The 114,114-nt window shown below is 60.9% G+C and carries 103 protein-coding genes, 1 other RNA gene and 1 riboswitch (1 of these 105 running past the window's edge); of the genes, 51 read left to right on the top strand and 53 right to left on the bottom strand.

Going from position 1 to position 114,114, the window contains the following annotated elements; all coding sequences use genetic code 11:
• The 3 genes from BM403_RS06735 to BM403_RS06725 form a co-directional block, all read right to left on the bottom strand.
• Positions 1 to 388, bottom strand: the 5' portion of a protein-coding gene (locus tag BM403_RS06735) for a TMEM165/GDT1 family protein (protein WP_012722270.1). It extends 197 nt beyond the left edge of the window; the window shows 388 of its 585 coding nt (coding positions 1–388); it begins with the start codon at positions 386 to 388; the stop codon falls past the left edge of the window.
• An 89-nt stretch (positions 389 to 477) separates the two neighbouring features.
• Positions 478 to 597, bottom strand: a riboswitch (yybP-ykoY riboswitch).
• 51 nt (positions 598 to 648) lie between these two features.
• Positions 649 to 1,647, bottom strand: a complete 999-nt coding sequence (locus tag BM403_RS06730) for a class I SAM-dependent methyltransferase (protein ID WP_093542172.1) — start codon at positions 1,645 to 1,647, stop codon at positions 649 to 651.
• A gap of 30 nt (positions 1,648 to 1,677) precedes the next feature.
• Positions 1,678 to 2,643, bottom strand: coding sequence for a 2-hydroxyacid dehydrogenase (locus BM403_RS06725; protein ID WP_093542170.1), 966 nt, complete (start codon positions 2,641 to 2,643; stop codon positions 1,678 to 1,680).
• 85 nt (positions 2,644 to 2,728) lie between these two features.
• On the opposite strand from BM403_RS06725, the gene BM403_RS06720 reads away from it, so the two are divergent.
• The 5 genes from BM403_RS06720 (at position 2,729) to BM403_RS06700 (ending at position 11,651) form a co-directional block, all read left to right on the top strand.
• Positions 2,729 to 3,361, top strand: a complete 633-nt coding sequence (locus BM403_RS06720; RefSeq protein ID WP_010213066.1) for a LysE family translocator — start codon at positions 2,729 to 2,731, stop codon at positions 3,359 to 3,361.
• A 131-nt stretch (positions 3,362 to 3,492) separates the two neighbouring features.
• Complete coding sequence (locus tag BM403_RS06715; protein WP_012722274.1) at positions 3,493 to 5,175, top strand: fatty acid--CoA ligase; 1,683 nt, start codon at positions 3,493 to 3,495, stop codon at positions 5,173 to 5,175.
• A 330-nt stretch (positions 5,176 to 5,505) separates the two neighbouring features.
• The gene (locus BM403_RS06710; RefSeq protein ID WP_012722275.1) at positions 5,506 to 7,365 is read left to right on the top strand and encodes a DUF1302 domain-containing protein; all 1,860 of its coding nucleotides are present in this window, start codon (positions 5,506 to 5,508) and stop codon (positions 7,363 to 7,365) included.
• A gap of 28 nt (positions 7,366 to 7,393) precedes the next feature.
• Complete coding sequence (locus BM403_RS06705; protein ID WP_012722276.1) at positions 7,394 to 8,758, top strand: DUF1329 domain-containing protein; 1,365 nt, start codon at positions 7,394 to 7,396, stop codon at positions 8,756 to 8,758.
• Between the two features lie 163 nt (positions 8,759 to 8,921).
• Positions 8,922 to 11,651 carry a winged helix-turn-helix domain-containing protein gene (locus tag BM403_RS06700; RefSeq protein ID WP_093542168.1) on the top strand — a complete coding sequence of 910 codons (2,730 nt, stop codon included), beginning with the start codon at positions 8,922 to 8,924 and terminating at the stop codon, positions 11,649 to 11,651.
• A gap of 12 nt (positions 11,652 to 11,663) precedes the next feature.
• Here the strand turns inward: BM403_RS06700 and BM403_RS06695 are convergent, their stop codons facing one another.
• Genes BM403_RS06695 through BM403_RS06680 form a run of 4 tightly spaced genes read right to left on the bottom strand, consistent with a single transcriptional unit; the run spans position 11,664 to position 15,109 of the window.
• Positions 11,664 to 12,224, bottom strand: coding sequence for a PqiC family protein (locus BM403_RS06695; protein ID WP_093542166.1), 561 nt, complete (start codon positions 12,222 to 12,224; stop codon positions 11,664 to 11,666).
• 17 nt (positions 12,225 to 12,241) lie between these two features.
• Positions 12,242 to 13,897 carry a PqiB family protein gene (locus tag BM403_RS06690; protein WP_093542164.1) on the bottom strand — a complete coding sequence of 552 codons (1,656 nt, stop codon included), beginning with the start codon at positions 13,895 to 13,897 and terminating at the stop codon, positions 12,242 to 12,244.
• Positions 13,878 to 14,522 carry a paraquat-inducible protein A gene (locus tag BM403_RS06685; protein ID WP_046034335.1) on the bottom strand — a complete coding sequence of 215 codons (645 nt, stop codon included), beginning with the start codon at positions 14,520 to 14,522 and terminating at the stop codon, positions 13,878 to 13,880. The genes BM403_RS06690 and BM403_RS06685 overlap by 20 nt, the downstream gene beginning before the upstream one ends.
• Entirely contained in the window at positions 14,519 to 15,109 is a 591-nt protein-coding gene (locus BM403_RS06680; RefSeq protein WP_093542162.1) for a paraquat-inducible protein A, read from the bottom strand. Before BM403_RS06680 ends, BM403_RS06685 begins: the two co-directional genes overlap by 4 nt.
• Positions 15,110 to 15,271: 162 nt before the next feature.
• Here BM403_RS06680 and BM403_RS06675 point away from each other — a divergent pair, with 162 nt between their 5' ends.
• Both BM403_RS06675 and BM403_RS06670 read left to right on the top strand, forming a co-directional pair.
• Positions 15,272 to 15,916: an MBL fold metallo-hydrolase gene (locus tag BM403_RS06675; RefSeq protein WP_093542160.1), complete on the top strand. Its 645-nt coding sequence runs from the start codon at positions 15,272 to 15,274 to the stop codon at positions 15,914 to 15,916.
• 198 nt (positions 15,917 to 16,114) lie between these two features.
• Positions 16,115 to 16,888: a YiaD family glycine zipper/OmpA-like lipoprotein gene (locus BM403_RS06670; RefSeq protein ID WP_012722283.1), complete on the top strand. Its 774-nt coding sequence runs from the start codon at positions 16,115 to 16,117 to the stop codon at positions 16,886 to 16,888.
• A 61-nt stretch (positions 16,889 to 16,949) separates the two neighbouring features.
• Here BM403_RS06670 and BM403_RS06665 read toward each other — a convergent pair whose 3' ends face one another.
• The 4 genes from BM403_RS06665 to BM403_RS06650 form a co-directional block, all read right to left on the bottom strand.
• Positions 16,950 to 17,531 carry a BON domain-containing protein gene (locus BM403_RS06665; RefSeq protein ID WP_012722284.1) on the bottom strand — a complete coding sequence of 194 codons (582 nt, stop codon included), beginning with the start codon at positions 17,529 to 17,531 and terminating at the stop codon, positions 16,950 to 16,952.
• Positions 17,528 to 18,121, bottom strand: a complete 594-nt coding sequence (locus BM403_RS06660; RefSeq protein WP_007904374.1) for a phosphoheptose isomerase — start codon at positions 18,119 to 18,121, stop codon at positions 17,528 to 17,530. The genes BM403_RS06665 and BM403_RS06660 overlap by 4 nt, the downstream gene beginning before the upstream one ends.
• Positions 18,122 to 18,213: 92 nt before the next feature.
• Positions 18,214 to 18,585 (bottom strand): YraN family protein, encoded by a 372-nt coding sequence (locus BM403_RS06655; protein ID WP_093542158.1) that lies wholly within the window; start codon positions 18,583 to 18,585, stop codon positions 18,214 to 18,216.
• Complete coding sequence (locus BM403_RS06650) at positions 18,585 to 20,396, bottom strand: penicillin-binding protein activator (RefSeq protein WP_012722287.1); 1,812 nt, start codon at positions 20,394 to 20,396, stop codon at positions 18,585 to 18,587. Before BM403_RS06650 ends, BM403_RS06655 begins: the two co-directional genes overlap by 1 nt.
• A 176-nt stretch (positions 20,397 to 20,572) precedes the next feature.
• On the opposite strand from BM403_RS06650, the gene rsmI reads away from it, so the two are divergent.
• From rsmI to BM403_RS06550, 20 genes are all read left to right on the top strand, one after another.
• Positions 20,573 to 21,478 carry a 16S rRNA (cytidine(1402)-2'-O)-methyltransferase gene (gene rsmI, locus BM403_RS06645; RefSeq protein ID WP_162471070.1) on the top strand — a complete coding sequence of 302 codons (906 nt, stop codon included), beginning with the start codon at positions 20,573 to 20,575 and terminating at the stop codon, positions 21,476 to 21,478.
• Positions 21,479 to 21,574: 96 nt separating this feature from the next.
• Positions 21,575 to 21,928: RNase P RNA component class A (gene rnpB, locus BM403_RS06640), an RNA gene on the top strand.
• A 354-nt stretch (positions 21,929 to 22,282) separates the two neighbouring features.
• A complete protein-coding gene (gene mraZ / locus BM403_RS06635; RefSeq protein ID WP_003171868.1) occupies positions 22,283 to 22,738 on the top strand; it encodes a division/cell wall cluster transcriptional repressor MraZ in 456 nt (151 codons plus the stop codon).
• Entirely contained in the window at positions 22,735 to 23,682 is a 948-nt protein-coding gene (gene rsmH / locus BM403_RS06630; RefSeq protein WP_012722289.1) for a 16S rRNA (cytosine(1402)-N(4))-methyltransferase RsmH, read from the top strand. Before mraZ ends, rsmH begins: the two co-directional genes overlap by 4 nt.
• Positions 23,679 to 23,972 carry a cell division protein FtsL gene (gene ftsL / locus BM403_RS06625; RefSeq protein WP_004371991.1) on the top strand — a complete coding sequence of 98 codons (294 nt, stop codon included), beginning with the start codon at positions 23,679 to 23,681 and terminating at the stop codon, positions 23,970 to 23,972. Before rsmH ends, ftsL begins: the two co-directional genes overlap by 4 nt.
• On the top strand, positions 23,972 to 25,714 hold the full coding sequence (locus BM403_RS06620) for a peptidoglycan D,D-transpeptidase FtsI family protein (protein ID WP_175538056.1): 1,743 nt from the start codon (positions 23,972 to 23,974) through the stop codon (positions 25,712 to 25,714). The genes ftsL and BM403_RS06620 overlap by 1 nt, the downstream gene beginning before the upstream one ends.
• Positions 25,714 to 27,177, top strand: a complete 1,464-nt coding sequence (locus tag BM403_RS06615) for a UDP-N-acetylmuramoyl-L-alanyl-D-glutamate--2,6-diaminopimelate ligase (protein ID WP_093542154.1) — start codon at positions 25,714 to 25,716, stop codon at positions 27,175 to 27,177. The genes BM403_RS06620 and BM403_RS06615 overlap by 1 nt, the downstream gene beginning before the upstream one ends.
• Positions 27,170 to 28,540, top strand: coding sequence for a UDP-N-acetylmuramoyl-tripeptide--D-alanyl-D-alanine ligase (murF, locus tag BM403_RS06610; RefSeq protein WP_093542152.1), 1,371 nt, complete (start codon positions 27,170 to 27,172; stop codon positions 28,538 to 28,540). Before BM403_RS06615 ends, murF begins: the two co-directional genes overlap by 8 nt.
• Positions 28,540 to 29,622 carry a phospho-N-acetylmuramoyl-pentapeptide-transferase gene (gene mraY / locus BM403_RS06605; RefSeq protein WP_064054787.1) on the top strand — a complete coding sequence of 361 codons (1,083 nt, stop codon included), beginning with the start codon at positions 28,540 to 28,542 and terminating at the stop codon, positions 29,620 to 29,622. The genes murF and mraY overlap by 1 nt, the downstream gene beginning before the upstream one ends.
• Before the next feature lie 6 nt (positions 29,623 to 29,628).
• Complete coding sequence (gene murD / locus BM403_RS06600; protein ID WP_012722294.1) at positions 29,629 to 30,975, top strand: UDP-N-acetylmuramoyl-L-alanine--D-glutamate ligase; 1,347 nt, start codon at positions 29,629 to 29,631, stop codon at positions 30,973 to 30,975.
• The gene (gene ftsW / locus BM403_RS06595; RefSeq protein WP_012722295.1) at positions 30,972 to 32,195 is read left to right on the top strand and encodes a putative lipid II flippase FtsW; all 1,224 of its coding nucleotides are present in this window, start codon (positions 30,972 to 30,974) and stop codon (positions 32,193 to 32,195) included. Before murD ends, ftsW begins: the two co-directional genes overlap by 4 nt.
• Entirely contained in the window at positions 32,185 to 33,255 is a 1,071-nt protein-coding gene (gene murG, locus BM403_RS06590; RefSeq protein ID WP_093542150.1) for an undecaprenyldiphospho-muramoylpentapeptide beta-N-acetylglucosaminyltransferase, read from the top strand. The genes ftsW and murG overlap by 11 nt, the downstream gene beginning before the upstream one ends.
• Positions 33,248 to 34,693 carry a UDP-N-acetylmuramate--L-alanine ligase gene (gene murC / locus BM403_RS06585; RefSeq protein WP_012722297.1) on the top strand — a complete coding sequence of 482 codons (1,446 nt, stop codon included), beginning with the start codon at positions 33,248 to 33,250 and terminating at the stop codon, positions 34,691 to 34,693. Before murG ends, murC begins: the two co-directional genes overlap by 8 nt.
• On the top strand, positions 34,690 to 35,646 hold the full coding sequence (locus BM403_RS06580; RefSeq protein ID WP_012722298.1) for a D-alanine--D-alanine ligase: 957 nt from the start codon (positions 34,690 to 34,692) through the stop codon (positions 35,644 to 35,646). Before murC ends, BM403_RS06580 begins: the two co-directional genes overlap by 4 nt.
• Positions 35,647 to 35,649: 3 nt before the next feature.
• Complete coding sequence (locus BM403_RS06575; protein WP_046034338.1) at positions 35,650 to 36,519, top strand: cell division protein FtsQ/DivIB; 870 nt, start codon at positions 35,650 to 35,652, stop codon at positions 36,517 to 36,519.
• A 15-nt stretch (positions 36,520 to 36,534) separates the two neighbouring features.
• Positions 36,535 to 37,797 carry a cell division protein FtsA gene (gene ftsA / locus BM403_RS06570; RefSeq protein WP_010213031.1) on the top strand — a complete coding sequence of 421 codons (1,263 nt, stop codon included), beginning with the start codon at positions 36,535 to 36,537 and terminating at the stop codon, positions 37,795 to 37,797.
• A 66-nt stretch (positions 37,798 to 37,863) separates the two neighbouring features.
• Entirely contained in the window at positions 37,864 to 39,069 is a 1,206-nt protein-coding gene (ftsZ, locus tag BM403_RS06565; protein ID WP_012722300.1) for a cell division protein FtsZ, read from the top strand.
• Between the two features lie 112 nt (positions 39,070 to 39,181).
• The gene (gene lpxC, locus BM403_RS06560) at positions 39,182 to 40,093 is read left to right on the top strand and encodes a UDP-3-O-acyl-N-acetylglucosamine deacetylase (protein WP_003171886.1); all 912 of its coding nucleotides are present in this window, start codon (positions 39,182 to 39,184) and stop codon (positions 40,091 to 40,093) included.
• A gap of 362 nt (positions 40,094 to 40,455) precedes the next feature.
• A complete protein-coding gene (locus BM403_RS06555) occupies positions 40,456 to 40,929 on the top strand; it encodes a CesT family type III secretion system chaperone (protein WP_093542148.1) in 474 nt (157 codons plus the stop codon).
• Entirely contained in the window at positions 40,922 to 41,926 is a 1,005-nt protein-coding gene (locus BM403_RS06550; RefSeq protein WP_139237944.1) for a hypothetical protein, read from the top strand. Before BM403_RS06555 ends, BM403_RS06550 begins: the two co-directional genes overlap by 8 nt.
• Before the next feature lie 68 nt (positions 41,927 to 41,994).
• On the opposite strand, the gene BM403_RS06545 is transcribed toward BM403_RS06550, so the two are convergent.
• The 6 genes from BM403_RS06545 to BM403_RS06520 form a co-directional block, all read right to left on the bottom strand.
• Complete coding sequence (locus BM403_RS06545; protein WP_093542144.1) at positions 41,995 to 43,488, bottom strand: sensor domain-containing diguanylate cyclase; 1,494 nt, start codon at positions 43,486 to 43,488, stop codon at positions 41,995 to 41,997.
• Between the two features lie 85 nt (positions 43,489 to 43,573).
• Entirely contained in the window at positions 43,574 to 44,896 is a 1,323-nt protein-coding gene (locus BM403_RS06540; RefSeq protein ID WP_093542142.1) for an OprD family porin, read from the bottom strand.
• Between the two features lie 412 nt (positions 44,897 to 45,308).
• Positions 45,309 to 46,673 carry a heavy metal sensor histidine kinase gene (locus BM403_RS06535; RefSeq protein WP_046034341.1) on the bottom strand — a complete coding sequence of 455 codons (1,365 nt, stop codon included), beginning with the start codon at positions 46,671 to 46,673 and terminating at the stop codon, positions 45,309 to 45,311.
• The gene (locus tag BM403_RS06530; protein WP_012722306.1) at positions 46,663 to 47,355 is read right to left on the bottom strand and encodes a heavy metal response regulator transcription factor; all 693 of its coding nucleotides are present in this window, start codon (positions 47,353 to 47,355) and stop codon (positions 46,663 to 46,665) included. Before BM403_RS06530 ends, BM403_RS06535 begins: the two co-directional genes overlap by 11 nt.
• Positions 47,356 to 47,381: 26 nt before the next feature.
• Positions 47,382 to 50,477 carry a multidrug efflux RND transporter permease subunit gene (locus BM403_RS06525; protein WP_093542140.1) on the bottom strand — a complete coding sequence of 1,032 codons (3,096 nt, stop codon included), beginning with the start codon at positions 50,475 to 50,477 and terminating at the stop codon, positions 47,382 to 47,384.
• Complete coding sequence (locus BM403_RS06520) at positions 50,474 to 51,640, bottom strand: efflux RND transporter periplasmic adaptor subunit (protein WP_046034343.1); 1,167 nt, start codon at positions 51,638 to 51,640, stop codon at positions 50,474 to 50,476. The genes BM403_RS06525 and BM403_RS06520 overlap by 4 nt, the downstream gene beginning before the upstream one ends.
• Positions 51,641 to 51,854: 214 nt before the next feature.
• Here BM403_RS06520 and BM403_RS06515 point away from each other — a divergent pair, with 214 nt between their 5' ends.
• A complete protein-coding gene (locus BM403_RS06515) occupies positions 51,855 to 52,088 on the top strand; it encodes a hypothetical protein (RefSeq protein WP_012722309.1) in 234 nt (77 codons plus the stop codon).
• A 164-nt stretch (positions 52,089 to 52,252) separates the two neighbouring features.
• Positions 52,253 to 53,023, top strand: coding sequence for an ABC transporter substrate-binding protein (locus tag BM403_RS06510; protein ID WP_046034344.1), 771 nt, complete (start codon positions 52,253 to 52,255; stop codon positions 53,021 to 53,023).
• A gap of 34 nt (positions 53,024 to 53,057) precedes the next feature.
• On the opposite strand, the gene BM403_RS06505 is transcribed toward BM403_RS06510, so the two are convergent.
• The 5 genes from BM403_RS06505 to BM403_RS06485 form a co-directional block, all read right to left on the bottom strand.
• Positions 53,058 to 53,801, bottom strand: coding sequence for a YkgJ family cysteine cluster protein (locus BM403_RS06505; RefSeq protein ID WP_012722311.1), 744 nt, complete (start codon positions 53,799 to 53,801; stop codon positions 53,058 to 53,060).
• Positions 53,802 to 53,909: 108 nt separating this feature from the next.
• On the bottom strand, positions 53,910 to 54,392 hold the full coding sequence (locus BM403_RS06500; protein WP_012722312.1) for a GNAT family N-acetyltransferase: 483 nt from the start codon (positions 54,390 to 54,392) through the stop codon (positions 53,910 to 53,912).
• A 3-nt stretch (positions 54,393 to 54,395) separates the two neighbouring features.
• Positions 54,396 to 55,298 (bottom strand): chemotaxis protein CheV, encoded by a 903-nt coding sequence (locus BM403_RS06495; RefSeq protein WP_012722313.1) that lies wholly within the window; start codon positions 55,296 to 55,298, stop codon positions 54,396 to 54,398.
• 208 nt (positions 55,299 to 55,506) lie between these two features.
• Positions 55,507 to 56,481 carry a 2-hydroxyacid dehydrogenase gene (locus tag BM403_RS06490; protein ID WP_012722314.1) on the bottom strand — a complete coding sequence of 325 codons (975 nt, stop codon included), beginning with the start codon at positions 56,479 to 56,481 and terminating at the stop codon, positions 55,507 to 55,509.
• A 214-nt stretch (positions 56,482 to 56,695) separates the two neighbouring features.
• A complete protein-coding gene (locus tag BM403_RS06485) occupies positions 56,696 to 57,664 on the bottom strand; it encodes a LysR family transcriptional regulator (protein ID WP_058422937.1) in 969 nt (322 codons plus the stop codon).
• Positions 57,665 to 57,846: 182 nt separating this feature from the next.
• On the opposite strand from BM403_RS06485, the gene BM403_RS06480 reads away from it, so the two are divergent.
• From BM403_RS06480 to BM403_RS06465, 4 genes are read left to right on the top strand one after another with little or no spacing between them, the layout of a single operon-like run.
• Complete coding sequence (locus BM403_RS06480; protein WP_093542137.1) at positions 57,847 to 59,358, top strand: efflux transporter outer membrane subunit; 1,512 nt, start codon at positions 57,847 to 57,849, stop codon at positions 59,356 to 59,358.
• A gap of 10 nt (positions 59,359 to 59,368) precedes the next feature.
• Complete coding sequence (locus BM403_RS06475; RefSeq protein ID WP_093542135.1) at positions 59,369 to 61,546, top strand: FUSC family protein; 2,178 nt, start codon at positions 59,369 to 59,371, stop codon at positions 61,544 to 61,546.
• A complete protein-coding gene (locus BM403_RS06470; RefSeq protein ID WP_012722318.1) occupies positions 61,536 to 61,736 on the top strand; it encodes a DUF1656 domain-containing protein in 201 nt (66 codons plus the stop codon). The genes BM403_RS06475 and BM403_RS06470 overlap by 11 nt, the downstream gene beginning before the upstream one ends.
• Positions 61,737 to 61,746: 10 nt before the next feature.
• Positions 61,747 to 62,610 carry an efflux RND transporter periplasmic adaptor subunit gene (locus tag BM403_RS06465; RefSeq protein ID WP_012722319.1) on the top strand — a complete coding sequence of 288 codons (864 nt, stop codon included), beginning with the start codon at positions 61,747 to 61,749 and terminating at the stop codon, positions 62,608 to 62,610.
• Here the strand turns inward: BM403_RS06465 and BM403_RS06460 are convergent.
• The 4 genes from BM403_RS06460 to BM403_RS06445 form a co-directional block, all read right to left on the bottom strand.
• On the bottom strand, positions 62,582 to 62,917 hold the full coding sequence (locus BM403_RS06460) for a hypothetical protein (RefSeq protein WP_371914003.1): 336 nt from the start codon (positions 62,915 to 62,917) through the stop codon (positions 62,582 to 62,584). The genes BM403_RS06465 and BM403_RS06460 overlap by 29 nt on opposite strands.
• A 105-nt stretch (positions 62,918 to 63,022) precedes the next feature.
• Positions 63,023 to 63,424, bottom strand: a complete 402-nt coding sequence (locus tag BM403_RS06455) for a DUF4440 domain-containing protein (protein ID WP_093542133.1) — start codon at positions 63,422 to 63,424, stop codon at positions 63,023 to 63,025.
• A gap of 84 nt (positions 63,425 to 63,508) precedes the next feature.
• Positions 63,509 to 64,321, bottom strand: coding sequence for an SDR family oxidoreductase (locus BM403_RS06450; protein ID WP_012722321.1), 813 nt, complete (start codon positions 64,319 to 64,321; stop codon positions 63,509 to 63,511).
• A gap of 14 nt (positions 64,322 to 64,335) precedes the next feature.
• On the bottom strand, positions 64,336 to 64,800 hold the full coding sequence (locus BM403_RS06445) for a hypothetical protein (protein ID WP_012722322.1): 465 nt from the start codon (positions 64,798 to 64,800) through the stop codon (positions 64,336 to 64,338).
• A 177-nt stretch (positions 64,801 to 64,977) separates the two neighbouring features.
• Here BM403_RS06445 and BM403_RS31360 point away from each other — a divergent pair, with 177 nt between their 5' ends.
• Complete coding sequence (locus BM403_RS31360) at positions 64,978 to 65,391, top strand: hypothetical protein (protein WP_012722323.1); 414 nt, start codon at positions 64,978 to 64,980, stop codon at positions 65,389 to 65,391.
• 819 nt (positions 65,392 to 66,210) lie between these two features.
• Here BM403_RS31360 and BM403_RS06430 read toward each other — a convergent pair.
• The 13 genes from BM403_RS06430 to yaaA form a co-directional block, all read right to left on the bottom strand.
• The gene (locus BM403_RS06430) at positions 66,211 to 67,662 is read right to left on the bottom strand and encodes a mannose-1-phosphate guanylyltransferase/mannose-6-phosphate isomerase (RefSeq protein ID WP_012722325.1); all 1,452 of its coding nucleotides are present in this window, start codon (positions 67,660 to 67,662) and stop codon (positions 66,211 to 66,213) included.
• A gap of 171 nt (positions 67,663 to 67,833) precedes the next feature.
• Entirely contained in the window at positions 67,834 to 68,487 is a 654-nt protein-coding gene (locus BM403_RS06425; protein WP_012722326.1) for an alginate O-acetyltransferase AlgF, read from the bottom strand.
• Positions 68,488 to 68,503: 16 nt separating this feature from the next.
• A complete protein-coding gene (locus BM403_RS06420) occupies positions 68,504 to 69,688 on the bottom strand; it encodes an alginate O-acetyltransferase (RefSeq protein ID WP_012722327.1) in 1,185 nt (394 codons plus the stop codon).
• 11 nt (positions 69,689 to 69,699) lie between these two features.
• Positions 69,700 to 71,232 carry an MBOAT family O-acyltransferase gene (locus BM403_RS06415; protein WP_012722328.1) on the bottom strand — a complete coding sequence of 511 codons (1,533 nt, stop codon included), beginning with the start codon at positions 71,230 to 71,232 and terminating at the stop codon, positions 69,700 to 69,702.
• A gap of 155 nt (positions 71,233 to 71,387) precedes the next feature.
• Positions 71,388 to 72,497, bottom strand: a complete 1,110-nt coding sequence (locus BM403_RS06410; protein ID WP_085983627.1) for a mannuronate-specific alginate lyase — start codon at positions 72,495 to 72,497, stop codon at positions 71,388 to 71,390.
• A gap of 8 nt (positions 72,498 to 72,505) precedes the next feature.
• On the bottom strand, positions 72,506 to 73,954 hold the full coding sequence (locus BM403_RS06405) for an alginate O-acetyltransferase (RefSeq protein WP_093542365.1): 1,449 nt from the start codon (positions 73,952 to 73,954) through the stop codon (positions 72,506 to 72,508).
• A gap of 11 nt (positions 73,955 to 73,965) precedes the next feature.
• Complete coding sequence (gene algG, locus BM403_RS06400) at positions 73,966 to 75,555, bottom strand: mannuronan 5-epimerase AlgG (protein WP_012722331.1); 1,590 nt, start codon at positions 75,553 to 75,555, stop codon at positions 73,966 to 73,968.
• A complete protein-coding gene (locus BM403_RS06395; protein ID WP_012722332.1) occupies positions 75,555 to 77,042 on the bottom strand; it encodes an alginate export family protein in 1,488 nt (495 codons plus the stop codon). The genes algG and BM403_RS06395 overlap by 1 nt, the downstream gene beginning before the upstream one ends.
• Positions 77,039 to 78,580: an alginate biosynthesis TPR repeat lipoprotein AlgK gene (gene algK, locus BM403_RS06390; protein WP_173390378.1), complete on the bottom strand. Its 1,542-nt coding sequence runs from the start codon at positions 78,578 to 78,580 to the stop codon at positions 77,039 to 77,041. Before algK ends, BM403_RS06395 begins: the two co-directional genes overlap by 4 nt.
• Positions 78,581 to 78,588: 8 nt before the next feature.
• Positions 78,589 to 79,755 (bottom strand): alginate biosynthesis protein Alg44, encoded by a 1,167-nt coding sequence (locus tag BM403_RS06385; RefSeq protein ID WP_012722334.1) that lies wholly within the window; start codon positions 79,753 to 79,755, stop codon positions 78,589 to 78,591.
• Positions 79,756 to 79,792: 37 nt separating this feature from the next.
• Positions 79,793 to 81,274 carry a mannuronan synthase gene (gene alg8 / locus BM403_RS06375; protein WP_162471071.1) on the bottom strand — a complete coding sequence of 494 codons (1,482 nt, stop codon included), beginning with the start codon at positions 81,272 to 81,274 and terminating at the stop codon, positions 79,793 to 79,795.
• Positions 81,275 to 81,357: 83 nt separating this feature from the next.
• Complete coding sequence (locus BM403_RS06370) at positions 81,358 to 82,674, bottom strand: nucleotide sugar dehydrogenase (RefSeq protein WP_093542128.1); 1,317 nt, start codon at positions 82,672 to 82,674, stop codon at positions 81,358 to 81,360.
• Between the two features lie 836 nt (positions 82,675 to 83,510).
• A complete protein-coding gene (gene yaaA / locus BM403_RS06365; protein ID WP_012722337.1) occupies positions 83,511 to 84,290 on the bottom strand; it encodes a peroxide stress protein YaaA in 780 nt (259 codons plus the stop codon).
• Between the two features lie 119 nt (positions 84,291 to 84,409).
• Between yaaA and BM403_RS06360 the strand changes: the two genes are divergently transcribed.
• The 5 genes from BM403_RS06360 (at position 84,410) to moaE (ending at position 88,521) form a co-directional block, all read left to right on the top strand.
• On the top strand, positions 84,410 to 85,534 hold the full coding sequence (locus BM403_RS06360) for a polysaccharide deacetylase family protein (protein WP_093542126.1): 1,125 nt from the start codon (positions 84,410 to 84,412) through the stop codon (positions 85,532 to 85,534).
• Between the two features lie 339 nt (positions 85,535 to 85,873).
• The gene (locus BM403_RS06355) at positions 85,874 to 87,268 is read left to right on the top strand and encodes a PhoH family protein (protein WP_012722339.1); all 1,395 of its coding nucleotides are present in this window, start codon (positions 85,874 to 85,876) and stop codon (positions 87,266 to 87,268) included.
• Between the two features lie 88 nt (positions 87,269 to 87,356).
• A complete protein-coding gene (gene moaC / locus BM403_RS06350) occupies positions 87,357 to 87,830 on the top strand; it encodes a cyclic pyranopterin monophosphate synthase MoaC (protein ID WP_046034357.1) in 474 nt (157 codons plus the stop codon).
• Positions 87,827 to 88,069, top strand: coding sequence for a molybdopterin converting factor subunit 1 (gene moaD / locus BM403_RS06345; protein WP_012722341.1), 243 nt, complete (start codon positions 87,827 to 87,829; stop codon positions 88,067 to 88,069). The genes moaC and moaD overlap by 4 nt, the downstream gene beginning before the upstream one ends.
• Before the next feature lie 2 nt (positions 88,070 to 88,071).
• Complete coding sequence (gene moaE / locus BM403_RS06340) at positions 88,072 to 88,521, top strand: molybdopterin synthase catalytic subunit MoaE (protein WP_012722342.1); 450 nt, start codon at positions 88,072 to 88,074, stop codon at positions 88,519 to 88,521.
• 147 nt (positions 88,522 to 88,668) lie between these two features.
• Here moaE and rhlB read toward each other — a convergent pair whose 3' ends face one another.
• Together rhlB and BM403_RS06330 are read right to left on the bottom strand one after the other, a co-directional pair.
• Positions 88,669 to 90,138, bottom strand: coding sequence for an ATP-dependent RNA helicase RhlB (gene rhlB / locus BM403_RS06335; protein WP_043204814.1), 1,470 nt, complete (start codon positions 90,136 to 90,138; stop codon positions 88,669 to 88,671).
• Positions 90,139 to 90,234: 96 nt separating this feature from the next.
• Positions 90,235 to 90,891: an alpha/beta hydrolase gene (locus tag BM403_RS06330; protein ID WP_012722344.1), complete on the bottom strand. Its 657-nt coding sequence runs from the start codon at positions 90,889 to 90,891 to the stop codon at positions 90,235 to 90,237.
• Between the two features lie 344 nt (positions 90,892 to 91,235).
• Here BM403_RS06330 and BM403_RS06325 point away from each other — a divergent pair, with 344 nt between their 5' ends.
• The 4 genes from BM403_RS06325 to BM403_RS06310 all read left to right on the top strand — a co-directional run bounded on the left by BM403_RS06325 (position 91,236) and on the right by BM403_RS06310 (position 95,405).
• Positions 91,236 to 92,267 (top strand): amino acid ABC transporter substrate-binding protein, encoded by a 1,032-nt coding sequence (locus BM403_RS06325; protein WP_010212954.1) that lies wholly within the window; start codon positions 91,236 to 91,238, stop codon positions 92,265 to 92,267.
• Between the two features lie 72 nt (positions 92,268 to 92,339).
• Entirely contained in the window at positions 92,340 to 93,521 is a 1,182-nt protein-coding gene (locus BM403_RS06320; RefSeq protein WP_046034359.1) for an amino acid ABC transporter permease, read from the top strand.
• Positions 93,522 to 93,531: 10 nt separating this feature from the next.
• A complete protein-coding gene (locus BM403_RS06315; RefSeq protein ID WP_012722346.1) occupies positions 93,532 to 94,629 on the top strand; it encodes an amino acid ABC transporter permease in 1,098 nt (365 codons plus the stop codon).
• 11 nt (positions 94,630 to 94,640) lie between these two features.
• The gene (locus BM403_RS06310; RefSeq protein ID WP_003171943.1) at positions 94,641 to 95,405 is read left to right on the top strand and encodes an amino acid ABC transporter ATP-binding protein; all 765 of its coding nucleotides are present in this window, start codon (positions 94,641 to 94,643) and stop codon (positions 95,403 to 95,405) included.
• A 229-nt stretch (positions 95,406 to 95,634) separates the two neighbouring features.
• On the opposite strand, the gene BM403_RS06305 is transcribed toward BM403_RS06310, so the two are convergent.
• Both BM403_RS06305 and BM403_RS06300 read right to left on the bottom strand, forming a co-directional pair.
• On the bottom strand, positions 95,635 to 96,126 hold the full coding sequence (locus BM403_RS06305; RefSeq protein ID WP_012722347.1) for a type II toxin-antitoxin system MqsA family antitoxin: 492 nt from the start codon (positions 96,124 to 96,126) through the stop codon (positions 95,635 to 95,637).
• Complete coding sequence (locus BM403_RS06300; protein ID WP_012722348.1) at positions 96,123 to 96,434, bottom strand: type II toxin-antitoxin system MqsR family toxin; 312 nt, start codon at positions 96,432 to 96,434, stop codon at positions 96,123 to 96,125. The genes BM403_RS06305 and BM403_RS06300 overlap by 4 nt, the downstream gene beginning before the upstream one ends.
• A 158-nt stretch (positions 96,435 to 96,592) precedes the next feature.
• Between BM403_RS06300 and BM403_RS06295 the strand changes: the two genes are divergently transcribed.
• Together BM403_RS06295 and BM403_RS06290 are read left to right on the top strand one after the other, a co-directional pair.
• Entirely contained in the window at positions 96,593 to 97,252 is a 660-nt protein-coding gene (locus BM403_RS06295; protein WP_012722349.1) for a FadR/GntR family transcriptional regulator, read from the top strand.
• A complete protein-coding gene (locus BM403_RS06290) occupies positions 97,242 to 98,507 on the top strand; it encodes a CynX/NimT family MFS transporter (protein WP_093542124.1) in 1,266 nt (421 codons plus the stop codon). Before BM403_RS06295 ends, BM403_RS06290 begins: the two co-directional genes overlap by 11 nt.
• A gap of 22 nt (positions 98,508 to 98,529) precedes the next feature.
• On the opposite strand, the gene BM403_RS06285 is transcribed toward BM403_RS06290, so the two are convergent.
• Genes BM403_RS06285 through BM403_RS06240 form a run of 10 tightly spaced genes read right to left on the bottom strand, consistent with a single transcriptional unit; the run spans position 98,530 to position 107,586 of the window.
• Positions 98,530 to 99,180 (bottom strand): DUF1120 domain-containing protein, encoded by a 651-nt coding sequence (locus tag BM403_RS06285; RefSeq protein ID WP_371914002.1) that lies wholly within the window; start codon positions 99,178 to 99,180, stop codon positions 98,530 to 98,532.
• 46 nt (positions 99,181 to 99,226) lie between these two features.
• Positions 99,227 to 99,841 carry a DUF1120 domain-containing protein gene (locus BM403_RS06280; RefSeq protein WP_371914001.1) on the bottom strand — a complete coding sequence of 205 codons (615 nt, stop codon included), beginning with the start codon at positions 99,839 to 99,841 and terminating at the stop codon, positions 99,227 to 99,229.
• 22 nt (positions 99,842 to 99,863) lie between these two features.
• Positions 99,864 to 101,009 carry a DUF1120 domain-containing protein gene (locus BM403_RS06275; protein WP_093542120.1) on the bottom strand — a complete coding sequence of 382 codons (1,146 nt, stop codon included), beginning with the start codon at positions 101,007 to 101,009 and terminating at the stop codon, positions 99,864 to 99,866.
• Positions 101,010 to 101,015: 6 nt separating this feature from the next.
• A complete protein-coding gene (locus BM403_RS06270; RefSeq protein ID WP_371914000.1) occupies positions 101,016 to 103,487 on the bottom strand; it encodes a fimbria/pilus outer membrane usher protein in 2,472 nt (823 codons plus the stop codon).
• A gap of 51 nt (positions 103,488 to 103,538) precedes the next feature.
• Positions 103,539 to 104,264 (bottom strand): fimbria/pilus chaperone family protein, encoded by a 726-nt coding sequence (locus BM403_RS06265; protein ID WP_244885998.1) that lies wholly within the window; start codon positions 104,262 to 104,264, stop codon positions 103,539 to 103,541.
• Positions 104,265 to 104,296: 32 nt separating this feature from the next.
• Positions 104,297 to 104,923 carry a DUF1120 domain-containing protein gene (locus tag BM403_RS06260; RefSeq protein ID WP_093542114.1) on the bottom strand — a complete coding sequence of 209 codons (627 nt, stop codon included), beginning with the start codon at positions 104,921 to 104,923 and terminating at the stop codon, positions 104,297 to 104,299.
• Positions 104,924 to 104,967: 44 nt separating this feature from the next.
• Positions 104,968 to 105,588: a DUF1120 domain-containing protein gene (locus BM403_RS06255; protein WP_012722356.1), complete on the bottom strand. Its 621-nt coding sequence runs from the start codon at positions 105,586 to 105,588 to the stop codon at positions 104,968 to 104,970.
• A 55-nt stretch (positions 105,589 to 105,643) separates the two neighbouring features.
• Positions 105,644 to 106,264, bottom strand: a complete 621-nt coding sequence (locus BM403_RS06250; protein WP_093542112.1) for a DUF1120 domain-containing protein — start codon at positions 106,262 to 106,264, stop codon at positions 105,644 to 105,646.
• A 38-nt stretch (positions 106,265 to 106,302) separates the two neighbouring features.
• The gene (locus BM403_RS06245; RefSeq protein ID WP_012722358.1) at positions 106,303 to 106,926 is read right to left on the bottom strand and encodes a DUF1120 domain-containing protein; all 624 of its coding nucleotides are present in this window, start codon (positions 106,924 to 106,926) and stop codon (positions 106,303 to 106,305) included.
• Positions 106,927 to 106,959: 33 nt separating this feature from the next.
• Positions 106,960 to 107,586: a DUF1120 domain-containing protein gene (locus BM403_RS06240; RefSeq protein ID WP_093542110.1), complete on the bottom strand. Its 627-nt coding sequence runs from the start codon at positions 107,584 to 107,586 to the stop codon at positions 106,960 to 106,962.
• A gap of 390 nt (positions 107,587 to 107,976) precedes the next feature.
• Here BM403_RS06240 and BM403_RS06235 point away from each other — a divergent pair, with 390 nt between their 5' ends.
• From BM403_RS06235 to BM403_RS06210, 6 genes are all read left to right on the top strand, one after another.
• Positions 107,977 to 108,807: a response regulator gene (locus BM403_RS06235; RefSeq protein WP_093542108.1), complete on the top strand. Its 831-nt coding sequence runs from the start codon at positions 107,977 to 107,979 to the stop codon at positions 108,805 to 108,807.
• Positions 108,808 to 108,990: 183 nt separating this feature from the next.
• Positions 108,991 to 109,626 carry a response regulator gene (locus tag BM403_RS06230; RefSeq protein ID WP_012722361.1) on the top strand — a complete coding sequence of 212 codons (636 nt, stop codon included), beginning with the start codon at positions 108,991 to 108,993 and terminating at the stop codon, positions 109,624 to 109,626.
• A gap of 91 nt (positions 109,627 to 109,717) precedes the next feature.
• Positions 109,718 to 110,188, top strand: a complete 471-nt coding sequence (locus BM403_RS06225) for a nuclear transport factor 2 family protein (RefSeq protein WP_012722362.1) — start codon at positions 109,718 to 109,720, stop codon at positions 110,186 to 110,188.
• 37 nt (positions 110,189 to 110,225) lie between these two features.
• Complete coding sequence (locus tag BM403_RS06220) at positions 110,226 to 110,501, top strand: GIY-YIG nuclease family protein (protein ID WP_012722363.1); 276 nt, start codon at positions 110,226 to 110,228, stop codon at positions 110,499 to 110,501.
• A gap of 75 nt (positions 110,502 to 110,576) precedes the next feature.
• Positions 110,577 to 111,512, top strand: a complete 936-nt coding sequence (locus BM403_RS06215) for a glutathione S-transferase family protein (protein WP_093542106.1) — start codon at positions 110,577 to 110,579, stop codon at positions 111,510 to 111,512.
• Positions 111,513 to 111,621: 109 nt separating this feature from the next.
• On the top strand, positions 111,622 to 114,042 hold the full coding sequence (locus tag BM403_RS06210) for a TonB-dependent siderophore receptor (protein ID WP_012722365.1): 2,421 nt from the start codon (positions 111,622 to 111,624) through the stop codon (positions 114,040 to 114,042).
• Positions 114,043 to 114,114 lie beyond the last annotated feature (72 nt).

The following is a 114,114-nucleotide window of genomic DNA, read 5'->3' as shown; positions in this document are numbered from 1 at the left end:
GCGCCGCCAGCATGACCGTGGCGATCTGCGTCTTGTCACCGATTTCCGCGAGGAAGAACGCAATCAGCGTGGTCAGGAATGGCCCGAATTTGCGGCTGGTACTGGCTTCGTCATCATCGAGTTTGTCCGGCACCAGGGTCCAGAGTGCCGTGGCGCAGAAGCTCGCCGCCAGGATCCAGTGCAGCACAGCATCCGAGAAGAAACTCCCGAACCAGGCCCCCACGGCACCGGCAGCCGCATGGTTGGCCAGGGTCGCGGCGACGATGCCGGCGATGATCGGCCAGGGCTTGCGGAAGCGAGCGGCAAGGATGAGTGCGAGCAGTTGCGTCTTGTCGCCGATTTCGGCCAAGGCAACGATTGCGGTAGGAACGAGTAATGAATCCAGCATCAGGTAGGTTTCCAGGGGCGGGTCGACACGGCTATGACACGTACAGCCTTCCCGCCCCGGGTAAGGTGTGCGTGTCATAGGTCTTGTCAAACCCCGGTCCGTCTGTGCGGACTCCTGGGTCGCATACGCCATGGTCTGCTGACCAAGTATGTTGACGTATGCCGGACGAGCGTGGCGCTCGTGGGAGACTACTCCCCTAGGACGGAGCGGATTCTGCCTAGGCAAAATCCATTCGGCAAGTGTTCTTTTTCAAACGCCCGTCAGCCGCGCTTGGCACGGTAGATGCGGAAACCATTGCCTTCGGCCTTCACCGCACACACGCCCAGATGCTCTTCGATCAGCGGCTGGTACTTCAGGAAGCTATTGGCGACCAGGCGCAGTTCGCCGCCTTTTGCCAGATGTTTCGCCGCTTTTCGCAGCAGGTTCTCGGTGGCGAAATAATCGGTATGCACCCCGACATGGAACGGTGGGTTGCTCAAAATTGCGTTCAACCCCATCGGCGCCGCGTCGATGCCATCACCGGTCAGCACCTCGGCTTCCAGGCCATTGGCGGCCAAGGTCAAGCGACTGCTGGCCGCAGCAAACGCATCCACATCCAGCATCGTGACGGTGTTGTGCGGGTAGCGACGTTTTACCGCAGCCCCCAGTACGCCAGCGCCGCAACCAAAGTCGAGCAGATGACCACTCGGCAGTTTGTCCAAATGCGCCAGCAACAGCTCGGTGCCGCGATCCAGGCGACCGTGGCTGAACACGCCCGGCAAGCTCACCACCTTCAGGGGGCCTTCGGCGAGCGGCACCTCGAAGACCTGCGCCAGGCTTTCCAGCTCGACCGCCTGCGGCGCGTTGGCCACGGTGACCTGCCACAGCTGGCAATGCCGCGCGTTGTCGAGCTTGCGCGGTTTGCCGAAGGGAATCATCTGCTTGGCGGCGCTTTCGATACCGGCCTTTTTCTCGCCGACCAGGAACAACTCGGCGCCGGGCAAGCGTGCAGCCACGGCGTTGAGCAGGTAGTCGGTGAGGTCCTTGGACTTGGGCAGGAAGATCACCGCCGCGTCAAAGGCGCGCTCCGGCACGGTCACACCGAAGTGGCTACGCTCGGCGAAGCGTGCGTCGAGTGCCGCCTGGTCGCCGGCATGCCAGCTCCAACCGTGGGCGTTGGGCAGGCGACCCAGCAGGTCGTCGGCAGGCAAACCCACCAATAGCAGGTTGCCTTGAAAAAGTTCGGCCTGACGAAGCAGTACTTCACTGCGCGGATCCATGGTCTGCTCCTTGAAAAGGGGCGCAGTTTATCAACTGACGACGCGCAGCGGGGCGCCGCTGAAAAAGCTCCGGGCGTTTTCCGCCAGTTGGCCGACGATGCGCTGGCGCGCCTCGCGACTGCCCCAGGCGTTGTGCGGTGTCACGATCAGCCGAGGGATATCGCCGGCCAGCAGCGGGTTGCCGTTGATCGGCGGTTCCACGCTCAGCACATCGGTCGCCGCGCCACCCAGGTGGCCGTTGCGCAACGCATCAGCCAGGGCCTGTTCGTTGATCAAACCACCGCGTGCGGTATTGACCACAAACGCACCCGGCTTGAGCAGCGCCAGTTCGCGGGCGCCGATAAAGTCGCGGGTGTGTTCATTGAGCGGGCAGTGCAGGGTGAGGGCGTCGACCTGCGCGAGCAGTTCATCCAACGGCACGCGGTCGGCACGGGCAGGGCGTCCCGGAATCGCACCGAGCACCACGCGCATACCAAAGGCTTGCGCCAGGCGTGCTACGGCGCTGCCCAATTCACCGTGACCGAGCAGGCCGAGGGTTTTGCCTTCCAGCTCGACGATGGGGTGGTCCAGCAGGCAGAACTGCTTGGCTTGCTGCCACTTACCGGCGCTTACATCCCGTTGATAGTCCTTCAAGCGCGTCGCCAGGTTGAGCAGCAGCATGATCGTGTGCTGCGCCACCGACGGCGTGCCGTAGCCCTGGCAGTTGCTCACGGTGATGCCTTGGGCGCGGGCGGCTTCGAGGTCGACGTTATTGGTGCCGGTGGCCGACACCAGAATCAGCTTGAGTTCCGGGCAGGCCGCCAGGGTGTCGTGGTTGAGGGCGATTTTGTTGCTGATGGCTACCTGAACGCCTTGCAGGCGTTCAACCACATTCTGCGGCGTGGTGCCTGTAAACAACTGCAACTCGCTGAAGCTGTTGCGCAGCTCGCTGAGGTCAAGGTCCCCCAGGTCCAGGGACGGATGATCAAGGAAGACGGCGCGGCGATTGTTCGTCATCAACTGTACCTTTTGCGACAGGGTTCGAAGGCGTAATCTGCCGAGCCTATCAGATGAAATAATCAGTTACTTAATGGGAGTGAGCATGTACGCCGCCGAGTTCTTGACCGTAGCCCTGATTCACTTATTGGCGGTGGCCAGCCCCGGCCCGGATTTCGCGGTGGTGGTGCGTGAAAGTGTGACCCACGGCCGCCGCGCCGGCACCTGGACCGCACTGGGCGTGGGCTCGGCGATATTCCTGCACGTGGGGTACTCGCTGCTCGGTATCGGCTTGATCGTGTCCCAGTCCATCGTGCTGTTCAACGCGCTCAAGTGGGCGGCGGCGGCCTACCTGCTGTACATCGGTTTCAAGGCCCTGCGCGCACAGCCGGCCAAGCCGGCCGCCGAGGGCGAGTTGCACCGCGAGGCGGGCGAGCGCACCCCGCGTGGGGCGTTCACTGCCGGCTTCGTGACCAACGGCTTGAACCCCAAAGCCACGCTGTTCTTCCTGTCGTTGTTTACCGTGGTGATCAACCCGCACACACCGCTGGCGATCCAGGCCGGTTACGGCGTGTACCTGGCGGTAGCGACGGCGCTGTGGTTCTGCCTGGTGGCGATGCTGTTCAGCCAGCAGCGCGTACGCGCCGGGTTTGCGCGGATGGGGCATTGGTTTGATCGGACCATGGGCGCGGTGTTGATCGCCATCGGGGTAAAGCTGGCCTTCACCAGCATGAAATAGGCTGGATGCTGGCGCAAAGCTAGCATTCATTGGGGTCTGCAAATCATTCCTTTGGGTGATTTGGTTGAAACATAAGGTCTCTAAAGTGCAGGTCTTCAAGCCAAGACCGTGCAGTCATAAAAGGGATTCGTATGTTGCAGACCCGTGTTATCCCGCCCGCCGAAGGTGCGTACCAATACCCGCTGTTGATCAAACGCCTGTTGATGTCCGGCACCCGTTACGAGAAGACCCGGGAAATCGTCTACCGCGACAAGCTGCGCTACACCTACCCGACGTTGATCGAGCGGGTCGCGCGCCTGGCGAATGTGTTGACCGACGCCGGCGTCAAGGCCGGTGACACCGTGGCGGTGATGGATTGGGACAGCCATCGCTACCTGGAATGCATGTTCGCCATCCCGATGATCGGCGCGGTGATCCACACCATCAACGTGCGCCTGTCGCCGGAACAGATCCTGTACACCATGAACCACGCCGAGGACCGCTTCGTGCTGGTCAACAGCGAGTTCGTGGGCCTCTACCAGGCCATCGCCGGTCAGCTCACCACCGTCGACAAGACCCTGCTGCTCACCGACGGCGAGACCAAGACCGCCGAGTTGCCCAACTTGGTGGGCGAGTACGAAACCCTGCTGGCCGCCGCGAGCCCGACATACGACTTCCAGGACTTCGACGAGCATTCCGTCGCCACCACTTTCTACACCACCGGCACCACCGGTAACCCCAAGGGTGTGTATTTCACCCATCGCCAACTGGTGCTGCACACCATCGGCGTGGCGACCATCATGGGCAGCGTCGACAGTGTGCGCCTGCTCGGCACCAACGACGTGTACATGCCCATTACACCGATGTTCCACGTGCACGCCTGGGGCCTGCCTTACGTGGCGACCATGCTTGGCCTGAAACAGGTCTATCCCGGCCGCTACGATCCGGAATACCTGGTGGAGCTGTGGCGCAAGGAAAAGGTCACCTTCTCCCATTGCGTGCCGACCATCCTGCAAATGGTGCTCAATGCCAAGGCCGCCCAGGGCGTGGATTTTGGCGGCTGGAAAATCGTCATCGGCGGCAGCGCGCTCAACCGTTCGCTGTATGAAGCGTCCAAGGCGCGTGGCATCCAATTGACCGCTGCGTACGGCATGTCCGAGACCGGGCCGCTGGTGTCCTGCGCCCACCTCAACGACGAGTTGATGGCCGGCAGCGAAGATGAACGCATTACCTACCGCATCAAGGCCGGCGTGCCGGGGCCGTTGGTGGAGGCGGCGATCATCGACGGCGACGGCAATTTCCTGCCTGCCGACGGTGAGTCCCAGGGTGAATTGGTGTTGCGTGCGCCGTGGCTCAGCGAAGGTTATTTCAACGAGCCGCAAAAGGGCGCCGAGCTGTGGGCCGGCGGCTGGATGCACACCGGCGATGTGGCCACGCTGGATGCCTTTGGCGTAATCGACATCCGCGACCGCATTAAAGACGTGATCAAGACTGGCGGCGAGTGGATCTCGTCCCTGGCCCTCGAAGACCTGGTCAGCCGCCACCCGGCGGTACGCGAAGTAGCGGTGGTGGGCATCGCCGACCCGCAGTGGGGCGAGCGCCCGTTTGCCCTGCTGGTGGTGCGTGATGGCCATGTGATAGGGGCCCGCGAGCTCAAGGAACACCTCAAGCCGTTCGTCGAACTGGGCCACTTGAGCAAGTGGGCAATTCCGAGCCAGATCGCCGTTGTTACGGAAATTCCCAAGACCAGCGTCGGCAAGCTCGACAAAAAACGTATCCGAGTTGACATCATTGAGTGGCAGGCCAACAACAGCACGTTCCTGTCGACGCTCTAATGCCCGCGCCGTGCCCATTCGGGCACGGCACTGCTCTATCTCGCGCCTTCACTTGTGATTTGCCAATTTTCAGCCATCCTTGCCGCGTCGGCCTTCGCCGACATGGCGAAAGGGTCGTGGCAGACGGGTTGGTGATGCAAATCACACTTTAGAGGGATCAAGCACTACCCCCTGCTGGCTATAGTCCCTTCCAGAGTTTTTCACGGATGTTCCGCTTCGGGCCATGGGGGCTCGGCTGCCGAGCGGCATTGGAATCGTTGTATTCCGGCCGTTACAAGCATCACAGAACGAACTCACTGCCATAACAATAATGCACATGGAGTAGCGTCGATGACCTCAGTAAACCAGTTCTGGCGCCGGGCAAAACTGCCCCTGGCCGTCAGTCTCGCCTCTACGCTCGCCGGGCCCGCATTCGGCGTCAGTTTCAATATCGGTGAAATCGAAGGGAGTTTTGACTCGTCTCTTTCCGTGGGGGCGAGCTGGTCGACGGCCAAAGCCAACCGCGACCTGATAGGCGTCAACAACGGGGGCAGGGGCTTGTCCCAGACCTCCGATGACGGCCATTTGAACTTCAAGCGGGGTGAGACCTTCTCGAAGATCTTCAAAGGCATTCATGACCTGGAGCTGAAGTACGGCGACACCGGCGTGTTTGTGCGTGGCAAGTACTGGTATGACTTTGAGTTGAAAGACGAAAGCCGTCTGTTCAAGGACATCAGCGACAACAACCGTAAAGAGGGGGCAAAGTCCTCGGGCGGGCAAATTCTCGATGCGTTCGTCTACCACAACTATGCGATCGCCGATCAGCCGGGTTCGGTGCGGTTGGGCAAGCAGGTTGTAAGTTGGGGGGAGAGTACTTTCATCGGCGGCGGCATCAACTCCATCAACCCGATCGATGTGTCCGCGTTCCGTCGTCCGGGGGCTGAGGTCAAGGAAGGCTTGATTCCGGTCAACATGTTCTATGTGTCGCAGACACTGACCGATAACCTGTCGGCGGAAGCGTTCTATCAGTTGGAATGGGACCAGACGGTTACGGACAACTGCGGGACATTCTTCTCTCAGCCGGACGTCATCTCTGATGGTTGCGACAACAACCTACGGGTCTTGAACAAGCGCTCTCGCATCTCGCCTCTTGCGTATCCCACGCTCAATGCTTTGGGTGTTGATGTGAACGAAGAGGGTGTGCTCGTGCGCCGTGGCCCCGACCGTGATGCCCGGGACAGCGGCCAGTTTGGCGTAGCCATGCACTACAACTTCGAGCCGTTGGACACCGAGTTCGGCGCTTACTTCATGAACTATCACAGCCGTGCGCCGATTTTCAGTGCCCAGGGTGCGCCAGCATCAGCTTACAACCGTCCACTGGGTGGGCTGGCGGCGTTACGCCCGGTGATTGTGGCGGGTAGCTCCAACTACTTCGTCGAATACCCGGAAGACATTCGTCTTTACGGCTTGAGCTTTTCCACCACGCTGCCTACCGGTACTGCATGGAGCGGGGAGTTGAGCTACCGGCCGAATGCACCGGTGCAACTGAGCACCACCGACATACTCTATGCGGGCGTCACGCCTATTATCGGCTTTGGCAACGCTTCGGTGCTCAAAGGCTCGCCTGGTCAAGACCTGCATGGTTACAACCGCAAGGAAATCACGCAGTTCCAGACCACATTCACGCACTTCTTTGATCAAGTGATGGGCGCCAGCCGCTTGACCACGGTGGGTGAGATTGGGGTGACTCATGTGGGCGGCCTGGAGAGCAAATCAGAGGCCCGTTATGGCCGCGACCCGGTATTTGGTCCAGGTACTTTGCCCGGTGGTTTCTGCAATACGCTTAATAATTCCACCGCCGTGGGTGCTGGCCTGGCTAATGCCAATGGGCTGAATACCAACTGCAATAACGATGGCTTTACTACGGCCACTTCTTGGGGCTACCGCGCTCGTGCGATATGGGAGTATCCGGACGTCTTCGCTGGCGTAAACCTTAAGCCAAACGTGGCGTGGTCCCATGACGTCAAGGGTTACTCCCCAGGTCCTGGCGCTAACTTCGAAGAAGGTCGCAAGGCGGTCAGCCTGGGCCTGGATGCCGAGTATCAGAACACCTATACCGCCAGCCTGGCCTACACCAACTTCTTTGGTGGCAAGTTCAGTACGGTGGATGACCGCGACTTCGTCGCTTTGAGCTTCGGCGCCAACTTCTAAGCACACTGCATTTCAGGAAGACCAGAACATGAAAATAACCAAAAGTCTGTTGCACGTGGGTGTGCTTGGGCTGTCGATCCTGGCGAGCAACGTCATGGCCGCAGTCTCGGCGGATGAAGCGGCCAAGTTGGGCACGAGCCTGACGCCGATGGGCGCCGAGATGGCCGGTAACGCTGCAGGCACCATTCCTAAATGGTCGCCGCTGCCTACCAACGCCGGCGCCGTCGACGCCCGTGGGTTCCTGGCCAACCCCTACGCCAGTGAGCAACCGCAATTCACCATCACTGCGGCGAACGTCGAGCAATACAAAGACAAGCTGGCACCGGGGCAGTACGCGATGTTCAAGCGTTACCCGGAAACCTTCAAGATGCCGGTCTACCCGACCCATCGCGGCGCCACCGTGCCGGCTGATGTGTTCGCCGCGATCAAGAAGAACGCCACCACCACCAACCTGGTGTCCGGCGGCAACGGCCTGGAAAACTTCGAAACCGCCGTGCCGTTTCCGATTCCCAAAAGCGGCGTTGAAGTCATCTGGAACCACATCACCCGTTATCGCGGCGGCAGCGTGACCCGTCTGGTAACCCAGGCTACGCCACAAACCAACGGTTCCTACAGCCTGGTGTACTTCCGCGACCAGTTTGTGTTCCGCGACAAGATGAAAGACTTCGACCCGAAAAACCCGGGTAACGTGCTGTTCTACTTCAAGCAGCAAGTGACCGCGCCGGCCCGTCTGGCCGGTGGTGTGCTGCTGGTGCACGAAACCCTGGACCAGGTGAAGGAGCCGCGTTCGGCCTGGGTCTACAACGCCGGCCAGCGCCGTGTTCGCCGGGCGCCGCAAGTGTCCTATGACGGCCCAGGTACCGCCGCCGATGGTCTGCGCACGTCCGACAACCTCGACATGTACAACGGTGCACCGGATCGCTACGACTGGAAGCTCGAAGGCAAGAAAGAAATCTACATCGCCTCCAACAGCTACAAGATCGATGATCCGAAGCTCAAGTACGCCGACATCATCAAGGCCGGCCACATCAACCAGGACCTGGCTCGCTACGAGCTGCGCCGCGTCTGGCACGTGGTCGCGACCTTGAAGGAAGGCCAGCGCCATATCTATGCCAAACGTGATTTCTTCATCGACGAAGACACCTGGCAAGCGGCGGTCATCGACCACTACGACGGCCGTGGCCAGCTGTGGCGCGTCGCCGAAGCCCACGCCGAGAACTACTACGACAAGCAAGTGCCGTGGTACGCCCTGGAAACCCTCTACGACCTGCAGTCCGGCCGCTACCTTGCACTGGGCATGAAGAACGAAGAGAAACAGGCGTATGACTTCGGCTTCACCGCCACCACCAGCGACTTCACGCCAGCGGCCTTGCGCCAGGATGGTGTTCGCTAAGCTGAGTTAGCTCGCAAATGTGGGAGGGGGCTTGCCCCCTCCCACATTTTTTGTCGCAGTTCTTTTTCAGGCAAATGTTGCAAAGATCTACAAACCTGCCGCTTTTACCGCTAGTCTGCGGACATCTGCAATGCCGACAACAGCCTTCTACAAGAGCCCGGCGATGACTGATCTGTCCCGAATCCAAGGGCCTGCCAGCGCGGTAATTCCCACCCTGGAAGGTCGTTTCTACAGGCCACCCCTGCCTGACGGCTACGTGCTGCGACCGCGCCTGTGCGAGCGCCTGAGTGCCGGGCTGGAAGGGCGGCTGTTGCTGGTCAGCGCGCCGGCGGGGTTCGGCAAGAGTTCGTTGGCGGTGGAGTTCTGCCAGAGTCTGCCGCCCCATTGGCAGAGTTTGTGGCTGGGCCTGAGCCCGCGTGACAACGACCCCGGCCGTTTCCTCGAACGCCTGCTCGACGGTTTGCAGCAATTCTTCCCGCAACTCGGCGCCCAATCCCTGGGCCTGCTGAAAATGCGCCAGCGTCACCAACCCTTTGCTTTCGAAGAATGGCTGGATGGCCTGCTCGATGAGCTGACGGTGCACCTGTCTACCCGCGCGCCGCTGTTGCTGGTGCTGGATGACTATCACCTGGCCCAAGGGCCGGTGCTCGATCGCTGCCTGCAATTTTTCCTCAACCATTTGCCCGATGGCCTGGTGGTGCTGGTCACCAGCCGCCAGCGCCCGGACTGGCATCTGGCGCGGCTGCGGTTGTCGCGCCACCTGCTCGAGCTGCACGAACAAGACCTGCGCCTGACGCACGGCGAATCCCTGGCCGTGCTGGATCGCCACAGTAGTTCCTTGCGCGGCGAAGCCCTCGACAACCTGATCCGCCGCAGTGAAGGCTGGGTCGCCGGTTTGCGCTTCTGGTTGCTGGCCGCCTCTGAAGCCGGCAGTGATGGTGCCCTGCCCCAGAGCCTGCACGGGGGGGAAGGGCTGATCCGCGATTACCTGCTGGAAGAAGTGATCGACTGCCTGCCGGCCGACGTGCAGGCGTTTTTGTACGACACTGCCCCTCAGGATCGTTTTTGCAGCGCGCTCTGCGACGCCGTGCGCGAAGCTCATGACAGCGCCGAAATCCTGCGTTACCTGCAAGCCCACCAAGTGTTCCTGGTACCGCTCGACGAGCAGGGCCATTGGTACCGTTACCACCATTTGTTTTCCGACCTGCTGCGCACCCGACGCGCCAGCAGCAACGTGCTGCCAGCGGCCAGCCTGCACCTGCGTGCGTGCCGATGGTTCAATGCCCAGGGCTTGATCGATGAAGCGGTGGAGCAGGCGTTGCGCGCCGGTCACCTGGATGTGGCCGCCAACCTGGTGCAGAACCTGTCCGAAGAGCAACTGTTAGCCGAGCAGAATGTGGGCATGCTGCTGCGCTGGAAAATGGACTTGCCCGACAGCCTGCTGATCAGCACGCCGCGCTTGATCGTGCTCTACAGCTGGGCTTTGGGCCTGGCCTGTCAGTTGGATGCGGCGGAGGAGCTGTCCAGCTACCTCAGCCGCTTCCTGCCGGCACCGTCGGCCACCGCGCAGAAATCGATGCTGGCTCAATGGCTGGCGCTGAGCGGGATCATCGCGCGGGGCCGGGGCGATCGCGAGCTGACCCAGCGCTATTGCAGCGAAGCGTTGGAAAGCCTGCCGCAACGGCGTTACGGCCAGCGGCTGATGTGCCTGTCGACCCTCTCCAACCTGGCCATTGTCGATGCCGACCTGTGGCGTGCCCGTGGCTTGAATCGCGAATCCCTGGAGCTGGCGCAGCGCGTCGGCAACCCGTTGTTCGAGGCCCTGGCCCATTACGACCGTGCGCGCGTGTTGCAGGCGCGCGGCGAAATCCTGCGCTCCCTGGATGAAGTGCGCCAGGGCCTGCAACGCCTGCAGGGCCTGGCGCCTCAACGGTTGTACGCGGTGCGCGCGCGTCTATCGCTCTATGAAGGTTTTTTGCTGCTGGTGCGGCTCCAGCCCGAAGCCGGGCTCGCCCGCTTGCGCGCCGGCCTCGCCGAAGCCCGCGCTTGTCGCGACATCAGCGTGTTGATCGGCCATTGTGTGATCGCCAGTTTCGAAGGCCGCCGTGGCGACTTCGCCCGTGCCTTTGCCGAGCTCGCCGAGGCGGAGCGGCTGATGCATATCTGGGACGTGCCACCGATCTACTACCTGGCGATGATCACCCTGATCAAATGCGAGCTCTGGCTGGCCCAGGGCCGCACCGACCTGGCCGACGCCTGGCTGACCCGCCTGGGGCAAACCTACAACGGTGAGCAGGCTGCCGCCGCGCCAGAGTTTCATCCACACCTGCCGCAACATATCGGGTTGCAGCAGGCGGCCCTGGATGCCATTCGCCATCAACCCGTGGCGGCGCTGCTCCGGCTTGAAGAGTTGGCACAACAGGCCCACAACAGCGGGCGCCAGATGATCGCCCTGATGGCGCTGACGCAGCAGGCCCAGTTGCTCTTGGAAAGTGGCCAGGAAGCCAAGGCGCGCTCGGTTCTGGTCCAGGCCCTTGAGGCCGGCGCCGGGGGCGCGCTGCAACCTTTCCAGCGCTTGTTGGAAGGGCACCCTGGCTGGATGCGCGAGCAATTGGGCAAGGATGCGCAGGGTCTGCTGAACCAGAGTTTGCTGGTGCTTCTGCCGACGGTGGTGACACCCGAGGTAGCGCCGGCTCACGAAACCTTGAGCGCGCGTGAGTTGGCAGTGCTGAAACTGATTGCCCAAGGCTGCTCGAACCAGGAAATCAGTAACCAGCTGTTCATCTCACTGCACACCGTTAAGACCCACGCCAGCCACATCAACAGCAAGTTGGGGGTGGAGCGGCGGACCCAGGCGGTGGCCCGTGCCAAGGCAATGGGCCTGCTGGCGTAGACCCTCCGAAGTCTATGGCGCGCTTGGGCACTGGTTGGACGACCTGTCGACTGCCTGGCGAATCTGCGCCGCGAAGCGTTTGAGATTGTTCTGGTGGGCGAGCACCAAGTCGTCAATGCTCGCGCCGGCCGGCGACTGCAAGGTGGTGCGGCAGGTCAGCGGCGCGCGATCACTGTCGCTGGCCGGCCGCAGACGCCATTTGACGTCGAGCAGTGCGTACTGGCCGGGCACGGAGTCAAAGCGCTGCACCTCAAGGCGTAGCAACATCGATTGCCGAGGATTGCTGTTGGCCAATTGATCCACCAGCGCGCTCCTCAACTCATCCACCAGGCTGGCAGCCCACCACTGTGTATCCAGGATCGCGACGCCGCTGTTGCCTTGGCGAACCACAATCTGGGGGCGGTCGACTTGTGGCGGCACACTGATACTTTCGATTTTTATCCCCCCCGCGTCGGTCCCGGTGCTGTTGCTCCACTGCGCCGGGGTCAGGGTATGAAAAGTAATCGGTGTACTGCTGCATGCCCCCAGCGCGAGCAATGCGCTGAGCAGGGTGACTTTCAACGTTAACGTCATGGCGCTTGCTCCACGGTTCATTTGCGCGGCGGTCCTTGCAGGTCCAACGGGGCGGCGTTATCGGGGCGGCCGCGAATCAGTGATTCCGGGTGTCGGCCCAGGTAGTCCGACAGCTCGCGCAAGGAACGCGACATGCGACCCAGCTCATCCAGGGTCTGGGTCAGTTGCTCGCGTTGCGGTGAGTCTTCGGCCAGGGTCGAGCTGGCCGATTGCAACGTCTTGCTCACGTCAGCCAGGGTGTTCTGGACGCTTGGCAAGGTCTTGGCGTTGAACTGGGTCAGTCCTTTGCGCAGTTCCACGAGGTTGCTGTCGAGGTTGCCGGCGATACGTTCGATCGGCAGCTGGTTGATCTTGTTGACGATGTTTTCGAGTTTTTCCTGCAACTGTTCCAGGTTGCCAGGAATCGTGGGAATGCTGACCGGACGCGCCTTGGGATCAAACGCCACCTTCTCGGCTTTCGGGTAGAAGTCCAGAGCGATGTACAACTGGCCGGTCAGCAAATTGCCGCTGCGCGCCTGGGCCCTCAGGCCGTTTTCGATAAACGAGCCGATCAGGCGTACACCGGCGGCTTCATCATTGGGGTCATGGTTCATCGTCTTGAGCAACTTGGTATGGGCCTGACCGAGCAATTGCGGGTAGATCACGATGCCGACGTTGAGCGGAAAGCTGCGCTTCTTCGCGTCGAAATCCAGGTTGATTGACACCACCTTGCCAAACTCGACGCCGAGGAATTCCACCGGTGCGCCGACCTTGAGCCCGCGCAGCGCCTGGTCGAAGCGCAGGCTCATGTATTGCCCCTGGCCATTGGGCGGGGCGAGGGCGGCGAGCTGATCGTCGAACAGTTCAAACGTGCGCTCTTCACTGGCCGGCTTGTCGTTGGGGCTGTAAGGCGGTGCCAGGAAAGCGATACCGCCGACCAGCATGGACGACAGCGATTCGGTTTTCAGCGCGAAGCCATTGGCGCCCACACTCAGGTCGATGCCGCTGGCGTTCCAGAACCGCGTGTTTTCGGTGACGTAGACATCGTTGGGCGCGTGCACGAATACCTCGATATCGACGCCCTTGCCTTCGGCATCCAGCTTGTACGCCACGACCTGGCCGACCTCGATTTTGCGGTAATACACCGGCGAGCCGATATCCAGCGAACCCAGGTTCTGCGTGTGCAGGGTGAAGCGCTTGCCCGGTTCGCCGTAAGTGATGGGCGGCGGGTTTTCCAGGCCGGTAAACTGTTTGGCGCGGGTCTCGGACTGACCAATGTCGGCGCCGATGTAGTCGCCAGAGAGCAGGGTGTCGATGCCGGACACGCCGCCGGCGCCGATGCGCGGGCGTACCACCCAGAACTGCGAGTCGGCGCGGGTAAAGCTGTCGGCCTGCTTGGCCAGCTTCACGGTGGCGTTGACGCTTTTCTGGTCGTCACTCAAGGCCACTTCGGTCACTTGGCCGATCACCACGTTGCGGTATTTGACTTCGGTTTTATTCGCGGTCAGGCCACTGCCGGTCTTGAAGTTAAGGATGATGGTCGGGCCTTGCTGGAGCACTCTGTGAACCACCAGCGAAATCCCCACCAACACCGCAACGATCGGTACGATCCAAACCAGCGAAACGCTGAAACGCCGAGTCTTGACGGCCGGCGAGCCTGGGGATTGCGGGGTGTCAGGGGTGGGTGACGTCATCCGAGGTATCCTTGGTGTGTGGGGTTTCCCAGATCAGCCTCGGGTCGAAGCTCATGGCGGCCAGCATGGTAAACACCACCACCAGGCCGAAAAACAGAATGCCCAGGCGTGGCTCGATAGTGCCCAGGGCCTGGAACTTGACCAACGCGGCCACCAGCGCAACCACGATCACGTCGAGCATGGACCAGTAGCCGATCAGTTCGACAAACCGAAACAGCTTCGAGCGCTCTTTGCGCGCCCAGCGGCTGTTGCGCTGCACGGTGACCAGCAGCAGCGTCAACGACACAAACTTGATGCCCGGCACCGCGATGCTGGCGATGAAAATAATCAGTGCAATGTCCCACGCACCATGCTGCCAGAACTCCAGCACGCCGCTCATGATGGTGCTATCTGCGCCTGAACCGAGCATGGTGGTGTTCATCACCGGCAGCAGGTTGGCCGGCACATAAAACGCCAGCGCCGTCAGCATATAGGCCCAGGTACGGGTCAGCGAGTTGACTTTGCGCCGGTGCAGGGGGGCGTCACAGCGCTGGCATTCCGGCGCGCCGGTGCTGATGTCGGCAGACAGGCCACAACTGTGGCACAGGCACAGGTTAAGCTCGCTGGCAGTCGGTGGCGGGTTCATACGGCGTCCCACAGGTCGCGCACGTCACGACCGGCAATACGGATCAGCAACAGGCTGAGCGCCGCCAGGGCAAATAGCCCGGTGCCGGGGATCACATCCAGCATACCGGCCAGCTTGAACACGGCCACCATCGCACCGAGCAGGCACACTTCCAGCATGCTCCAAGGTCTGAGCGCTTCCAGCCAGCGCATGCATAGCTTGAAGGCGGGCGAACGTCTGCCCGAGAGGGCAAAACTCAGCACCCAGGTCAGCAGCAATAGCTGAAACACCGGTGCGATGATGATGGAAATAGCGGCCACCAAGGCGATAAAGGTAATCGGCCCCAGACTCAGCGCAACCACTGAATCCCATAGGGTGGCGCTGTTTTTCAGGCCTTGCAGGCTGATGCTCATCACCGGATAGAAATTGGCGAAAGTCCATAACACGGCGGCGGTCAGGGTCAGGGCGAGACGCTGCTGTACTGACAGGCCGTTGTAACGCTGGAGTACGCCCGCGCAGCGCACGCAATGGGCTTTTTGATGTTTGGCGAGCGTGACTTTTTTGTACACACAGTCGCAGTGTTCGCAGATGATCAGCTGATTCGCCATGGGGCTCGCTCCAGCGCGGCGCGGTTGCGGTCTTGGATTGTTCTTCAATGGCGCTTGGAAAGCTTAGCCTTTGGTACTCGGGACGCCATGCTCCCTTTCGGGTCAGGGGTATCGTCAACCATACTCTGTGCCGAATATGCCATAGAGCCTGCTGGAGCACCGATGAATATTGAACACGCCGCACTCATCCGCGAGACCTTTCCCGTCGGCCCGCTGCAGTGCAATTGCACCATCATCGGCGACCCGATCAGCAAAAAAGCCATCGTGGTCGACCCGGGTGGCAACCATGAGCTGATCCTGGCGCGCCTTGATGCATTGGGCCTCAAGGTCGTGAGCATTATCCACACCCATGCCCATCTCGATCACTTCCTGGCGTCCGGACAGTTGAAAGAGAAGACCGGCGCCACATTGCACTTGCACAAGGAAGATCAATTCCTCTGGGACAATCTGGAAATGCAATGCCAGATGTTTCGCGTTCCCTACACCCCGGTGCCTTCGCCTGATCGCTGGCTGGAAGATGATGAGGAATTGGCCTGCGGCTGCGGTGTGGCGTTGCACACACCGGGGCATACGCCGGGGTCGATGAGTTTCTGGTTTGCCGATGCCAAGCTGCTGATTGCGGGTGACACGCTGTTTCGGCGCGGTATCGGGCGTACAGATTTGTGGGGCGGGGACCAGGCGACCATTTTGCGTTCGATCAAACAACGGTTGTACACGCTGGATGAAGGCGCGACGGTGGTGACCGGCCATGGGCCGGATACCCGCTTGGGTGATGAAATGCGTGAGAACCCTTTTGTGCGGGCGTGAAGGAATAATTGCGGGGGCGGCGCTGTTCTCTGGCCAGGATTGGCAAGCGTTGTAGCAAAAACTCAGGTCGTGTTCAGCGTGGGTCTGCTACGGTTTCTGTAGGCACGGAATTTTTACCGTTTGTCGCGTTCAAAACTCGGCACAGGTCCATTGCCAATGTCCTCTGCACCTCAGAATGCAAAAGTAGGAGCTCCCTTCATGTTCACTTCGCGTCGTCTGCTTGTTGTTGCTACGGTCGTAGCCCTGTTGTCTGGCTGCGCATCACCTAACCCTTATGACGGCAGCAGCCAGGGACAGGCGAGTAATGAATCCGGCGGTATGAGCAAGACTGCCAAGTACGGTGGCCTGGGTGCCCTGGCCGGTGCATTGGCCGGTGCCGCCATCGACCATAACAACCGTGGCAAAGGCGCGCTGATCGGCGCGGTCGTTGCAGGTGCCGGTGCCGCAGGCTATGGCTACTATGCCGACCAGCAAGAAAAGAAACTGCGTGAAAGCATGGCCAACACCGGTGTTGAAGTTCAGCGCCAGGGCGACCAAATCAAGCTGATCATGCCCGGCAACATCACCTTCGCCACCAACTCCGACGCGATCTCCAGCAGCTTCTACCAGCCGCTGAATAACTTGGCCAACTCCCTCAAGCAGTTCAACCAGAACACCATCCAGATCGTGGGCTACACCGACAGCACCGGTAGCCGCCAACTGAACATGGACCTGTCCCAGCGCCGTGCGCAGAGCGTGGCTAACTACCTGACCTCCCAAGGCGTCAACGGTGCGAACTTGAGCGCTCGCGGTGCTGGCCCGGATAACCCGATTGCCAGCAACGCTGACGTCAACGGCCGTGCCCAGAACCGTCGCGTGGAAGTGAACCTCGGCCCGATCCCAGGCCAGCAGTACGGCCAGCCAGGTGCCCAGCAACAGGCGCCACAGCAGAACAACCAGTTCCAGGGCAACCCGTACTCGCAGTACCAGTAAACATTCGTTAATAAAAAAGGGCGCCTGTGTAAGGCGCCCTTTTTTGTGGCTGTCGGTTACATCAATCGATGTACTCGAAGACCTTGACGATTTTCTGTACGCCCGACACGCCCTGCACCAGGTTGGCGGCGCGAGTGGCTTCAGCCTGGGTCAGCAGGCCCATCAGGTAAACGATACCGTTGTCGGTCACGACCTTGATGCGCGAACCGGGAATCGCGTTATCGGTGAGCATCTGCGCCTTGATCTTGGTAGTCAGCAGGGCATCGTTGCTGATGGCCAGCAGGGTGATCGGGTCCATCACCTGCAGTTCGTTATGAACCTTCTTGACCCGCTGCACGGCCGCGGCGGCTTGTTCGGCCTGGGCCTTGAGGTCGGCACGCGGTGTCTGGCCGGCCAGCAGTACCACGCCGTTGAAGCTGGTGACGACGATGCGTGAAGCACCGTTGCCCAGGTCTGGAGCGGCTTTGGCGACGTTGACTTCGACCTTGGTTTCGATCAGCGAGTCATCGATCTTGCTGCCGAAGGTACGGGTGCCCTTGTCATCCTGAATAGGGGTGTCACGTGTTGCAGTGATGGCCGTGCTGCAGCCGCTGATAGCGAGGCACAGGGTGATGGCCAAAAGGCTGAGGCGGTTAACGGTCATTCTTCACTCCCAAACAGTTGGCTGTCGATCAGATCGCACAGGCAATGGATCGCCAGCAGGTGGACTTCCTGGATACGTGCGGTGACATTGGCCGGAACGCGAATCTCCACGTCTTCGGGCAACAGCAGCGAGGCCATGCCTCCACCATCGCGTCCGGTCAATGCTACGACAATCATTTCGCGATCATGTGCGGCCTGGATCGCTTGAATAATATTCGCCGAGTTGCCGCTGGTGGAAATCGCCAGCAGCACGTCACCTGGTTGGCCCAGGGCGCGGATCTGCTTGGAGAAGATTTCGTTGTAGCTGTAATCGTTGGCGATCGATGTGATCGTCGACGAGTCGGTGGTCAAGGCGATGGCCGGCAGGCTCGGACGCTCACGCTCGAAGCGGTTGAGCAGCTCGGACGAGAAATGCTGGGCATCGCCGGCCGAACCGCCGTTGCCGCACGAAAGCATTTTGCCCTCGTTGAGCAGCGCGTTGACCATGACCTGACTGGCTTGCTCGATGTGCGGTGCAAGTACGTCCATCGCCTGTTGCTTGGTGTCGATGCTGGCCTGGAAAAGCTGGCGAATTCGGGATTGCATGTCCATCTGTGTGACCTTAAGTAGCGCGGCTGTTTGGCACAGGAATGTGCAGCCCGCAAAGCAAAGAGCAAAAGTGTTGGGTGAAGATGTCCGGTGAATCAGCTGTCGAAGGCATCTTTGAGCCAGTTCAGATCAGCCTGACCAGACGGTGTGCTTTCTAGGGCAACCACATCGAAACGGCAGGGGGCGTCGGCCCAGCGATGCTCTTTTTGCAGGAAGAACTGCGCGGCGAGTATCAGCTTCTGACGCTTGCGCCCGTCAATACTGGCGAGCGCGCCACCCCATTGTGCGTGTTTTCTGTAGCGGACTTCGACGAATACTACTGTATCGCCGTCAAGCATGACCAGATCAAGCTCGCCACGTTTACATAACCAGTTCTGCGCCAGTAGGCGCAGACCCTTGTGTTGCAGGTATTTCAGCGCTTGAAGTTCGGCATCCTTGCCGCTTTGTGCGCTGGACCTCTCAGGCATCAGCGAGGGGTGTCCGGCAGGCGCTGGATCTCGCCGCCGACGAATTTCGCCCAAGGCATCTGGCGATCAACGCGTTGGTTGGCGCTGATGCCCAGGTTGCCCGACAGGCCGTCAACGCGGGTATCCGGCAACGCTTTGAGTTGCCCCAGGCGTGGCGCCAGGCGGTAGGCATCGACGCCCATCGCGTACAGACGGCCAAGGCTGCCGTTGGCCTGCGGCCATTGTGCGGCAACCTGGTTGCGCAGCGGGTCGGTAGTGTTGAGCAGCCAAGGGGTTTCGCAGAACATCACGTTGGTCATGTCCAGGTACTGGTTCTTGTCGCCGCTGGCACTGAATACGTGGGACGTGGCGTACACCGGCACATCGCCGGCGTATTGGAAGTTCAGGGTCGGCTTGATCTGCTGGGCCAATTGCGGGGTCACGGCCAGGAAGATGAACTCGATGTCCTGGCGACGCGACGGCTGCGCGGCTACGTCGGTGCCGACGGTGCTTTGCAGGCTCTTGGCACGGCCTTCGCTTTTGCGCAGTTGGAACAGGTCGGCGATCTGCTGGGCCAGTGCCACTGGCTGATCAACGTACTCAACCCCCATGACCGTGCCACCGTTGGCTTCCCAATCCTGACGGAAGGCCTTGTAGACACGCTCACCCCATTCGCCACGCGGCACCATGGCCGCAGCACGATGCAGGCCGTCGGCCCGGGCACGGCGCGAGACTTCGCGGGCTTCGTCTTCCGCGGCCAGGCCGAACTGGAACAACTGCGCAGGGCTGCGATCCGTCTCGCTGTAGTTCAGTGCCAAGGTGGTGATTGGCAATTGCGGGCGTGCGCTGAGTTGTTTGACCAGCGGCTTCTCCAGCGGGCCGACCACCAACTGTACGCCGGCGGCCTGGGCCTTGGCGTAGAACTCATCGATGGAGGTCAGGCGTGAGCTGTCATAGAACTCGATCACCGGCGGCTTCTGCCCGGCCTGTTCGGCCTGGTAGTGCGCAGCCATGAAACCTTCACGCAGCGCCTTGCCGACGGAGGCCAGCGGGCCATCCTGCGGCAGCAGCAGGGCGATCTTGTTCAGGGGCTGGCTGGCCAGTTCCTTGAGCTTGGTGAGCGGCGTCGGCAGTTGCACGGCAGCCGGGTGGCCCGGGTTCTGCGCGCGCCAGGTGTCGATGGCGGCTTGTTGTTGCTCCAGCGTACCGGCGCCCTTGACCGCCTGGGCCAGGGTGATCCAGCCGTCCAGCACCGGGTTGCCGCTGGCTTGCAGCTGTTCGGCCGGCAGGGCGGCGATCAATGCCCAGATGGCTTCGTGGTTGCTGTTGGCGGCATCGCCTGTGAGCAGCGGGGCCATGGCAACACGCTCGCGGGCTGCGGCCAGGGTCTGGCCATCGGCTTCATAAGCGCGGGCATGCACAGTACCGGTGCGGATCTGCTGTTCAGGCGGCAGGTCCTTCAGGTTTTGCAGGCTCGGGTGGTTCAAGGCGGTCAGCGCGGCCTTGGGCTGGTTGCGCGTCATGGCCAGTTCGGCGGCCAGGGTGCTGGCAAATACTTGCGCGGCTGGCTTGAGGACATCCAGGGGCACCTGCGCAAGTATCTGCGACGAGCGGCCAGGATTGTTCTGTTTGTAGGCCAGGTCGGCTGCGCTCAGGCGCAGCATAGCCGCCTGTTCTGGCGTCTTGGCGGTAGTGGCCTGTTCGAGCAGTTGCTCGATACTGGCGTCCGGGGTCCGTGGAAGGTCGCCAAGGCTGGACGAGGGCGAGCTGGCACACGCGGCCAATAAGGCAGCGAGGCAGAGGGCGGAGAGCAGCCGCAGGCAAGCGATCATGTAAGTGTTCCTGATACCGATCAAATTAGCGTGGAATTGTACCCAAGCACTGGCCCAGGCGCGATGTTACTGGCGTGAAACCGTCGATTTAGGTCGTGCAAATGTTGATATTGGTTACGGAAGGCTGAAAAGGCATCGGCCGTGATGGCATATTTTCAAGGCGCCTACGCGCTACAATGTGGCTTTTGCCAACCATCGAGGTGTGCGTTTTGACTGCTCCAGGTCCTTTGAATTCCACTGCAGGCTCGCTTTTTGTCGTGGCGACGCCCATTGGCAACCTGGACGACATCAGTGCCCGGGCGCTTAAAGTGTTGCGCGAGGTTAAATTGATCGCGGCCGAAGACACACGGCACTCCCAGCGGTTGATGCAGCATTTTGGTATCAGCACGCCCTTGGCAGCCTGCCATGAACACAATGAGCGCGAAGAAGGCAGCCGTTTTATCGTGCGCCTGCTGGCGGGCGACGACGTGGCGCTGATCTCCGACGCGGGTACCCCGCTGATCTCCGACCCTGGCTACCATCTGGTGCGCCAGGCGCGGGCCGCTGGTATCAATGTAGTGCCTGTTCCGGGAGCCTGCGCGCTGATCGCTGCATTGTCGGCGGCCGGCCTGCCTTCCGACCGCTTTATCTTCGAAGGTTTCTTGCCGGCCAAGGCGGTAGGGCGGCGTGCGCGTCTTCAAGCGCTAAAGGAAGAGCCGCGCACCTTGATTTTCTACGAAGCACCTCATCGCATCCTTGAATGCTTGCAGGACATGGAGCTGGTGTTTGGCGGCGAGCGCCTGGCGCTGCTGGCCCGTGAGCTGACCAAAACGTTCGAAACCCTCAAGGGGCTGCCCTTGGAGGCGCTGCGCGGGTTTGTCGAAGGCGACAGCAATCAGCAGCGCGGCGAGTGTGTGGTGCTGGTGGCGGGCTGGACGGCACCGGAAAGCGAGGACGCCGTCAGTAGCGAGGCGATGCGTGTGCTGGACTTGCTGCTTAAGGAAATGCCCCTCAAGCGTGCTGCGGCGTTGGCCGCTGAAATTACCGGTGCACGCAAGAATGTGCTGTATCAAGTTGCGCTGGATAAACAGAAAGCCGAATAGTTCCGGGGTTAAACCGGTATTTCGTCCGAAGGTGATGGCATTGCTGTACTTTTAATACTTGTCCTAACTCCGCCGTGCCGTTAACCTGCGCGGCGGAGAGTCGATTGGACAGTCGCTGCCTTCTATGAAAATTAGGGGGGGGAGGAAAGTCCGGGCTCCATAGGGCGAAGTGCCAGGTAATGCCTGGGAGGCGTGAGCCTACGGAAAGTGCCACAGAAAATAACCGCCTAAGCACTTCGGTGCCGGTAAGGGTGAAAAGGTGCGGTAAGAGCGCACCGCGCGACTGGCAACAGTTCGTGGCTAGGTAAACCCCACTTGGAGCAAGACCAAATAGGGTCCCAAGGCGTGGCCCGCGCTGGGACCGGGTAGGTTGCTAAAGATGTCCAGTGATGGCCATCGTAGACGAATGACTGTTCAAGACAGAACCCGGCTTATAGATCGACTCTCCACCTTTTTCCTTCTGTCCGAATCTCGGGCAGAAACCCGGTAGTAACGCAAGAATCCCTCCCTGCCAAATCATTGGCAGATGCATCTTCGTAATACCAAAAAAATCTTACTCTTAATAAATTACTTTAACTTTAGCCTATAGCGCTTTGAGCTATCTGCGCTTGTTGGGCCAAAAATACCGTCGAACTCTGGTTTCTCCTCCGTTTGCGCTCCTAAATCTCCGTTCTGTAAGGCTTTTCCTTGAATCCGCGCCTTGACGGTGTGGTGGGCGCATTCCTATAGTGTGCGCAAGTGGCGGAAAGTGGCACAAAGTGGGTTTTTTGAACGTAAAACGCTAAAATTTGGAGAAACGCATCTGTGTTTCGCGGAGCTAACGCTATCAGTCTCGATGCAAAAGGCCGTCTCGCCATGCCGAGCCGGTATCGTGACGAGCTCATTTCGCGAAGTTCCGGACAGTTGATCATCACCATTGATGCCGTTGACCCTTGTTTATGTGTTTACCCGCTCGATGAGTGGGAGTTGATTGAAACCAAGTTGCGCGCCCTGCCTTCATTGCGTGAAGAAAACCGCCGCCTGCAGCGTTTGCTGATCGGTAATGCCGTCGACCTCGAGCTCGATGGCAGCGGTCGTTTCCTGGTGCCCCCGCGTTTGCGCGAGTACGCCAAGCTCGACAAGCGCGCAATGCTGGTCGGCCAACTGAACAAGTTCCAATTGTGGGACGAAGATGCCTGGGATGCTGTTTCTGCAGCAGACCTGGCTGCTATTCAACAACCGGGCGCCATGCCTGATGAACTGCGTGATTTGATCCTGTGACTATTGATAGCGGCTTTAACCACATCACCGTACTGCTTGACGAAGCCGTTGAGGCTCTCGCCGTACGCGCGGATGGCTGCTATTTGGATGGCACGTTCGGCAGGGGCGGGCATAGCCGGTTGATACTCAGCCAGCTCGGGTCCGACGGTAAGCTCCTCGGGTTCGACAAAGACCCCCAAGCGATTGCCACCGGGCAAGCGCTAGCGGCCGAAGACGGCCGCTTTGTCGTTGTGCAGCGCAGCTTTGCCGAGCTGGGTGCCGAAGTCGCCGAGCGCGGCATGGCAGGCAAGGTGGCCGGGGTTTTGCTCGATCTGGGCGTGTCTTCGCCACAGCTCGATGACCCTGAGCGCGGCTTCAGTTTCATGAACGATGGTCCGCTCGACATGCGCATGGACCCGACCCGTGGCGTGAGTGCTGCGCAGTTCATCGCCACCGCGCCAGTGGAAGAAATCGCCCGTGTGTTCAAGGAATACGGTGAAGAGCGCTTCGCCGGTCGCATGGCTCGCGCCGTGGTCGAGCGTCGCGAAATCCAGCCGTTTGAACGCACCGCTGACCTGGCCGAAGTGCTGAAGGTCGCCAACCCAGCGTGGGAAAAGGGCAAGAACCCGGCCACCCGTGCGTTCCAGGGCCTGCGCATTCACGTCAACAACGAATTGGGCGACCTGGAGGCCGGCCTCGAGGCTGCCCTCGAGGCCCTGGAGGTGGGGGGGCGCCTGGTGGTGATCAGCTTCCACTCCCTGGAAGACCGTATCGTCAAATTGTTCATGCGCCGCCTGGTCAAGGGCGAGTCCGACAACCTGCCGCGCAACCTGCCGGTGCGTTTCGAAGCTTTTGTGCCGAAAATCAAAATCCATGGCAAAGCGCAGTTCGCTTCCGAAGCCGAACTCAAGGCCAACCCACGTTCCCGTAGCGCTGTCATGCGTGTTGCGGAGAAGTTGCGGTGAGCAAGCTTTTCGCCAAGCCCCTCCCGGGCGGCAGCTTCTTTATGTTGCTGTTGTTTGTCGGCGTGCTGGTTTCCGCGATTGCGGTGTCCTACAGCGCCCACTACAACCGTCAACTGCTCAACACCCTGTACGGGGAATTGAGCGTGCGTGACAAGGCGCAAGCGGAATGGGGTCGTTTGATCCTGGAGCAAAGCACCTGGACGGCCCATAGCCGCATCGAAGTGCTGGCCACCGAACAGCTGAAAATGCACATTCCGGGCGCGGCTGACGTTCGCATGGTGGCGCCATGATGAAACTCGAGGGCGCACTCTACCCATGGCGTTTCCGCCTGATGCTCGGCTTGCTGGCATTGATGGTGGGTGCGATCGCCTGGCGGATCATCGACCTGCAAGTGGTCGACCGCGACTTCCTGATCGGCCAGGGCGACGCCCGCAGCCTGCGGCATATTCCGATTCCTGCGCACCGCGGCCTGATCACCGACCGTAATGGCGAGCCCCTGGCCGTCAGTACACCGGTGACTACCCTGTGGGCCAACGCCAAAGAATTGCAGGTCGCCAAAGACCGCTGGCCGCAACTCGCTGCCGCCCTGGGCCAGGACCCGAAAGCCTTGGCTGAACGCCTTGAGGCCCAGGCCAACAAAGAATTCATCTACCTGGTGCGCGGCTTGACCCCCGAGCAAGGCCAGCAAGTGCTCGACCTTAAAGTCCCTGGTGTCTACGGCATCGAGGAATTCCGTCGTTTCTACCCAGCCGGTGAAACCACCGCGCATATGGTTGGCTTTACCGACATCGATGACCACGGCCGCGAAGGTGTGGAACTGGCCTACGATGAATGGCTGGCCGGGGTTCCCGGCAAACGACAAGTCATCAAGGATCGGCGCGGTAGGCTGATCAAGGATGTCCAAGTCACCAAAAACGCCAAGGCCGGTAAGCCCTTGGCGTTGTCGATTGACCTGCGCCTGCAATACCTGGCCAACCGCGAGCTGCGTAACGCGATCATCGAGAACGGCGCGAAGGCCGGCAGCCTGGTGATCATGGACGTCAAGACCGGCGAGATCCTCGCCATGGTCAACCAGCCGACCTACAACCCGAATAACCGTCGCAACCTGCAACCGGCGATGATGCGCAACCGCGCCATGATCGACGTGTTCGAGCCGGGTTCGACCATGAAAGCCATCTCCATGAGTGCCGCCCTCGAAACCGGGCGCTGGAAACCCAGTGACAAGGTCGAGGTGTATCCGGGCACGTTGCAGTTAGGCAAATACACCATTCGTGACGTATCGCGCACCGAAGGTCCGGTGCTGGATTTGACAGGTATCCTGATCAACTCCAGTAACGTGGGCATGAGTAAGGTCGCCTTCGATATTGGCGGCGAAACCATCTACCACCTCGCACAGAAGATCGGTTTGGGCCAACCCACCGGCCTGGATTTCCCCGGCGAGCGCGTGGGTAACCTGCCGAACTACCGCGACTGGAAAAAGGCCGAGACCGCCACGCTTTCCTATGGTTACGGCCTGTCGGTGACGGCGATCCAATTGGCTCATGCTTTCTCTGTATTGGCGAATAATGGCCGAATGGTTCCACTGAGCCTGATCCACGTCGACGAGGCACCGAAAGCCACCCAGGTGATCCCTGAAAACGTCGCCAAGACCATGCAAGGCATGCTGCAACAAGTGATCGAAGCACCTCGTGGCGTGTTCCGTGCCCAGGTGCCGGCGTACCACGTGGCCGGCAAGTCGGGTACGGCGCGTAAGACATCGGTTGGCACCAAGGGCTACGCCGAAAACTCCTACCGCTCGCTGTTCGCCGGTTTCGGCCCGATGAGCGACCCACGCTACGCCATCGTCGTGGTGATCGATGAACCGAGCAAAGCCGGTTACTTCGGTGGCCTGGTCTCGGCGCCGGTGTTCAGCAAAGTGATGTCCGGCACCCTGCGCCTGATGAACATCACGCCGGACAACCTGCCGCCGACCCAACAAGCGAGCGCCGGACCACCGGCCGCTGCTGTAAAAGCCAATGGAGGGCGCGGCTGATGTCTCTTAGCCTGAACAAGATTTTTGCCCACGCCGGTCGTGATCTGTTGATTCGCGAGTTGACGCTGGACAGCCGTAACGTACGCGCCGGTGACCTGTTCCTGGCGGTGCCGGGCGGTAAGTACGATGGCCGTGCGCATATCGCCGATGCGTTGCAGCGCGGTGCAGCGGCAGTGGCTTATGAAGTGGAAGGCGCCACCGTGCTGCCGATCACCGATGTGCCGTTGATTCCGGTTAAAGGGTTGGCAAAACAGTTGTCGGATATTGCCGGTCGCTTCTATGGCGACCCGAGCCGTCACCTCAACCTGGTGGGCGTCACCGGTACCAACGGCAAGACCAGCGTGACCCAGCTGGTCGCGCAAGCGCTTGACCTGTTGGGGCAGCACTGCGGCATCGTCGGCACCTTGGGCACCGGCTTTTATGGCGCGCTGCAAAGCGGCCTGCACACCACGCCGAACCCCATCGCCGTGCAAGCGACCCTGGCCGACCTGAAAAAGGCCGGTGCCAAGGCGGTCGCCATGGAAGTTTCGTCCCACGGCCTGGATCAGGGCCGCGTTACCGCCCTGGCTTTTGACGTGGCGGTGATGACCAACTTGTCCCGCGATCACCTGGACTACCACGGCACCATGGAGGCGTACGCCGCCGCCAAGGCCAAGCTGTTTGCCTGGAATGACCTGAAGTGCCGGGTGGTCAACCTGGATGACGCATTTGGCCGCCAACTGGCCGCCGAAGACAGCGAAGCGCGCCTGATCAGCTACAGCCTGGAAGATTCCAGCGCGTACCTGTTCTGCCGTGAAGCCCAATTTAATGACGAAGGCGTGCGCGCCACGTTGGTCACGCCTCAGGGCGAACACCATTTGCGCAGCACGTTGCTCGGGCGCTTCAACCTGAGCAACGTCCTCGCCGCCATCGGTGCGCTGCTCGGCCTGGATTACGCCCTGGATGAAATCCTGCGCGTGCTGCCCAAGCTTGAGGGCCCGGCCGGTCGCATGCAGCGCCTCGGTGGCGGCAAGCAGCCGCTGGTGGTGGTCGATTACGCCCACACCCCCGACGCCCTGGAAAAAGTCCTGGAAGCCCTGCGCCCACACGCCAAGGGCAAATTGCTGTGCCTGTTCGGTTGTGGCGGTGATCGCGATCGCGGCAAGCGTCCGTTGATGGCCGAGATCGTCGAGCGCTTGGCCGATGGCGTGCTCGTCACCGACGACAACCCGCGCAGCGAAGACCCGAGCCAGATTTTCGACGACATCCGCGCGGGCTTCAACGACGTGTCCAAGGCCGCTTTCGTCGCCGGTCGCGGTGCGGCCATTGCCCAATTGATCGCCAGCGCCAGCGCTGACGACGTGGTGGTACTGGCCGGTAAAGGTCACGAGGACTATCAGGAAATCAACGGCGAACGCCATGCCTTCTCCGATCTGGTCGAGGCCGATCACGCCTTGACGGCCTGGGAGGTCGCCCATGCTTAAAGCGATGACATTCAACGAGCTGGCCCAGGCCCTGTCGGCCCGAGTGCTGTCGAGCGATTGCAGCTTCGACGGCGTCAGTATCGACAGTCGCAACATCAAGCCGGGGCAACTGTTTGTCGCGCTCGCCGGCCCGCGCTTCGATGGTCACGACTACCTGAATGACGTCGCCGCCAAAGGGGCTGTAGGTGCCTTGGTGCAGCGTGAAGTGGCGGACGCTGCATTGCCGCAACTGCTGGTCGCCGACACGCGCCTGGCGCTCGGCCAGCTGGGGGCGTTGAACCGTGCCGCATTCACTAATCCCGTTGCGGCCATCACCGGCTCCAGCGGCAAGACCACGGTCAAGGAACTGCTCGCCGGTGTGCTGCGCACGCGCGGCCCGGTGCTCGCTACCCGTGGCAACCTCAACAATGATTTCGGCGCACCCCTGACCCTGCTCGAACTGGCCCCGGAACACACGGCGGCGGTGATCGAACTGGGGGCTTCGCGCATCGGCGAAATCGCCTACACCGTGGCGCTGACCAAGCCCCACGTCGCGATCATCAACAACGCCGGTACCGCCCATGTCGGTGAGTTCGGTGGCCCGGAAAAAATCGTCGAAGCCAAGGGTGAAATCCTCGAAGGCCTCGACGCTTCGGGCACAGCGGTATTGAATCTGGACGATAAGGCCTTCGAAACCTGGCGTGTACGCGCCGCCGGTCGCAAGGTCCTGACGTTTGCAGTGCTCAACGCTGCGGCCGATTTCCACGCCTCGAACATCACTGTCGATGCCCGTGGTTGCCCGTCCTTTACCTTGCACTCCCCGCAAGGCAGCGAACAGGTGCAGTTGAACCTGCTGGGTAACCATAACGTCGCCAACGCCTTGGCCGCTGCCGCTGCGGCCTATGCCTTGGGCGTGTCGTTGTTTGGTATCGCCACTGGCCTGGGCGCAGTGCAGCCGGTCAAGGGCCGCACCGTCGCGCAACTGGCAACTAACGGCATGCGCGTGATCGACGACACCTACAACGCGAACCAGTCCTCGGTCTGCGCCGCTATCGACCTGCTCAAAGGCTTCGACACTCGCAAGGTGCTGGTACTGGGCGATATCGCCGAACTGGGCGACTGGGCCGAGCAGTCCCACCGCGAAGTCGGCGCTTACGCCAGCGGCAAAGTCGATGCGCTCTACGCCGTCGGCCCGAACATGGCGCATGCCGTCAACGCGTTCGGGCCCGGTGCGCGGCATTTCGCGACCCAGGCCGAGCTGATCCAGGCGCTGACGGCGGCTGAACACGACACGCACACAACCATTTTGATCAAGGGATCGCGCAGCGCGGTGATGGAAAACGTCGTCGCGGCCTTGTGTGGCTCAAGTACGGAGAAACATTAATGCTGCTGCTGCTGGCTGAGTATCTGCAACAGTTCCACAAAGGCTTCGCGGTCTTTCAGTACCTGACCCTGCGCGGGATTCTGGGTGTGCTGACTGCGCTGTGTTTGTCGCTGTTCCTGGGGCCGTGGATGATCCGCACCCTGCAGAACCTGCAAATTGGTCAATCGGTCCGTAATGACGGCCCGCAGTCGCACCTGTCCAAATCCGGCACCCCGACCATGGGCGGCGCGCTGATCCTGTCGTCCATCGGCATCAGCACCCTGCTGTGGGCCGACCTGCACAACCGCTACGTATGGGTGGTGCTGTTGGTGACCTTGCTGTTCGGTGCCATCGGTTGGGTGGATGACTACCGCAAAGTGATCGAGAAAAACTCCAAGGGGCTGCCTAGCCGCTGGAAGTATTTCTGGCAGTCGGTGTTTGGCCTCGGCGCCGCGATTTTCCTCTACACGACAGCGCCAAGCGCGGTCGAAACCACCTTGATCATCCCGATGCTCAAGGACGCCAGCATTCCACTGGGCATCGGCTTCGTGGTGCTGACCTACTTCGTGATCGTCGGCTCCAGCAACGCGGTCAACCTGACCGACGGCCTCGACGGCCTGGCGATCATGCCGACGGTGATGGTGGGCGGCGCGCTCGGCATCTTCTGCTACCTGTCGGGTAACGTGAAATTCGCTGAATACCTGCTGATCCCTTATGTACCGGGCGCAGGTGAATTGATCGTGTTCTGCGGCGCGCTGATCGGTGCCGGCCTGGGGTTCCTGTGGTTCAACACCTACCCCGCACAAGTCTTCATGGGCGACGTCGGCGCACTGGCGCTGGGCGCAGCCCTCGGCACCATTGCAGTGATCGTGCGCCAGGAAATCGTGCTGTTCATCATGGGCGGTGTGTTCGTGATGGAAACCCTGTCGGTGGTCATCCAGGTGGCGTCCTTCAAGTTGACCGGGCGCCGCGTGTTCCGCATGGCGCCGATTCACCACCACTTTGAACTCAAGGGCTGGCCTGAGCCACGCGTGATTGTCCGTTTCTGGATCATCACAGTGATTCTGGTACTGGTCGGCCTTGCCACCCTGAAACTGAGGTAGAAACGAGTGTCCCTGATCGCTTCAGACCACTTCCGCATCGTTGTCGGCCTCGGCAAGAGCGGCATGTCCCTGGTTCGCTTCCTGGCGAACCGGGGCAAGCCGTTTGCTGTGGCCGATACGCGGGAAAATCCACCGGAGCTGGTCACGCTGCGCCGTGACTACCCGCACGTGGAAGTGCGTTGTGGCGAGCTGGATGTCGAGTTTCTGTGCCGCGCCGATGAGCTCTACGTGAGCCCCGGCCTGGCGTTGGCGACACCGGCCCTGCAAGCCGCAGCGGCGCGTGGCGTGAAACTGTCCGGCGATATCGACCTGTTCGCGCGTCACGCGAAGGCGCCGATCGTTGCGATCAGCGGTTCCAACGCAAAAAGCACCGTCACCACCTTGGTCGGCGAGATGGCTGTGGCGGCCGGTAAGCGTGTCGCCGTGGGCGGCAACCTCGGTACGCCGGCGCTGGACCTGCTCAGCGACGACATCGAGTTGTACGTGATGGAGCTGTCGAGCTTCCAGCTGGAAACGACTCACGACCTTGGCGCCGAAGTCGCCACCGTCTTGAACGTCAGCGAAGATCACATGGACCGCTACAGCGGCCTGCCGGCCTATCACCTGGCCAAGCACCGAATCTTCCGCGGCGCCAAGCAAGTGGTGGTCAACCGCCAGGATGCGCTGAGCCGTCCGCTGATGGGCGAGGGCCTGCCGTGCTGGACCTTCGGCCTGAGCAAACCCGATTTCAAAGCCTTCGGCATCCGCGAAGAGCACGGCGAGAAGTACCTGGCCTTCGAATTCCAGAACCTGATGCCGGTGCGCGAGCTGAAAATTCGTGGCGCGCATAACCAGTCCAACGCCCTTGCGGCCTTGGCGCTCGGGCATGCCGTGGGCTTGCCGTTCGACGCCATGCTCTCGAGCCTGCGCACCTTCGGCGGCCTCGAGCATCGCTGCCAGTGGGTGCGTGACCTCGACGGCGTCAGCTATTACAACGATTCCAAGGCCACCAACGTCGGTGCGGCCCTGGCTGCCATCGAAGGCCTTGGCGCCGATATTGAAGGCAAGCTGGTGCTGATCGCCGGTGGCGACGGCAAGGGCGCCGACTTCAAGGACCTTAAAGGCCCGGTGGCCACGCATTGCCGTGCCGTGGTGCTGATCGGGCGCGATTCTGACTTGATCGCCGCCGCCCTGGGCGATGCCGTGCCGCAAGTCCGCGCCACGTCGCTGGACGACGCCATCGCCCACTGCAAAGCCCTGGCCCAGCCGGGCGATGCGGTGCTGCTGTCGCCGGCGTGCGCCAGCTTCGACATGTTCAAGAACTACGAAGAGCGCGGCCAGCTGTTCGCCCGCGCCGTGGAGGCCTTGGCATGAGTATCGACTTCAGAAACATCATCAAGCCGTACCCGTCGCCGATCATTACCGGGCGCGGTATCGACCTGGATTTCCCGATGCTCGCCGGTTGCCTGGCGTTGCTGGGCCTGGGGTTGGTGATGATCACTTCGGCGTCCTCTGAAGTGGCTGCCGTACAGTCGGGCAACACGCTCTACATGATGATCCGGCACTTGGTTTACCTGGTGATCGGCCTCGGTGCCTGCATCGTTACCATGATGATTCCCATCGCTACCTGGCAACGCCTGGGCTGGCTGATGCTGATCGGGGCGTTCGGCTTGCTGATCATGGTGATCCTGCCCGGCATCGGCCGGGAGGTGAACGGTTCGATGCGTTGGATCGGCTTCGGCGCGTTCAACGTGCAGCCGTCGGAAATCGCCAAAGTATTCGTGGTGATTTACCTCGCCGGCTACCTGGTACGTCGCCAGAAAGAAGTGCGCGAGAGTTGGATGGGCTTTTTCAAGCCGTTCATCGTGCTGTTGCCCATGGCTGGCCTGCTGCTGATGGAGCCCGACTTCGGGGCCACCGTCGTGATGATGGGGGCGGCGGCGGCGATGTTGTTCCTCGGCGGCGTGGGCCTGTTCCGCTTCACCTTGATGGTGGTGCTGGCGGTGGCGGCGGTGACGGTGCTCGTGCAAGCGCAACCCTATCGGATGGCGCGTCTGATCACCTTTACCGACCCCTGGTCCGATCAGTTCGGCTCCGGTTACCAATTGACCCAGGCGTTGATCGCCTTCGGTCGTGGCGAGTGGCTGGGCGTCGGCCTGGGCAACAGCGTGCAAAAACAGTTCTACCTGCCGGAAGCGCACACCGACTTCGTGTTCTCGGTGTTGGCCGAAGAATTGGGCGTGGTGGGTTCGCTGTGCACCGTCGCGTTGTTCGTGTTCGTGTGTGTGCGCGGCATGTACATCGGCATGTGGGCCGAGAAGGCCAAACAGTATTTCGCTGCTTACGTGGCGTACGGCTTGTCGTTCCTGTGGATCGGCCAGTTCCTGATCAATATCGGCGTGAACGTCGGCCTGCTGCCGACCAAGGGCCTGACGTTGCCGTTCCTCAGCTACGGCGGCAGTTCGTTGGTGATCTGCTGCGCCTGTCTTGGCTTGTTGCTGCGCATTGAGTGGGAGAGTCGTACCCACCTGGGCAGCGAAGAGATGGAGTTCAGCGAAAGCGACTTCGCCGAGGAGCCGACCCATGGGCGCTAACGTGCTGATCATGGCTGGCGGCACCGGGGGCCATGTGTTCCCGGCACTGGCCTGCGCACGGGAATTCCAGAACCGTGGCTACACCGTGCACTGGTTGGGTACACCGCGTGGCATCGAAAATGAACTGGTGCCCAATGCTGGCTTGCCGCTGCACCTGATCAACGTCACCGGCCTGCGCGGCAAGGGCAAACTGTCCCTGCTCAAGGCGCCGTTCGTGTTGCTCAAGGCAGTGTGGCAGGCGCGCAAAGTAATTCGCGCAGTGCAGCCGGTGTGTGTGCTCGGGTTTGGCGGTTATGTGACCGGTCCTGGTGGTGTGGCGGCGAAGCTCGCCGGCGTGCCGGTGATCGTGCACGAACAGAACGCCGTCGCCGGCACCGCCAACCGTTTGCTGGTGCCCTTGGCCGCACGTGTGTGTGAAGCGTTCCCGAATACGTTCAGTGCGTCGGACAAGCGCCGCACCACCGGCAACCCGGTGCGCATCGAACTGTTCATGGACATCGCCCGCCAGGCGTTGGCCGGGCGCAAGGCGCACCTGCTGATCCTGGGCGGAAGCCTGGGCGCCGAGCCGCTGAACAAATTGCTGCCGGAAGCGGTGGCGCAACTCCCTGTGGAATTGCGCCCGGAGATCTTCCACCAGGCCGGCAAGAACCACGATGAAGTCACCGCCGCGCGTTACCGCGAAGCCGGTGTGGAGGCGAACGTACAGCCTTTCATCAAAGACATGGCCCATGCCTATGGCTGGGCCGACCTGGTGGTCTGTCGCGCTGGTGCGCTGACCGTCAGTGAACTGGCCGCCGCCGGTCTGCCGTCCTTGCTGGTGCCTTTGCCCCATGCGATTGACGATCATCAGACCCGCAACGCCGAATATTTGGCCGGGGAGGGCGCTGCCTTCCTGCTGCCGCAAAGAACGACTGGCGCCGCCGATTTGGCCGCACGCCTGACCGAGGTTTTGATGCAACCGGAACGACTCAACAGCATGGCGAGCACCGCAAGCCGCCTGGCCAAACCTGACGCAACCCGCACCGTGGTCGATATCTGCCTGGAGGTGGCCCATGGTTGAGAATCAGAAAGCCATGCCACAACCTGAGATGCGCCGCATCCGTCGCATCCATTTCGTTGGTATCGGCGGCGTGGGCATGTGCGGCATTGCCGAAGTGCTGCTGAACCTGGGTTATCAGGTATCCGGCTCCGACTTGAAAGAGTCGCCGGTCACCGATCGCCTGAAATCCTTTGGCGCACAGATCTTTATCGGCCACCGTGCCGAGAACGCCGCTGAGGCTGACGTGCTGGTGGTTTCCAGCGCCGTGAACACCTCCAACCCGGAAGTGGCGACGGCCCTTGAACGCCGCATTCCCGTGGTGCCACGCGCCGAGATGCTGGCCGAGCTGATGCGCTACCGCCACGGCATTGCCGTCGCCGGTACCCATGGCAAGACCACCACCACCAGCCTGATCGCCTCGGTGTTCGCCGCCGGTGGCCTGGACCCGACGTTTGTCATCGGTGGCCGCCTGAATGCAGCCGGTACCAATGCCCAGCTCGGCACCAGCCGTTACCTGATCGCCGAAGCCGACGAAAGTGATGCCAGCTTCCTGCACCTGCAACCGCTGGTGGCCGTGGTCACCAACATCGACGCCGACCACATGGCGACCTACGACGGTGACTTCAACAAGTTGAAGAAAACCTTCGTCGAGTTCCTGCACAACCTGCCGTTCTACGGTCTGGCCGTGGTGTGCCTGGATGATCCGGTGGTGCGTGAAATCCTGCCGCAGGTCAAGCGCCCGACCGTGACCTACGGCTTCAGCGAAGACGCCGACGTGCGCGCGATCAATGTGCGCCAGGAAGGCATGCAAACCTACTTCACCGTGCTGCGTCCCGACCGTGAGCCGCTGGACGTCTCGGTGAACATGCCGGGCAACCACAACGTGTTGAATTCCCTGGCGACCATTTGCATCGCCACCGATGAAGGCGTCAGCGATGAAGCCATCGTCGAAGGCCTGTCGCGCTTTGCCGGTGTTGGCCGTCGCTTCCAGGTCTACGGCCAACTGCCGGTAGAAGGCGGCGATGTGATGCTGGTGGACGATTACGGTCACCACCCGACCGAAGTCGCCGCCGTGATCAAGGCTGTGCGGGGTGGCTGGCCGGAGCGCCGCCTGGTGATGGTGTACCAGCCGCACCGCTACAGCCGTACCCGCGACCTGTATGACGACTTCGTCAATGTACTGGCCGATGCCAACGTGCTGCTGCTGATGGAAGTCTACCCGGCCGGTGAAGAGCCGATCCCGGGCGCCGACAGCCGCAAGCTGTGCAACAGCATCCGCCAGCGTGGCCAGTTGGACCCGATCTACATCGAGCGCGGTGTGGACCTGGCGCCGATCGTCAAGCCGCTACTGCGTGCCGGCGATATCCTGCTGTGCCAGGGCGCTGGTGATATCGGTGGTCTAGCACCTAAGTTGCTCGCCAGTCCGCTGTTTGCAGCCGCCCAGGGGAAGTCGAAATGACCACTGACTACGGCTCCCTGTTCTCGACCATCACGCCTGCCGACTTCGGCCGCGTGGCGGTGCTGTTCGGCGGCAAGAGCGCCGAGCGCGAAGTGTCGCTAAAGTCCGGCAACGCCGTGCTCGAAGCCCTGCAAAGCGCCGGTGTGAACGCGTTCGGCATCGATGTGGGCGATGATTTCCTCGCTCGCCTGCAGGCCGAGAAGATCGACCGTGCCTTCATCATCCTGCACGGCCGTGGCGGTGAAGACGGCAGCATGCAAGGCCTGCTGGAGTGCGCCGGCATTCCTTATACCGGCAGCGGCATCCTCGCCTCGGCGCTGGCCATGGACAAGCTGCGCACCAAGCAGGTGTGGCACAGCCTGGGTATTCCAACACCGCGTCACAGTGTGCTGTGCAGCGAAGACGATTGTATTTCTGCAGCCAAGGAACTGGGCCTGCCTTTGATCGTCAAACCAGCCCATGAAGGCTCCAGTATCGGCATGGCTAAAGTGAACTCGGCCGCCGAATTGATCGACGCATGGAAAGCGGCAAGTACCTACGATTCGCAAGTGTTGGTGGAACAGTGGATCCAAGGTCCCGAGTACACCATCGCCACCCTGCGTGGCCAGGTATTGCCGCCTATCGCATTGGGCACGCCCCACACCTTTTACGACTACGACGCCAAGTACGTGGCTTCCGATACCCAGTACCGGATCCCGTGCGGCCTCGACGCAACCAAGGAACAGGAATTGATGGACCTCACGGCGAAAGCCTGTGAGGCGCTGGGTATCGCCGGTTGGGCGCGGGCAGACGTGATGCAGGATGACCAAGGGAATTTCTGGTTCCTGGAAGTCAACACTGCACCGGGCATGACCGATCACAGCCTGGTACCTATGGCCGCCCGTGCCGCCGGTCTGGACTTCCAGCAGTTGGTGCTGGCGATCCTGGCCGCAAGCATTGAGCCCAGAGGCTAAGACATGAAAGGCGCATCGCTTCGTCATCAGCCCCCACAAGCACCGAGCCGCAAGCCGGTGCCACGGGGTGCCAGCCGAATGGTGGCTAAAGAGCCGATGTCGGCGCGCCTGCCGAAAGCCAATTTTGGTTTCCTCAAGGCGCTGTTCTGGCCGGTGCTGCTGGTGGTGTTGGGCTTCGGCACTTACGAGGGCGCACAGCGTCTATTGCCGTACGCCGACCGGCCGATCACCAAGATCAGCGTACAGGGCGACCTGAGTTACATCAGTCAGCAAGCGGTACAGCAGCGCATCGGCCCGTACCTGGCGGCGAGCTTCTTTACCATCGACCTGGCGGGTATGCGCGCCGAGTTGGAACAGATGCCGTGGATCGCCCACGCCGAAGTCCGCCGCGTGTGGCCGGACCAGGTGACGATCCGCCTGGAAGAACAACTGCCCGTGGCCCGTTGGGGTGACGAGGCGCTGTTGAACAACCAGGGCCAGGCATTCACCCCGCGTGAGCTGGCCAATTACGAGCACCTGCCGCAGCTGTTCGGGCCGCAGCGGGCGCAGCAGCAAGTGATGCAGCAGTACCAGGCCTTGAGCCAGATGCTGCGGCCACTGGGCTTCTCCATTGCACGCCTGGAACTGCGTGAACGGGGCAGCTGGTTTTTGACGACCGGGGCAGGCAGTTCCGGCCCGGGCATCCAGTTGTTGCTGGGACGCGACCGCTTGGTGGAAAAGATGCGCCGCTTCATTGCCATCTATGACAAGACCTTGAAAGAACAGATTACGAACATTGCGAGCGTCGACCTGCGTTACGCCAACGGCCTTGCCGTCGGCTGGCGTGAACCGGCTGCGCCCACGGCAGCGCAACCCGCTGTCGCGAAGAATTAAGAAGAGGCAGGACCCATGGCAAACGTGCAAAGCGGCAAAATGATCGTCGGTCTCGATATCGGCACCTCCAAGGTGGTGGCGCTGGTGGGCGAGGTCGGGGAAGACGGCGTCATCGAAATCGTCGGTATTGGCACGCATCCGTCCCGGGGCCTGAAGAAGGGCGTGGTGGTGAACATCGAGTCCACCGTGCAATCGATCCAGCGCGCCATCGAAGAAGCGCAGCTGATGGCGGGTTGCCGGATTCACTCGGCGTTCGTCGGCGTGGCCGGCAATCATATCCGTAGCCTGAACTCCCACGGCATCGTGGCGATCCGCGACCGCGAAGTCAGCTCGGCCGACCTTGAGCGCGTCCTCGACGCTGCCCAGGCCGTGGCGATCCCGGCTGACCAGCGCGTGCTGCACACCCTGCCGCAGGACTACGTGATCGATAACCAGGAAGGCGTTCGCGAGCCCCTGGGCATGTCGGGCGTACGTCTGGAAGCCAAGGTTCACGTGGTGACCTGCGCCGTCAATGCTGCACAGAACATTGAAAAATGCGTGCGCCGCTGCGGCCTGGAAATCGACGACATCATTCTTGAGCAGTTGGCCTCGGCTTACTCGGTACTGACCGACGACGAAAAAGAGCTGGGCGTCTGCCTGGTCGACATCGGCGGCGGCACCACCGACATCGCGATCTTCACCGAGGGTGCGATCCGTCACACCGCCGTGATCCCGATTGCCGGCGACCAGGTCACCAACGACATCGCCATGGCGCTGCGTACGCCGACCCAGTACGCCGAAGAAATCAAGATCCGCTACGCCTGCGCCCTGGCCAAGCTGGCCGGTGCCGGCGAGACCATCAAGGTCCCAAGCGTGGGCGACCGTCCACCGCGCGAATTGTCGCGCCAGGCCCTGGCCGAAGTGGTCGAGCCGCGTTACGACGAGCTGTTCACCCTGATCCAGGCTGAACTGCGCCGCAGCGGCTACGAAGATTTGATCCCGGCCGGCATCGTGCTGACCGGTGGCACCTCGAAGATGGAAGGCGCGGTCGAACTGGCCGAGGAAATCTTCCACATGCCGGTTCGCCTGGGCGTACCCCATGGCGTCAAAGGCCTGGGCGACGTGGTGCGCAACCCGATTTATTCCACCGGTGTGGGCTTGCTGTTGTACGGGCTGCAAAAGCAGACCGACGGCATTTCCCTGTCGGGCCCCAGCAACCGTGACAGCTACCGCAGCGACGACGAGGCGAAAGCGCCGTTGTTCGAGCGGCTGCAGGCTTGGGTCAAGGGCAATTTCTAACGATTTACCGCAACACCGCAGTAAGCAGTAGGCGAAAAAACTAGAGAAAACGAAAGGAGAGGGAACATGTTCGAACTCGTAGACAACATCCCCGCCAGCCCGGTCATCAAAGTGATTGGTGTTGGTGGTGGCGGCGGCAACGCTGTCAACCATATGGTCAAGAGCAACATTGAAGGCGTTGAATTCATCTGCGCCAACACTGATGCCCAGGCGCTGAAAAGCATCGGCGCGCGGACCATCCTGCAATTGGGCACAGCCGTGACCAAGGGCCTCGGCGCTGGCGCCAATCCGGAAGTCGGCCGTCAAGCCGCCCTGGAAGACCGTGAGCGTATTGCCGAAGTGCTGCAAGGCACCAACATGGTGTTCATCACCACGGGCATGGGCGGCGGTACCGGTACCGGTGCGGCGCCGATCATTGCTGAAGTGGCCAAGGAAATGGGCATCCTGACGGTCGCTGTGGTGACTCGTCCGTTCCCGTTCGAAGGTCGCAAGCGCATGCAGATCGCCGACGAAGGCATCCGTCTGCTGTCTGAAAGCGTCGACTCGTTGATCACCATTCCTAACGAGAAGCTGCTGACTATCCTGGGCAAGGACGCAAGCCTGCTGTCCGCGTTCGCCAAGGCTGACGATGTACTGGCCGGTGCCGTTCGCGGTATCTCCGACATCATCAAGCGCCCAGGCATGATCAACGTCGACTTTGCCGACGTACGTACCGTGATGAGCGAAATGGGCATGGCGATGATGGGCACTGGCTGCGCCAGCGGTCCGAACCGTGCACGTGAAGCCACTGAAGCGGCTATCCGCAACCCGTTGCTGGAAGACGTGAACCTGCAAGGTGCACGCGGCATCCTGGTGAATATCACCGCCGGTCCTGACCTGTCCCTGGGTGAGTACTCCGACGTGGGTAGCATCATCGAAGCCTTCGCTTCCGAGCACGCGATGGTCAAAGTCGGTACCGTGATCGATCCGGACATGCGCGATGAGCTGCACGTGACTGTGGTTGCGACCGGCCTGGGTGCCAAAATCGAGAAGCCTGTGAAGGTTATCGACAACACCCTGCATAACAGCCAAGCCAGCCACGCCAGCCAATCGGCTGCCGCTCCAGCGCCTTCGCGCCAGGAACTGCCGTCGGTGAACTACCGTGACCTGGACCGTCCGACCGTGATGCGCAACCAGGCTCAGGCCGGTGCTGCGGCGTCCCGTAGCCCGAATCCGCAAGATGATCTGGACTACCTGGACATCCCGGCATTCCTGCGTCGTCAGGCCGATTAATGGAATGTATCAGGGCTATGAAGGTGATTGGTGTTCAGCAAAGGTCTGGTCTGCTATTATCGCCAGCCTTTGTTGATACCAGTTCGCAATTTGCGCTGAAGCGGTCCAAGCCATGATTAAACAACGCACTCTGAAGAATATTATTCGTGCCACAGGTGTAGGTCTGCACTCCGGGGAGAAGGTATACCTGACCCTCAAGCCTGCACCTGTCGACACCGGCATCGTGTTTGTGCGTGCCGACCTGGACCCTGTGGTGCAGATACCTGCTCGCGCGGAAAACGTTGGCGAAACCACGATGTCGACCACATTGGTCAACGGTGACGTCAAGGTGGACACGGTGGAGCACTTGCTCTCGGCCATGGCCGGTTTGGGCATCGATAACGCCTACGTCGAGCTCTCCGCGTCCGAAGTCCCGATCATGGATGGCAGCGCTGGACCCTTCGTATTCTTGATTCAATCTGCCGGCCTGGAAGAACAGGACGCAGCCAAGAAGTTCATTCGCATTCTGCGGGAAGTGACAGTAGAGGACGGCGACAAGCGCGCCACCTTCGTCCCGTTCGAAGGCTTTAAAGTGAGCTTTGAGATCGATTTCGATCACCCGGTATTCCGTGACCGCACCCAAAGTGCAAGCGTGGATTTTTCCAGCACTTCGTTCGTAAAAGAAGTCAGCCGCGCCCGTACCTTTGGTTTCATGAGTGACATCGAGTACCTGCGCAAGCACAACCTCGCACTCGGCGGCAGCGTTGAAAACGCCATTGTGGTCGACGCGGATGGTGTACTGAACGAAGACGGCCTTCGCTACGAAGACGAGTTCGTGAAGCACAAGATCCTCGATGCAATCGGTGACCTCTACCTGCTGGGCAATAGCCTGATAGGCGAGTTCAAAGGCTTCAAGTCGGGCCACGCCCTTAACAACCAGCTGCTGCGCAAGTTGATTGAGCAGACAGACGCTTGGGAAGTCGTGACCTTCGAAGATGCCAGCACCGCACCGATCTCTTACATGCGTCCCGTTGCGGCGGTGTAAGTAACAACTCTCTTTCTTTAGTTTTGAAAGGCCACCTTCGGGTGGCCTTTTTTTTTGCTTGAATTTCAGTGCCTTGTATTTATCCGGGCGGCGATGGAGCGTCGAGGTGGAAATGTATTTGTGGTCGGGTAGGGGTTTATGTTCCGGTCGCCAGGTGTTGAATTTTTTTGCAATAGTTAGCTGGTTTTCTTTATTCAAGCTGTCTGAGTAATGTAGTGCTGTCGTACTGTTTTTCGATGTGAAGCATGGATGCTCTGAATTGTGGTTTCCACGAATTTCGGAGTGATTTTTATGTTTATGATTTTAGAGCTTGGCAGATTGTTCGATATGAACTTCGTCGGTTATGCCGGGAGTGTTCGAACATGAGTAAAGAAGACGCTATCTTGCACTCGTTCGGTCTGAAGCTCGGTCTACCCGGGCTGAAGTTTGATGCTTCTCGCGCGTGCCAGTTGAGAGTTGAGGGGCTCAAGCTGGCAATTTATGATAATCGAGCCAGAAAGAGTATGACAATTCTTTGTGAACTCTCGGATCACTCGATGAGTGACACAGAGGTCCTCGATTGGCATAAGTTTCTGTTTGAATCTCAATTTGAGTACTTGAATAAGGATACGGCTGTCGTCGGGCTAAATTATCTGTCAGGTGCAATGGTCGCGATGAGTCATATCGCTGATCACGATCTGTCTCTCTCACAGCTCATTGCGAAACTAAATGAGCTGATTGAATGGGTGTTGGAGTGTTCCCACCGGTTTGCCACCCGATCACGTCAGGTGCTTATCGGCCTGTCGCCTCCCACTTATCAGTGTGCGAAGAGCCTGAGCAGAGGTCATTATGCCTAGTATCAGCCCGACCAATTCCCATGACACCCTTCCCACCTTCCCTGATGCATCGGCAGTCGGTGTTTTGGAAAGTAATGGTGTAAAGCGCCGAGTAACTATTGATGATGCCACTGGCCGATTGGGTGGTTCACTACCTGATTCATCAGGTAGCGGTTCCACGGTAGACAAGGATGTTGCTGCTCGACAGATTGTGAAGGCGATTCGGGGATTCATCAGTGGAAAGTCTCATGAGCGGATGATTCACAACGGTTCGCTATGGAGGGGCGCGCCGGCCAGTGCTGAGAAAGACCACATTGATAAACTTTCAAGAAATAACCTCAAAACACTTTATAACGAACTGGGGGTGCTGTCCGCACAGGAAAGTAAATTTCTCACCGAGTTTTTTAATGTGCCTCTGTATGCGACCCATAGTACGGCCGCTCCGGTAAAACGTGAGGATGGCAACATTGCATTGTTTTCGCGTCAAAAGCTGATTGATCGAAGTATTATTTTTAATACTGATAATTCACCTCAGGAAGATATAAAGCTATTGGGTAATGATGACTTTGTATTTTTTGCCTTGGAGGCAGGCGTCGAACCCAAGAAGCCAAGTAGCCGTTTTGGTGGTACCACGTTTCGTTTCGGATTTGACGCGCCTGCGTTCAAGGATTCAGCGTGGTTAAGTTTGGTTGAAATGCGTTTTGCACAGACGCCAAATTTGGATCGACATATAGACGGCTTGAGCGGTGACGAATACGCCCGGATCTCAAAGCGAAAAATTAATCCATTTGAGACTGTTTTTTCAAGGGGGGACATGAGCGCGGGTATTGGCTTATCGCTTGTTCAGGATTTTCGGAAGCTTTCACCGGCATCAAACCATCGTATGCTTGAATGTACGGGAGAAGTGGAAATGAATAAGCTTGTTAATGGCTTCTATCGTCCAGAGATAAAAGTCGCCAGGCATTTTTTCTCGGACAACTATATGGAAGCGGCCGTCAGAAAGGATGATAAGACATAGGCCAACAGTTGACGGCGTGCGGGGCGCGGCGTTCGTGATGCGATGCACTTACCTGGCAGGCGCAGGTGTTACAGGGTGCTCGCATCCACAATCCGATTACGCCCTGTGTGCTTGGCCTCGTACAACGCCTGGTCCGCACTCAACAGTAACGCCTCCAGCGATAGGCGACTGCGTTTATCCCAGGTGCTCATGCCGATGCTCACCGTAATCGGCCGCTCGCTCCCCGTTACCCGCGGCAAGTGTTCGACAGCGCTGCGGATATGTTCGGCAATCACCCATGCGCCCCGGGTATCGGTCAAGGGAAGCACCACCGCAAACTCCTCACCGCCATAGCGTGCCGCCAGGTCGGCAGGGCGGCGGATGTTGGCGCCGATGACCTGCGCCACCGTACGCAGCGCCTCATCACCGCCCTGATGGCCATGGCGGTCGTTGAAGGCCTTGAAGTGGTCCACGTCGATCATCAACACCGTCAGGGGGTCAGTTGAGCGCTGAGCGCGGTCCCACTCCAGGCGTAGGCGTTCATCCAGCACGCGCCGGTTGGCCAGGCCGGTCAGCGCGTCGGTGGCTGCCAGTTCTGACAGGACGCGTTCAGCGCGAAAACGACGCCGCAGTTCCCGGCGCAGCATCCAGGTCAACCACAACAAACCCATACACAGAAAGCCGGTGGCGCCACTGGTCAGCAGTGCGGCGCGTTTCCAGGGAGCGAACACGTCCTCGCTGGACAGTGCCACTACCACGATCAGCGGCAGTTCTCCGACAGTGGTGAAGGTGTACAAGCGCTCCTTGCCGCTGATGGCTGAGATGGCCTGGAAGCTGCCGATGCCCTCATGCAGCATTCTCTTGAAATTGGGCCGCGTGCTCAGGTCCTTGTCGATCATGTCGCGTTCAAGCAGTGGCTGCTGCGCCAGCAGAATGCCTTTTTTGTTCAGCAGGTTAACGCTGCTGCCGTTGCCGATCGTGAGGGTGTTGAAGAGCTGGTCGAAATACGCCAGGCGCATCGTCGCGACCGCGACCCCGGCGAATTCGCCATTGGGTCCCGACACCCGGCGACTGAATGCCATGCGCCAGACCTGGTCGCAGTCGCAATGGATCTTGAACGGGCGGCTGATAAACAGGCCGACGTTCGCGTCCTGGGTATGCGCCTGGAAATAATCGCGATTGGAAAAATTACGGGCTGAAGGCCGCAGCGTGGAGGAGTCCGCGATCACATTGCCATTGGCGTCCAGCAACAGGACTTCGCCCTTGAAGGGCGCCGCTGTGGATAAGTCAAACTGGACCAAGTGCTGGATATTGGCGGCGACTTGCGATAAGTCCTCGCGCTGGGTGGCTGCAATCAATCCATTGAGCGCCAAGTCGTACAGCTCGACGTTACGCAGCACATCGGCATTGATCAGTTGGGCAATGTTGGTGGTTGAACGGGTAGCGGCCTGCAGGGTGCTGGCGTGTTCGCGGATCAGTAACGCCGCGACAATGATCACAATCAGAACAACAGTGAGGCCACTGCCCAGAATCAACAGGAGCTCGGGGTGTGCAGGTGCGGTACGAACACGGCGTTGACTCATCGGGCAGACTTCAGCGGTGTGGATGCTGGCAGTTTAGTTCTACCCGATGAAAATTAAATGGGTGGTTAAAAAGAAAGATTGCGCCTTAAAACACGTTGATCGGATAGTCGACGATCACCCGGTACTCATCCACGTCCCGATCCACCGCCGAGTAGCCGTTGCTGCCGCGGTTGACCGCCCATTGCAGGCGCACCGCCAGGTCTTTGGCCTTGCCCCCCTGTACCACGTATTTCAGGTCGATATCCCGCTCCCAATGCTTGGCGTCCTTGCCGTCGGCGCTGTACCAGGCGCTGTAGCCACGGCTTTGCGGGTCGACCTTGGTCAGGTCGGTCTTGCCGCTGATATAGGACACCGCCGAGGTCAGGCCGGGCAGGCCTAAACCGCCGAAGTTATAGGCGTACTTGAGTTTCCACGAACGCTCATTGGGGCCGTTGAAGTCCGAATATTGCTGGGAGTTGTCCAGGTACACGCTGTCACCTTGCGCGATGTAGTCGAACGGCGTGTTGCCGTTGACCCGTTGGTACGCGGCGGTGACGCTGTGGTGGCCGACGTCCACGGTGAAGTGCAGGCTGTAGGTGTTGTTGTCGATATCACCCAGCAGCGACTGCCCGGTGTCCTGGGTGTGGTAGTAGTGCAGACCGGGGTTGAGACTGATCATCTCGTTGACCACATAGGTGTAGTCCAAGTCGTAGTAGTACTGGTTCCACACGTCCTTGAGCTCGGAGGCATAGAGGTTGCTGGTCAACCCGTCGATACCGCTGAACGACACACCGGCCCAGTTCATATGCTGGCTGTCAGCCGTGTTGGGCAGCGCGCCGTAGCTGGTGCCGATACGACGGTGGCCGCTCTGGTTGTAGAGCTTGGTGAAGCTGGCTTGGCCGCCTTCGAACATCCAGCCGTCGAGGCTGTGGTTGGTCAGGCTCACGCCACGGAAGGTCTGCGGCAACATGCGGGTCGCGCCGCCGGCGATCACCGGGTTATTGAGGAACAGGTCGCCGGCCCTCAACTCGGTATCGAACGCGCGCATTTTCAAGGTGCCGCCCGCCGTCGAGAACGAGCCGGGCGCCTTACCGTTGCCGCTGCCGTACGGAAGGATGCTGGAGCCGTCCGTGCCGCCACCGCCATCGAGCTTGAGGCCGAGCATGGCATGGGCGTCCAGGCCGAAACCGACGGTGCCCTGGGTGTAGCCGGATTCGAAGAGGCCGATGAAACCCTGGCCCCATTCCTTGCTGTCATCGGTGTGGATGTCGCGACGGTCGCGGTTCATGTAGTAGTTACGGGTGTTGATGTTGAGGTGGGCGCCTTCGACGAAACCGTCGGCGGGGGTGGTGTCTGCCGCGTGGGCAAGAGGGACGATCGTTGCTGCAATCGCGAGGAATAACGGGGTGAACGTCAGCGAGTTCTTCACCGGTGTAGCTCCTTTGGTCAAACGGAAACGGCCAATGTCGTGGGGGGATGCCTGGCCTTTTTTACGGCAAAAAAAAGCCGCTGAAGTCAGCGGCTTTAAGACAGATTCCCAGTGTAGAGCCCTGGAAATAAGTCGAGGGAAATTCGGGTAAGCGGGAGGCTGCCTTTGCCGTCGCGCTCATCGATGCGTCAACTTAACGCAGGCGAGCGGTACGGTACAGAGTGTAACAAGATAATGACTGTTGCCCAAACCGCAACAGTTGGGACGGCGGCCTCGATGACGGGTGCACTGCGATCCCAGTGTGGGCGGGGGCTTGCTCCCGATGACGGTGTGTCAGTCACCGATGTTCTGGCTGATCTATCGCTATCGGGAGCAAGCCACCTCCCACAGTGGGTCGTGGTGGTTTCAGGAATTAGGTTGGCAGGGTGATGCCAAAGGTATTGCCACGACTGTCGCTGCGCACGAACACATCACCGCCGTGCATCAAGGCAATTGCCTTGACGATGGCCAGCCCCAGGCCATGGTTGGCGCCGCTGTTGCTGCGTGACGCGTCCACCCGATAAAAGCGCTCGAACAGGCGCGGCAGGTGTTCGCTGGCAATCACATCGCCGGGGTTGGTCACACCGATTGCCACCTGATGTTCCTGCACTTCGATATTCACCACGATGACTTGCCCCGGCTCGGTGTGCTGCACCGCGTTGCTCAGCAGGTTGATCAGCGCACGGCGCAGGTGGGCCTTTTCGATCTGCACCTGGGCATCGCCATGCACCTGTACCTGCACCTGGGCGTCTTCGAGGATGAAGTCCAGGTAGTCGAGGGTGGTCGCCACTTCGTCGGCCAGGGAGCTTTCGATCAGTTTGGTGGCCTTGCTGCCCTGGTCGGCGCTGGCGAGGAACAGCATATCGTTGATGATCGAACGCAGGCGCTCCAGCTCTTCGAGGTTCGATTGCAGCACCTCGAAGTAATGCTCGGCCGAGCGCCCGCGGGTCAGCGCGACCTGGGTCTGGCCGATGAGATTGGTCAGCGGCGAACGCAGTTCGTGGGCCACGTCGGCGTTGAAGGATTCCAGGCGCGAATAGGCCTGCTCCACGCGGTCGAGGGTGGCGTTGAACGAGTTGACGAACTGGTTCAACTCCGGTGGCAGCGGCGACAGCTGCAGGCGCCCGGAGAGTTTCGGCGGGGCGAGTTTGCGGGCTTCCTCCGACAGCTTGATCAGCGGCTTGAGACCGATGCGCGCCACCCAGAACCCCAGCAGCGAGGCCAGCACCACGCCCACCAGTGCCAGGCTGATCAACGCCACCAGCAGATGGTGCTGGGTGGCGCGGAAGTTCTCGGTGTCGATGGCGATCATAAAGCGCAGCGGCGGGCGTTGATCCTTGGCCGGGAACTGGCTCACCAGTGCCTTGAAGGGATGTTTGTAGCCCGGCAGATGCAAGTCGCGCTTGCCGGTTTGTCCTTCGGCGAAGGCGCGGATCTGCGCATCGGGCTCTCCGTATTCGTAGGTCGGATCGCTGCTCACCACCCAGAAACGAATGCGCTTGTCTTCCTCACCCAACAGCTTGAGCTTGGCCTTGATCTTCTGCCAATGGTCCGGTGTGCCGAAGCGATTCACCGAGGATTCGAGCACGCTGTAACGGGCATCCAACTCGGCCCCCGGCAACAAGCCCAGGCCCCGGTCCACCTGCTGATACAACACGCCGCCGATCAATAGGAAGATCAGCAGCGCCACCAGGGTGAACATGCCGCTCAGGCGCAGCGCAATTGAGTTAGCCACCACTTGGGGTCTCCACCAGGCGACTCTCCAGCACATACCCCATGCCACGGATGGTGTGCAGCAGTTTCTGTTCGAATGGCCCGTCGAGCTTGGCGCGCAGGCGCTTGATCGCGACTTCCACCACGTTGGCGTCGCTGTCGAAATTGATGTCCCAGACCATTTCCGCAATCGCGGTCTTGGACAGGATCTCGCCCTGGCGCCGCGCCAACACGCTGAGCAGCGAGAACTCCTTGGCGGTGAGGTCCAGGCGCACGCCGTTACGGCTGGCCTTGCGGCTGATCAGGTCGATCCACAAATCGGCGACCGTCACCTGCACCGGCTCATGACCGCCGCTGCGGCGGGTCAGGGCCTGCAGGCGTGCCACCAGTTCCAGGAAGGAAAACGGCTTGCCCAGGTAATCGTCGGCGCCTTCGCGCAAACCACGGATGCGGTCTTCCACGCGCTCGCGGGCGGTGAGCATGATCACCGGCGTCTGCTTGCGCGCACGCAAGGCGCGCAGTACGCCAAAGCCATCAAGGCCTGGCAGCATCACGTCGAGCACGATCACCGCGTAATCGTTTTCCAGGGCCAGGTGCAGGCCTTCGACGCCTTCACGAGCCACGTCGACGGTATAGCCTTGCTCCGTCAGGCCGCGGTGCAGGTAGTCTGCGGTTTTTTCTTCATCTTCAATAATCAGGACGCGCATGAGCCTTTTTGCTCCAGGGCCGGGCCTCAATCTGTGGTTGCCAACGCAGGCGTCGGTGTGGGCCGGTGGAAAAACTTCTCCAGGTACAAGTATATGACCGGCGTAGTGAACAGCGTCAGCGCCTGGCTCACCAGCAGTCCGCCGACGACCGCGATACCCAGCGGCTGGCGCATTTCCGCGCCGGGGCCGGCGCCGAGCATCAGCGGCACGGCGCCGAGCAGGGCGGCGAGGGTGGTCATGATGATCGGCCGGAACCGCGTGACGCAGGCTTCATAGATCGCATCCTCCGGCGACAGGCCCCTGACGCGCTGGGCATCCAGGGCAAAGTCGATCATCAGGATGCCGTTCTTCTTGACGATCCCGATCAGCAGCACCAGGCCGATCAGCGCCATGATTGAAAAGTCCTGGCCCATCAGCGACAGCATGATCAGTGCGCCCAACCCAGCAGATGGCAAGGTGGAGATGATCGTCAGCGGGTGCACAAAACTCTCATACAGCACACCGAGGATGATGTAGACCGCCACCAGCGCCGCCAGGATCAGCCACGGCTGGCTGGCCAACGAACTCTGGAACGCCTGGGCCGCGCCTTGGAAGTTGCCGATGATGGTGGTGGGCATGCCGATTTCGTTCTTGGCCTGGTTGAGCATGATCACCGCATCGCCCAGCGCCACGCCGGGCGCCAGGTTGAACGACAGGTTGGCCGCCGGGAACATGCCGTCATGGCTGATGGACAAGGGCCCTACCGTCGGTGGATCGACCTTGGCCAGTGCCGACAGCGGCACCATCTCGTTGGTCAGCGGCGAACGCAGGTAGAAGTAATTCAGGCTTTCGGCTTTGCCGCGTTGTTGAGTGTCCAGTTCCAGCACCACCTGGTACTGGTTGATCTCGGTCTGGAATTCGTTGATCTGCCGTTGGCCGAAGGCGTCGTACAGCGCCTGGTCGACATCGGTGGCGGTCAGGCCGAAACGTGCGGCGGCCTGACGGTCGATGCTGATGTGGGTGATGCTGCCGCCCAGTTGCAGGTCGTTGGACAGGTCACGAAACGCCGGGTTGGCGCGCAGTTTTTCGGTGAGGCGCTGGGTCCAGGTGTTCAGCGTCGGGCCGTCATTGCTCTTGAGCACGTATTGGTACTGGGCGCGGCTGGGGCCCGAACTCAAGTTGATGTCCTGGCCGGCGCGCAGGTACAGCACGATGCCCGGCACCTTGGCCAGTTTCGGCCGGATGCGGTCGATAAACTGGCTGGCGGACACATCGCGATCACCGCGATCCTTCAGCGCGATCCAGAAGCGGCCGTTGGCGATGGTCTGGTTGCTGCCGGTCACGCCTACCGAGTGAGAAAACGCTTGCACCGCCGGGTCGTCCTTGACGATCTCGGCCAGCGCCTTGTGCTTGGCGACCATGTCGGGGTACGACACATCGGCCGCCGCTTCGCTGGTGCCGAGCACAAAACCGGTGTCTTGCACCGGGAAGAAACCCTTGGGGATGAACACGTAGCCAACCACGGCCAGGGCCAGGGTCACCAGGAAGATCGCCGCCATGCTGCGTTGATGGGCCAGGGCACGGCGCAGGTTGCGCGCGTAACCGGCCAGCAGGCGCTCGCTGAAGCCGGGTTTGTCATGGGCGGGGTGGGTCGGCGCACGCATGAACAGCGCGGCCAATGTCGGTGCCAGCGTCAGCGAGACCACCACCGAAATCAGGATGGTCGAGGTGGCGGTCAGCGCAAATTCCTTGAACAACCGCCCGACCACTCCCCCCATGAACAGCAGCGGGATAAACGCCGCCACCAGCGAGAAGCTGATGGACACCACGGTAAAACCAATCTCGCCGGCGCCCTTGATCGCCGCTTCGCGTTGGCCCAGCCCGGCTTCCAAGTGACGGTGAATGTTCTCCACCACAACGATCGCATCGTCCACCACAAACCCTACGGAGATCACGATCGCCACCAGGGTCAGGTTGTTCAGGCTGAAACCCATCAGGTACATCAGGGCAAAGCTGGCCACCAGTGACACACCGAGCACGCTGGACACAATCAGCGTCGCCGACAACTGGCGCAGGAACAGCGCCATCACCGCCACCACCAGCAGGATCGCGATCAGCAGGGTCACTTCGACTTCATGCAGCGATGCGCGAATGGTCTTGGTGCGGTCGGTCAACACGCTGACCTGCACCGAGGCCGGCAGCATGCCTTGCAGGCGCGGCAGCTCGGCTTGAATACGGTCCACGGTCTCGACGATATTCGCGCCGGGCTGGCGCGAAATCACCAGGTTGACCCCCGGCGTGTCGCCGGACCAAGCCTGCACATAGGCGTTTTCCGAACCGTTGATGACCTTGGCGATATCGCGCAGTTGAACCGGCGCGCCATCCTTGTAGGACACAATTAACTGCGCGTAATCCTCGGGGAGGAACAACTGGTCGTTGGTCGACAGGGTCGACACGCTGTTTTCGCCGTAGATCGCGCCCTTGGCCAGGTTGAGGCTCGATTGCTGGATGGCCAGGCGGATATCGGCCAGGGTCAAGCCGATGGCAGCCAGTTTGTCGGGGGAGGCCTGTACGCGGATCGCCGGGCGTTGTTGGCCGGTGATGTTGATCTGGCCGACGCCGTCGATCTGGCTGATCTGCCGGGCCAGCAGGGTTTCCACGTAGTCGCTCAGCTCGGTACTGGGCATGCTGTCGGAACTGACGCTGAGGATCAGCACCGGGCTGTCCGCCGGGTTGACCTTCTTCCAGGTCGGCAGGCTCGGCATATCGCTGGGCAGCTTGCCGGACGCAGTATTGATCGCCGCCTGCACTTCTTGCGCGGCGGTGTCGATGCTCTTGTTGAGGGTAAATTGCAGGGTCAGGAGGCTGGAGCCCAAGGCGCTGCTGGAGGTCATCTGGGTCATGCCGGGGATGGCGCTGAATTGCACCTCCAACGGCGTGGCCACGGATGAGGCCATGGTGTCCGGGCTGGCGCCGGGCAGGGTGGCGCTGACCTGGATCGTCGGAAATTCCGCTTCCGGCAGTGGGGCGATGGCCAGGCGCGGGAAGGCAATCATCCCGAGCAGCACCAGGGCGAAGGTCAGCAGCAGGGTGGCGACCGGGTGGTCGACGCACCAGGCCGACGGCGAGCGGCTGCCGCTCATGGCTGCACCTTGGCGTCGACGGTCTGGATCACCTGCGGCGGCTCCTTGAGCACCTCCACCTGGGCCCCGGCCTTGAGCCGCGACTGGCCGTCACTGACCAGCACATCGCCGGCCTGCACACCCTTAATGATGTTCACGTCGCTGTCTTGGTAGGTGACCTGCACCGGCACCACGTCGACCTTGTCACCGTTGACCCGGTACACAAAGTGCGAATCCAGGCCGCGTTGCACCACCGTCGACGGCACCACCAGCGCGTTTTTGTCGAGGGCGGTCTGAATCTTGATGGTCACCAATTGCCCCGGCCACAGGCGTTGCGAGGCGTTGCTGAATTCAGCCTTGGCACGCAGGGTGCCGGTGGTGGAACTGATCTGGTTGTCGATCAGGCTCAAGTGGCCTTCGCCGAGCAGGTCGCCGGTCTGGCCGTCGGTGTCGGCGCCCATATAGGCATCGACGCTGGCCTTTGTGGGCGCCGCGATCAGGCCTTGCAGGGTGGGCAGCATCTGCTGCGGCAGGGAGAATTCGACGGCAATCGGGTCGATCTGGGTGACCGAGAACAGGCCCTGGGTATCGCTGGTGCGCAGGAAGTTACCTTCGTCCACGGTGCGAATACCCACGCGACCGCTGACCGGCGAGCGAATCTGGGTGTAGGACAGTTGCACTTGAGCCGAATCGATCGCGGCCTGGTTGCCTTGGACGGTGGCCTTGAGCTGGTTGACCAGGGCTTGTTGCTGGTCATAGGTCTGCTTGGACACGCCATCGTCGACGCTCAACGCCTTGTAGCGCTTGAGGTTGACCAGCGCCACCTGCAACTGGGCCTGGCTCTCGCCCAGTTGCGCCTTGGCCTGGTCGAGGCTGGCACGGATCGAACGGTCATCGATGCTCGCCAGCAGGTCGCCGGCCTTGACCCGTTGGCCTTCCTTGACCAGCAATTGGGTGAGAATACCGTCCACTTGCGGGCGTATGACCACGCTGTGCAAGGACAACACGGTGCCGATCCCACTGACAAAACGCGGAACATCCTGCTGCGCCACGCTCACCACCCGCACCGGAATCGCAGTGGGCGCCGCCAGTTTGCTCTTGGCCGGGCGGGTCAATGCCCAGGCTGCAATCGCCAACACCACGAGGACACCCACGATCAGGGCGGTTTTTCGTTGAATTTGCATGGGGTGAGGCGCCAGGGCAAAGGATTGGAGGAAAGTGGAGCCTTTATAGCCCGTCAACCCGGTCAGCAAAGTGACTGCTAACTGACAGCGCTGTCAGTAAAGGTCGACCATTCGTACAGGCGGTGGTTAAAGATCCAAGGCGGGCAGGTATACTGCGCGCCAGCGAGGCCCGCAAGCCGGTCCCGCGTCATTTTTTGCACGCTCCGGAGCTTTCATGACTTCCCCGACACAACCCCCTGTTGAAGCGACCGACCTCGTCGATCCGGCCAGCGCCGACGGCGTTGAAAAAACCGAGATCCCGGCGTTCAAGTTTCCCTTCAAGCCGGGTGAACTGGCCGGGGCCAAAAATGCCGCCCAGCCCTGGTACAAGAACGGCGCCAAGAACGGCCATACCAAGAGCCCGGGCATGGCGCCACCGGGAACTCGCCGTTCCATGGGTAAACGTTAAGAATAATCAGCTGTAATATTTGCAGGATGTTGCCTACAGCGTCCGTTGATATTTCTGCTTGTGGGCCTGCGATCGTTTCTTGAAAGCTTGCACAGCTTGCGCTCTGCTCCGATTTTTTACCGGGGCGGAGTCAAGGGCGCTCTTTCCGGAAAAGGACGTTTCCTGTGGCCCCGATACACCTCTGTGTAGCGCTTGTCCTGTTGCTCGCGGTCGATGCCGTTGCTGGCATTGATCAACCTCGGCGCGAAATCCGCTTTGCCGTTGCCGCGCACTTTCCCCCCTTCCAGAGCCGCAACCCGCAAGGGCAGTTGGTCGGTCTGAATATCGAGCTGGGCAACGCCCTTTGCCAGCAACTGAATGTGCGCTGTACCTGGGTCGACCAGGTGCTGGTCGAAAACTTCAAAGACCTTGATGCCCTGCAATTCGATGCAATCATCGGCATTGCCCCCACGCCTCAGCGTCAGCGCTGGGTGAGCTTCACCGATAACCTCTATCCCTTCACCACGCGCCTGGTCGCGCGCCGATCCTCCGGGCTGATGCCGACGCCAGCGTCGCTCAAGGGCAAGCGCGTCGGCGTATTGCTGGGGAGTAATCGCGAAGCCTTTGCCCGGTCGCAATGGGCGCCCAAGGGCGTGATCATCAAGCGCTTCTGGCTCAACGACGAACTGGTCCGCAGCCTGGTGGCAGGCGACATCGATGCGACCCTGCAGGGCACCGTGGAAATCCGCGACGCGTTGCTCGACACCCCGGCGGGCCAGGATTTCGACTTCCTCGGCCCCGCCGTTTCCGCCGAGTTGCTGGGCCACGGCGTGGCAATCGGGCTGCGCACCACCGATACGGCGTTGCGTGCCGAACTTAACCGCGCCCTCGAACAGCTTAAACACAATGGTGAGTACCAGCGGATCCTTGCGCCTTATCGTCTGGAGGTGCCGTGATGGCTCGATGTGCTCGCGAAGCGGCCAGTCAGCCCTACGCCGCCCGCAGAGGGATAAACGCATAGTTGGCAGGCACCTCGGTCGCAATCTGCGCCCCGGCATCCAGCACCTGTTCGGCAATGTCCATCCCCGATACATGGAACACCCACTCATTGGCCACGGACGGTTGAGCCAGCGCCAGCTCAATCGCCTGGGCAAACAGGCCCATGTCCGGCAGGTAAGCGGTAAACCCATCACCCTTGAGCGCCGTGGTGCGAATGCCCAGCAGGGCGCACACCGCCTCTTTGGTCTGCACGTCATCGCGGTCGGCCTGGCGTGAGCGTTGGATCAACTGCGCCAATTCCTGGTCCATCAACTCACCGCCGACGATCAGCGCCGGGCCCTGCTCCCAGGATTCCGGCGGGCAATCCTTGGCGGCGGGGTTCAGCGGGATATGCGGGTTGATCTCCATCGGGTAGATGCGGCACACCAACGGCCGACGCTCATAGATGCGGCACAGGTTGTCTTCGTCAAGATTCCGGCAGCGTCCGGCGTTGTAGGCGGCAAAGGTGATTGCCACAAACGCTTCGGTAGTGCCACTGGGCACGACCACTGAGCGGCGTTCGGCATGTTCGCGTTGCTGCTCGGGCAGGCCCAGGCCATTGCCCAGGAAACCCTCCGCCAGAACGATGACATTGCCGCCGTCCGCCGCCCACTGGCGGGCCTCGTCGAGGGTCAGGGGCACGTGATGGTCGGTGCAGCATTTGCCGCAACCGACGCAGGAAAATCGAGTATTCATGGCGGATCTGTCACCAGGCTAGGTCAGAGGGCACGCAGGAACAGTGACGGGTTTTTACCTCTGTTCACCGTTTCAGCTCTCTGGAAGCAAGTTATACGCCAGTGCCTGTCAGCCCTCGGGCACTGCATCGCGCAGGACAAATCGCATGCCCGCGCTTTCATACAACTGCCGGGCACGCAGGTTGCTCTCCCGCACCTTAAGGTCCACATAGGGCTCGCCGCGCTGCTTGAACGCCTGGAAGCTGTGCAGCAGCAACGCGCGGCCCAATCCCTGGCCCTGGGCGCAGGGGTGAACGCAGAGGTGCTTGATAAAGGCGCTGGTCCAGCACTGCGCCACGGCGAGAACGCCTTCGTCGTTGCTCGCTACCAGGCACAGTGTGGGGTCGAACTCGGCATCGGTGGTGAACCGCTGCTGCCAGGTTTCCAGGTTGGGCACACGACCGCCGCCCTGGTCCTGAGCGAGGCGCAACACAGCATGAATCGCCGGGGCCAGGTCGTCGCGGTAATGATCCAACTGCGTACCGGCCGGCCACTGGGGGGCGGGCAGGCTGCCGGTGAGGTCGCGGCGCAACAGCTGGTAATACTCGGTCACCGGTTACAGGCCTTTCTGTGCCACGGTCTGGGCGGCGATCACCAGGCACTTGGTCAGCTCAGGCGACGAGAATTTGGTCAGTACCGAGTCCGCACCCGCCAGTCGTGCCTTTTCGCTGTTCATCGCGCTGTCCAAGGAGGTGTGCAGCAACACATAAAGGTGCTGGAAGTCGGGGGTTTCGCGCAAGGTGCGGGTGAGGGCGTAGCCGTCCATTTCCGACATCTCGATGTCCGACACCACCACGTTGATCTGCTCGGCGGTGCCTTGCAGTTCCAGCAGCACGTCGATGGCTTCCTTGGCGCTGCGCGCGGTGTGGCAGGTGAGGCCGAGGTTGCGCAGGGTGTGCACGGACTGTTGCAGGGCGACCTGGCTGTCGTCCACCACCAGGATGCGCGCGTTGCCGAGCACTTCGGCCTCTTCCATGGTCAGGTCGGTCGGCGCCGCTTCAATCGGTGCCGGCGCGATGCCGTGGATGACTTTTTCGATATCCAGCACCTGCACCAGGCCGCCTTCTACCTGGGTGACCCCGGTAATAAACGCGCGGTTACCGCCGGAGCCATAGGGCGGCGGGCGGATGTCGGTGGTCAGGCAATGCACGATCTTGCTCACCGCCTGCACATGCAAACCCTGCTTGGAGCGGCTCACATCGGTGACGATCAGGCAGCCGCCGTCCGGGTCTGCCAGCGGCATTTCCCCCAAGGCGCGGCTCAGGTCGATCACCGCCAGCGAGTTACCGCGCAGGGTGGCGATGCCTTTGACGTGCGGGTGGGACTCCGGCAGCTTGGTCAGCGGCGGGCATGGGATGATTTCGCTGACTTTCAGCAGGTTGATCGCCATCAGCTTGCCACTGCGCAAGGTAAAGAGCAGAAGCGAGAGTGAGTCTGCGCGGGCTTTGGTGGTGGACATAAAAACCTTCTGTGGATCAGGGATGACGATCTATAGAGGGTTATCGACTTGGGGAGGCCAGGCTTTAACCGGATTTTGTGTCGGGATGGGTGTGTGTGGGAGCTGGCTTGCCTGCGATGCAGGCACCTCGGTCTTTCAGTTGCACCGGGGTGATGCTATCGCAGGCAAGCCGGCTCCCACACAAGCCCCATTCCAAAAGGGGTATGGGTCAGCCCTTCCACACCTGCGGGTTTACCAGGTCCTGCGGACGCTGGCCCAGCAGCGCGCTGCGCAGGTTGTCGAGGGCGCGGTTGGCCATGGCTTCACGGGTTTCGTGGGTGGCCGAGCCGATGTGCGGCAGGGTCACGGCGTTGCTCAGCTGGAACAGCGGTGACTCGGCCAGCGGCTCCTGTTCATACACATCCAGCCCCGCGCCACGGATGCGCTGGCTTTGCAGGGCGTCGATCAGCGCCGGTTCGTCGACCACCGGGCCACGAGAAATGTTGATCAGGATCGCGCTGGACTTCATCAGCCCCAGCTCGCGGGTGCTGATCAGGTGACGGGTCTTGTCGCTCAACGGCACCACCAGGCAGACGAAATCCGCCTCGGCCAGCAGTTCATCCAGGCTACGCAATTGCGCGCCCAGTTCCTGCTCCAGTGCCGGCTTGCGGCTGTTACCGCTGTAGAGGATCGGCATATTGAAACCCAACCGTCCACGCCGGGCCACGGCCGCACCGATGTTGCCCATGCCGACGATGCCCAGCGTCTTGCCATGCACATCGCAACCGAACAACGGCGCGCCGACGCTGGCTTTCCACTGGCCGGCTTTGGTCCAGGCGTCCAGCTCGGCCACACGGCGTGCGCTGCTCATCAGCAGGGCAAAGGCCAGGTCGGCGGTGCTCTCGGTGAGGACGTCGGGGGTGTTGGTGAGCATGATCCCGCGTTCGTTGAAGTACGCCACGTCATAGTTGTCGTAGCCCACCGACACGCTGGACACCACTTCCAGCTTGCTCGCGCCTTGCAACTGCTCGCGGCCCAGCTTGCGACCCACGCCGATCAGGCCGTGCGCGTGGGGCAGGGCTTCATTGAATTGCGCGTTGATGTCGCCCAGCTTGGGATTGGGCGCGATCACCTCGAAATCCTGTTGCAGGCGTTCGATCATTTCCGGGGTGACGCGGCTGAAAGCGAGGACAGTCTTTTTCATTGCAGGCGGGCTCATCGACTACGGAAGAATGCCAAGCACGCTAACATTCCTGCCGACAATTGTCAGGACGCCTCAGGCCTAAAGTGGGCAGGGGACAAATGTGGGAGGGGGCTTGCTCCCGATAGCGGTGGATCAGTCAATTCATTGGGTGACTGACCTATTGCTATCGGGAGCAAGCCCCCTCCCACCGTTGACCTGACTCGTCTGGTAGCACTCAGTTCGCCAGGCGCGCGCCGCTGAGGCTGCCGCTCAACTCATACGCCACCAGCTCCGCCTGGTGCGCCGCCAGGATCTCCGGCAGCGAGCCACGCAGGTATTCCACCCACGTCTTGATCTTCGCATCCAGGTACTGGCGCGACGGGTAGATGGCGTACAGGTTCAACTCCTGGGAGCGGTAGTTGGGCATCACCCGCACCAGGGTGCCGTTGCGCAGGCCTTCGATCGCGGCGTACACCGGCAGCAGGCCGATGCCCATGCCGCTGGTGATCGCGGTTTTCATCGCATCGGCCGAGTTCACCAGGAAGGGCGAGGTGTTGATCGCCACGCTTTCCTGGCCTTCGGGGCCGTTGAAGGTCCACTTGTCGAGCTGGATCACTGGGCTGACCAGGCGCAGGCAGGCGTGGTTGAGCAAGTCATTGGGGCGATGGGCGCAGCCTTTGGCCTTGACGTAGTCCGGCGAGGCACAGGCAATGCTGTAGGTGATGCCCAGGCGCTGGGACACGAAGCCCGAGTCCGGCAGTTCGCTGGCCAGCACGATGGACACGTCGTAGCCCTCATCGAGCAAGTCCGGCACACGGTTGGCCAGGGTCAGGTCGAAGGTGACGTCCGGGTGGGTGCGGCGATAGCGGGCGATGGCGTCGATGACGAAATGCTGGCCGATACCGGTCATGGTGTGCACTTTCAGCTGCCCGGCAGGGCGTGCATGGGCATCGCTGGCCTCCGCCTCGGCTTCCTCGACGTAGGCGAGGATCTGCTCACAGCGCAGCAAATAGCGTTTGCCGGCTTCGGTCAGCGCGATGCGTCGTGTCGTTCGGTTCAACAAGCGGGTTTGCAGATGGGCCTCAAGGTTGGAGACCGCGCGCGAGACGTTGGCAGTGGTGGTATCCAGTTGCACGGCGGCGGCGGTGAAGCTGCCTGCCTCGGCCACGCAACTGAAGGCGCGCATGTTTTGCAAAGTGTCCATGGAGTGTTCTCAGGGGAGATAGCAAATTGTGACAGAAAGTTACGCCGTCCAGTGATCCCTACCAACGGATTATCGCCTGAACGGTAACAAAGATTCACAGGAATGCCAGCTTATCGTTCCCCATGTCGCCCCCTAGAATTGCGCCACCTCTCCCCGCACCACCACCTCAGGAATTCGCAGCAGTGCCGCGTCGCATCAACAGAGAGTTGAAGGCTCTCAGTGTCTGGGCTTTATCGTTAGCAATCAGCGGCTGCATCGGAACCGGAGGAATCGCCCCCCAAGGCCAGTCCCTCAACGCCAGCACACTGGCCACCGACGAAGCGATCCAGAGCGCCGCCCAGGACGCCCACTGGCCCGCCGCGCACTGGTGGCAAGCCTACGGCGACCCGCAATTGAACCGCTGGGTCGACCTCGCGACCCAACACAGCCCAAGCATGGCCATGGCCACCGCTCGGGTGCGGGAGGCGCGGGCCATGGCCGGGATCGCCGAGTCGGCCGAGTCGTTGCAGATCAACAGCGACACCACCCTCAAGCGCCACAACTGGCCCAAGGATCAGTTCTATGGCCCCGGCGAACTGAGCGGTGCCAACACCTGGGACAACAATGCTTCCCTGGGCCTGAGCTATGCCCTCGACCTGTGGGGTCGTGAAAGCAATGCCACCGAACGTGCCGTCGACCTGGCGCACATGAGCGCCGCCGAAGCGCGCCAGGCCCAGCTCGAATTGCAGAACAACGTGGTCCGCGCCTATATCCAGCTGTCGTTGCACTACGCCAACCGCGATATCGTCGCGGCTACGCTGGCGCAGCAACAGCAGATCCTCGACCTGGCCCATAAGCGCCTGAACGCCGGGCTGGGCACCCATTTTGACGTCAGCCAGGCCGAAACGCCGCTGCCGGAAACCCATCGTCAACTGGACGCCCTGGACGAAGAAATCGCCCTGAGCCGTAACCAACTGGCAGCGTTGGCGGGCAAAGGTCCGGGGGCGGGGGCGCAATTGCAACGTCCTACGCTGTCGTTGGCCGCACCGTTGAAATTGCCGTCGAGCCTGCCCGCGCAATTGCTCGGCCAACGCCCGGATGTGGTCGCCAGCCGCTGGCAAGTCGCGGCCCAGGCCCGTGGCATCGATGTCGTCCACGCCGGTTTCTACCCCAACGTCGACCTGGTCGGCAGCCTCGGCTACATGGCCACCGGCGGCGGTATGCTGGCGTTCCTGGCGGGCAAGAAATTCAACTATAACGTCGGTCCGGCGATCACCTTGCCGATCTTCGACGGTGGCCGCCTGCGTGCGGAGCTGGGCGAAGCCAGCGCCGGTTATGACATCGCCGTCGGCCGGTACAACCAGACCCTGGTCAATGCCCTCAAGGGCATCAGCGATCAGTTGATCCGCCGCGAATCGATGGACAAGCAATCTGTCTTCGCCGCGCAGTCGGTGGCCTCGGCGCAAAAGACCTACGACATCGCGATGATCGCCTACCAGCGCGGCCTCACGGATTACCTCAATGTGCTGAACGCCCAGACCTTGCTGTTCCGCCAGCAGCAGGTGGAGCAACAGGTACAGGCCGCTCGCTTGAGCGCCCACGCTGAACTGGTCACGGCCTTGGGCGGGGGGCTCGATGCCGGCAACGATGTACCGCCACCCGCCCAGATCCTCCCGAGCAAGACCCCGGCGGCACTTGCCGTATTCGATCACTGAGTAGGATTTGATGACTTCCTTGCCTGCACCGCTGCGCTGGCTGCATTCCCTTGAGTGGCGCCGTGGTTTTTTCGACTGGGCACGCAGCGACGGCGTGACCTGGGTGTATATCTTCAAGGTGCTGGTCGCTGCCTTCCTCACGCTGTGGTTGGCCATGCGCCTGGAACTGCCGCAGCCGCGCACGGCGATGATCACGGTGTTTATCGTGATGCAACCGCAGAGTGGCCAGGTGTTTGCCAAGAGCTTCTATCGTTTCCTCGGCACCCTGGCGGGGTCGGCGGTGATGGTGCTGTTGATTGCCTTGTTTGCGCAGAACACCGAGTTGTTCCTTGGCGCGCTGGCGATCTGGGTCGGCATCTGCACCGCCGGCGCGACGCGCAACCGCAACTTCCGCGCCTATGGCTTCGTGCTGGCCGGCTATACCGCGGCGATGGTCGGCCTGCCGGCCCTGGCGCATCCGGATGGCGCCTTTATGGCGGCGGTGTGGCGGGTGCTGGAAATCTCCTTGGGGATTCTGTGCGCCACCCTGGTCAGCGCCGCGATCCTGCCGCAAACCAGCAGCGCTGCGATGCGCAACGCCTTGTACCAACGCTTTGGCGTGTTCGCGCTGTTCGTCACCGATGGCCTGCGCGGGCGCAGCCAGCGTGAAGGGTTCGAGGCGAGCAACGTGCGCTTTATCGCCGAAGCCGTGGGACTGGAAGGGCTGCGCAGTGTCACGGTGTTTGAAGACCCGCATATGCGTCGGCGCAATGGTCGGCTCAGTCGCCTCAACAGCGAATTCATGAGCATCACCACGCGCTTCAATGCCTTGCACCAGTTGCTTGAACGGCTGCGCACGGACGAGGCGGACCATGTGGTGGCGGCGATCAAACCCGGCCTGCAAGACCTTGCCGAAGTGCTCGACGGCTTTTCCGGTCGCGCGCTCACCAGCCCCGACGCGGCGCGCCTGGTCAACGCGCTGAGCGCCTACAAGGATGGTCTGCCGGCCAAGGTCCGCAGCCTGCGTGCGGCCTTCCAGGAAGCAGATCCCACCGAAGCCGAGCAACTGGATTTCCACACGGCCTACGAACTGCTGTATCGCTTCGTCGATGACCTGCACAACTACGCGCAAACCCACGCTTCCCTGGCCGACCACAGCCATGCGCGCGAGCAGTGGGACGAAACCTTTATCCCCAAAACCAACTGGCTGGCCTGCGCCGCCTCGGGGATTCGCGCGTCTTTCATCCTGATCGTGCTCGGCAGTTATTGGGTGGCCACCGCCTGGCCCAGCGGCGCGACCATGACCTTGATCGCCGCCGCGACTGTCGGCCTGTCCGCTGCGACGCCCAACCCCAAGCGCATGGCCTTCCAGATGGCCTGTGGCACCTTGATCGGCGCGCTGGTGGGCTTTATCGAAATGTTCTTCGTGTTCCCCTGGATCGACGGCTTCCCGCTGCTGTGCGTGATGCTCGCCCCGGTGATCATCTGTGGCGCGTTCCTCGCCTCGCGGCCGCAATACGCGGGTGTCGGCGTCGGCCTGCTGATCTTTTTCAGCACCGGTTCGGTGCCGGACAACCTCACGGTCTACAACCCCTACACCTTTATCAACGACTACATCGCCATGGTCATCGGCATGCTGGTGTGCGCGGCGGCGGGTGCGATCATCCTGCCGCCCAACAGCCGTTGGCTGTGGCGCCGGTTGGAGCAGGACCTGCGTGAGCAGGTGGTGTATGCGATCAGCGGCAAGCTCAAGGGCCTGGCTTCAAGTTTTGAAAGCCGCACCCGCGACCTGCTGCACCAGGCCTACGGCCTCGCGGTCGGCCAGCCGCAGGTACAGCGCGACTTGCTGCGCTGGATGTTTGTGGTGCTGGAAGTCGGCCACGCGATCATCGAGCTGCGCAAGGAGCAGGCGATTTTGCCGGTGCACCCGGCGTACGCCGAATCCCAGCCCTGGCGCCAGGCGATCCGGGTGATGGGCCGTTCGCTGGTGCGGCTATTCCTGCAACCCAACGCCAGCAACCTGGAGCGTGGCTTGATTGCCGTCGACCATGCGATCAGCCGTGTGCAGGCCACCGACGAACCTTTCGCCCCGCACTTCGACACCTCGGCGCTGCGCCGGGTGAAGAGTTACCTGCACTTTATCCGCACCTCGTTGCTCGACCCGCAATCACCCCTGGCGGCCCTCAAAGGAGCCACGCATGCCTCGTGAAATCGCCTTCCACGGCGTCTACATGCCGACCATGACGCTGATGTTTTTGATCGCCGCAGTGTTGGCCTGGGCCCTGGACCGCTTCCTGGCCGGGTTCGACCTGTACCGTTTTTTCTGGCACCCGGCGTTGCTGCGCCTGAGCCTGTTCGTTTGCCTGTTCGGCGCCCTGGCGCTGACCGTTTACCGTTGAGAATGCCCCGATGAAAAAGTTTTTCAGCCTGCTCGCGACCTTACTGGTACTGGCCTTGGCGATCTGGATTGGCCGGACGTTGTGGGTGCACTACATGGAAACGCCCTGGACCCGCGACGGCCGCGTACGCGCCGACATCATCAACGTAGCCGCCGACGTCACCGGCGAAGTGGTCGACGTGCCGGTACGCGACAACCAACGGGTGAAAAAGGGCGACCTGCTGATGCAGATCGACCCTGAGCACTACCGCATTGCCGTCAAGCAGGCGCAATCCCTCGTGGCCTCCCGCAAAGCCACCTGGGAAATGCGCAAGGTCAACGCCCATCGACGTGCTGACCTCGATGCGCTGGTGATCTCCAAGGAAAACCGCGACGACGCCAGCAATATCGCCGACTCGGCGCTGGCGGATTATCAGCACGCGCTGGCGCAATTGGAGGCGGCCGAACTCAACTTGAAACGCACGCAGGTGGTGGCAGCGGTGGATGGTTATGTCACCAACCTCAACGTGCATCGAGGCGACTACGCACGTATCGGCGAAGCCAAGATGGCGGTGGTGGACATGAACTCATTCTGGGTTTACGGCTTTTTCGAAGAAACCAAATTGCCCCATGTGAAAGTCGGTGACCCAGCCGATATGCAGTTGATGAGCGGCGAGACGCTGAAGGGCCACGTAGAAAGCATCGCGCGCGGTATCTACGACCGCGACAACCCCGAGAGCCGCGAGCTGATCGCCGATGTGAACCCGACCTTCAACTGGGTGCGCCTGGCCCAGCGGGTGCCGGTGCGGATTCACATTGATGCGGTGCCGGAGGGTGTGTTGTTGGCGGCGGGCATTACCTGCACCGTCATTGTGCGGGAGTTGTCGGAAGATTGAGGTCGGTTACTGGAATAGCGTTTTGGCTCTGGCTTTGCGACGGCGTTTGACCTGCAAGATACTGACGTATCGGCCCCGCCATCTCCCGCAGAATCACCCGCTTGGGCTTGATGCTGCACAGCGGCACGAACTCGCGTAGCACCGTCACCTGATAATCACTGCCGATGTGCACCACACCGGCCCCGACGATGGCCGGGTCGGCGTCAATGGTTCGATAGAGCTTGGGCAGGTCCAGCAGACGGGTCAGTCGCTGGCGAGTCGTGGTGTGCGCATCTGGCACACCGCTTCGCAGGAAATCGCTTGGCATCCTTTCACCTGTGAGTAGACAGAGGTGAAAGAGCCTGCGGATAGTTTCCTTGGCGTGATGTCAGGCTGTTCGCTGTTTTAGGTAGGAACCGGCCTGATGGTTATTTCATGGCGCGATAAACGTCTCATGCAGGTGGCGCCACAGCAGTGCGCCGCTGGCCTGCTTCTCAAAGATCACCGTGGCGCGGCGGTCCGTCCGGGTGCCGCTGTCGTCGATCTGATGCTCGCGGTAAGTCACCGTGGCGCCACGCGCATGTCGGTCAATTCCCGTCATTTCGCTCAAGGTGATTTTCAACCCCGGGCGCATGCCACCCAAACGCGTGAACAGCGCATTCACCCAGGCCGCATTGACCCGTGTGCCGGTAGCGGGAGCGATCATGCTGAACGCCGGCGAGAAACGCGCAAGCAGGTTTTGCAAGGTGCCTTCGGGTGCAACGCCGGCAAACCATTGCTCGATCTCGACGTGGGTCTGGATCACTTCTTCAAAAAAATCGCTGTAGTCAATCATCAGTGAGGCTCGCTGGCAGGGGTATGGCAGAGGCTTGGTATTTGCCGCTGAAAGTGCAGGGGGGTTATTGACTGGAATGAAGGGTTAGAGCGAACCGGTCAGCCCAAAGCGTTTCTTCAACACCTTCTCCAACAACCCCTTGGGCAACAATGCCGCCATCAATGGCAACGCCCGACTGCCATTGCCCGAACGTAGCAGGCGCGGCGCCTGAGGTTGCTGGACGGCCTTGAGCACATCCGCTGCAAACACGCTGGCCGGGGTCGGCTTGTCTTGAGAGGCCTGGCTGCGCGCACGAATGCCGTCGCGCAACGGCCACCACGGCGATTGTTCATTGATCAACAGTTCGGCCTGGGCGCCGGCGTTTTTGGCGAAGTGGGTGTTGATGGCGCCGGGTTGCACTTCCATGACGCTCACGCCAAAGGGCGCCAGTTCCATGCGCAATGCATCGCTCAACGCATGCACAGCGGCTTTGGAGGCGCAGTACGCGCCAGCAAATGGCGTAACCAGCACGCCGGAAACGCTGCCGATGTTGACCACCAACCCTTTGTTGCGACGCAGGGCAGGGAACAGCGCCTGGGTCACGCCGACGATGGAAAACACATTGGTCTCGAATTGGCGCTGCATCGCCTCGGTGCCGCCGTCCAGCAACGGCCCCATGGCGCCATAGCCGGCGTTGTTGACCAGCACATCCAGTTCGCCCAGTTGTTCGGCGAGCCGTTGCAGGGCGGCGCTGTCGTTGACGTCCAATTGCACGGCGTTAAAGCCTGCGGCGGACAAACCGGCGACATCTTCCGCGCGGCGAGCGCTGGCCCACACGTCGTAGCCGGCGGTCTTGAAGGCATCGGCGAGGGCGCGGCCGATACCGCTGGAGCAACCGGTGATGAGTACGTTGGGCATGGGTCAGTCCTTTGTCAGTCCGAGAAACTGCCTTGCAGGTGCTCGGCACGAAATTCCAGGGTTTGCGGGCGGTAGCCGGGGCGTAAAGGCGGTGTGGGCAGGCAATCGTCCCAGGTGGCGCCGGCCTGCAACTCACCTGGGCCGCGGTAGCGTGGGGCAGCGTAGACGTTGTCGGCGAGGTTGACTGTGTCGCCCGGCGCATAGGCGGCGACGCGCCAACGCAGCTCGGTGAGGGGCACGTCGTTGCCGTTGTTCAGGGTCAGTTTGAGTGGGCGGTCGGCCGGGCATTCTTCTGGGGCGTAGGTGATGCGCAGTTCCAGGCGGGCCAGTTGTGAGGCTTCGCGGTTATCCAGCCACACCACCCAGATCGCTATGAGCCCGAGGCCGACAGCGGCGGCCAGCGACACGGGTAAGGCTCTGGCCGGGTAGCGCAGTAGCAGGATCAGCCAAGTGATGATCAGTAGAACGCCAAAGAACATGGTGACAGTCTCATATGCGGATAAAACATCCTACTCGCGCGATGGCCTGGATGCCTATCGCAGGATCGGTTTTCCTTTACGAGGAACCTAACAACGCGTTTTTTCCACAGAGCCAACATAGGGAAATACGGTTTATCCAGGACGATATCAACGCAGTCTGATCAAGTGAGATGAATAATGACTATCGCAGCCCTTCTTGCGCCCGCGGTCACCTCAGCCCTCGCCTCGGTGGTGACCTCTCTCATCACTGCTCAGCGAGCACCAACGCCGAACGATGCTGGCGCGTCCACACACAAGAACGTAGAACCGAGTTCACGTCCGCCTGGCCGGATGCAGAATCACAAGCTTACAAACCTGGGGCAGACCCTGTTGCAAGCGCCTTCAACGGAACTACGCGATAGCGGTATGACTGCCAAGCATGCCAAGGGGTTTGGTATTGCCATGGGCGGCATGGCAGCCCAGGAGGCTGGGCAAAAAATGGCTTCCGGTGGTGGCTCTCTTTCTAAAGCCTTGGGCATAGCCATGGTGGTGGGGGGTAAAGTTGCCCAGTCGTACGGTGCGGATAAATTTGATAAAGCCGGAGCTCATTAACGGTGCTTCATAAAGCCTGCAAGGTCATCCCGTGAAAAGGACAGGTCTGCGGTGTTGCTGTGCAATGTTCTCCAACGGGATGTTGCCTGAATTGCGCAGAGAATGCCGCCGAACCTGATCCTGCAGGGCAGGTGTTTATTTCCTTCATACAGGAACCGGTTTGGAATATTTTCCCACAGAGTTTGAGCATGGAAACGCACGCTGAACTATGAAGGAATCCGACCGTATTCTTATGAAGTGAGATGCCCTATGACGGTTTCAAATACCCTTGCCCCTACGCAGACTGCTTTCGTAGCACCCGCCTCCGCACCTGCGCCTACCGCGCAAGTATCCATCAACCCAGCGCAATACGAAGGAGGCGCCGCGTCGTCTTTGCCCCGCATGCAAGGTATGGGGCTCACGAACTTGCGGCAAACGCTGATGCAGGGTGTCAGCAACCACGTCAGTGCGCGCATGCCTACCGCGCTTAATATCAAACCTGAGGACAAGGAAAAGACGAAAGGGGCTGTTATCACCCTGGGCGGTTCAATGGCGCAGGGCATCGGAAAGAGGCTGGTCAACAGCGGTGGCGTTACCGGGAAGCTATTGGGCGGGGCCTTGGTCTGGGGAGGCAGGGCGGCTGAGGAGATTGGCAAGGACAGATACAGTAGCGCGGGCTCAAGCAGCAACAGTAGCGGTACTTATAACGCCTACTCCCCGTCGGCCTGGGGGGCCCCGTCGACGTCAAAGTAAGCGGGCGTTGAACTAAAAAAGCCCCCACCCAACCCACTGCGGATAGGGGACGCAATGGGCTGGGTGAGGGCTTCTTGTACGACTGTTTTACTGCGCGATAGTTTTCACCGAAACGCCACGTTCAACCGGTGTCGAGCGACCGTAGATATCTTCAAAGCGTTCGATATCGTCTTCGCCCAAATAACTACCCGATTGCACTTCGATGATCTCCAACGGGATCTTGCCCGGGTTGCGCAAGCGATGCACCGAGGCGATCGGGATGTAGGTGGACTGGTTCTCCGTGAGCAGGAACACGTTCTCGTCACAGGTGACTTCGGCCGTGCCGCTGACCACGATCCAGTGTTCGGCGCGGTGGTGGTGCATCTGCAGAGACAAGCAGGCGCCCGGCTTGACCGAGATGTGCTTGACCTGGAAACGCCCGCCCATGTCCACCGAGTCGTAGGAGCCCCACGGACGATAGACTTCACAGTGGTTCTGGGTTTCGCTGCGGCCCTGGTCGTTGAGGGTCGAGACCATCTGCTTGACGCCCTGGACCTTGTCCTTGTGGGCAATCATCATCGCGTCTTTGGTTTCCACCACCACGATGTTGTCCAGGCCGATCACCGACACCAGTTTGCCGTTGCCGTGGATCATGCAGTTGCGGCTGTCCTGGATGACCACGTCCCCTTTGCTGACGTTACCGTGGATGTCCTTGTCGTTGACGGCCCACAGCGAGGCCCAGCAACCCACGTCGCTCCAACCGGCACTCAGCGGCACCACGCAGGCACGCTGGGTTTTTTCCATCACGGCGTAGTCGATGGAGTTGTCCGGGCAGCAAGCGAAGGTGGCATCGTCCAACGTCACGGTGTCGGCGGTCTGTTCACTGCGCTCCAGGGTCAGCACGCAGGTGTCGTAGATGTCCGGATCGTGCTTTTTCAGCTCTTCAAGGAAGCGGCTGGCGCGGAACAGGAACATGCCGCTGTTCCAGAAATAACCGCCGCTTTTGACGAACTCGACGGCGCGTTTTTCATCCGGCTTTTCCACGAACTGCTGCACGCGGCTCACGCCTTCCGGCAGCAGCGAATCGTTGGTGGACTTGATGTAGCCATAACCGGTTTCCGGACGAGTCGCCGGCACGCCGAACAACACCATCTCGCCGCGTTCAGCGGCCACGGTGGCCAGGGCCAGGGCGCGTTGCAGGGCTTTCTGGTCGTCGATCACGTGGTCGGCCGGCAGCACCAGCATCAGCTCGTCGCGGCCTTCATTGACCAGCATCATTGCCGTCAGGGCCACGGCCGGCGCGGTGTTGCGCCCGAAAGGTTCCATGAGGATGCGTTGGCATTCCAGTTTACGGTTGGCCAATTGCTCGTTGACGATAAAACGGTGGTCCTTGTTGCAGACCACGATCGGGGTGTCCATGCCTTCGAACACCAGACGTTCCAGGGTTTGCTGGAACAGCGTGTGCTCGCCGGTCAGGGCCAGGAATTGTTTCGGGAACTGTTTACGCGAAAGCGGCCAAAGACGTGAGCCGCTACCACCGGAGAGGATTACTGGGATCATGTGTTTCTCCTTGAATCAATTTGGGTCAGAGCTACGAAGGTTTGTCGTTTCACTCTTGTTTTTGTCTCGGTCCTTGTGGGAGCCGGCTTGCCTGCGATGCAGGCGACTCGGTCTGTCAGTGACACCGAGGTGATGCCATCGCGGGCAAGCCCGGCTCCCACAGGAAAATAGTTAGCGGGTCGATACCGGGCGTTTTACCCAGACTGGCGAAATGCTCGAACCCGAACCGGTCACGTACAGCACCGCGGCCTCACCGCGTTCCAGGGCCACCGGCTTCACGTCGCCGACTTTTTTGTCGCCGTCATACAGCGCCAGGCTCACCTTCACCGGGTTGATCTCGCGCTCGCCACGGCCTTTGGCAGCCACCGACTTGACCACGTCGGTCTTGCCGTCAGCGGTTTTCAGGGTCAGGGCCTTGTCGCTGAGGTTCTGCACGCGCACCAGGGATTTCTGCTTGTTCTTGAACGGTGGTTCTTCGATCAGCTGAGGCTGGCCGCTGCTGTTGTTGACCAAGGTGTAGTAGTGATCGGCGGCGAGTTTGACCGGCACGGTCTGGCTGCCGATCTTGGCGCTGTAGTCACCACCCGGCATGAAGCTGAAGTCGCTGCTGGCCAGCGGGGCCACTTCACTGAGGTTGGTGCTGCCAACCGTCGCGCTGACTTCCTGGTTGGAGGCGTTGTAGACGCGCACGAAGCTTGAGCCTTTCGGTGCGACAGGGCCGTACAAGGCAGCGTCACCGGCGAAGGCGGACAGGGATACCACGCTCATACCGGCAGCCAGGGCCAGAGTCTTAGCGAGACGACGCGGAGTAGTAGTGAAAGTCATGTGAGTTACCTCTCTTTCAGTTTTGCGCCCGGTCGGGCGTCTCGGATTTTTGATGGTTAACGGGTGTATTCAGTGCCATGTTCTGTTGGCGCGAACCGGCTTGTTTAAGCTGCGCAACCCACGAGGGGTCGGCATCACCGATTTCGTTGTTCACGGGCAGATAACGTTCAGGAAACTCCCAGATCAGCACCTGAGGCGGGTTGTTCTTGAAGTCATCGCTTTTGAGGTAGCTGAGCATCGGCAGGATCGGGCCATGGCCGTCTTCGGCGTAGCTGATCACGTCGCTGCCCAGGGCTTGCTTGAGGGCGCCGACGAAGTTCCAGTTAGGGTTGGCGCTGTAGCTGGTGCCCACCAGTGCCACTGGGGTTTCGCTGTCGCTGAACAGCGCGTCGTCGCCTTTGGTTTCGGCCAGGTGCGTCACGCGTTTTTCCAGCGGCTCTTTAGGCGGCATCAGGTTTTCGAACAGCGGGTCCAGCGGCAGGAATAGACGCAGGTCGCCTTTGTGCGGTTCGGTCTTCTCCGCTTCGGTGACAAAGCGCTGTGGCTCACCGTTGAGCGGCGTCTTGTCGGCGATGGTCTTGGCCAACTGCTTGGCGGCGATTTCAGCACCGTCCGGGGTCCAGTGAGTGTCGGTACGCAGGAACACTTGCTTGCCGCCGAGCTTGGCCTGTTGCAGCGGGCCGAGCAGGTCCGGGGCGATGATCTTGTCGGCAGCGACACGGGCATGGAAGTCCTGGTACAGGTTGGCGTGGATGCTGGCCGGTTTGACCTCACCCAAGTGTTCCGGGTACAGGCGCACCTTGGCCGGCACGATTGCCATCACCAGCTGAATGCCTTGGGCCTTGAGCTTCTGGCGTACGCCTTCGACCAGCGCGTAGTTGCCTTCAAGGTTCTGGTCTTCGTTGACGGCAGGGTTGAACTCCTCGTCGCTGTAGAGCCAGTGATCGCGGCCCAGCACCACGCCAGGGCGGCCTTCGTTGAACAGCTTGTAGTCCAGTGCCGCCCAGAGGTTGGTGCCCAATCGCTTGATCGGGAACTCCTCGTCGTAGTGGGTTTCGACGGCCTTGGTCCAGCGACCGTTGAGCACGGTCGCGTCGGCATTGGTGCTGAAGCCGAAGAAACTGCGCAGCGACCAGGCGCCCAGGGCTAGCAGCAGCACCAGGAACAGGCCGATATAGAGGACGCGCAATGATCGGGTCATGGTCGGCTCCCTCAAAATTGGAAGTAAAGGAACGGCGAGAAACTCTGCGCCGACAGTTTGAGAATCGACGCCACGAACAGCAGCAGCACTGCAGCGCGCATGGCGTAGCGTGGCCAGTCAGCGGTCCAGTAGGCCGGTTGCACGGCGGCATCCTGGCCAACGGTGAAGCCTGGCTCGTGGATGCTGCCGGGGTTGTCGCCCGGTACGGCCTTGATCAGGCTCGGATCGGCTGGTTTGGTTTTCTCGGCAGGGCGGTTGGTGTAGAAGTCGCGCAGGCCAAAGAACGCCAATGTTGCGTACGCCACCACCAGGGTTGCCACTTGCAGGCCGGTGAGGTTGGCGCGGTTGAGTTCCGAGAGCGACCACTCGCCAAAGCTGAACATTGCACCGTACATACGGCCGGCGACGTGCAGGTTTTCGGCGCGGAAGATCACCCAGCCCATCACCACCAGCAGGAAGGTAAAGGCCCAACGCACGGGGTTGAAGCTGCGCGGCGAGGTGTTGAGGCCGATGGCTTTTTCAATCGCCAGCCACATGCCATGCCAGGCGCCCCACACGATGTAAGTGATGTTCGCACCGTGCCACAGGCCACCGAGCAGCATGGTCAGGAACAGGTTGCGGTAAGTGGTCAGCGTGCCTTTACGGTTGCCGCCCAGGGTGATGTACAGGTAGTCACGCAGCCAGGTGGAAAGGCTGATGTGCCAGCGACGCCAGAACTCGGTGATCGACTGGCTGATGTACGGCTGCTTGAAGTTTTCCATGAAGCGGAAACCCATCATCAAGCCCAGGCCGATGGCCATGTCGCTGTAGCCGGAGAAGTCGAAGTACAACTGCGCGGTATAGGCCAGCGCGCCCAACCAGGCATCGCCGGTCGTCGGGTTTTGCAGGGCGAAGCAATGGTCGGCCACCACCGCCAGGGTGTCGGCGATGAAGACCTTCTTGATGAAACCCTGCATGAACCGCGTGCAGCCCTCGGAGAACTTGTCGAGGGTGTGGGTACGGTTGTTGAACTGGTCGGCCAGGTCGCGGAAACGCAACACCGGGCCGGCAATCAGGTGCGGGAAAATCGCCACGAACGCCGCAAAGTCGATCAGGTTGCGGGTCGCCGGGGTATCGCCACGGTACACGTCGATGATGTAGCTGATGGACTCGAAGATGTAGAACGAGATGCCGATCGGCAACAGCACGTGGGTCAGTATGAACGGCTCAAGGCCCGCCGACTTCATCATCACGTTGATGCTGTCGACGCCGAAGTTGGCGTACTTGAAGTAGCCGAGGATGCACAGGTCGACCACCACGCCCAACAGCAGCCAGCGTTGAGCCGGCTTGGTGCGCACGCCGGCTGCACCGACTTTAAGGCCGATCCAGTAGTTCCACAGCGTCACAGCGGCGAACAGCGCCAGGAAGTCCACTCGCCACCAGGCGTAGAACACGTAGCTGGCCAACAGCAGCAGCAGGTTGCGATAGCGTTGCCCGCTCAAATAGTACAAGCCGAGAAAGATCGGCAAGAACAGAAACAGGAACACATTGGACGAGAAAACCATCCCGATCTCTCCATGTTTAACCAACAGTCAAGGGCCAGAGCCCCCCCAAACCCCCCACGAAAAGACGGGGAGGGCGGTACTACATTCCTACTGACGAAACCGACTCAAACTGTGGGAGGGGGCAAGCCCCCTCCCACATTTTTTACCGTGTTTCGTCAGGAACCTTTGTTGCCTTTCTCATGCGTCGGGTCGTAGACCTTGGTCAGGTCACCCCCGAGGCGGAAGGTCTTGAACGGCTGCATCCCGTGCTTGCGCTCGATCACATCCGGGGCGCAGGTGTAGAGGGTGCAGAAGGGCTCAAGCCAGGCGTATTTCATGTCTTCCTTGAGGTCTTTCATGTCCTGCTCTTTGCCGTTCTTCTTCTCGAAGATCTCCGGGTCTTTCACCCCGGCCAGCACTTTGTCGCCCAGGCGTTTGAGCGCGCTGTTGTTTTCCTGGCGCAGGTCCACACCGTTGACCAGGGCAAAACTGGCGATCATCGACAGCGGCGGCAGGGCGTAGTTGTGGTACGACAGCGCCCGTTGCTGACGCTTCAGCTCGTTCGGCAAGAAGCCCTGGTCATCGACCTGGTTCACGCCGACCTTGTATTCCTTGACGGCCCAATCAAACAGGTCGCGGCGGTTGGTGGCGACGGACGTTGCCATCACCGACCAGGCGGCCCAGTAGGAGTGGTTGTTGGTTTTTTCCAGCGGCAGGTTGTCCCAATCGCTCACCACCTGATCGGCCAGTTTGTTGAACCAGGCTTCGATCAGCTGCGATTCCTGCTGGTGGTTGGCCAGCGGGTGCGAGTCGGAGAACTTCAGGCGCACATAGGCCGAAGCCATGCTGCCCAATGCCCATTTGCGCATGGATTTGCCGGTGTGGTTGAAGTCCTTGGACATCAACGCGTCGGCCTTGGCCCAGCTCGTAAGCCAGTTCAAGGTGCACTCCAGCTGCTCCGGACGACCGTCGCGCATGAACTGCATCACGCGCTTGCTGGTGTCTTTTTCCAGCTTGGTGATGTCGGCGGTGCTGTCACGAAAGGCTTTTTCGGATTGCACGTTCAGCGTGGAACGGGCCTTGTCCGAGCCTTCGTACTTGCTGCGAAATTGCAGCGAGCCGGTGTACGGCGGCGGCATGGCGTCGCAGTCATTCTTGAAGTCGCCGGTCTTGAACGCTTCCACCGGGGCGAAATACCCCTGGGGTGGACGCAGGGGCGCGGCGGCGTTGACTGAGCCGGCGAACATCGCCAGGCCCAGCAGCGTTGGAATCAATAACTTCTGCATAGGTAACCTCATTGCCCGGCAGCAGCGGTCTGTTGACCGCCCGCCGGGAATACGTTGCGTGTGCAAATTTTCGCTTCGACTTTCTGCGCGGCAGCGCCCGCTTCGGGGCCCTGCACTTCCACGGCCAGCAAGTTCTGCGAGGCCCAGTCTTCATCGGTGCGCAGTTCAAAGGCGAAACGCCCGTCTGTATCGGATGTTTCGGGTTTCTCGATCTTGATGTCCTCGTGGCGCCCGTTCATGTACCAGAGGGTGGCTTGCAAGGTTTTCACCGACGGATCGGCGAAGCGGATATCAACCTGATGGTTGGCGTTGCGCAGGTCTTTGTTCGAACTGTTAACCAGCAATTCGTTCTTGCCGGGTTTCAATGTGGTGCTGGCGCTCATCTGCGCGGTCTTGCCTTCGCAGCCGTTGTCCAGCAGCGCCATCATCTGGCGGTAGATGGTTTCCTGGTCAAGGCGATACAGCGGCGAGAATTCCCAGATGAGAATTTTCGGCGGGCTCTTCTGGAATTCGTCGCTGCCCAGGTACTGGATCATCGAACCTTCCAGGCCGCCGCCAGGGAAGGCGACGTTGAGGATGTCGGCACCGATTTCCTCTTCCAGGAAGCCGGCGAAGTTGTAGTTCTTGCCACTGTGGCTGGTGCCGACCAAGGTGATCTGCGGGTTGCCCGAATCGCTGAACAGGTCGCCGTCGCCCGCTTCGCCCTTGGGCTCGGTGGTGAACTGATCCATGTACTGGATCGCGTAGCTGGTACCGCAGAGTTGCCCGGCCATGTTGTGCAAGGTGCCGGTCTTGCCCATGCGCCCGGAGCGCTTGGTCTCGAATTCGCGCTCGGGAATCTCGGCGTACTCAGGCATTTGCTTAACCTTGGCCGCGACGATTTTCGCGGTGCGCTGGGCGCCGTACGGGGTCCAGTGCTGGTCGCCGCGGAAGTAGAAATCGTGGGCTGGCAATTCGTCCGGAAGCTGCTCGTTGGTCAACGGCGACAGGTCCGGCACCACGTAGCCCATCTTGGCGAAACGGCCAAGCATGGTCTTGTAGTTGCCCAACGCCTTGTCGAAATCGAACTTGGCCTTTTCTTCCGGGTTGAGTTTGTTGCGGTTCACCAGGCCACGGGTCGGCTGGTAGACCACCACCAGTTCCACGCCCTTGGCCTTGAACGCATCGTGCAACTGCTGCATGCGCTTGTAGCCGGACGGGGTGGTGTCGAATTCGGTGCGCAGGTCTTCCTGGGTACGGAACAGCCAGTCGCCCTGGGCCTGTACCAGGGTGGTGAAGTTCTGCTGGTAACGCGTGGTGTAGTTCTTCGCGTCGTGGGCGGCCGGGCACAGGCTGCAGCATGGCTCGGCGGTGAAGGTCGGCGCCTTGATTTCGTCGGCGCGCACGCCCTGGCTGGCCGCGAGCAGGCCGAGGGTCAGACCCGAGAGGCTCAGCAATTTGATCATGTGTGGGTGCATAAGGGTCATCCTCAGTCCTGCAATTCGGTCTGGCGTTCGACAGGGTCGATCAGCACGGCTTTCTGCTGGCGCACCAACAGGTCGAGAATCTCTTCCTGGCGATCGCCCAGCACGCCGTTGAAGCTGATGCCGCTGGATTTGGTCGGCGCCAGCATCGACACGCGGTACAACTCGACACTCAACGGCGAGTCGATGGACAGCGGCCCGCTGCCGTTACCCGCCAGTTCACCGCCGACCACGATCAGCGAGACCTTGGCGTCGAACGGGTCGAGGGCGATGTCGCGGTCGGTGTCGGTCAAGTCCTTGATGTGGCCGTAGAGCCCGGTCAGGCCGTTGGCCATCGAGGTGTTTTCGTACAGCTTGATGTTGACGCTGTTACGCACACGGATACCGTGGCGACGGTTGGCAATCACCTTGTTGCCCCACAGCAGGTTATCGCCGCTCTCATAGAGCGTGATGCCGTCGGTGTGGTTACGGTAGAACTCGTTGTCGGCGACGAAGTTGTTGACGCTGTTACGGTCGAGTACCAGGCCCGACAGCTTGTTGTCGTAGCTGCGGTTATTGAAGATGAAGCTGTCGTTCACTTCCCGGGAAATGATGATGCCGTGCTTCTTCTTGGTGCCGTAGACGGTGTTGTCCGCGATGATCAGGCCGTGGGAACGGTCGTGGGGGTCAATGCCGTAGACGATGTTGTCTTTGTAGGTATTGCCCTTGATCACAAAGCCTGTGGTCTCGTAGCAGTAGAAGCCGTACCACATGTCCGAGAACTCGGAGTCGATGATCCAGCCCGTCGGCTCAGGGCGCTTGAGCACCTTGGCCATGTTCGGCGTGTACTGGGAAATACTCACCCCGTACGACTTACTGTTGGCGTAGCCGAAACTGGCCATCTTGGTGTTGGAGATGTAGGTCTCGGTACCGCCCCAGGCCAGCAGGAACGGGCGGAATTCCTTGGGTGACTTGTACAGCGCGGGGCCGTTGGCCTTTTCGCTCCAGCCGGTGACTTTGGTGTCACGCACAAACAGCTGGCCGTCGTTGATCAGGAACGAACCGGCTTCCTGGGACAGGCGCAGCTCTTGGGTTTTCTTGTCGATTTCCAGGATGCCCTTGCGTCCGACCACGATCGGCAGCTTGGCCAGGAACACACCCGGCGAGGTTTCGCTCAGGTACTGCTTAGGCACTTTGCCGAGCAAGTCCTTGAGGTTCATGTAGCCGTCGTCGATGAAGATCGCCTGGGGAATGCCGTGCTGGCGCACCACCCATTCAGCCATCTTGTTGTCACCGCCGATGAAGTCCTTGAGGGCGTCTTCCTGCATCATGCGGCGGATGCTGATTTTGCCCGGCTTGGCGCGCACGATTTTCTTTTCCATCGCCGCGTCGGTGTAGCCCGACAGGTCGGGCAGGGCCGGCTTGGCCATTTCCAGCGGCGCGGTCGGCGGGCTGGAGATGGTGTAGGTCTTGGCCTGTTGCAGTTCTTTGGCGATGGTCGGCGCTTTAGCCTGCGGCGCGACATCGGCCATGGCAGCACCGCTTGCCAGCAGCATCGCTGCCGCCAGCATGGCCGAGCCTTTGAGGGCTTGAGGGTTCATTGCGCAGGCTCCCATCAGAATTTCCAGATCACGTCGACAAACGCGCGGTGCATGTACGAGTCGACCTGGCTGCCATAGGCATCACCCGGCTTGAACACACCCGCCCGGAAGCGCACCAGGGCCGACGGTTCGTCGATCGACTGGCTGAGCGCGGCCGGCAGCAGGCCTTTCTTGAAGTACTTGGTGACCACCAGGTCCATCTCCTGGCCCAGGTCTTTCTTGCCGTCTTCAAGCGGCAGGGAAGTGCTGGACAGGATCGCGCCGGTCACGTCGTCGGTGTTGTTCTGCACGGCGTCGATACCGTTGCTGCCCACCGGCTTGTTGCCGTCGACACGCCAGAACTTGTGGTACACCAGGCTGGCGTCGTAGTCCTCGCGCAGCTGCCAGGAACCGAACAGGCTCATGGACTGCATGTTGTTCATCTCGCCGCGAAACGCTTCGCCGAAACGGTGCAGGCGGGATTGGGTGCCGGTGAAGTTCGAACGGTTGCTTTGCAGGCCGTTCTGCTCGTATTCGGCACTGGCGCGGGCGTAGGCCGCACCCACTTGCCATTGAGGGTCCAGACGCAAGCGGATACCCAGGTCGGTAGCCCAGCCACTGACGTCATCGCTGCGCTTGGCCTCTGTCGGGCGGGTACCGTCGGCGTTCAAGGCATTGACCGAATCGCGGTCGCCTCTCATGCCGGTGACGCTGGCCCAGTAATTGACCGTGTTGGTGTTGCGCCAGTTGTAGGCGTCGCTGTTGGCTTCGATGCCGAGCCAGGTCAGGTCGCCGTTCTCGCGTTTGTCCAGCGAGTCGGTGGGCACGCCGGGTTCCGGGAAGTCGAGCTTGCCGTTGTCATGGGTGTGGTGACCACGCAGGCCGATCCACTGGCCTGGCGTCCACTGGTAGGCGGCGTCAGCGTAGAGGTGCTGGCGATCCTTGTCCTTGGGCGACAGTTCCTTGAGGTCGGTGCGGTATTCGCTGAAGCGTTCAGCGACGCCGACATTGGCCTTGAGCAGGGTGGTGTCGAAGGTCCAGTTCAGCGCCTCAATGTTGGTGTCGCGCCATTGGCCGTCGTCATTGCGCAGGCGTTGGCGACCCAGCTTGAGGATCTCGCCGGGGTAGGGCGTGAAGCCGCTGTAGCCGACCCAGAATTCGCGCATGGCCAAGTAGTTTTTCTTGGTCTTGCGGTCGTCGTTGGTGGTCTGCTGGTTTTCGTCATCCGCCGATTGTTGCAGGGTGTCGGTCTCGATGATGTCGCTCGACACCACTGCCTGGCCCATGGCGTAGGCGCTCCACGCGCCGCTTTCGCCGTAGATCCACGGGCGCAGGTCGAGGCCGATGCCGTTGACGTCGCCGCCTTTCTGCGTGCCGAGGTCACGGTCATCTTCGGACTGTGCGGTGGCTTTGACTTCCAGGCCGAAGTTCTTCGCTTCGGTCAGTGCGGCCAGGGTCGGGCACGACCACAGCAAGGCGAAGGTCAGGCCGATGCCGGCTTTGACGAATGGGTTGAGCTTCATAGGGATTCCTCGCCGTCTTCTTCTTCCAGGGCGTGCAGTTGCAGCGTGCTCTGGGCCAGGGTGCCGCGGGTGGCCAGTTCCTGTTGCACCAGGCGTTGGCCTTGAGCGCGTTGTTCCGGCGTCAGCGGGGCTTCGAGCTGCGTGGCCAAGTCATTGGCCTCTGGCGTGTCCTGGGCTTTAGCCAATTGGCTGAAGACATAGGCATTCAATGGGTCGGGCTTGGTGCCCTTGCCTTGGGAAAACAACTGGGCGATGGCGAAGTCGGCGCTGTTCTGGCCGTTGCGCGCAGCGGTCAGCAAGTGATCCAGGGCTTTTTGCGAGTAGACCTGGCCCAAGTAGCCACGGCGGTAGATCTGGCCGAGGTAGTAATCGGCGGCCACTTCGCGGCCCACGGCTTTCTGGAAATGCGCTTCGGCCGCCTTGGCGTCCGCCGGCACCCACTTGCCTTCGTAGTAAAGCTTGCCCAGCAACAGCTCGGCGCGCGGCTGGTCGGCGGCGCGGCCGTTGTCCAGGTACTTCATCATCTGGTCGACGTCGCCCAGTTCAGGGAAGTCGTAGAGCAGTTGCGCCAGGCTGACCCAGGAAGCCGGGTAGCCAGGGGCGATTTTTTCCAGCAGGGCCTGGGCGGTTTTCTCGTCAGGCTTGCCCAGGGAGGCGTCGCCCAACACACGTGCCACGCTGTCCACGCGTTGTGCGGTGACGGTGCCACGGCTGTAACCGGCTTCCATCTGCTTGAGCAGTTCGGCCTGTTTTTCGGGCTCGGCTTTTTTCTGGTAGACGGTGGCCAGCTCGACGTAGCAGATGTCGGTGGTGTTCAGCGCGGCTTTACAGATGCGCTCGACATCATCCAGATGCTGGTCGTAGGTGTCCTGGGTGCGATACAGCAGCACCTGCGCCAGGCCGGCTTCCGGGTAACCCGCGGCCTGCCATTTGCTGATCTGTTGCTGGGCATTCACGTTCGGAAAGCTGTGCGGGTATTGCAGGTACAGCATCGCCAGCGGGATTAGCGTGTTGCCTTCGCCATTGGCGAAGGCTTTTTTCAGCAGGCCTTCGGCTTCATGGTGTTCGGCTTCGGTGCTGCCTGGCTTGGCCACCAGAAGGCGACCGAGACGTGCCTGGGCGCGGGGCGAGGTGTCCGCCGCCGCACGGTAAGTGGCTTCAGCCTGTTTGATTTGCGCCGGATCGCGGGTGCCGACCTGGATATCGGCCAGGCCCACTTGGGCCTCGCTGTAACCCAGGTCTGCCAGTTGCTGGTAATTCTGCTGCGCGGTGACGGTGTCGCCACGCTTGAGCGCTTCATTGGCCAGGCGTTGGTCGGGCAGGCCGGCGCAACCGGCGAGGCTGACTGCGAGTGCCAGCAACGCTACTGAACCCAAGTGGCAACTGCTTTTGTGGCGAGGGAGCTTGCTCCCGCTGGGGTGCGTAGCGCCCCCAAAAGCCGGCTCCAGCTGCGCTGTCGAACGGGAGCAAGCGCCCTCGCCACAGCAAGCTCGCTCCCGCAGGGATTGCGGCGTGTTTGGGATAGTCATCACAGGCATGTCCTCGCTTACAGACCGTGGGCCATGGCTTTATCGATCAGCCAGTTCAGCGATGGGCCACGGTCGCTGATCACTTCGACTGGGCGGCCGGCGTAGGTGCTGTCCAGCGGTGCGTCAGGTTTGATCTGTACGCGGATGTCGGAGGACAGGTCGGCGCTGTTCAGGCTGGTGCTGCTGACGATGGTGCCGGTGCGCAGCTGTTCTTCGTCGGCCACCTGGAAGCTCACGGGTGTACCTGGGCGAACGTCAGCGAACTGACGGTAGGTGAAGCGTGCTTCAACATTGGCCTGGGCGCCGCGCGGCACCAGTTGGAAGATCACGTCGCCTTTGCTGGCGTACTGACCGTCGGCGACCAGTTGCTGGGCAACGATGCAGTCGCACGGCGACGTCAGGGTGCCAGTCATTTGCTTGCCGAACAGTTCTTCAACCTTGGCCGGTTGCAGTTGGTCTTCGTCCAAGTGGCCCTTGAGCACATCGAGCATGCTGGTGCTGAAGGTCGCCAGCGGCGCGCCTTTGGCGGCGATCGCGTCACCTTTGAGCAAGCTTTGCACGGTGCCGTCGCGCGGCATCGTTACGTTCATGCCGGGCACGCTCACCAGGCCAGCCTGTGCGTGGCTGACGAAATACATGCCATACACCGACTTGAAGACAAAGCCGAACGCCGCCAGGCCCACCAGGAAGATCGCCAGGCTGAACGTCACGGCGCGCAGGCGGCCGAAGGCGCTCATGTTGCTGCCGCTGTCCTTGACCTTGCGCGCCTTGGTGAAGTTGTCGCGCTGCAGGGTCGCCAGCACGTCGCCCATGGTCACGATGTCACCGGACAGGTGCGAAGTGATCAGGTGGCGCAGGGTGGAAATATCCTGGGCGTCGAGGTTCTGGAACTGGCAACCGGTGCGGCCGGTCTGGCGATCGTAGGAGCGAATCTGCAGCTCCACGTCCATCGCCAGGCCGAGGTTATCGATGACGAACTGCAGACGACCCTTGTGCACTTCACCGATGGTCAGCGGTTGGGTGGCGGTGAACGCCAGGCCGCCGGCGGAGAGGTCGATCACCCGTGCTTCGGTCTGGGTGCGGTCAGTGTTGAAGAAGCGCAGCTTGGCCGGGATTTTGACACGGGCGTGCTGGCGCTGGGCTTCGGATTCGTGGACTACGTTGGCGTTTACTGGACTGTTCATCAGGGCATTTCCTAGAGTTAATTCAGGCTTGGCAGGGTCAGACCATCATCAGCAACACGGCAACGAAGATGCTGCCGGCGGAGAAGGTCATGGTCCGAGACGACCAGGTGTTGAACCAACGTTGAAAGCTGGCCAAATCGCGGGTCAGTTTGGTGTCCTGGCGGGTCCAGGACTGTTGATCAAGGCGGAAGAACACGTAGATCTTCACCAGCGCGCCCATGATCTGGTTGTAATAGAGAATCATCGGGTACGCCGGGCCGATCGTGTGGCCGGAGCACGACAGCAGCAGGGTCAGGATCAGGCGAGTGATGCCGATCCACAGCAGGTAGGCGAGGATGAACGCGCCGCCGTACTTGAAGGTGGCGATGATCGCCACGGTCAGGCCGAGCAGGGAGGTCCACATCGACACGCGCTGGTCGAACAGCACCACGCTGGTGAACAGGCCGAGGCGGCGTACACCCAGGCCCAGGGCGCGTGAGTTCTGGCGCAGGTTGTTGCCGTACCAGCGGAACATCAGCTTGCGGCTGGCTTTGATAAAGCTCTTTTCCGGTGGGTGTTCCACGGTGTTGATCGCCGCATCCGGCACGTAGAAGGTGTCGTAGCCCAGGCGCATCAAGCTGAACCAGCTGGATTTGTCATCACCGGTGAGGAATTTGAAGCGGCCCAGGCGCCAGTGTTGCAGCGAGTCGCTTTCCACGTCGGCGATAAAGCCTGGGTCGGTGACGACGCTGGCACGGAACACCGACATACGACCGGTCATGGTCAGTACGCGCTTGGACAGGGCCATGGAGCACATGTTGATGTGGCGTTGGGCGAAGCGCAGTTTGTGCCACTCGCTCATGATGTAGCCGCCGCGTACTTCGCAGAACTCGTTGGTGGTCAGGCCACCGACATTGCCGAACAGCTGGAACCACGGCACGGTCTTGCGCACGACGCCTTCGGCGAGCACGGTGTCGCCGTCGATCACCGCAACCACGGCACGGTCGTCCGGCAGGTGGCGGGAGATGGCGCGGAAACCGAATGCCAGGCCATCGCGCTTGCCGGTGCCGGCGATACGCACGAAGTCGAGCTTCACATGCTCCGGCGGGTTCATGCGTTCCCACAGGCTCTTCACCAGCAGCTCATCGGACATTTCCACCAGCGAGCAGACCACGGTGGTGGGGAAGCCGCATTCGATGGCTTCACGGATCACCGAGCTGTAGACCTGCGCGGTGGTCAGCGCATCGATACGGAAACTGGTGACCATCAGGAACACATGGGACGGGTCGGCAGCCTTGCCCAGCTTGCGCACTTTACGGCGCAGGTGCGGGTAGACCACGTACAGGAACAGCATGCCGCGAAAGAAATGCGTTGCACCCATCGAGTAGCGCCAGATACCGACGGCGCCAATCAGGAAAATAAAATTCTTCGACTCGGAGTCGAACGTACTCGCCGGTAACAACGCGGCGAGACCCATCAGCAGGCTCAGAAAGAACAGCCAGCCGGCGGATTGGAGCAGTACGTGTTTTAACTTGGACATAAGCGTCATCCGAAGGTGAAGAAGGCTCCAGGCTGCAAGCGCTGGGGATTGTTACGCTTGCAGCCCGAAACTTGCCGTTGCTGTTACCAGCAAATGCCTTCGGTGCGGCCGCTGACGCTGGTGGCTGCGGACATGAAGCCCACCAGGTCGACGACTTGCTTGCCGTGCGGTGCGTTATGCGCCAGGGCACGGAACTTCTCATCGCGGTTGCCCAGGATGATCACGTCGGAGTTGTTGATCACTTCATCGAAGTCCGAATTGAGCAGGGACGACACGTGCGGGATCTTGCCTTCGATGTAGTCTTTGTTTGCACCGTGGACACGGGCGTACTCAACGTTGCTGTCGTAGATGCTCAGGTCGTAACCCTTGCCGATCAGCATTTCGGCCAACTCGACCAGCGGGCTTTCGCGCAGGTCATCGGTGCCGGCCTTGAAGCTCAGGCCCAGCAAGGCGATGCGGCGTTTGTCGTGGCTGGAGACGATGTCGAAGGCGTTCTGCACCTGGGACTCGTTGCTGCGCATCAGCGAGTTGAGCAGCGGCGCTTCCACGTCCAGGGAACCTGCGCGGTAAGTCAGGGCGCGCACGTCTTTTGGCAGGCACGAGCCGCCGAACGCGAAGCCTGGGCGCATGTAGTACTGGGACAGGTTGAGGGTCTTGTCCTGGCAGACCACTTCCATCACTTCGCGACCGTCGACGCCGACAGCCTTGGCGATGTTGCCGATCTCGTTGGCGAAGGTGACCTTGGTGGCGTGCCACACGTTGCAGGTGTACTTGATCATTTCGGCGACGGCGATGTCCTTGCGGATGATCGGCGCGTCGAGTTCTTCGTACAGCGACTGCAGGACATCGCCGGAGGCTTTGTCGAATTCGCCGATGACGGTCATCGGTGGCAGGTCGTAGTCGGCGATGGCGGTGGATTCACGCAGGAATTCCGGGTTGACCGCGACACCGAAGTCGACGCCGGCTTTTTTGCCCGAGCAGTCTTCAAGGATCGGGATCACCACGTTGGCCACGGTGCCAGGCAGAACGGTGCTGCGCACGACCACGGTGTGGCGAGTGGCTTTGTCACGCAGGACCAGGCCGATTTCGCGGCACACCGCTTCGATGTAATCCAGTTCCAGGTCGCCGTTTTTCTTGCTTGGCGTGCCGACGCAAATCATCGACAAGTCGGTGTCGCGAATGGCTTCGGCGAAATTGGTCGTGCCGCGCAGCCGGCCGGTTTCGATACCCTGGCTCAACAGTTCGCCCAGACCCGGTTCAACGATTGGCGATTTGCCTGCATTGATCAGGTCAATCTTGTCCTTGGAGATGTCTACGCCAACCACTTCGTGGCCACGGGCAGACAGGCAACCGGCACATACTGCGCCAACGTAACCGAGACCAAATATGCTGATGCGCATCGCATTTACCTCTTCGTCATTCAAGACTGTGTTAATCGTGCCTATTAAGGCCGGAGTTCATGTTTGCAAGCGTCACTGATGCCGCGAAAGTTAGGCGAATAGACGCCGACTTACCGCGTACAGGCATGTTAAATAGTGAGTGACTAACTATTGCACTCAAGTTGTGCGCAACTTGGCCTTGTTATTGGGGCTTGCCCTCAAATGCAGCCAGCCTTCCTGGGAGAAGGGCTTGGCGCCAGTGCCGCAGGACCTTGATAGAGGCGTTTAGCCTTTAACTATCAATGCCTTGGGTTTTATCACTGACCCATTAGGGTAAGCACAGCCTTGGCCTATAGTTCGTGGCAATTGATCCTTATCGCCGCTCTCAACTAATCGGTTGGTAATGTGACCACTGAGTCAAAGTTAATGTGACAACTCTGCTACTTCCGTTGGTCCGCCATGTAAGTCATCTCCTACAGGAACAGAGAATTTCGTTACCGGTGGTATGAGCAGTGCTTTAGGACGAAGTTCCAGGCCGCTCATCCTGTTTCCAGAAATTTCTTGAAATATTAGGAAAGATGGCACTGGTAGTATATTGATAGCACTTGCTATTTGGGCCAGTAGTTATAGGGAGTTGGCGCGAAGGGATAGTTTTGTGCCACTAGTGTTTTAAAAAAACGGTGCCACTACGAAAAAAAACGACAAATGTCGAGTGAAAGAATTTTTAGGGAGGCGTCTGAATATTTTTTGACGCCAAAATAATGACGATTTCGGGCGTGGAATGCAGGCAAAAATGTGGGAGGGGGCTTGCCCCTCCCACATTTGATTTTTAGCGTCGATGAGGTTGGAGCAGGGCTTTATTCCGGTGCGTGATCGCGCAAAAACACCAGGTTGTCAGGCTTCGACTGCTCGGCATTGAAGCGATAGCCCTGCACATCGAACTGCTTAAGCTTGGCCGGGTCGTTGATGCGTTCTTCGATCACGAAGCGGCTCATCATGCCCCGGGCCTTCTTGGCGTAGAAACTGATGATCTTGTACTGGCCGTTCTTGAGGTCCTTGAACTCGGTGTTGATGATCCGCGCGTTCAGGGCGGTGCGCTTGACCGCCGAGAAGTACTCGTTGGAGGCCAGGTTGAGCAGCACGTCATCACCTTGTGCGGCCAGTGCTTCATTGAGCCACTCGCTGATGCGGGTGCCCCAGAAGGCGTACAGGTCCTTGCCACGGGCGTTGGGCAGTTTGGTGCCCATCTCCAGGCGGTACGGCATCATCAGGTCCAGCGGGCGCAGCAGGCCGTACAGGCCGGAGAGCATGCGCAGGTGGTCCTGGGCGTAGGTGAAATCGGCGTCGCTGAAGGTGTCGGCATTCAGGCCGGTGTAGACGTCACCCTTGAACGCCAGCAACGCCTGCTTGGCATTGGCCTGGGTGAAGGCGGGCGTCCAACTGCCGAAGCGGGCAGCGTTGAGGCCGCCGATCTTGTCGGATACGTGCATCAATTCGCTGATTTGCGCCGGGCTCAGTTCGCGCAATTGTTCGATCAACTCCTGGGAGTGGTCGAGGTATTGCGGCTGGGTGAAGCGCGGGGTTACCGGCGTTGACTCGAAATCGAGGGTCTTGGCGGGGGAAATCACCATCAGCATGAAGTCGTCTCCTGTAAACGTGGAGGGATTCTAGGGGGTTGGGCGTTTTGACTCCACCTATGATGGCGATAGGCGCGATCCGCTATGATGGCCGGTGACTCTGGAGAGGGAGACCCTGTGTGCGAATAGCGCTTTTGTTGTCGGCTTGCCTGCTTTGCCTGAATGCCCAGGCGGCACCGGTGGATGTAGCCAGCCTGGACCGTGGCACCTGGCCCGAGAAGCTCAGCAGCCCGGCGCTGTTCGATGTGGCTTCACGCGCCGAAATCCTGATGTTCGCTCACAGCCTACTGGCCAGCGAGCGCCAGGATGAAGCCGCGCTCAAGCAGCGCCTGGGCCTGAAGATCATCAACATGGCCGCCATCGACGACCTGCGCCGCCAACTCTGGCAGCGCCTGCTGGAGAACTACACGTTCGCCCAGCAGAGTTGCGAAGTCGACGCCTCGTTCTGCTATCTGGTAGAGAACATGGACGATCTGCTCGAGCAGGCCGGCAAGTTTGAGGTAAGCGAAGACTCCTTCTATATAGGCTGGGCCAATCCCAGCCATGTGTTCCATGAGCGCTACCTGGACGAGTTGTTGCGCAAGGCTGCGCTGTTCCCACAGATCAGCAGCGAGGTCGCACTGTTCGGCGACCATGAGCGCAATGGCAACGAATTCAACGACCGCCTGTTCCTGCTGACCTTCGACGGCGGCCCGGCCCCGGTCAGTGGCAATACCGACTGGCTCACCGATTACCTGCGCAAACAGAAGATGAATGCGACCTTCTTCGCCCTTGGCAGCAGCCTGCAAAACCGTGTGGAACGTAGTTCCGTCGCCGATGTAGAGGCGCTCTATCAAGGTCAGTGCGTTGGCACCCAGGGGTGGCAGTACCGTTCGCACAGTCATTGGTTGGACTGGCAGAGTTCCATCACCCGCAGCGCATCGCTGGCCCAAAACCTGATGCCGGAAAACTACGTGCCGCTGTTCCGGCCGCCCTATGGCCAGCGTCGTGCGGACAGCCAGGGCTTCTTTCAAGCCCAGGGCTTGCAGGTGGCGTTGTGGGACATCGATTCCCAGGACGAACCAGGCAAGCTCAAGGCCGATGAGTCGGCGCAGCGGGTGCTGACGCTGATGTTGCTGTGGCGCAAAGGGGTCATCGTGTTTCACGACACCCAGGACAAGGCGCAGGTGGCTTTGCCGATCTTGTTGCAGGCAACGGCGCAGAGTGGTTTGGGGTGGCAGGACTGCCGGGAGGCTTTTCGCTGAAATGCCCGGCCCTGTTGGGGATGAGGCATTTGTGGGGTGATTTTGTGCGACATTTCGATGCAGGCGGACTTCCGACTTTAACGGGGACCATGGTGCTCGGCTAGTGCTATTCGTCATCCTGAAAAATAAACTTCAAAAAAACGTCAAAGTGCTTTTTTCTGTCATGGGTTTTGCGGTATTACGAAGTCAGATCGCCGAAACCTGCAGCACAGGTGGCGTCTTCCAAGACTCCTCATGTGGGCACTGCGCTTGACGTCACTCAGGTGCAGTCGGTGGTCGAATCGAGGCGCAGCACCGCCCAGGTATTGCGTCGACTGGCTCCCACAAAGGTGACCGAGTATGGATGATCATGGACGTAACCCTTCTTCCGACCAGCCAATCCTTTATGTGCTTGATACCAACGTATTGATCCACGATCCAAACGCACTGCTTAACTTCGAAGAACACCACGTCGCCATTCCGATGATCGTGCTTGAGGAGCTCGACAAACTCAAAAGCGGGCACCACAGCGTGGCTGCCGAGTGCCGCCAGGCCATCCGCTTGATCGACAAGACATTGGGCGAAGCCTCGCCGGAAGACGTCGAGGTCGGCGTCCCGATCCAGCGCGGTAAAAGCGGGCCCAAAGGCTTGCTGTCGATCCTGATGAGCAAGCGCAGCGAGCCCAACAGCCTGCTGCCGGAAAACCTGAACGACAACAAAATCATCAACCAATTGATCGACCTGCACGCACGCGACAAGGACCTGCGCCTGGTGCTGGTGACCAAAGACATCAATATGCGCCTCAAGGCACGAGCGTGTGGGATCGCTGCCGAGGACTACAGTACCGACCAACTGGTCGACGATGTGTCGATGCTCTCCCGCGGTTATCACACCGTAACCGGCTCGTTCTGGGACCTTGTCAGCAAGGTCGAAACCCGTCAGGACCATGGCCGCACCTGGCACCAGGTGCAGCTGATCGACAACCTGCCGGCCGTGCATATCAATGAATTCATCATCGACGAACAAGGCTTCGTGGGTTGGATCAAAGAGATCCAGGTCGACAAGCTGTTGATCCTCGACCTGCATCAGGAACCCCTGTTGCACCAGGAAGCCTGGGGCCTGAAACCGCGTGATATCTACCAGAGCCTAGCGCTGTATGCGCTGCTCGACCCGGACATCCACCTGGTCAACCTGACCGGCGCCGCAGGCTCCGGGAAAACCATCCTCGCCCTGGCTGCCGCTATCGAGCAGACCATGGTGACCAAGCGCTATCGCCGCATCATCGCCACCCGCAGCGTGCAGGGCCTGGACCAGGAAATCGGTTTCCTGCCCGGCACCGAAGCGGAAAAAATGGAGCCGTGGCTGGGGGCGATCACCGACAACCTCGAAGCCTTGCACATGGATGACGAAAACACCCATGGCAGCGTCGACTACATCCTCAGCAAAGTGCCGTTGCAGTTCAAATCCCTCAACTACATCCGAGGTCGCAGCTTCCAGCAAAGCCTGATTTTGATCGATGAATGCCAGAACCTCACGCCGCACCAGATGAAAACCATCATCACCCGTGCCGGCGCCGGTTCCAAAGTGGTGTGCCTGGGCAATCTGGCACAGATCGACACCCCTTACCTGTCCGCGACCAGCTCCGGGCTGACTTACCTGACGGAACGCTTCAAAGACTTCCCCAACGGCGTGCACATCGCGCTGCAAGGGGTGCCTCGTTCGATTCTGGCCGAATACGCCGAATCTCACTTGTAAATACGGTCAGTGTGGGAGGGCACTTGCCCCTCCCACATTTTGATCGGCGATAGGTTTACAATCGGTGCTCCTGATCAGGAGTATCCCTGTGCTGACTCATCTCGATTCCCAAGGTCGCGCCCACATGGTCGACGTCACCGACAAGTCCGTGACGTTCCGTGAGGCGGTGGCCGAAGCGCGCGTGCGCATGTTGCCCGAGACCCTGAAAATGATTGTCGACGGCGCCCACCCCAAGGGCGACGTGTTTGCCGTGGCCCGCATTGCCGGGATCCAGGCCGCGAAAAAAACCAGTGACTTGATTCCCCTCTGCCACCCGCTGATGTTGACCGGCGTCAAGGTCGAACTGAGCGCCGACGGCGCAGACTCGGTGCATATCGTGGCGCGCTGCAAGCTCTCCGGCCAGACCGGCGTGGAAATGGAGGCGTTGACCGCTGCCAGCGTCGCCGCGCTGACCCTCTATGACATGTGCAAGGCTGTAGACCGTGGCATGACCATCGAAAGTATCCGCCTGCTGGAAAAACTCGGCGGTAAAAGCGGGCACTTCAAGGCGGACCAGGCATGAGCATCAACGTATTGTTTTTTGCGCGTTACGCAGAGGCTGTGGGCCTTGATTCGCTGGAGATGGAGGGCGAGTTCGCCACCGTCGATGCTGTGCGCCTCGCGCTGGCCAGTGACCCGGAGTTTGCAGTGCTCAACGAGACCAGCCTGATGTGCGCGCGCAACGAAGAGTTGTGCGGCCTCGATGAGCCGGTGCAGGCGGGTGACGAAGTGGCGTTCTTCCCCCCCGTGACTGGAGGCTGACCATGGCCATTCGTGTGCAAGCCCAGGCGTTTGATCCGGGCGTCGAGGTGAATGCCATGCACGCGGCCAATGTCGGCGTGGGCGCGGTGGTGAGCTTTGTCGGCTATGTGCGCGACTTCAATGACGGCCGCGACGTGTCGGGGATGTTCCTGGAGCACTACCCCGGCATGACCGAAAAGGCGTTGGCCAAGATCGCCGTGGAGGCCGAGCAGCGTTGGCCGCTGCTCAAGTTGGAAGTGCTGCACCGCATCGGCGCGCTGGAGCCGGGTGAGCCGATTGTGTTCGTTGCCGCCGCCAGTGCCCATCGCCAGGCCGCGTTTGATGCCTGTGCGTTTGTGATGGACTACCTGAAGACCCGGGCGCCGTTCTGGAAGAAGGAAAACACACCTGAGGGCGCGCGCTGGGTAGAGGGGCGCCACAGCGATCACGCAGCGGCGGATCGCTGGAAATAACCAGCCGAACACCTATCTCAACATCAGCTGAAATCAAATGTGGGAGGGGGCTTGCCCCCGATAACTGTGGCACATTCAACACCTCTGTTGACTGATACACTGCTATCGGGGGCAAGCCCCCTCCCACATTTTTTATCGCATTTCAGCTTACGGACGCTTGCGTTCCACGGCGCGCAACAGGTGCGTCGGCGGCGTCTCACAGCTGATCTTGCGACCCAGCAGCGTCTCGATTGACGGCAACTGATACGAGTCATCTTCCCCGGCAAAGCTGATCGACACACCCGCCGCCCCGGCCCGCCCTGTACGGCCAATGCGGTGCACGTAGTCGTCCGGCACTTCCGGCAGGGTGAAGTTGATCACGTGGCTGATGCCGTCGATGTGAATGCCGCGACCCGCTACGTCGGTGGCCACCAGCACACGAATCTTGCCTTCGCGGAAACCTTCCAGGGTCTTGATGCGCTTGTGTTGCGGCACATCGCCGGACAGTTGCGCGGCGTTCACACCATCACGCACCAGGCGCTCCTCGATACGCCGCACTTCGTCCTTGCGGTTGGCGAACACCATCACGCGCTCCCAACCGTTGTCGTTGACCAGGTTGTAGAGCAGCTTGTACTTGTCGGCACCGGCCACGGCGTAGATATGTTGCTCGACGTTCTCGCTGGCGACGTTGAGCGCTTCGATCTCGACGATGGACGGGTCGGTGGTCCACTGCTTGGCGAGGTTCATCACGTCTTCGGTGAAGGTCGCGGAGAACAGCAGGGTCTGGCGCTCGGCCTTCGGTGGGGTCTGGCGAATGATCTGGCGCACTTGCGGGATAAAGCCCATGTCGAGCATGCGATCGGCTTCGTCCAGCACCATCACTTCGACCATATCCAAGTGCACGTCGCCGCGCTGGTTGAAGTCCAGCAGGCGGCCCGGCGTGGCCACCAGAATGTCGCAGTGACGGGCTTCAAGGTGCTTGAGCTGCTTGTCGAAGTCCATGCCGCCGACGAACGTCATGACGTTGAGGCCGGTGTACTTGGTGAGGTCGGCGGCGTCCTTGGCGATCTGCACCACCAGCTCGCGGGTCGGGGCGATGATCAGTGCGCGCGGCTCACCCATGTAGCGTTCTTTCGGCGGTGGCGTCTGCAGTAGCTGGGTGATGATCGAGATCAGGAAGGCGGCGGTCTTGCCGGTACCGGTCTGGGCGCGACCGATGGCGTCTTTGCCGGCGAGGGTAAAGCCCAGCACCTGCGCCTGGATCGGCGTGCAGTACGGGAAACCCAGGTCCTGGATGGCGTGCATCAGTTCGGGGGCCAGTTTGAAATCGTGGAAGCGGGTCTTGCCTTCCTGGGGCTCGACGACGAAGTCTTCGAGTTTCCATGGGATCACGGGCGGTTTTGGTGCACGTTCACGGCGCGGCTTGGGCGCGACTGGCGCGGGAGCGGCCTCAACCAGCTCTGCCTGTTCAGGCGGCTTCACGGTCGGCTTCTTCGGCGGGGTGACAGGTGCGGTCCGACCTGGCTGCTGACCGTCATTGCGGCTGCCGGGCGTGGGGGTTGGAGCACTGGAATCAGGCGCGAGCGGCTCAGCCTCGCTTTTGCCGAACATCTTCTTAAGTGCTTTGAGCACGGTGATCTCATTAATTGGTTAAGGAATGTACGCCGGCCAGTGTAATGCAAGAATCGGGCGCGGCGTAGTGCGTCTGTCATACGGCTACATAAACGCCGGGTTTCAGCCCAGGCGCGCGGTCAGCCAGGCGCCGATATCGTGTATCTCCTGGGGTAACACTTCGTGGCCCATTGGGTATTCCTGCCATGTCACGGTGACACCACGGCTCTTCAGGTGCTCATACGCCGTGCGACCCATGGCGTTCTGTACCACTTCATCGTACTGGCCGTGCAGACACAGCGTTGGAATGCGCTGCTGGCTGGCAGATAACTCCAGCTCATTATCGAAGGTGGGCGCGTAGGTGGAGAGGGCAATGACGCCACCCAGGGGGCCTTCCCAATTAAGAAACGCCGTGTGGAATACCACCGCACCGCCTTGGGAAAAGCCTGCGAGAAAAATCCGCGAAGCGTCTATTCCGGTTCTCTTCTGTGCCTCGATCAAATCCGTGACCATTTTGGCCGACACTTCCAGCTCTTCCAGGCTGATCGACCGCGCCGGGCTCATGGCCTTGATGTCGTACCAACTGGGCATCTCGTAGCCGCCATTGATTGTCACCGGGCGGGTCGGTGCCTGGGGCAAAACGAAGCGGGTGGTCAGCAAGCTTTCCTGCAACGCTTCGGCCACCGGCAGGAAGTCGTAGCGATCGGCACCCAGGCCATGCAACCAGATTACGCAGGCGTCTGCGGGCTTGGCGGGCTGAAGAATCAAGGGTTCGGTCATGTCTGCTCCATTAATGTGCGTGCGCTCCGATTGGGTGCGTCGGAACGGTGCGCGATGGGTTGATCTGTTAAGAAGATGTCGCACGGTTGAATCTTTTTCTATTGACCGTGGGCTGAATCGACTCAGCCGGCACTCTGGTACGGGCCTTGCTATGTGTTGAACGATGTCAGCGCTATCTCAGGACGGTAACACTATCAGTGACTGCCGCTTGTGGGATAGCAACTGGATTGATCGCAACAACCTCATGCCGCTTGACCCCAAAAAAGCCAACACGGGTCGATATCGCCTCATAAGGGTGCGCTGAGGTTCGAGCTCCGACACAACAAGAGCAACTGGAGGTTTGAATGAAGGTATTGAAATCCACCCTGGCCATCGTTTCCGCGGCGGCTGTACTGGGTGTCAGTGGTTTCGCCCAAGCTGGCGCCACGCTGGACGCCGTGCAGAAGAAAGGCTTTGTGCAATGTGGCGTGAGTGACGGCCTGCCGGGTTTCTCGGTACCGGATGCCAGCGGCAAGATCCTGGGGATCGACGCTGATGTTTGCCGCGCTGTGGCGGCTGCCGTTTTCGGCGACGCGACCAAGGTCAAATTCAGCCAGTTGAACGCCAAGGAGCGTTTCACCGCGCTTCAATCCGGCGAAGTCGACATTCTGTCCCGTAACACCACCATGACCAGCTCCCGCGATGCCGGCATGGGCCTGAAATTCCCAGGCTTCATCACTTACTACGACGGCATTGGCTTTCTGGTAAACAACAAGCTGGGCGTGAAAAGTGCCAAGGAACTGGACGGTGCAACCATCTGCATCCAGGCCGGTACCACCACTGAGCTGAACGTTTCCGACTACTTCCGTGGCAACAACCTGAAGTACACCCCGATCACCTTCGACACCTCCGATGAAAGCGCCAAGTCGCTGGAATCCGGTCGTTGCGACGTACTGACTTCCGACAAGTCCCAATTGTTCGCCCAGCGCAGCAAGCTGGCCGCGCCGAAAGACTACGTGGTTCTGCCGGAAACCATTTCCAAGGAGCCTCTGGGCCCGGTCGTGCGTAACGGCGATGACGAGTGGCTGGCCATCGTGCGCTGGGTTGGCTACGCCATGCTCAACGCTGAAGAGGCCGGTATCACCTCGAAAAACGTTGAGGCTGAAGCCAAATCCACCAAGAACCCGGACGTTGCACGTCTGCTCGGTGCTGACGGTGAATACGGCAAAGACCTGAAAGTGAAGAAAGATTGGGTCGTACAGATCGTCAAGCAAGTCGGTAACTACGGTGAAGTGTTCGAGCGCAACCTGGGCAAGAGCACCCCGCTGGAAATCGACCGTGGCCTGAACGCGCTGTGGAACAACGGCGGCATTCAATACGCACCACCTGTGCGCTGATCGCTGATGGTTCTGTCACCCGGTGGGCCAACCGCCGGGTGATGTTCTGTTCCATTATTTCCGGGGCACTTCATGCAAAATCAAATCGGCGCACCAAAGCAGAAGCTCAGCTTCAGCGATCCCAAAGTGCGTGCGTGGCTCTTCCAGATCATCACGATTGTGGCGGTGGTCTCGCTGGGCTGGTACCTCTTCAATAACACCCAGACCAACCTGCAACACCGAGGCATTACCTCGGGTTTCGACTTCCTTGAGCGCAGTGCCGGCTTCGGTATCGCGCAGCACCTGATCGACTACACCGAATCGGACAGTTATGCCCGGGTGTTTGTGATCGGTTTGCTCAACACCTTGCTGGTGACCTTTATCGGCGTGATCCTGGCGACACTGCTCGGGTTCGTGATCGGCGTGGCGCGGCTGTCGCCGAACTGGATGATCAACAAACTGGCGACGGTGTATGTGGAGGTCTTCCGCAACATTCCGCCACTGCTGCAAATCCTGTTCTGGTACTTCGCGGTGTTCCTGACCATGCCGGGGCCGCGTAACAGCCACAACTTCGGCGATACCTTCTTTGTCAGCAGCCGTGGCCTGAACATGCCGGCAGCGCTTGCCGCTGACGGTTTCTGGCCGTTTGTGGCCAGCATCGTCGTCGCCATCGTGGCAATCGTGCTGATGGCGCGTTGGGCCAACAAACGCTTCGAAGCAACCGGCGTACCCTTCCACAAATTCTGGGCGGGCCTGGCGCTGTTCATCCTGATCCCGGCGCTGTGCGCCTTGATCTTCGGTGCACCGCTGCACTGGGAAATGCCCAAGCTGCAAGGTTTCAACTTTGTCGGCGGCTGGGTACTCATCCCGGAACTGCTGGCACTGACCCTGGCGCTGACTGTCTACACGGCAGCATTTATTGCCGAGATCGTGCGGTCGGGCATCAAGTCCGTCAGCCACGGCCAGACCGAAGCCGCGCGCTCCCTGGGCCTGCGCCCTGGGCCGACGCTGCGCAAGGTCATCATCCCGCAGGCCCTGCGGGTGATCATTCCGCCGCTGACCAGCCAATACCTGAACCTGGCGAAGAACTCCTCGCTGGCGGCCGGTATCGGTTACCCGGAGATGGTTTCGCTGTTTGCCGGCACGGTACTCAACCAGACCGGCCAGGCCATCGAAGTCATTGCCATCACCATGAGCGTGTACCTGGCGATCAGCATCAGCATTTCCCTGCTGATGAACTGGTACAACAAGCGCATTGCGCTGATCGAGCGGTGAGGAAACGCCCATGAGTACGCATACTTTCAAACCTGATATGCCGCCGCCGAACAAAGTGTTCGGGCCGATGGCATGGATGCGCGCCAACCTGTTCTCTAGCTGGCTCAACACGCTGCTGACATTACTGGCGTTCTACCTGATCTACCTGGTGGTCCCGCCGATCCTGAGCTGGGCGATCATCGACGCCAACTGGGTCGGCACCACACGCGCCGATTGCACGAAGGAGGGCGCCTGCTGGGTGTTTATCCAACAGCGCTTCGGGCAGTTCATGTACGGCTACTACCCCGGCGACCTGCGCTGGCGCGTAGACCTGACCGTGTGGCTGGCCATCGTCGGCGTGGCGCCGTTGTTCGTCTCGCGCTTTCAACGCAAGGCGATCTACGGGCTGAGCTTTTTGGTGCTGTACCCGATCATCGCCTTCTTCCTGCTGCACGGTGGGATCTTCGGCCTGGCCAACGTGGCGACCAGCCAATGGGGCGGCCTGATGCTGACCCTGGTGATCGCCACCGTTGGCATCGCCGGCGCCTTGCCACTGGGCATTATGCTGGCGTTGGGGCGGCGCTCGAATATGCCGGCGATTCGTGTGGTCTGCGTGACCTTCATCGAATTCTGGCGCGGCGTGCCGTTGATCACCGTGTTGTTCATGTCGTCGGTGATGCTGCCGCTGTTCCTGCCGGAAGGCATGGGCATCGACAAGCTGCTGCGCGCACTGATTGGCGTGATCCTGTTCCAGTCGGCCTACGTGGCCGAGGTGGTACGCGGGGGCTTGCAGGCGATTCCCAAAGGGCAGTACGAAGCGGCCGCAGCAATGGGCTTGGGTTACTGGCGCAGCATGGGCCTGGTGATTCTGCCGCAGGCCCTGAAGATGGTCATTCCCGGCATCGTCAACACGTTTATCGCGCTGTTCAAGGACACGAGCCTGGTGATCATCATCGGCCTGTTCGACCTGCTCAACAGCGTCAAGCAAGCCGCCGCCGACCCGAAATGGTTGGGCATGGCCACTGAAGGCTACGTGTTCGCCGCCTTGGTGTTCTGGATTTTCTGTTTTGGTATGTCGCGCTATTCCATTCATTTGGAACACAAGCTCGACACAGGCCACAAGCGTTAGGAGTTGTTGTTATGAGCGAAGCGATCAAACAGCCTGTGAGCCCTGAAGGCATTATCCAGATGCAGGGCGTCAACAAGTGGTACGGCCAGTTCCACGTGTTGAAAGACATCAACCTCAACGTCAAGCAGGGCGAGCGTATCGTGCTGTGTGGCCCGTCGGGTTCGGGCAAGTCCACCACCATCCGCTGCCTCAACCGTCTGGAAGAGCACCAGCAGGGCCGCATCGTGGTCGACGGCGTGGAACTGACCAACGACCTCAAGCAGATCGAAGCGATCCGCCGTGAAGTCGGCATGGTGTTCCAGCACTTCAACCTGTTCCCACACCTGACCATCCTGCAGAACTGCACGCTGGCGCCGATGTGGGTGCGCAAGATGCCCAAGCGCAAGGCCGAAGAAATTGCCATGCATTACCTGGAGCGCGTGCGCATCCCGGAGCAGGCCCACAAGTTTCCGGGGCAACTGTCCGGTGGCCAGCAGCAGCGTGTGGCGATTGCCCGCGCCTTGTGCATGAAGCCGAAAATCATGCTGTTCGACGAGCCGACCTCGGCACTCGACCCGGAAATGGTCAAAGAGGTATTGGACACCATGATCGGCCTGGCCGAAGACGGCATGACCATGTTGTGCGTGACCCACGAAATGGGCTTTGCCCGCACCGTGGCCAACCGCGTGATCTTCATGGACAAGGGCGAGATCGTGGAACAGGCGGCACCGAATGACTTCTTCGACAACCCGCAGAATGACCGGACCAAGTTGTTCTTGAGCCAGATTTTGCATTGATCGATGCTTGAAACGATAAACCCGGCCTGGTGCCTAATGCCAGTCAGTTAAGGGTGAGCACCGTACCTGTGGCGAGGGAGCTTGCTCCCGCTGGACTGCGCAGCAGCCCCATTTTTGGGGCCGCTTCGCGACCCAGCGGGAGCAAGCTCCCTCGCCACGGGTTACTTTTCGCTCATGCTGCTTCTTAACTGACTGGCATTAGGCCTGGTGCCGGGTTTATTTTTTGGGGTTAGGACACCTTGAGTGCTTGTGCTTCGTCGTTCACGGTGTAGGTGAAGGCGCCACGCAAATCAGCGCCTTCTGCCAGGATTTTCGCATCCGCAAGCAAATGTGGGTGACGATCCAAAAGCCGCATCAGCAGCACCAACGGTTTAGGGGCAAGCAACTCGCCACGTTCGTAGCGAGAGAATGCGTTGTGGCCGCCACCGGACAGTAATTCCACGGCTTCCTTTTGGGTAAGGTGCAGTTTGCGACGGGTACGTTTCATTTCGGTGCCGATCATTTTTCGGGCGGCGAGTGTCAGTGCATCTTTTGCTGCATCGTAGCGGTCGGTACTGTCGTTGTCTGGGTCCCAGAAACCATCACCGCATACTTTGCACTCCCACCCTGAAAGTTCGTCGACCCGGCGGTCCATACCTTTAATGCTGATGGTTTCGCTGCGGCCCTCGAAATAGGTCAATCCTCTGGGAGCGCCACAAATGTAGCAATCTTTTACCTTCATACGTTTTTCTCCTTGAAGGAGATCACCGGAGGGGCACCGTCTAAGGAGTAAGTGACCTTGATGTAAATCTCCCGATCTTTCACTTGCGTGTGGTACACGTCCTGCCACATTCGATGATTGCCGTAGGCAGTCATCGACTTGTACAACATCCTGTTTTGTAACTCGTAAATCACGATCTGCATTCCCTCGATACTAAAGCCGAGTTTCTCGCCGGACTCCTTTGCTGTCCTCGTGAACGCCCTGCTGCCAAGCCGCCTCACATCCGCCTTTATCACCGCCAAATCGTAATGAGGTGTGTACTTTTCCATAAGACACCTGAGTCCATAATTACCCTCAAAGGGTAATTTTACCAATCGAAAATACTGCTCCTTTACCCACCCAAGAACCCTAGTGCGTTGCCTTTGTAGGCAACTCCGAATAGCCTGTAGGAAAATTCATCCTATGATTGGACGAAAGCGCTGAACCCATGACAGACATCGCCCCGCTGATCAAACGCTCCCTGGTCGACCAGGCCCTTGAGCAGTTACGCCTGCGCATCACTGAAGGCCGATGGGCCATCGGTGAACGCCTGCCCACCGAGCCGGAGCTGTCCGCTGAGTTAGGTATCAGCCGCAACACCGTGCGCGAGGCCATGCGCGTGTTGGCGTTTTCCGGCTTGATCGAGATCCGCCAGGGCGACGGCAGTTATTTGCGTTCCATGACCGACCCGCTGGGCGCCATGCGTGCGTTATCCCACTGCACCCTGGAGCAAGCGCAGGAGACGCGGCAGATTCTCGAAGTAGAGGCCGTCGGGCTTGCGGCGTTGCGCCGTACCGAGGATGACCTCAACGCGTTGCGCGAGGCGCTCGAAACCAGCGGCGAGCTTTATCACGGTGATCTGGAGGCCTACATCAGTGCTGACCTGGTGTTTCACAAACACCTGGTAGACGCGGCGCACAACCCCGCGTTGAGCGAGCTGTACCAGTATTTCTCCCGCATCGTCGCTGCCCAGTTGCGCCAGACCCTGAACATTTCACCGCGTCGCCAGGCCGTATTCGACCTGCACATTGCCCTGCTCGACGCCGTGGAAAACCAAGACCCGGAACGCGCCAAATCCCTCTGCCGGCAGTTGATCAATGAACCTTGAAGCCAAGCGCACACCTGAACTCGACGAACTCTTGATCGACGCCGAAGCGGACGATGAGGTTGTCCAGCACAGCCAGCCGTTGGTGCGCCGCCCATGGTTGTTGTTGCTCGGCCTGATCCTGGTGGCGCTGAACCTGCGCCCGGCGCTGTCGAGCCTGGCGCCGCTGCTGGCTGACGTCTCACAGAGCCTGGGGTTGTCAGCGGCCAAAGCCGGCTTGCTGACGACCTTGCCGGTGCTGTGCCTGGGCCTGTTCGCGCCGCTGGCGCCGGTCCTGGCCCGGCGCTTTGGCGCTGAGCGCGTGGTGCTGGGGATCTTGTTGACGTTGGCTGCCGGGATCATCCTGCGCAGTTTGGTCGGTGAAGTCGGGCTGTTTGCCGGCAGCCTGCTCGCCGGTGCGAGCATCGGCGTCATCGGTGTGTTGCTGCCGGGTATCGTCAAGCGCGATTTCCCCAAGAAGGCGGGCGCCATGATGGGCGTCTACACCATGGCGTTGTGCCTGGGCGCTGCGTTGGCCGCCGGTGCCACGGTGCCGCTGAGCAAGGCCTTCGGCGACAGCTGGAACATCGGCCTTGGCTTTTGGGCGCTGCCGGCCCTGGTGGCGATGCTGTTCTGGTTGCCGCAAGTCGGGCAAAAGCACGGTGCCCATCACGTCGCTTACCGCGTGAAGGGGTTGCTGCGTGACCCGCTGGCCTGGCAGGTGACCTTGTACATGGGCCTGCAATCATCCTTGTCGTACATCGTGTTTGGCTGGTTGCCGTCGATCCTGATCGGCCGCGGCTTGAGTGCCACTGAAGCCGGGTTGGCGCTATCGGGCTCCATCATCGTGCAATTGTTCAGCTCCCTGGCCGCACCGTGGCTAGCCACCCGAGGCAAGGACCAGCGCCTGGCAATTGTGGTGGTCATGCTGCTGACCCTTGGCGGGCTGTTCGGTTGCCTGTACGCACCCCTCGACGGCTTGTGGGGCTGGGCGATTTTGCTCGGCCTGGGTCAGGGCGGCACCTTCAGCCTGGCGCTGACCTTGATCGTGCTGCGTTCGCGCGACGCCCATGTGGCCGCCAACCTGTCGAGCATGGCCCAGGGCTTTGGCTACACACTGGCGTCCCTTGGGCCGTTTGCAGTCGGGCTGGTCCATGACTGGACCGGCGGCTGGAACGCAGTGGGCTGGATCTTTGCGGTGCTCGGCCTGGGGGCGATTATTGCGGGTCTGGGAGCGGGGCGAGCGCGGTACGTCGCCGTCAGCAGCGAAAGCGTTTGAAGCCTGGCGTGGAAGAGGTGCATCACAGGTACACCACTTCCAGCGTCGCCGAACCATCCAGAGGTGTCTCCTCGCTGAGGTCAAGATTTTGCCGGGCGTTGAGGGTGGCTTCCAGTTTGACCGTGGTGCTCAGATTCTGCATCGATGAAGGCCCGGCCGTGCTGCCCTCCAGGTCGGTAAATCCCAGGTAGCTCCTGGAACCGATATCGATGGGATTGCTGTTGGAGGTGCGCCAGGCCACGCCGCCGGTGGTGGACTCGGTCCCGTAGATCACCGGCAAACCATCGGCGGCGGTCTGTTTGGGGTCGAAGCTCAATGAATACACCCCCAGCTTGTTGCCGCTTCTATCCAGCCCCAGCCCATAGAAAATCTCGCTGTTTACGTGGGCAGTGCCGTCGCGGTTGTCACGCATGCGCAACGCATAGCGTGTCGCGTTGTTGCAACCGACGGTCAGGCTCAGGTACCGCAGCGGCAGGCGTGTGCCTTTCGTCAGGTTGAGGTCATTACGTGAGATCTTGCCGAAGTCCACCAGCCCACCGCCGACAAACACCGGCGTGCAGGCCGTGGGCGTGATCAAGCCACTCACGCTCAGGTCGATGATGGAGGCGGCCTGTGCGGTGAGGCTGGTGCAGAGCACGGCCAGGGCGCTCAGGGGGATCAGAATCGCGTTCACTATGATGCTCCTACACAATGAGATGATTTCGGCGGTGTCACCCGCCTTACAGGTACTTCATGGACAGGGTCACGGAACCGTCGATGGGCACTTCATTTTCCAGGGACAGCGTGTTTGTCGGAGCGATGGTCGGCGCGATATTCAGCTCTGCATTGAGCACCTGTACCGGCGTTGGGACCAAGGTGCCGATAGCGGCGAATGACGTGAGGAAGTCGGGCGACAGGAGGGCGCTCGGAGCCCAGGTAAAGGGATCAGTCTGGCCGATCTGCCGCAGGGCGATGCCATCGGCAACCAGCGCTTGGAGGCGCAATACCATGTAACCGAGTTTCTGCTGGTCGTTGACCAGCCCCAGGCCGAATTTAAACGGTTTATCACTATCGTAGTTGGAGCCCAGGCGATTATCCCGAGGCTCCAGGGCCAGCAGGGTCAACGCCTCACAGGTGATCGCCATTTGTAGGCTGTAGGTGGGTAACGGTGTGGTCTGGTCGGCATTCAGGTCCCGCGCGGCGATTTTTCCCAAATCATGCATGCCGCCATTGGACAGGCTGGGTTCACAGGCGCTGGGGGTGATCAGACCGTAGACACTCAAGTCCGTGGTGGACGCAGCCTGGGCCGGCAGGAGACTGCCCAGCCATGCCAATGCGATCAAAGGGGTTAACACTGTTCTGTTCATCGGTGAGTCTCTAGAGATAGATGATTTCCAAGGTGGCCGAACCGTCGAGCACTACATCGGTGCTCAGGTCCAGGGTGTTGGTCGGGGCGATGACCGCCTCCACGGTCACCCGACTCGACAGGTGTTGAATGGCGACCGGGCCCGCCTGGCTGCCGCCGATCGGGCTGAAACCCAGGTAACTGTTGGCACCTACCGGCAAGGGGCTGGCGTTGCTGAGGCTCCAGGCCACCCCGGCGGTGGTGGAGTCGGTGCGATACAGGCGCGGGAAACTGTCGGCTGAGGCGTCGGTGGGGTCGAAGACCAATGAGTAAAGGCCGATGCGGTTGGCGCTCTGGTCCAGGCCCAGGCCGTAGTAAATCTCGCTGTTGACCGTGGCGCTGCCGTCGCGATTGTCTTGCATGCGCAAGGCGAACCGCGTCGGGGCATCGCAACCCAGGTTGAGCATCAGTGACTTGGACGGCAGGCGCGTCGATTGCCCGCTGTTCAAGTCGTTGCGTGAAATCCGGCCAAAGTCCACCACCCCCCCGCCTGACAGGCTCAGTTCACAGGCGGTCGGGGCGAAGGTGGCGCGCAGTTGCAATTCGCGGCTGGCGGCCCCGGCCGAGGCTTCGAACACCCCGGAGGTTTCCCAGACGAGCGCGTCGCGGACCCGCAGTGCCGGTTCCTCGGCCCAGGCACTGATGTCCAGTTGCACCGAGAAGGTCTTACCCTGCACCGGCGCACCTGCGCGCACCGGCACCACACCCACGGTAGGGCGCCAAGCCAACTCTGCCGCGGTTTCGCCGGGCGGCTGGCCCTGACCGGCGATCACGCCCAGCTCCACCGTTTGCCCGTCCAACACGCCATTGCGCAGTCGCAAGGCATATTCGCCGTGCTCGGCAAAACGAAAGCGTTCGGCCCCGTTGCTCACGGCGTTGTAGAACAGGCTCATGTCCGTGACGTGATCGCAGGCGAGGGTCAGGCTCAGGTGTTGCTCCCCCACCGGGTATTGCGTTGCCGGGGTGCTTTGCACGCTTCGATTGAACTGGCCGAAATCCGTGGACGACTGGCTCAGGCTCAACCGGCATTCATCGCCCAACGCCGGGGTGCCGAGGGCTACCCCGGCCAGCCATACAAGCCCGGCCAGCGGGCGACACAAACGGGAAATCACAGGCATTGCTCCTCAAGGGGTACGGCACTGGGCCGCAGCGGTTTCGTAGTACGACTGGGTGTCAGGCTTGGCCTGCAATTGGTAGTGCACTTCGCACGGTGGCTGCCCTGGCGCCTTGACCCACAGTGACGGTTGTTCCAGCGCGTTGGTCAGGAATACCTGGCCACCGTCCTGGACCAGGGTGATGAACTCACCGTCGGCACTGCTGACGGAGGCGCCCCTGGGCAGTGGTTTGCCGTCCACGGTGGTGACGCAGAGCAGGGCGCGGCGTGTCAGGCTGACGCCGAAGTCGACGCGGTCGACGGCACCGCGTCCGGCCGTGATCTGTGCCAGACCGTTGTTGATGTCGGCATTGCGCGGCAGGGTGCGGGTTTCAACTTCCACGGCGGTGCGGCTATAGGCCGACACCTGCGGCACGACGGCCTGGCCTTGCCAGTCGGTCCACACCGGGCCGCTGGGGGTGTTGACCTTGATCCCGGAAATGTCCGCCACCGACAGCACGGCAAACGTGTCGCGCACCGGGTACGGTGACAATGTCACACCGTCGCCATGCATCACTACCGCACCGCGGGCGTTGCCTTGATAGCTGTCGCGCTCGGCGTCATCGCGGCTGTAGTTCAGGTCCAGCTGGGTATAGCGCGGCAGCGCCGAAACCCCGAGGCTCGATTGCACTTGCCGGTCACGGGAGTCGCGCTCGACGCCGGCGCGGTAGCTCAGTTGATCATTGAGCTGCTCGTTGAGCCCGACACCGATGCGGTGTTCGCCACCGGAGTTGCGCAGCCAAGTGCGGGCGCGACGGCTTTCGCCCAGGGGAATACTCAGGTTCAGGTAGAGGCTGTCGTCGCGACCCTGGCTGCCGCTGACTTGCCATTCGGCGCTGGCCGACACCGAGACAGTGCCGACCCGCGTGCCCCAGGTGGCCAGCGCACGGCTGCTGTTGCGTCCGTCGAACAAGGTCGAGCGCGAGTAGCCGGTGCTGAAGGCGCCCATCCAGGGGTGGGACCAGGCCACGCCGGCGCTTTGCTGGTCGCGATAACGCTGATTGCGCTCGTCGGCGTAGCGCTCGGCGATGCTTTCTTGTAACTCGCGATAGCCCTCGGTGCGCTGGGATGTGCCGAGGTAGAACGACCAGCGATCGTTCAGCTGTTGCGACAGCAATAGATCGGTTTGTATGCCTCGTCGTTGTGTGTGGCGGCGCGCGTCGGTAGCGGTCAATGAGGCCTGCACGTCGGTGTTGGTCCACAGTTGGGTACCCAGGCTGATGCCGGCGGCCTGATAGCTGTCGGCGAGCAAGCTGCCACCGGCCAGGTTCACGCCCGGCAGCACGCCGCCGCTCCAGCCGGCGCTGACCACCCAGGGCTCGGCGCTTTGGTCGTGGCTGATATCGCGCACCCGGCCCGCCGCTACGGAATACCCGGGCGCGGGCAGGCCCACGCCGAGCATGGCCGCCGGCACAGTGAAACGGCGCTCGCTGCCGTCTATCTCCTTGACGGTGACTTCGACGTCCGAACGGCTGTCCAGGCGCCTGACATCACTGAGGGAAAACGGCCCGGCCGGCACCACCGTGGAGTGGATCAGCGCACCGTTCTGCCGCACCTCCACCTGGGCCTGGCTGTAGGCGATGCCGTCAATGGTCGAGCCCTGGTTTTCTTCTTGCAGCGCCTGCTCGGTGAGTACCTGCACGCCGGTGATCTGCGCGCCCGCCAGCACCGGGTTGTAGAGGTTGATCTGGCCGGCTTGCAGGACCAGTTGCTGCTGGGCAAAGGTGCGCTGGGCGTAGGCCTCCAGGTGGGTAGTGCGCGAGTCGTCGTCCTGCCAGGTTTGTACTTGGCGGCTGCGCACGATCCAGTCACCGGCGTTGAAGCCGACTTCGGTATTGGCCGAGCCGTAGCGACTGGTTTGATCGCCGTAGTGACTGTACAGCCCGGTCAGGTCGTAGTTGATCAAGCCGGCGAAGCCACCGGTTTCATAGCCTGAAAAATCCCGCACCACGGGGCGCAAGGCATCGGTGGGTACGATCAGCGAGAGGCCGAGGTTGGCGGTGTCCTGTTCGATCTGGGTGGTGGGCCAGCGCGTCATGAAATCATGGCAGCGCAGTGTTTCGTCGCTGTCGGGCACTGTGCCGAGCAGGTTGGCTTTATCCAGCAGCGACTGGTCGAAGCACAGTTCGCCGTCCGCGGTGAAGTGGGCGTTTACCCGTCCTTTCGGGCGGCCGTTGACACTTAACGTGACGGGATGACTGCCGCCGCCGAAACGCGGGGCCTGGACCAACAGCATGGCCAGTCCCGGGTCGATACCTCGTTGTTGCAGTGTGGTGGCGTCGAAGGTAGCTGCCGCTGGCTGGGCCACGGCCTCTGCCAGCCACAGGACGCCGGCCAGCGGGATGACGGACCGGGTTGCCGGGTGGATCAGGCCACGGCGCAGGGCGCGCGGCCGAATGACGGGCAAGGCTTCGCCGTCATGGCAAATCATGACTGTGTTCACAGAACTCACTCGGGTGTGGGCGCTGGTGGCCCAGGTTAGTGCTTGAGGAGGCTAAGGCCGGGCAGGTGTCAGGGGCGCGTCATAGGCGCTGACCGCGAAGCCGTACACGGTGGCGGGTTGAAACCGTACGGTGGTGGCGCCCGCGGCGTTTGCCTGGATCGGGATGTTTTCCCCAGGCAGCACATAGGCTCGCGGCAGCAGTGCCCTGTTGTCGCCGGGCAACAGTTGCAGCTCCTGAGCCAGGCGCACGACGTAGGGTGTGTCGTTGTGCACCCACAGTTGCTCACCTTGCAGCGACCATTTCAGGTCGGTCCAGGGTGTGCGGTTGGTGGCCAGGCCTTTGGGGTGCAGGATCACCGGCAAATTCTGGCGCACCGTGACACCTACACGTGCATGCCCGGCCTTGGCGGGTTTACGGTTGGCAGGTATGCCTTCAAACACCACCCGTTTCAGGCGTTGGGTGGTCAACGGTTGTTTGGTTTGCAGGATGAACCGCACCAGTTGACTCTTGCCGGGCTCCACCCTGGTCAAGGGCGGGGTCACGAACAGCAAGGGTTCAATGTCCTGGGGAATGTCCTCGAGGGTGACGTGCAGCAGGGCCAGGTCGGGGTCGGTGTTGGTGACGGCTACCGAGGTTTCACCGGCCTCCTCGTGCACGATCACCACCGAGGTGTCCGGCACCATGCCGTCAGCGGCAGCCGGCAGCGTCTGGAAACAGGCCAGCAGCGTGCAGCTTGCGGCGCTTAAGCGACGCAGGGTAGTGAATAAAAGGGTCATGCAGGCGTTCTCCAAATAGTCAGTAGCACGGATTACAGGTAACGCAACTCCAGGGTGATCAAGCCGTCCAGGGGCACTTCTTCCTTCAATGTCAGGTTGTTGGCCGGACTGATCGAGGTGTCCACTCGCAGATTGACCACCAGGTTCCTGAGGGGCACGGGTATCAGGCTGCCCGGTACGGCGAAGGCCATGAATCTGTTCGGGTAGGCGTTGGGCTCCACGTGGCAGGTGGCGCCTTGGTCGGATGAGGTCAAGGTTTGCATCGGTTGTGCGTCGGCTACAGGGCCGCGCAGCGACAGGGCCACCGAGCCCAGCCGCTCGGTGGGTGCCTGATGGTTCATGCCCAGCCCGTAGAAAAAATCAGGTGCCAGGGACGAGTCGGCTTGATTGTCGACGCCCACGAGGGCGAACAGCACCGCTGCGTTGCAACTCACGCCCAGCGCCATGGGGAAACTCGGCAACACGGTGAACTCATCGAGGTTGAGTCGGCGTGCCGGAATCTTGCCGTGGTCCACCATGCCATCGTCCGACAGCGACACCAGACAGGCGTTGGGGGTAATCAGGCCTTCAACCTGCAGATCGACGCCCGAGGCGGCAAAGGTCAACGGCACACCCACGAGCAAAAACGCGAGTACCAGCGAGCGGAGAAGCATATTCATGACGATCAGTTACCTGGCGTGATTCGGGCTGGGCGGTCGAGGGGTTACAGGTAGCGCACGGTCAGTGTGGCGGAGCCGTCGATCGGGATTTCCGTGCCGCCGGGCAGGGCGTCACTGCGATTGATGATGGTGTAGACGGTCAGCATCGCGGACAGGTTTTGCACCGGAATGGGGGCGGCAAAGGTGGTCAGGCTGGGAGCGATCATGTAATTGGCAACCCATGCATCGTTGATGTCTTGCCAGAACCAACGGTCGCCATCCAGGGAGTAGACGAAGTCAGCGGCCACGGTATCGGCTACGGCCTTGGCGATGGTCAGGTTGAAGTAACCCAGTTTCTGGTTGCCGTTGACCAGGCCAATGCCGTAGCCGCCATGGATGCCTGAGTCGGCACGGTTGTCAGTGGTTTGCAGAGCCATCAGGGTTTGGGCGTCGCATGCCACGGCCAGGTCGATGGTTTGTGCTTTCAGGTTGGTCGGGGTGGTCGGGTTGAGGTCTTTGAACGAGATCTTGCCGTGGTCGATGGTGCCGGCGTTGGACAATGTGGGCGTGCAGGCCGAGGGCACGATCAGCCCCTTGACGGTCAGGTCGACGGTAGACGCGGCAGCCGCCCATGGGCTGGCGATAGCCAGCAGAACAGTAGCGAGGACGCGGGGGGACAGGTTCATTTCAGTGGGTCTCCAGGGATACAGGGGGTTGGGTGAAACGCTTGCGAGCTCGGGCTCAGAGGTAATGCACGGCGATGGTGGCGCTGCCGTCGATGATCATCTCTTGAGCCACGGGCAGGTTCTGGGTGGGGTGGATATAGGTGCGGATCGACAGGTCCATGCTCAGGTTTTGGACCGGGACCGGAATGCGTGGGCCAGCCACGTCGCCGACCGACAGGAAGAAGTCCCACATATCGCTGTCGTCCGCGCTTTGCCAGGTTGTGCCGCTGTCCCAGGACATCAGCATTCTGGGCGTCTCACCATCGGCGAGGACGTTGTCGTAGACCAGCGAATAGGCGCCCAGCTTTTTACCGTCGACCAGGCCGATGCCATAGTTGTAGGGACCGATTCCGGACGCCTTGCGATTGTCGGTAGGCATCAGCGCAAGCAGGGTTTTTGCTTCGCAATCCACTGACAGCTGCACGGAGACGGGCGGCAGGTAGGTGATGGCGGTGGGTTTGAGGTCACCCACCGAAATCTTGCCGTGGTCGACAAGGCCTGCGCTCGACAAGGAGGGGGTGCAGGCCGACGGCACGATCAGCCCCTTGACCGTCAGGTCGGTGGTGGAGGCAGCGAGTGCCGGTGCGGCGAAGCCGATCATCAGGCAAGAGCTGAGCAGGCGCGATAGAGGTTTCATGGTGAGCAGGGTCCAGGGTAGGGAGAACGGATCAGGGATTACAGGTAACGCAATTGAACAGTCACGTGACCGTCCAGGGGCACCTCGTCGACCAGGGTCAGGCTGTCGGAACGCGCGATCATGGTGTTGAGGCGCACGTCGGCATCCAGCTCCTGCACGGCGATCGGGGTGAGGCTGCCGGTGGCCGAGGCCACGGCGGTCATCGCGGTGTGACCCAAATAGGTGCCTTCGATCCAGGTGGCGCCGCCATCGGTAGACACGATGGTGCGCACCGCTTCGGTGTCGGCCACCGCTGTAGAAAGCCTCAGGGAGGCGCTGCCGAGTTTTTCGTCGTTGGCCGTCATACCCAGGCCATGAAACCGGTCCTGAATGGCCGAGGTGCCTTCGCGGTTATCCAGGGTGCTCAGGCTGAAAAGTGTCGGCCCGTCACAGCGCACATTCAGGCGCATCACCTGACGCTGCAGGGACGTGTGAGTGTCTGGGTTGAGGTCGCGGGCGGCCACTTTGCCGTGGTCGATCACGCCGCCGCCGGACAGGCTGGGGCTGCAAGCGCTCGGAATAATCAGGCCGGTCACGGCCAAGTCGGTGCTGCTGGCGGCCTCGGTTTGCGACGTCACGCCAATCAGCAAGGTGACCACTAGGGTCGAAGTACGAACATCCATATTCGGTGATGCCTCGGGTTGAGGAAAAAGGGCTTAGAGGTACTTCACTTCAAGGGTGGCGCTGCCATCGATCGGTACTTCGTTGGTCAGGTCCAGTCCTGAGGCGGGCGCGATAAGCGTCGAGACCTTGAGGTCGGCGGTCAGGTCTTTGATCGGGATCGGCGCCCAGTTGCCGCCGGACTGATTGCCAAAGCTGGCCAGGTTCAGGGTCGACCAGACATCGCCGCCCATGGCGTCCCAGGTTTTACCGTCGTCGACGGACTTGAGCGTGGTGGCGGCGGCGGTGTCGGCCGAAGCGTTCAGCAGCTCCAAGGTGTAATGGCCCAGCGGCTGATTACCGTTGATCAGGCCCAGGCCAAAGCCGTTCGGATTCGTGCTGCCGACGCTGTTTTCGATGCCCTTCAAGGCAAACAGGGTTTGCGCGTCACAGTTCACAACCATCTGCAGCGTGCTGGCGGGGAGCAGGGTCTGGTCGGTGGCACTCAGGTCCTTGGCCGAGATTTTTCCATGGTCCACCACGCCACCGCCGGACAGGCCGGGCGTGCAGGCGCTGGGTGTGATCAGCCCGGTGACGGTGAGGTCCACGCTGCTTGCCGCAAAGGTATGCCAAGGGGACGAGGCCATTAAGGTGGCGGCAACTACGGTCAGGGTCTTTCTCATTTTTTGATGATTTCCGGTGCAAGGCCGTGGGCATTTCCCCAGGCGATAACGTTCGCGTTCACTGGGAGGCGGGTGTCCGTCCAAGAGGCCTCAAACACCAAGAGAGCGAGGGCCCTCGAAGGACGCCGGGGAATTTATCGGGTGCCTGCAATAGGGGAAATACAACAAATACGACAATGGTTCGTGGCGACTCCGGCTGTCAGATAAAGACGTATTTATGCGTAAGGAGGGAATATTTCGTAGTTGTTGCATGGTTAAAAAATAATCCAAAAGAATATTATTTGACTAAATATGTAATCCATTTGAGTTGTTTTTTCGGGTTGTCGCGGCGGCACAGTGCACCTGCGTAATGGCTCATTCCTGGCCGGTCCATTCCGTAACGAGGTCATCATGCAGCCAGGTAGCCCACCCGGTGGGAACGCAGGGTCTGCGTCACTGCCGCTCGGCCCAATGACCTCGGGGCGCAAGGGATTGAGCGTGTTGGTGGTGGAAGATCATCCGGCCTATCGGATGCTGTTGGGGGGGATGCTGCATAAGCTGGGGTTCGACAGGGAAGTGGTGAACGACGGGCAGGCCGCTTTGACGGCGATGACCGACAGGCACTTCGACCTGATCCTCACGGACTGCCAGATGCCGGTCATGGACGGCTATGCCCTGGCCCGTGAGGTACGCCGTCGTGAGCGCCTGGCCCACACCGCGCCAGTGCCGATCATTGCCCTGACCTCGACCCTTGAGGCTGCCCAGATTCATCGCTGCCTGGAGGCCGGCATCAATGCCTGGCTGGTCAAGCCGCTGACCTTGATACAACTGCGCGAAATCCTGACGTTATGGGTGCCCCAGGCGGACACCCAGCGACCCGAGCCGGTTGCTCAAGACGTGCCCATCACCTGGCCCGCCCGCGCGACCCTGATAGAAACCTTTGGCTGTGCGGCATTGGTAGAGCGCATGGTGGGGTGCTTGTTGGAGGAGGCGCAGGCGGATCTGGCAGCCTTGGACGACGCCCTCCTTAAACAGGATGCGACGGCGACGAGCCGGCACTTGCATCGGTTGGTGGGCGGTCTTGCCTTTTTGGGGGCCGGGCAATTGGAGGACCGCGGCGCCCACTTGATCACTGCGGTGGCGTGTGAGGGCGTCGCGGCGAACTCGCGCTCACTTGGGCTTTTATACGCCGACTTGCGGCGTTACCTGCTGCGCCTGGCCGAGCTATGGCCTCAGGTTTAGTGAAGGAAGTTTCCCTCATCTTTGTAGTTCTATTCTGTAGGTGGCGTCTGTTTTTTCTGTGGGCCTAAAGTCGGGTTTCACTGATTGCTGGCTGAGGCCCGGAAACCGCCAATTTCGGCGGTTGTGGCTGAAAGCCATCAGCGCTATTTTGCCCGGACTCAATTGGCGATCCTGGTGGTGCCCATGCTTCGCGTAATTATTGCTGACGATCATCCCATCGTACGTATTGGTCAAAAAGTGGTCATTGAGGCCAACGGAAAGTGCAAAGTCGTGGGGGAGGCCGATGGACCCGATCAGTTGCTGGCGCTGGTCCAGCGCACACCCTGCGACGTCTTGGTGACGGATTTTGCCATGCCGGGTAATCAACAGGCGGATGGCTACGGGTTGTTGGGCTTGCTGCATCGACAACACCCCGATTTGCCGGTGATTCTGGTCACCATGTTCGCCAACGTTGCCACGCTGAGGTCCTCGTTCTCCCATGGCGCGCGCGCCATCGTTGCCAAGAGTGCATCGGCCAGGGAACTGCCGCTGGCGATCAAGGCCGTGTGTGAAGGGCACACCTTTGTCAGCGAATGCCTGCGATTGCAACTTGAGGAGGCGGGCGTCGGTGACCAGCAGGGTATGCCGCAGTTGTCCGGCAAGGAGCGCGAGGTGGTACGCATGCTCGCCAGTGGCATGACCGTCAGCCAGATCGCGGCGCGGGTCAACCGCAGTATCTCGACCATCAGCAAGCAGAAAAGCACCGCGATGAGCAGGCTGTGCATTTCCACCGATGTCGATTTGTTCGCTTATGCGCGCAGCAGTGGCATGGTGCCCTGAGGCGGGCTATTTACCCGGCGAATGTCAGTAGCCTTGGCGGCGTTGACGGCTTATCGTGCGCCTACTCTTTTTCCTCACGCGGAGCCTGCCCATGAGTGATGCCCATAACGCCTTGATCAGCGAGTTTTACACGGCCTTTCAGCGCCTGGATGCCGAAGCCATGGCCGCCTGCTACACCGATGATGTGGTGTTCAGCGACCCGGCGTTTGGCGAGCTGCGTGGCCGTGATGCCGGTGATATGTGGCGCATGCTCACCACGCGGGCCAAGGACTTTTCCCTGACGTTCGACCACGTGCGCAGCGACGAGACCACCGGCAGCGCGCACTGGGTGGCGACTTACCTGTTCAGCGCCACCGGCAATACGGTGGTCAACGATATCGGCGCGCGGTTTGTGTTTCGCGACGGCAAGATCTGCGAGCACCACGACCACTTCGACCTGTGGCGTTGGTCGCGCCAGGCGTTGGGTGTGAAGGGGCTGTTGCTGGGCTGGTCACCTGCGCTGAAAAACGCCGTGCGCGCGCAGGCGCTCAAAGGGCTGAGGGCATTCCAGGCCAGTCGTTGATAAGATTGGCACTCTTCTGGTTTGCCGACATTGACCCGTGACTGATATTCCTGAACCCAAGCCCTGGTTCGTCTACCTGGTGCGTGCCGCCAATGGTTCGCTGTATTGCGGCATCAGCAACGACCCGGTACGCCGTTTTGCCTCGCACCAGAGCGGCAAGGGCGCGCGGTTCTTTTTATCCAGCCCTGCCGTGGCGCTGGTGTACACCGAGCAATGCGCGAGCAAGGGCGAGGCGCTGCGCCAGGAACGCTTGATCAAAAAGCTGAAAAAGAGCGCCAAGGAGTGCCTGGCGGCCAGCGGCTCATTGATTTGACTGATGGGTTCCCATCGCCCCCATGCGCGGTTTCGCAGGCTAAGCTAGCGGCTCATCTATTGAGCGGAGCCTGGCATGTCTGAGTTGATCCTGCACCACTACCCGCAGTCCCCCTTCGCTGAAAAAGCCCGCCTGCTGCTGGGCTTCAAAGGCTTGTCCTGGCGCTCGGTGTTTATTCCACCGGTGATGCCCAAGCCTGATCTGACCGCCTTGACCGGTGGCTATCGCAAGACACCGGTGTTGCAGGTCGGCGCCGATATCTACTGCGACACCGCGTTGATCGCCCGGCGCCTGGAGCAGGAGAAGTCCGGGCCGGCGCTGTTTCCGCAGGGTTTGGAATTGGTGACCCAGGGCTTCGCCGCCTGGGCCGATTCGGTGGTGTTTTCCCATGCCGTGGCGCTGGTGTTCCAGCCGGATTCCCTGGCGGTCAAGTTCGCCAAGGTGCCGCCGCACATGCTGCAGGTGCTGGTGGCCGACCGTACCCAACTGTTCAGTGGCGGCACCGCGACCCGGGTGCAATTGGAGGTGGCCAAGCATCAATGGCCGGCGATTGTCGGCCGAATCGACCAGCAGTTGCAGCACCAATCGGGGGATTTCCTGTTCGGCGAGCCGTCGATTGCCGACTTTGCCCTGGCCCATCCGTTGTGGTTCCTCAAAGGCTCTTCGGTGACCGCGCCGCTGGTGGACGCGTATCCCGCCGTCGCCGCCTGGCTCGACCGGGTACTGAGTTTTGGTCATGGCACCGCCAGTGAGATGAGCGCCGAGCACGCCTTGGACGTGGCGCGCAACGCCACCCCAGCGGCGTTGCCCGATGAAGTGTTCGAGGACTTGAATGGCTTCAAGGCCGGCCAGCTGGTGACCCTTTCGGCCACCGACTACGGCACTGACCCCGTGGCCGGTGAGCTGCTGTTTGTCGGGCGTGAAACCCTGATCCTGCGCCGTAGCGATGAGCGCGCGGGCACCGTGCATGTGCATTTCCCACGCATGGGCTTTCGCATTCAGGCGCACTAACGAAAAATATTTGCAAATAAAGGTGAGGTAAATCCACCGCTCAACCGTGTAGTGCTTGAAACTGCGATCTATTCGCATTAACAGCGTTTTCTACACGGGTTCTCACAGCATGAAGTCGACGGCGGGCGGTTGGATAAAACAGTGGCTGGGAGCCTCGGCATTGGCAGTCTCGGGGCTGGCGTTGTTGCCCCTGAGCGTGGCGCAGGCGCAGGAGCAGCAAAGCGCCCAGTTCAACTTTGCCCTGGCAGCCAAGCCGCTGCCCCAGGCCCTGAGCGATTTTAGCCGGGTCACTGGAATCAGCGTGATCTACACCGATGAAGCGCCCTACGGCCTGAGCGCCCCGGCGGTCAGCGGCCAGATGAGCGCAAACCAGGCCCTGCAACGGTTGCTGAGCAACACCGGCTTTACCTTCCGCCAGATCGACGCCCGTACCCTGGCCCTTGAGCCGGTGCCCACCGACGGCGCGGTGAACCTCGGCGCCACCACGATCAGCGGCGTTGGCCAGCAGGCCCAGGACAGCACCAGCTACCAGCCACCGCCCACCAGTTCGGTGATGCGCTCGGGTGGCTTGCTGCTGGAAACCCCGCAGACTGTCAACGTCGTGCCCGCCCAAGTGCTGCGCGACCAGACCCCGCGCAACCTGGATGACGCCCTGGGCAACATCAGTGGCATCACCCAGGCCAACACCCTGGCCAGTACCCAGGACGCGGTGATGCTGCGTGGCTTTGGCGACAACCGCAACGGTTCGATCATGCGCGATGGCATGCCGATCGTGCAGGGGCGTGCGTTGAACGCTACGGCGGAGCGGGTCGAAGTCCTCAAGGGGCCAGCATCCTTGCTGTACGGCATCCAGGACCCGGGCGGCGTGGTGAATATCGTCAGCAAAAAGCCTGAGCTGGTCCAGTCCACCGCCCTGACCGTGCGCGGCTCCACCTTCGGTGATGGCAAGAACGGTAGCGGCGGCAGCCTAGACACCACCGGCCCGATTGGCGACAGCGGCCTGGCCTATCGGCTGATCGTCGACCATGAAGACGAGGATTACTGGCGCAACTTCGGCACCCACCGCGAGAGCCTGATCGCGCCGTCGCTGGCCTGGTATGGCGACACCACCAAGCTGTTGTTCGCCTACGAGCACCGCGAGTTTCTCACGCCGTTCGACCGTGGCACCGCCATCGACAAGTCCAACCACCCGTTGGACATCCCGGCCACCCGTCGGCTGGATGAACCCTTCAACAACATGGAAGGGCGGTCCGACCTGTACCGCTTTGAAGCCGATCACGACCTCAACGATGACTGGAAGGCCCATTTCGGCTACAGCTGGAACCGCGAAACCTACGACGCCAGCCAAGTGCGTGTGAGTGCGGTGAATGACAACGGCACCCTGACCCGCAGAATGGACGGCACCCAGGGCGCGATCACCACCGACCGTTTCACCACGGCCAGCCTGGAAGGCAAGGTCAAGCTGCTGGGCATGCAACATGACCTGGTGTTCGGCCTGGATGACGAATACCGCAAGATCTACCGCGCCGACCTGATTCGCCAGGGCTCGCGGGGCACCTTCAACTACAACAACCCGGTGTACGGCAATGAAGTGGCGGGCACTACCGTCAGCGCCGTCGACAGCGCCCAGACCGACCTGCTGCGCAGCGACTCGCTGTTCTTCCAGGATGCCATCCACCTCAACGACCAGTGGATTTTTGTCGCCGGTGCGCGCTATCAGATGTACGACCAATACGCCGGCAAGGGCGTACCGTTCAAGGCCAACACCAACGGCAACGGCCAGGCCTGGGTGCCGCGTGCGGGCCTGGTGTATCGCTACACCGATGAATTGTCGTTCTATGGCAGCTACACCGAGTCGTTCAAACCCAACTCCACCATCGCCGCCTTGAACGATGGCAGCACCTTGACCGGCGACCTCACGCCTGAGGAGTCCAAGTCCTGGGAACTGGGGGCCAAGCTCGACATCCCTGGGCGCATCACCGCCAGCGCGGCGCTGTTCACCATCGATAAGCGTAATGTGCTGGTGTCGGTCGGTTCCGGCGCGAATACGATCTACAGCATTGCCGGCCAGGTGCGCTCACGCGGCCTTGAACTGGACGCCACCGGCCAATTGACCGACAAGTGGAGCGTGATCGGCAGTTATGCCTACACCGACGCCGAAGACATCAAGGACAACGACCCGACGCTGGAAGGCAACCGCCTGCAGAACGTGGCCAAGCACACCGGCTCGCTGTCGGTGGCCTACGATTTTGGCAACATCTTTGGTGGCGACCAGCTGCGCGTGGGGACCGGCGCACGGTATGTCGGCGAGCGTGCCGGCGATGCGGCCAACGACTTCAACTTGCCGGGTTATACCGTGGCGGACGCATTTGCTACCTACGACACTAAAATTGATGGGCAGAAGGTCAAGTTCCAACTCAACGTGAAGAACATGTTTGATCGCGTCTACTACACCTCGGCAGCCAGCCGACTGTTTGTGTCCATGGGCGATGCGCGGCAGGTATCGGTGTCGAGCACCCTGGAATTCTAAAGTAGGACATGACGCCTTGTGGCAAGCCCGCTCGCCACAGGGGGAGGGAGCTGGTAGCGTTGCCGCCACTGA

Source organism: Pseudomonas sp. OV546 (assembly GCF_900116845.1).
GTDB lineage: Bacteria > Pseudomonadota > Gammaproteobacteria > Pseudomonadales > Pseudomonadaceae > Aquipseudomonas > Aquipseudomonas petroselini.
This window is presented reverse-complemented; position numbering and strand designations above follow the sequence as displayed.

What these genes read in the sequence shown, in the direction of transcription:
- BM403_RS06660 (WP_007904374.1), bottom strand. Translation starts at nt 18,121, where the DNA reads ATGGACATGCAATCCCGAATTCGCCAGCTTTTCCAGGCCAGCATCGAC.
- algG (WP_012722331.1), bottom strand. Translation starts at nt 75,555, where the DNA reads ATGGGAGCCTGCGCAATGAACCCTCAAGCCCTCAAAGGCTCGGCCATG.
- BM403_RS06210 (WP_012722365.1), top strand. Translation starts at nt 111,622, where the DNA reads ATGAAGTCGACGGCGGGCGGTTGGATAAAACAGTGGCTGGGAGCCTCG.
- BM403_RS06620 (WP_175538056.1), top strand. Translation starts at nt 23,972, where the DNA reads ATGAAACTCGAGGGCGCACTCTACCCATGGCGTTTCCGCCTGATGCTC.
- BM403_RS06465 (WP_012722319.1), top strand. Translation starts at nt 61,747, where the DNA reads ATGAAAAAGTTTTTCAGCCTGCTCGCGACCTTACTGGTACTGGCCTTG.
- BM403_RS06320 (WP_046034359.1), top strand. Translation starts at nt 92,340, where the DNA reads ATGCAAAATCAAATCGGCGCACCAAAGCAGAAGCTCAGCTTCAGCGAT.
- BM403_RS06495 (WP_012722313.1), bottom strand. Translation starts at nt 55,298, where the DNA reads ATGTCCACCACCAAAGCCCGCGCAGACTCACTCTCGCTTCTGCTCTTT.
- BM403_RS06445 (WP_012722322.1), bottom strand. Translation starts at nt 64,800, where the DNA reads ATGTTCTTTGGCGTTCTACTGATCATCACTTGGCTGATCCTGCTACTG.
- BM403_RS06685 (WP_046034335.1), bottom strand. Translation starts at nt 14,522, where the DNA reads ATGAACCCGCCACCGACTGCCAGCGAGCTTAACCTGTGCCTGTGCCAC.
- BM403_RS06255 (WP_012722356.1), bottom strand. Translation starts at nt 105,588, where the DNA reads ATGAACCTGTCCCCCCGCGTCCTCGCTACTGTTCTGCTGGCTATCGCC.
- BM403_RS06325 (WP_010212954.1), top strand. Translation starts at nt 91,236, where the DNA reads ATGAAGGTATTGAAATCCACCCTGGCCATCGTTTCCGCGGCGGCTGTA.
- BM403_RS06700 (WP_093542168.1), top strand. Translation starts at nt 8,922, where the DNA reads ATGACTGATCTGTCCCGAATCCAAGGGCCTGCCAGCGCGGTAATTCCC.
- BM403_RS06395 (WP_012722332.1), bottom strand. Translation starts at nt 77,042, where the DNA reads ATGAAGCTCAACCCATTCGTCAAAGCCGGCATCGGCCTGACCTTCGCC.
- BM403_RS06245 (WP_012722358.1), bottom strand. Translation starts at nt 106,926, where the DNA reads ATGGATGTTCGTACTTCGACCCTAGTGGTCACCTTGCTGATTGGCGTG.
- murF (WP_093542152.1), top strand. Translation starts at nt 27,170, where the DNA reads ATGCTTAAAGCGATGACATTCAACGAGCTGGCCCAGGCCCTGTCGGCC.
- murC (WP_012722297.1), top strand. Translation starts at nt 33,248, where the DNA reads ATGGTTGAGAATCAGAAAGCCATGCCACAACCTGAGATGCGCCGCATC.
- BM403_RS06665 (WP_012722284.1), bottom strand. Translation starts at nt 17,531, where the DNA reads ATGACCGTTAACCGCCTCAGCCTTTTGGCCATCACCCTGTGCCTCGCT.
- BM403_RS06415 (WP_012722328.1), bottom strand. Translation starts at nt 71,232, where the DNA reads ATGGTTTTCTCGTCCAATGTGTTCCTGTTTCTGTTCTTGCCGATCTTT.
- BM403_RS06545 (WP_093542144.1), bottom strand. Translation starts at nt 43,488, where the DNA reads ATGAGTCAACGCCGTGTTCGTACCGCACCTGCACACCCCGAGCTCCTG.
- moaE (WP_012722342.1), top strand. Translation starts at nt 88,072, where the DNA reads ATGGCCATTCGTGTGCAAGCCCAGGCGTTTGATCCGGGCGTCGAGGTG.
- BM403_RS06695 (WP_093542166.1), bottom strand. Translation starts at nt 12,224, where the DNA reads ATGACGTTAACGTTGAAAGTCACCCTGCTCAGCGCATTGCTCGCGCTG.
- BM403_RS06705 (WP_012722276.1), top strand. Translation starts at nt 7,394, where the DNA reads ATGAAAATAACCAAAAGTCTGTTGCACGTGGGTGTGCTTGGGCTGTCG.
- BM403_RS06680 (WP_093542162.1), bottom strand. Translation starts at nt 15,109, where the DNA reads ATGGCGAATCAGCTGATCATCTGCGAACACTGCGACTGTGTGTACAAA.
- BM403_RS06425 (WP_012722326.1), bottom strand. Translation starts at nt 68,487, where the DNA reads ATGACTTTCACTACTACTCCGCGTCGTCTCGCTAAGACTCTGGCCCTG.
- BM403_RS06405 (WP_093542365.1), bottom strand. Translation starts at nt 73,954, where the DNA reads ATGCACCCACACATGATCAAATTGCTGAGCCTCTCGGGTCTGACCCTC.
- BM403_RS06330 (WP_012722344.1), bottom strand. Translation starts at nt 90,891, where the DNA reads ATGACCGAACCCTTGATTCTTCAGCCCGCCAAGCCCGCAGACGCCTGC.
- ftsZ (WP_012722300.1), top strand. Translation starts at nt 37,864, where the DNA reads ATGTTCGAACTCGTAGACAACATCCCCGCCAGCCCGGTCATCAAAGTG.
- alg8 (WP_162471071.1), bottom strand. Translation starts at nt 81,274, where the DNA reads ATGTCCAAGTTAAAACACGTACTGCTCCAATCCGCCGGCTGGCTGTTC.
- BM403_RS06670 (WP_012722283.1), top strand. Translation starts at nt 16,115, where the DNA reads ATGTTCACTTCGCGTCGTCTGCTTGTTGTTGCTACGGTCGTAGCCCTG.
- BM403_RS06575 (WP_046034338.1), top strand. Translation starts at nt 35,650, where the DNA reads ATGAAAGGCGCATCGCTTCGTCATCAGCCCCCACAAGCACCGAGCCGC.
- BM403_RS06355 (WP_012722339.1), top strand. Translation starts at nt 85,874, where the DNA reads ATGGATGATCATGGACGTAACCCTTCTTCCGACCAGCCAATCCTTTAT.
- BM403_RS06275 (WP_093542120.1), bottom strand. Translation starts at nt 101,009, where the DNA reads ATGCCTGTGATTTCCCGTTTGTGTCGCCCGCTGGCCGGGCTTGTATGG.
- BM403_RS06515 (WP_012722309.1), top strand. Translation starts at nt 51,855, where the DNA reads ATGACTTCCCCGACACAACCCCCTGTTGAAGCGACCGACCTCGTCGAT.
- BM403_RS06725 (WP_093542170.1), bottom strand. Translation starts at nt 2,643, where the DNA reads ATGACGAACAATCGCCGCGCCGTCTTCCTTGATCATCCGTCCCTGGAC.
- BM403_RS06215 (WP_093542106.1), top strand. Translation starts at nt 110,577, where the DNA reads ATGTCTGAGTTGATCCTGCACCACTACCCGCAGTCCCCCTTCGCTGAA.
- BM403_RS06370 (WP_093542128.1), bottom strand. Translation starts at nt 82,674, where the DNA reads ATGCGCATCAGCATATTTGGTCTCGGTTACGTTGGCGCAGTATGTGCC.
- BM403_RS06420 (WP_012722327.1), bottom strand. Translation starts at nt 69,688, where the DNA reads ATGACCCGATCATTGCGCGTCCTCTATATCGGCCTGTTCCTGGTGCTG.
- BM403_RS06310 (WP_003171943.1), top strand. Translation starts at nt 94,641, where the DNA reads ATGAGCGAAGCGATCAAACAGCCTGTGAGCCCTGAAGGCATTATCCAG.
- BM403_RS06315 (WP_012722346.1), top strand. Translation starts at nt 93,532, where the DNA reads ATGAGTACGCATACTTTCAAACCTGATATGCCGCCGCCGAACAAAGTG.
- mraY (WP_064054787.1), top strand. Translation starts at nt 28,540, where the DNA reads ATGCTGCTGCTGCTGGCTGAGTATCTGCAACAGTTCCACAAAGGCTTC.
- BM403_RS06470 (WP_012722318.1), top strand. Translation starts at nt 61,536, where the DNA reads ATGCCTCGTGAAATCGCCTTCCACGGCGTCTACATGCCGACCATGACG.
- BM403_RS06475 (WP_093542135.1), top strand. Translation starts at nt 59,369, where the DNA reads ATGACTTCCTTGCCTGCACCGCTGCGCTGGCTGCATTCCCTTGAGTGG.
- BM403_RS06385 (WP_012722334.1), bottom strand. Translation starts at nt 79,755, where the DNA reads ATGAACAGTCCAGTAAACGCCAACGTAGTCCACGAATCCGAAGCCCAG.
- BM403_RS06550 (WP_139237944.1), top strand. Translation starts at nt 40,922, where the DNA reads ATGCCTAGTATCAGCCCGACCAATTCCCATGACACCCTTCCCACCTTC.
- lpxC (WP_003171886.1), top strand. Translation starts at nt 39,182, where the DNA reads ATGATTAAACAACGCACTCTGAAGAATATTATTCGTGCCACAGGTGTA.
- BM403_RS06225 (WP_012722362.1), top strand. Translation starts at nt 109,718, where the DNA reads ATGAGTGATGCCCATAACGCCTTGATCAGCGAGTTTTACACGGCCTTT.
- BM403_RS06505 (WP_012722311.1), bottom strand. Translation starts at nt 53,801, where the DNA reads ATGAATACTCGATTTTCCTGCGTCGGTTGCGGCAAATGCTGCACCGAC.
- BM403_RS06720 (WP_010213066.1), top strand. Translation starts at nt 2,729, where the DNA reads ATGTACGCCGCCGAGTTCTTGACCGTAGCCCTGATTCACTTATTGGCG.
- murG (WP_093542150.1), top strand. Translation starts at nt 32,185, where the DNA reads ATGGGCGCTAACGTGCTGATCATGGCTGGCGGCACCGGGGGCCATGTG.
- BM403_RS06460 (WP_371914003.1), bottom strand. Translation starts at nt 62,917, where the DNA reads ATGCCAAGCGATTTCCTGCGAAGCGGTGTGCCAGATGCGCACACCACG.
- BM403_RS06260 (WP_093542114.1), bottom strand. Translation starts at nt 104,923, where the DNA reads ATGAATATGCTTCTCCGCTCGCTGGTACTCGCGTTTTTGCTCGTGGGT.
- BM403_RS06615 (WP_093542154.1), top strand. Translation starts at nt 25,714, where the DNA reads ATGTCTCTTAGCCTGAACAAGATTTTTGCCCACGCCGGTCGTGATCTG.
- BM403_RS06730 (WP_093542172.1), bottom strand. Translation starts at nt 1,647, where the DNA reads ATGGATCCGCGCAGTGAAGTACTGCTTCGTCAGGCCGAACTTTTTCAA.
- BM403_RS06235 (WP_093542108.1), top strand. Translation starts at nt 107,977, where the DNA reads ATGCAGCCAGGTAGCCCACCCGGTGGGAACGCAGGGTCTGCGTCACTG.
- BM403_RS06490 (WP_012722314.1), bottom strand. Translation starts at nt 56,481, where the DNA reads ATGAAAAAGACTGTCCTCGCTTTCAGCCGCGTCACCCCGGAAATGATC.
- BM403_RS31360 (WP_012722323.1), top strand. Translation starts at nt 64,978, where the DNA reads ATGACTATCGCAGCCCTTCTTGCGCCCGCGGTCACCTCAGCCCTCGCC.
- BM403_RS06455 (WP_093542133.1), bottom strand. Translation starts at nt 63,424, where the DNA reads ATGATTGACTACAGCGATTTTTTTGAAGAAGTGATCCAGACCCACGTC.
- BM403_RS06520 (WP_046034343.1), bottom strand. Translation starts at nt 51,640, where the DNA reads ATGCAAATTCAACGAAAAACCGCCCTGATCGTGGGTGTCCTCGTGGTG.
- BM403_RS06295 (WP_012722349.1), top strand. Translation starts at nt 96,593, where the DNA reads ATGACAGACATCGCCCCGCTGATCAAACGCTCCCTGGTCGACCAGGCC.
- BM403_RS06555 (WP_093542148.1), top strand. Translation starts at nt 40,456, where the DNA reads ATGAGTAAAGAAGACGCTATCTTGCACTCGTTCGGTCTGAAGCTCGGT.
- BM403_RS06265 (WP_244885998.1), bottom strand. Translation starts at nt 104,264, where the DNA reads ATGACCCTTTTATTCACTACCCTGCGTCGCTTAAGCGCCGCAAGCTGC.
- BM403_RS06525 (WP_093542140.1), bottom strand. Translation starts at nt 50,477, where the DNA reads ATGAGCGGCAGCCGCTCGCCGTCGGCCTGGTGCGTCGACCACCCGGTC.
- BM403_RS06650 (WP_012722287.1), bottom strand. Translation starts at nt 20,396, where the DNA reads ATGATCGCTTGCCTGCGGCTGCTCTCCGCCCTCTGCCTCGCTGCCTTA.
- ftsA (WP_010213031.1), top strand. Translation starts at nt 36,535, where the DNA reads ATGGCAAACGTGCAAAGCGGCAAAATGATCGTCGGTCTCGATATCGGC.
- ftsW (WP_012722295.1), top strand. Translation starts at nt 30,972, where the DNA reads ATGAGTATCGACTTCAGAAACATCATCAAGCCGTACCCGTCGCCGATC.
- BM403_RS06240 (WP_093542110.1), bottom strand. Translation starts at nt 107,586, where the DNA reads ATGAGAAAGACCCTGACCGTAGTTGCCGCCACCTTAATGGCCTCGTCC.
- BM403_RS06290 (WP_093542124.1), top strand. Translation starts at nt 97,242, where the DNA reads ATGAACCTTGAAGCCAAGCGCACACCTGAACTCGACGAACTCTTGATC.
- BM403_RS06250 (WP_093542112.1), bottom strand. Translation starts at nt 106,264, where the DNA reads ATGAAACCTCTATCGCGCCTGCTCAGCTCTTGCCTGATGATCGGCTTC.
- yaaA (WP_012722337.1), bottom strand. Translation starts at nt 84,290, where the DNA reads ATGCTGATGGTGATTTCCCCCGCCAAGACCCTCGATTTCGAGTCAACG.
- BM403_RS06230 (WP_012722361.1), top strand. Translation starts at nt 108,991, where the DNA reads ATGCTTCGCGTAATTATTGCTGACGATCATCCCATCGTACGTATTGGT.
- BM403_RS06410 (WP_085983627.1), bottom strand. Translation starts at nt 72,497, where the DNA reads ATGCAGAAGTTATTGATTCCAACGCTGCTGGGCCTGGCGATGTTCGCC.
- BM403_RS06710 (WP_012722275.1), top strand. Translation starts at nt 5,506, where the DNA reads ATGACCTCAGTAAACCAGTTCTGGCGCCGGGCAAAACTGCCCCTGGCC.
- BM403_RS06655 (WP_093542158.1), bottom strand. Translation starts at nt 18,585, where the DNA reads ATGCCTGAGAGGTCCAGCGCACAAAGCGGCAAGGATGCCGAACTTCAA.
- BM403_RS06715 (WP_012722274.1), top strand. Translation starts at nt 3,493, where the DNA reads ATGTTGCAGACCCGTGTTATCCCGCCCGCCGAAGGTGCGTACCAATAC.
- BM403_RS06690 (WP_093542164.1), bottom strand. Translation starts at nt 13,897, where the DNA reads ATGACGTCACCCACCCCTGACACCCCGCAATCCCCAGGCTCGCCGGCC.
- BM403_RS06580 (WP_012722298.1), top strand. Translation starts at nt 34,690, where the DNA reads ATGACCACTGACTACGGCTCCCTGTTCTCGACCATCACGCCTGCCGAC.
- BM403_RS06530 (WP_012722306.1), bottom strand. Translation starts at nt 47,355, where the DNA reads ATGCGCGTCCTGATTATTGAAGATGAAGAAAAAACCGCAGACTACCTG.
- algK (WP_173390378.1), bottom strand. Translation starts at nt 78,580, where the DNA reads ATGCCTGTGATGACTATCCCAAACACGCCGCAATCCCTGCGGGAGCGA.
- moaD (WP_012722341.1), top strand. Translation starts at nt 87,827, where the DNA reads ATGAGCATCAACGTATTGTTTTTTGCGCGTTACGCAGAGGCTGTGGGC.
- BM403_RS06450 (WP_012722321.1), bottom strand. Translation starts at nt 64,321, where the DNA reads ATGCCCAACGTACTCATCACCGGTTGCTCCAGCGGTATCGGCCGCGCC.
- BM403_RS06485 (WP_058422937.1), bottom strand. Translation starts at nt 57,664, where the DNA reads ATGGACACTTTGCAAAACATGCGCGCCTTCAGTTGCGTGGCCGAGGCA.
- rsmI (WP_162471070.1), top strand. Translation starts at nt 20,573, where the DNA reads ATGTGGCTTTTGCCAACCATCGAGGTGTGCGTTTTGACTGCTCCAGGT.
- BM403_RS06675 (WP_093542160.1), top strand. Translation starts at nt 15,272, where the DNA reads ATGAATATTGAACACGCCGCACTCATCCGCGAGACCTTTCCCGTCGGC.
- BM403_RS06430 (WP_012722325.1), bottom strand. Translation starts at nt 67,662, where the DNA reads ATGATCCCAGTAATCCTCTCCGGTGGTAGCGGCTCACGTCTTTGGCCG.
- BM403_RS06300 (WP_012722348.1), bottom strand. Translation starts at nt 96,434, where the DNA reads ATGGAAAAGTACACACCTCATTACGATTTGGCGGTGATAAAGGCGGAT.
- BM403_RS06305 (WP_012722347.1), bottom strand. Translation starts at nt 96,126, where the DNA reads ATGAAGGTAAAAGATTGCTACATTTGTGGCGCTCCCAGAGGATTGACC.